The sequence below is a fragment of the uncultured Pedobacter sp. genome (genome assembly GCF_913776295.1).
Taxonomy (GTDB): Bacteria; Bacteroidota; Bacteroidia; order Sphingobacteriales; family Sphingobacteriaceae; genus Pedobacter.
The window spans coordinates 57,672-173,014 of record NZ_CAJYOJ010000060.1 but is presented as its reverse complement, the minus strand read 5'-3'; the positions used below and the strand labels follow the sequence as shown (position 1 = coordinate 173,014).

Annotated in this window: 102 protein-coding genes, 1 tRNA gene and 1 riboswitch (1 of these 104 only partly in view); of the genes, 43 read left to right on the top strand and 60 right to left on the bottom strand. The window is 39.2% G+C overall.

Annotated features, from left to right (window positions below):
• Nucleotides 1-109: 109 nt before the first annotated feature.
• The 4 genes from QZ738_RS13070 to mutS form a co-directional block, all read right to left on the bottom strand.
• Complete coding sequence (locus QZ738_RS13070; protein WP_293788197.1) at nt 110-1,534, bottom strand: glycoside hydrolase family 125 protein; 1,425 nt, start codon at nt 1,532-1,534, stop codon at nt 110-112.
• 353 nt (nt 1,535-1,887) lie between these two features.
• A complete protein-coding gene (locus tag QZ738_RS13065; protein WP_293788196.1) occupies nt 1,888-2,391 on the bottom strand; it encodes a TlpA disulfide reductase family protein in 504 nt (167 codons plus the stop codon).
• A 483-nt stretch (nt 2,392-2,874) separates the two neighbouring features.
• Complete coding sequence (locus QZ738_RS13060) at nt 2,875-3,423, bottom strand: C40 family peptidase (RefSeq protein ID WP_293788195.1); 549 nt, start codon at nt 3,421-3,423, stop codon at nt 2,875-2,877.
• Nucleotides 3,424-3,473: 50 nt separating this feature from the next.
• A complete protein-coding gene (mutS, locus tag QZ738_RS13055; protein WP_293788194.1) occupies nt 3,474-6,086 on the bottom strand; it encodes a DNA mismatch repair protein MutS in 2,613 nt (870 codons plus the stop codon).
• Between the two features lie 569 nt (nt 6,087-6,655).
• Between mutS and QZ738_RS13050 the strand changes: the two genes are divergently transcribed.
• A complete protein-coding gene (locus QZ738_RS13050) occupies nt 6,656-6,970 on the top strand; it encodes an HPF/RaiA family ribosome-associated protein (RefSeq protein ID WP_293788193.1) in 315 nt (104 codons plus the stop codon).
• Between the two features lie 119 nt (nt 6,971-7,089).
• Here the strand turns inward: QZ738_RS13050 and QZ738_RS13045 are convergent, their stop codons facing one another.
• The 4 genes from QZ738_RS13045 to QZ738_RS13030 form a co-directional block, all read right to left on the bottom strand.
• The gene (locus QZ738_RS13045; RefSeq protein WP_293788192.1) at nt 7,090-7,815 is read right to left on the bottom strand and encodes a menaquinone biosynthetic enzyme MqnA/MqnD family protein; all 726 of its coding nucleotides are present in this window, start codon (nt 7,813-7,815) and stop codon (nt 7,090-7,092) included.
• 207 nt (nt 7,816-8,022) lie between these two features.
• Nucleotides 8,023-8,646, bottom strand: a complete 624-nt coding sequence (locus QZ738_RS13040; protein WP_293788191.1) for a histidine phosphatase family protein — start codon at nt 8,644-8,646, stop codon at nt 8,023-8,025.
• Nucleotides 8,647-8,742: 96 nt separating this feature from the next.
• Entirely contained in the window at nt 8,743-9,939 is a 1,197-nt protein-coding gene (mqnE, locus tag QZ738_RS13035; protein ID WP_293788190.1) for an aminofutalosine synthase MqnE, read from the bottom strand.
• A 397-nt stretch (nt 9,940-10,336) separates the two neighbouring features.
• Nucleotides 10,337-10,831 (bottom strand): hypothetical protein, encoded by a 495-nt coding sequence (locus QZ738_RS13030; protein WP_293788189.1) that lies wholly within the window; start codon nt 10,829-10,831, stop codon nt 10,337-10,339.
• Nucleotides 10,832-10,954: 123 nt separating this feature from the next.
• Here QZ738_RS13030 and QZ738_RS13025 point away from each other — a divergent pair, with 123 nt between their 5' ends.
• The 4 genes from QZ738_RS13025 (at nt 10,955) to QZ738_RS13010 (ending at nt 16,465) form a co-directional block, all read left to right on the top strand.
• The gene (locus QZ738_RS13025; protein ID WP_293788188.1) at nt 10,955-12,070 is read left to right on the top strand and encodes an aminotransferase class V-fold PLP-dependent enzyme; all 1,116 of its coding nucleotides are present in this window, start codon (nt 10,955-10,957) and stop codon (nt 12,068-12,070) included.
• 225 nt (nt 12,071-12,295) lie between these two features.
• Nucleotides 12,296-12,405: riboswitch (SAM riboswitch) on the top strand.
• A 262-nt stretch (nt 12,406-12,667) separates the two neighbouring features.
• Nucleotides 12,668-13,999 carry an O-acetylhomoserine aminocarboxypropyltransferase/cysteine synthase family protein gene (locus tag QZ738_RS13020; protein WP_293788187.1) on the top strand — a complete coding sequence of 444 codons (1,332 nt, stop codon included), beginning with the start codon at nt 12,668-12,670 and terminating at the stop codon, nt 13,997-13,999.
• 30 nt (nt 14,000-14,029) lie between these two features.
• Nucleotides 14,030-15,088: a homoserine O-acetyltransferase gene (metX, locus tag QZ738_RS13015; protein ID WP_293788186.1), complete on the top strand. Its 1,059-nt coding sequence runs from the start codon at nt 14,030-14,032 to the stop codon at nt 15,086-15,088.
• A gap of 132 nt (nt 15,089-15,220) precedes the next feature.
• Nucleotides 15,221-16,465: a homoserine dehydrogenase gene (locus tag QZ738_RS13010; RefSeq protein ID WP_293788185.1), complete on the top strand. Its 1,245-nt coding sequence runs from the start codon at nt 15,221-15,223 to the stop codon at nt 16,463-16,465.
• A gap of 423 nt (nt 16,466-16,888) precedes the next feature.
• On the opposite strand, the gene QZ738_RS13005 is transcribed toward QZ738_RS13010, so the two are convergent.
• From QZ738_RS13005 to QZ738_RS12995, 3 genes are all read right to left on the bottom strand, one after another.
• Entirely contained in the window at nt 16,889-17,686 is a 798-nt protein-coding gene (locus tag QZ738_RS13005) for a type II toxin-antitoxin system antitoxin SocA domain-containing protein (RefSeq protein ID WP_293788184.1), read from the bottom strand.
• A 181-nt stretch (nt 17,687-17,867) separates the two neighbouring features.
• Complete coding sequence (locus QZ738_RS13000; protein ID WP_293788183.1) at nt 17,868-18,290, bottom strand: hypothetical protein; 423 nt, start codon at nt 18,288-18,290, stop codon at nt 17,868-17,870.
• Between the two features lie 28 nt (nt 18,291-18,318).
• Nucleotides 18,319-19,089: a queuosine precursor transporter gene (locus tag QZ738_RS12995; RefSeq protein ID WP_293788182.1), complete on the bottom strand. Its 771-nt coding sequence runs from the start codon at nt 19,087-19,089 to the stop codon at nt 18,319-18,321.
• A gap of 181 nt (nt 19,090-19,270) precedes the next feature.
• On the opposite strand from QZ738_RS12995, the gene QZ738_RS12990 reads away from it, so the two are divergent.
• From QZ738_RS12990 to QZ738_RS12970, 5 genes are all read left to right on the top strand, one after another.
• Nucleotides 19,271-20,497, top strand: coding sequence for a multidrug effflux MFS transporter (locus tag QZ738_RS12990; RefSeq protein ID WP_293788181.1), 1,227 nt, complete (start codon nt 19,271-19,273; stop codon nt 20,495-20,497).
• 216 nt (nt 20,498-20,713) lie between these two features.
• Nucleotides 20,714-21,859 (top strand): methionine aminotransferase, encoded by a 1,146-nt coding sequence (locus QZ738_RS12985; RefSeq protein ID WP_293788180.1) that lies wholly within the window; start codon nt 20,714-20,716, stop codon nt 21,857-21,859.
• Nucleotides 21,860-21,879: 20 nt separating this feature from the next.
• Nucleotides 21,880-22,683 carry a nitrilase family protein gene (locus QZ738_RS12980; RefSeq protein WP_293788179.1) on the top strand — a complete coding sequence of 268 codons (804 nt, stop codon included), beginning with the start codon at nt 21,880-21,882 and terminating at the stop codon, nt 22,681-22,683.
• Nucleotides 22,684-22,816: 133 nt separating this feature from the next.
• Nucleotides 22,817-23,851 (top strand): N(4)-(beta-N-acetylglucosaminyl)-L-asparaginase, encoded by a 1,035-nt coding sequence (locus QZ738_RS12975; protein WP_293788178.1) that lies wholly within the window; start codon nt 22,817-22,819, stop codon nt 23,849-23,851.
• 146 nt (nt 23,852-23,997) lie between these two features.
• Nucleotides 23,998-24,792, top strand: coding sequence for a copper homeostasis protein CutC (locus QZ738_RS12970; RefSeq protein WP_293788177.1), 795 nt, complete (start codon nt 23,998-24,000; stop codon nt 24,790-24,792).
• Nucleotides 24,793-24,994: 202 nt separating this feature from the next.
• On the opposite strand, the gene QZ738_RS12965 is transcribed toward QZ738_RS12970, so the two are convergent.
• The 3 genes from QZ738_RS12965 to QZ738_RS12955 all read right to left on the bottom strand — a co-directional run bounded on the left by QZ738_RS12965 (nt 24,995) and on the right by QZ738_RS12955 (nt 27,247).
• Nucleotides 24,995-25,387, bottom strand: a complete 393-nt coding sequence (locus tag QZ738_RS12965; protein WP_293788175.1) for a DUF983 domain-containing protein — start codon at nt 25,385-25,387, stop codon at nt 24,995-24,997.
• Nucleotides 25,388-25,533: 146 nt separating this feature from the next.
• A complete protein-coding gene (locus QZ738_RS12960; protein WP_293788174.1) occupies nt 25,534-26,115 on the bottom strand; it encodes a Crp/Fnr family transcriptional regulator in 582 nt (193 codons plus the stop codon).
• A gap of 145 nt (nt 26,116-26,260) precedes the next feature.
• Entirely contained in the window at nt 26,261-27,247 is a 987-nt protein-coding gene (locus QZ738_RS12955; RefSeq protein ID WP_293788172.1) for a D-alanine--D-alanine ligase, read from the bottom strand.
• Nucleotides 27,248-27,446: 199 nt separating this feature from the next.
• On the opposite strand from QZ738_RS12955, the gene QZ738_RS12950 reads away from it, so the two are divergent.
• From QZ738_RS12950 to QZ738_RS12930, 5 genes are all read left to right on the top strand, one after another.
• Complete coding sequence (locus QZ738_RS12950; protein ID WP_293788170.1) at nt 27,447-28,217, top strand: PASTA domain-containing protein; 771 nt, start codon at nt 27,447-27,449, stop codon at nt 28,215-28,217.
• Nucleotides 28,218-28,236: 19 nt separating this feature from the next.
• The gene (mltG, locus tag QZ738_RS12945; RefSeq protein ID WP_293788168.1) at nt 28,237-29,292 is read left to right on the top strand and encodes an endolytic transglycosylase MltG; all 1,056 of its coding nucleotides are present in this window, start codon (nt 28,237-28,239) and stop codon (nt 29,290-29,292) included.
• Nucleotides 29,292-29,699: a thioesterase family protein gene (locus QZ738_RS12940; protein ID WP_205055601.1), complete on the top strand. Its 408-nt coding sequence runs from the start codon at nt 29,292-29,294 to the stop codon at nt 29,697-29,699. Before mltG ends, QZ738_RS12940 begins: the two co-directional genes overlap by 1 nt.
• An 8-nt stretch (nt 29,700-29,707) precedes the next feature.
• Nucleotides 29,708-30,697: a YihY/virulence factor BrkB family protein gene (locus tag QZ738_RS12935; RefSeq protein WP_293788166.1), complete on the top strand. Its 990-nt coding sequence runs from the start codon at nt 29,708-29,710 to the stop codon at nt 30,695-30,697.
• A gap of 94 nt (nt 30,698-30,791) precedes the next feature.
• A tRNA-Ser gene (locus QZ738_RS12930) sits at nt 30,792-30,879 on the top strand.
• Nucleotides 30,880-31,479: 600 nt separating this feature from the next.
• Here the strand turns inward: QZ738_RS12930 and QZ738_RS12925 are convergent.
• Nucleotides 31,480-31,959 (bottom strand): hypothetical protein, encoded by a 480-nt coding sequence (locus QZ738_RS12925; RefSeq protein WP_293788164.1) that lies wholly within the window; start codon nt 31,957-31,959, stop codon nt 31,480-31,482.
• Between the two features lie 2 nt (nt 31,960-31,961).
• A complete protein-coding gene (locus QZ738_RS12920) occupies nt 31,962-33,257 on the bottom strand; it encodes a hypothetical protein (RefSeq protein ID WP_293788162.1) in 1,296 nt (431 codons plus the stop codon).
• 926 nt (nt 33,258-34,183) lie between these two features.
• On the opposite strand from QZ738_RS12920, the gene QZ738_RS12915 reads away from it, so the two are divergent.
• From QZ738_RS12915 to QZ738_RS12900, 4 genes are all read left to right on the top strand, one after another.
• The gene (locus QZ738_RS12915) at nt 34,184-34,744 is read left to right on the top strand and encodes an RNA polymerase sigma factor (RefSeq protein ID WP_293788160.1); all 561 of its coding nucleotides are present in this window, start codon (nt 34,184-34,186) and stop codon (nt 34,742-34,744) included.
• Nucleotides 34,737-35,513 (top strand): HEAT repeat domain-containing protein, encoded by a 777-nt coding sequence (locus tag QZ738_RS12910; RefSeq protein ID WP_293788158.1) that lies wholly within the window; start codon nt 34,737-34,739, stop codon nt 35,511-35,513. Before QZ738_RS12915 ends, QZ738_RS12910 begins: the two co-directional genes overlap by 8 nt.
• 21 nt (nt 35,514-35,534) lie before the next feature.
• Entirely contained in the window at nt 35,535-36,443 is a 909-nt protein-coding gene (locus QZ738_RS12905; RefSeq protein WP_293788156.1) for a DUF4097 family beta strand repeat-containing protein, read from the top strand.
• Between the two features lie 74 nt (nt 36,444-36,517).
• A complete protein-coding gene (locus QZ738_RS12900; RefSeq protein WP_293788154.1) occupies nt 36,518-37,243 on the top strand; it encodes a hypothetical protein in 726 nt (241 codons plus the stop codon).
• A gap of 37 nt (nt 37,244-37,280) precedes the next feature.
• On the opposite strand, the gene bla is transcribed toward QZ738_RS12900, so the two are convergent.
• The 5 genes from bla to QZ738_RS12875 form a co-directional block, all read right to left on the bottom strand.
• Nucleotides 37,281-38,147 (bottom strand): subclass B3 metallo-beta-lactamase, encoded by an 867-nt coding sequence (gene bla, locus QZ738_RS12895; protein WP_293788152.1) that lies wholly within the window; start codon nt 38,145-38,147, stop codon nt 37,281-37,283.
• 17 nt (nt 38,148-38,164) lie between these two features.
• Nucleotides 38,165-39,349: a serine hydrolase gene (locus QZ738_RS12890; RefSeq protein ID WP_293788150.1), complete on the bottom strand. Its 1,185-nt coding sequence runs from the start codon at nt 39,347-39,349 to the stop codon at nt 38,165-38,167.
• A 285-nt stretch (nt 39,350-39,634) separates the two neighbouring features.
• Complete coding sequence (locus tag QZ738_RS12885; RefSeq protein WP_293788148.1) at nt 39,635-40,426, bottom strand: hypothetical protein; 792 nt, start codon at nt 40,424-40,426, stop codon at nt 39,635-39,637.
• 24 nt (nt 40,427-40,450) lie between these two features.
• The gene (locus QZ738_RS12880; RefSeq protein ID WP_293788146.1) at nt 40,451-41,080 is read right to left on the bottom strand and encodes a carboxypeptidase-like regulatory domain-containing protein; all 630 of its coding nucleotides are present in this window, start codon (nt 41,078-41,080) and stop codon (nt 40,451-40,453) included.
• Between the two features lie 11 nt (nt 41,081-41,091).
• Nucleotides 41,092-41,676, bottom strand: a complete 585-nt coding sequence (locus QZ738_RS12875) for a hypothetical protein (RefSeq protein ID WP_293788144.1) — start codon at nt 41,674-41,676, stop codon at nt 41,092-41,094.
• A 223-nt stretch (nt 41,677-41,899) separates the two neighbouring features.
• Between QZ738_RS12875 and QZ738_RS12870 the strand changes: the two genes are divergently transcribed.
• Genes QZ738_RS12870 through QZ738_RS12860 form a run of 3 tightly spaced genes read left to right on the top strand, consistent with a single transcriptional unit; the run spans nt 41,900 to nt 45,095 of the window.
• On the top strand, nt 41,900-43,903 hold the full coding sequence (locus QZ738_RS12870) for an ATP-binding protein (RefSeq protein WP_293788142.1): 2,004 nt from the start codon (nt 41,900-41,902) through the stop codon (nt 43,901-43,903).
• Nucleotides 43,896-44,525: a response regulator transcription factor gene (locus tag QZ738_RS12865; protein WP_293788140.1), complete on the top strand. Its 630-nt coding sequence runs from the start codon at nt 43,896-43,898 to the stop codon at nt 44,523-44,525. The genes QZ738_RS12870 and QZ738_RS12865 overlap by 8 nt, the downstream gene beginning before the upstream one ends.
• Nucleotides 44,526-44,558: 33 nt before the next feature.
• Nucleotides 44,559-45,095 carry a hypothetical protein gene (locus QZ738_RS12860; protein ID WP_293788138.1) on the top strand — a complete coding sequence of 179 codons (537 nt, stop codon included), beginning with the start codon at nt 44,559-44,561 and terminating at the stop codon, nt 45,093-45,095.
• Nucleotides 45,096-45,246: 151 nt separating this feature from the next.
• Here the strand turns inward: QZ738_RS12860 and QZ738_RS12855 are convergent, their stop codons facing one another.
• Both QZ738_RS12855 and QZ738_RS12850 read right to left on the bottom strand, forming a co-directional pair.
• Nucleotides 45,247-45,939: a response regulator transcription factor gene (locus QZ738_RS12855; RefSeq protein WP_293788136.1), complete on the bottom strand. Its 693-nt coding sequence runs from the start codon at nt 45,937-45,939 to the stop codon at nt 45,247-45,249.
• Entirely contained in the window at nt 45,926-47,380 is a 1,455-nt protein-coding gene (locus QZ738_RS12850; RefSeq protein WP_293788134.1) for a sensor histidine kinase KdpD, read from the bottom strand. The genes QZ738_RS12855 and QZ738_RS12850 overlap by 14 nt, the downstream gene beginning before the upstream one ends.
• A gap of 109 nt (nt 47,381-47,489) precedes the next feature.
• Here QZ738_RS12850 and QZ738_RS12845 point away from each other — a divergent pair, with 109 nt between their 5' ends.
• Nucleotides 47,490-49,874 carry an outer membrane beta-barrel family protein gene (locus QZ738_RS12845; RefSeq protein ID WP_293788133.1) on the top strand — a complete coding sequence of 795 codons (2,385 nt, stop codon included), beginning with the start codon at nt 47,490-47,492 and terminating at the stop codon, nt 49,872-49,874.
• Between the two features lie 461 nt (nt 49,875-50,335).
• On the opposite strand, the gene QZ738_RS12840 is transcribed toward QZ738_RS12845, so the two are convergent.
• The 13 genes from QZ738_RS12840 to QZ738_RS12780 form a co-directional block, all read right to left on the bottom strand.
• Complete coding sequence (locus tag QZ738_RS12840; RefSeq protein ID WP_293788132.1) at nt 50,336-51,037, bottom strand: sulfite exporter TauE/SafE family protein; 702 nt, start codon at nt 51,035-51,037, stop codon at nt 50,336-50,338.
• Complete coding sequence (locus QZ738_RS12835; protein ID WP_293788130.1) at nt 51,034-51,471, bottom strand: FixH family protein; 438 nt, start codon at nt 51,469-51,471, stop codon at nt 51,034-51,036. Before QZ738_RS12835 ends, QZ738_RS12840 begins: the two co-directional genes overlap by 4 nt.
• 135 nt (nt 51,472-51,606) lie before the next feature.
• The gene (gene ccoG / locus QZ738_RS12830) at nt 51,607-52,986 is read right to left on the bottom strand and encodes a cytochrome c oxidase accessory protein CcoG (RefSeq protein ID WP_293788128.1); all 1,380 of its coding nucleotides are present in this window, start codon (nt 52,984-52,986) and stop codon (nt 51,607-51,609) included.
• Nucleotides 52,970-53,938, bottom strand: coding sequence for a cbb3-type cytochrome c oxidase N-terminal domain-containing protein (locus QZ738_RS12825; protein ID WP_293788126.1), 969 nt, complete (start codon nt 53,936-53,938; stop codon nt 52,970-52,972). The genes ccoG and QZ738_RS12825 overlap by 17 nt, the downstream gene beginning before the upstream one ends.
• Nucleotides 53,925-54,107 carry a hypothetical protein gene (locus QZ738_RS12820; protein WP_293788124.1) on the bottom strand — a complete coding sequence of 61 codons (183 nt, stop codon included), beginning with the start codon at nt 54,105-54,107 and terminating at the stop codon, nt 53,925-53,927. Before QZ738_RS12820 ends, QZ738_RS12825 begins: the two co-directional genes overlap by 14 nt.
• 4 nt (nt 54,108-54,111) lie before the next feature.
• Entirely contained in the window at nt 54,112-56,253 is a 2,142-nt protein-coding gene (ccoN, locus tag QZ738_RS12815) for a cytochrome-c oxidase, cbb3-type subunit I (RefSeq protein WP_293788122.1), read from the bottom strand.
• 72 nt (nt 56,254-56,325) lie between these two features.
• A complete protein-coding gene (ccoS, locus tag QZ738_RS12810; protein ID WP_293788120.1) occupies nt 56,326-56,505 on the bottom strand; it encodes a cbb3-type cytochrome oxidase assembly protein CcoS in 180 nt (59 codons plus the stop codon).
• A complete protein-coding gene (locus QZ738_RS12805) occupies nt 56,502-58,886 on the bottom strand; it encodes a heavy metal translocating P-type ATPase metal-binding domain-containing protein (RefSeq protein WP_293788118.1) in 2,385 nt (794 codons plus the stop codon). Before QZ738_RS12805 ends, ccoS begins: the two co-directional genes overlap by 4 nt.
• An 11-nt stretch (nt 58,887-58,897) precedes the next feature.
• Nucleotides 58,898-60,244, bottom strand: a complete 1,347-nt coding sequence (gene hemN, locus QZ738_RS12800) for an oxygen-independent coproporphyrinogen III oxidase (RefSeq protein ID WP_293788116.1) — start codon at nt 60,242-60,244, stop codon at nt 58,898-58,900.
• A 2-nt stretch (nt 60,245-60,246) separates the two neighbouring features.
• Entirely contained in the window at nt 60,247-60,672 is a 426-nt protein-coding gene (locus QZ738_RS12795; RefSeq protein WP_293788115.1) for a lactate dehydrogenase, read from the bottom strand.
• A 510-nt stretch (nt 60,673-61,182) separates the two neighbouring features.
• Nucleotides 61,183-62,214 carry a response regulator gene (locus QZ738_RS12790; protein WP_293788114.1) on the bottom strand — a complete coding sequence of 344 codons (1,032 nt, stop codon included), beginning with the start codon at nt 62,212-62,214 and terminating at the stop codon, nt 61,183-61,185.
• Nucleotides 62,215-62,229: 15 nt separating this feature from the next.
• A complete protein-coding gene (locus tag QZ738_RS12785; protein ID WP_293788112.1) occupies nt 62,230-63,426 on the bottom strand; it encodes a PAS domain-containing sensor histidine kinase in 1,197 nt (398 codons plus the stop codon).
• Between the two features lie 54 nt (nt 63,427-63,480).
• Nucleotides 63,481-65,265, bottom strand: coding sequence for a hypothetical protein (locus QZ738_RS12780; protein WP_293788110.1), 1,785 nt, complete (start codon nt 65,263-65,265; stop codon nt 63,481-63,483).
• 326 nt (nt 65,266-65,591) lie between these two features.
• On the opposite strand from QZ738_RS12780, the gene QZ738_RS12775 reads away from it, so the two are divergent.
• A complete protein-coding gene (locus tag QZ738_RS12775) occupies nt 65,592-66,605 on the top strand; it encodes a zinc-binding alcohol dehydrogenase family protein (protein WP_293788108.1) in 1,014 nt (337 codons plus the stop codon).
• Between the two features lie 64 nt (nt 66,606-66,669).
• Here the strand turns inward: QZ738_RS12775 and QZ738_RS12770 are convergent, their stop codons facing one another.
• Complete coding sequence (locus QZ738_RS12770; RefSeq protein ID WP_293788106.1) at nt 66,670-67,059, bottom strand: response regulator transcription factor; 390 nt, start codon at nt 67,057-67,059, stop codon at nt 66,670-66,672.
• A gap of 43 nt (nt 67,060-67,102) precedes the next feature.
• Complete coding sequence (locus QZ738_RS12765; RefSeq protein WP_293788104.1) at nt 67,103-67,867, bottom strand: DeoR/GlpR family DNA-binding transcription regulator; 765 nt, start codon at nt 67,865-67,867, stop codon at nt 67,103-67,105.
• Between the two features lie 156 nt (nt 67,868-68,023).
• Here QZ738_RS12765 and QZ738_RS12760 point away from each other — a divergent pair, with 156 nt between their 5' ends.
• The 5 genes from QZ738_RS12760 to QZ738_RS12740 all read left to right on the top strand — a co-directional run bounded on the left by QZ738_RS12760 (nt 68,024) and on the right by QZ738_RS12740 (nt 74,167).
• Nucleotides 68,024-69,589, top strand: coding sequence for a glycerol-3-phosphate dehydrogenase/oxidase (locus QZ738_RS12760; RefSeq protein ID WP_293788102.1), 1,566 nt, complete (start codon nt 68,024-68,026; stop codon nt 69,587-69,589).
• A 39-nt stretch (nt 69,590-69,628) separates the two neighbouring features.
• Nucleotides 69,629-71,119: a glycerol kinase GlpK gene (gene glpK / locus QZ738_RS12755; RefSeq protein ID WP_293788233.1), complete on the top strand. Its 1,491-nt coding sequence runs from the start codon at nt 69,629-69,631 to the stop codon at nt 71,117-71,119.
• 28 nt (nt 71,120-71,147) lie between these two features.
• The gene (locus tag QZ738_RS12750; RefSeq protein WP_293788100.1) at nt 71,148-71,888 is read left to right on the top strand and encodes an MIP/aquaporin family protein; all 741 of its coding nucleotides are present in this window, start codon (nt 71,148-71,150) and stop codon (nt 71,886-71,888) included.
• A 160-nt stretch (nt 71,889-72,048) separates the two neighbouring features.
• Entirely contained in the window at nt 72,049-72,726 is a 678-nt protein-coding gene (locus QZ738_RS12745) for a 3'-5' exonuclease (protein ID WP_293788098.1), read from the top strand.
• On the top strand, nt 72,716-74,167 hold the full coding sequence (locus QZ738_RS12740) for a DUF294 nucleotidyltransferase-like domain-containing protein (RefSeq protein ID WP_293788096.1): 1,452 nt from the start codon (nt 72,716-72,718) through the stop codon (nt 74,165-74,167). Before QZ738_RS12745 ends, QZ738_RS12740 begins: the two co-directional genes overlap by 11 nt.
• Nucleotides 74,168-74,369: 202 nt before the next feature.
• Here QZ738_RS12740 and rplT read toward each other — a convergent pair whose 3' ends face one another.
• From rplT to QZ738_RS12690, 10 genes are all read right to left on the bottom strand, one after another.
• Nucleotides 74,370-74,714, bottom strand: a complete 345-nt coding sequence (gene rplT, locus QZ738_RS12735; protein ID WP_025144714.1) for a 50S ribosomal protein L20 — start codon at nt 74,712-74,714, stop codon at nt 74,370-74,372.
• A gap of 73 nt (nt 74,715-74,787) precedes the next feature.
• On the bottom strand, nt 74,788-74,988 hold the full coding sequence (gene rpmI / locus QZ738_RS12730) for a 50S ribosomal protein L35 (protein ID WP_010600880.1): 201 nt from the start codon (nt 74,986-74,988) through the stop codon (nt 74,788-74,790).
• A 29-nt stretch (nt 74,989-75,017) separates the two neighbouring features.
• The gene (gene infC, locus QZ738_RS12725) at nt 75,018-75,587 is read right to left on the bottom strand and encodes a translation initiation factor IF-3 (RefSeq protein ID WP_293788094.1); all 570 of its coding nucleotides are present in this window, start codon (nt 75,585-75,587) and stop codon (nt 75,018-75,020) included.
• An 18-nt stretch (nt 75,588-75,605) separates the two neighbouring features.
• Nucleotides 75,606-77,531, bottom strand: a complete 1,926-nt coding sequence (gene thrS, locus QZ738_RS12720) for a threonine--tRNA ligase (protein WP_293788092.1) — start codon at nt 77,529-77,531, stop codon at nt 75,606-75,608.
• A gap of 113 nt (nt 77,532-77,644) precedes the next feature.
• Nucleotides 77,645-78,139, bottom strand: a complete 495-nt coding sequence (locus tag QZ738_RS12715; RefSeq protein WP_293788090.1) for a hypothetical protein — start codon at nt 78,137-78,139, stop codon at nt 77,645-77,647.
• Between the two features lie 103 nt (nt 78,140-78,242).
• Nucleotides 78,243-79,382, bottom strand: a complete 1,140-nt coding sequence (locus QZ738_RS12710) for an acyltransferase (RefSeq protein WP_293788088.1) — start codon at nt 79,380-79,382, stop codon at nt 78,243-78,245.
• A gap of 84 nt (nt 79,383-79,466) precedes the next feature.
• The gene (locus tag QZ738_RS12705; RefSeq protein ID WP_293788086.1) at nt 79,467-80,363 is read right to left on the bottom strand and encodes a hypothetical protein; all 897 of its coding nucleotides are present in this window, start codon (nt 80,361-80,363) and stop codon (nt 79,467-79,469) included.
• Nucleotides 80,364-81,102: 739 nt separating this feature from the next.
• Entirely contained in the window at nt 81,103-81,840 is a 738-nt protein-coding gene (locus QZ738_RS12700) for a (Fe-S)-binding protein (protein WP_293788232.1), read from the bottom strand.
• A 22-nt stretch (nt 81,841-81,862) separates the two neighbouring features.
• Entirely contained in the window at nt 81,863-83,170 is a 1,308-nt protein-coding gene (locus tag QZ738_RS12695; protein WP_293788084.1) for an MFS transporter, read from the bottom strand.
• A gap of 152 nt (nt 83,171-83,322) precedes the next feature.
• Complete coding sequence (locus tag QZ738_RS12690; RefSeq protein ID WP_293788082.1) at nt 83,323-85,221, bottom strand: ATP-dependent DNA helicase RecQ; 1,899 nt, start codon at nt 85,219-85,221, stop codon at nt 83,323-83,325.
• A gap of 452 nt (nt 85,222-85,673) precedes the next feature.
• Between QZ738_RS12690 and QZ738_RS12685 the strand changes: the two genes are divergently transcribed.
• The 3 genes from QZ738_RS12685 to QZ738_RS12675 are packed head-to-tail and all read left to right on the top strand — an operon-like array spanning nt 85,674 to nt 90,621.
• Nucleotides 85,674-88,901, top strand: a complete 3,228-nt coding sequence (locus QZ738_RS12685) for an amidohydrolase family protein (RefSeq protein ID WP_293788080.1) — start codon at nt 85,674-85,676, stop codon at nt 88,899-88,901.
• 9 nt (nt 88,902-88,910) lie between these two features.
• A complete protein-coding gene (locus QZ738_RS12680) occupies nt 88,911-90,350 on the top strand; it encodes a S41 family peptidase (RefSeq protein ID WP_293788078.1) in 1,440 nt (479 codons plus the stop codon).
• A 7-nt stretch (nt 90,351-90,357) separates the two neighbouring features.
• Nucleotides 90,358-90,621: a hypothetical protein gene (locus QZ738_RS12675; RefSeq protein WP_293788076.1), complete on the top strand. Its 264-nt coding sequence runs from the start codon at nt 90,358-90,360 to the stop codon at nt 90,619-90,621.
• A 222-nt stretch (nt 90,622-90,843) separates the two neighbouring features.
• Here QZ738_RS12675 and QZ738_RS12670 read toward each other — a convergent pair whose 3' ends face one another.
• Complete coding sequence (locus QZ738_RS12670) at nt 90,844-93,054, bottom strand: radical SAM protein (protein ID WP_293788075.1); 2,211 nt, start codon at nt 93,052-93,054, stop codon at nt 90,844-90,846.
• 240 nt (nt 93,055-93,294) lie between these two features.
• Between QZ738_RS12670 and QZ738_RS12665 the strand changes: the two genes are divergently transcribed.
• Nucleotides 93,295-94,011 (top strand): hypothetical protein, encoded by a 717-nt coding sequence (locus QZ738_RS12665; protein ID WP_293788074.1) that lies wholly within the window; start codon nt 93,295-93,297, stop codon nt 94,009-94,011.
• Here the strand turns inward: QZ738_RS12665 and QZ738_RS12660 are convergent.
• The 3 genes from QZ738_RS12660 to QZ738_RS12650 all read right to left on the bottom strand — a co-directional run bounded on the left by QZ738_RS12660 (nt 94,002) and on the right by QZ738_RS12650 (nt 95,937).
• Entirely contained in the window at nt 94,002-94,247 is a 246-nt protein-coding gene (locus QZ738_RS12660; RefSeq protein WP_293788072.1) for a hypothetical protein, read from the bottom strand. The genes QZ738_RS12665 and QZ738_RS12660 overlap by 10 nt on opposite strands.
• A 64-nt stretch (nt 94,248-94,311) precedes the next feature.
• Entirely contained in the window at nt 94,312-94,554 is a 243-nt protein-coding gene (locus QZ738_RS12655; protein ID WP_293788071.1) for a DUF433 domain-containing protein, read from the bottom strand.
• A 192-nt stretch (nt 94,555-94,746) separates the two neighbouring features.
• On the bottom strand, nt 94,747-95,937 hold the full coding sequence (locus QZ738_RS12650) for an NAD(P)/FAD-dependent oxidoreductase (RefSeq protein WP_293788069.1): 1,191 nt from the start codon (nt 95,935-95,937) through the stop codon (nt 94,747-94,749).
• 54 nt (nt 95,938-95,991) lie between these two features.
• Between QZ738_RS12650 and QZ738_RS12645 the strand changes: the two genes are divergently transcribed.
• Together QZ738_RS12645 and purE are read left to right on the top strand one after the other, a co-directional pair.
• The gene (locus QZ738_RS12645) at nt 95,992-97,131 is read left to right on the top strand and encodes a 5-(carboxyamino)imidazole ribonucleotide synthase (RefSeq protein WP_293788067.1); all 1,140 of its coding nucleotides are present in this window, start codon (nt 95,992-95,994) and stop codon (nt 97,129-97,131) included.
• A 65-nt stretch (nt 97,132-97,196) separates the two neighbouring features.
• Nucleotides 97,197-97,703: a 5-(carboxyamino)imidazole ribonucleotide mutase gene (gene purE / locus QZ738_RS12640; RefSeq protein ID WP_293788065.1), complete on the top strand. Its 507-nt coding sequence runs from the start codon at nt 97,197-97,199 to the stop codon at nt 97,701-97,703.
• Nucleotides 97,704-97,912: 209 nt separating this feature from the next.
• Here the strand turns inward: purE and QZ738_RS12635 are convergent, their stop codons facing one another.
• The 3 genes from QZ738_RS12635 to QZ738_RS12625 all read right to left on the bottom strand — a co-directional run bounded on the left by QZ738_RS12635 (nt 97,913) and on the right by QZ738_RS12625 (nt 99,441).
• Nucleotides 97,913-98,113, bottom strand: coding sequence for a helix-turn-helix transcriptional regulator (locus QZ738_RS12635; RefSeq protein WP_293788063.1), 201 nt, complete (start codon nt 98,111-98,113; stop codon nt 97,913-97,915).
• Between the two features lie 9 nt (nt 98,114-98,122).
• On the bottom strand, nt 98,123-98,770 hold the full coding sequence (locus QZ738_RS12630; RefSeq protein WP_293788061.1) for a DUF2975 domain-containing protein: 648 nt from the start codon (nt 98,768-98,770) through the stop codon (nt 98,123-98,125).
• A gap of 107 nt (nt 98,771-98,877) precedes the next feature.
• Nucleotides 98,878-99,441, bottom strand: coding sequence for a YqgE/AlgH family protein (locus QZ738_RS12625; protein WP_293788059.1), 564 nt, complete (start codon nt 99,439-99,441; stop codon nt 98,878-98,880).
• 46 nt (nt 99,442-99,487) lie between these two features.
• Between QZ738_RS12625 and pdxH the strand changes: the two genes are divergently transcribed.
• The 4 genes from pdxH (at nt 99,488) to QZ738_RS12605 (ending at nt 103,884) form a co-directional block, all read left to right on the top strand.
• Nucleotides 99,488-100,138, top strand: coding sequence for a pyridoxamine 5'-phosphate oxidase (gene pdxH, locus QZ738_RS12620; protein ID WP_293788057.1), 651 nt, complete (start codon nt 99,488-99,490; stop codon nt 100,136-100,138).
• Between the two features lie 90 nt (nt 100,139-100,228).
• The gene (locus QZ738_RS12615) at nt 100,229-101,122 is read left to right on the top strand and encodes a 3-hydroxyacyl-CoA dehydrogenase family protein (RefSeq protein WP_293788055.1); all 894 of its coding nucleotides are present in this window, start codon (nt 100,229-100,231) and stop codon (nt 101,120-101,122) included.
• 31 nt (nt 101,123-101,153) lie between these two features.
• Nucleotides 101,154-102,176 (top strand): Holliday junction branch migration DNA helicase RuvB, encoded by a 1,023-nt coding sequence (gene ruvB, locus QZ738_RS12610; RefSeq protein ID WP_090979571.1) that lies wholly within the window; start codon nt 101,154-101,156, stop codon nt 102,174-102,176.
• 199 nt (nt 102,177-102,375) lie between these two features.
• Entirely contained in the window at nt 102,376-103,884 is a 1,509-nt protein-coding gene (locus QZ738_RS12605) for a bifunctional GNAT family N-acetyltransferase/carbon-nitrogen hydrolase family protein (protein WP_293788052.1), read from the top strand.
• Between the two features lie 62 nt (nt 103,885-103,946).
• Here QZ738_RS12605 and QZ738_RS12600 read toward each other — a convergent pair whose 3' ends face one another.
• Nucleotides 103,947-104,153, bottom strand: a complete 207-nt coding sequence (locus QZ738_RS12600) for a hypothetical protein (protein WP_147228577.1) — start codon at nt 104,151-104,153, stop codon at nt 103,947-103,949.
• A gap of 135 nt (nt 104,154-104,288) precedes the next feature.
• Here QZ738_RS12600 and queG point away from each other — a divergent pair, with 135 nt between their 5' ends.
• Nucleotides 104,289-105,221, top strand: coding sequence for a tRNA epoxyqueuosine(34) reductase QueG (gene queG / locus QZ738_RS12595; RefSeq protein ID WP_293788049.1), 933 nt, complete (start codon nt 104,289-104,291; stop codon nt 105,219-105,221).
• Between the two features lie 2 nt (nt 105,222-105,223).
• Here queG and QZ738_RS12590 read toward each other — a convergent pair whose 3' ends face one another.
• The 4 genes from QZ738_RS12590 to QZ738_RS12575 all read right to left on the bottom strand — a co-directional run bounded on the left by QZ738_RS12590 (nt 105,224) and on the right by QZ738_RS12575 (nt 110,734).
• Complete coding sequence (locus QZ738_RS12590; protein ID WP_293788047.1) at nt 105,224-106,909, bottom strand: alpha/beta hydrolase-fold protein; 1,686 nt, start codon at nt 106,907-106,909, stop codon at nt 105,224-105,226.
• 71 nt (nt 106,910-106,980) lie between these two features.
• On the bottom strand, nt 106,981-107,805 hold the full coding sequence (locus tag QZ738_RS12585) for an AraC family transcriptional regulator (protein ID WP_293788045.1): 825 nt from the start codon (nt 107,803-107,805) through the stop codon (nt 106,981-106,983).
• Nucleotides 107,806-107,844: 39 nt separating this feature from the next.
• On the bottom strand, nt 107,845-109,704 hold the full coding sequence (locus tag QZ738_RS12580; protein WP_293788043.1) for a M1 family metallopeptidase: 1,860 nt from the start codon (nt 109,702-109,704) through the stop codon (nt 107,845-107,847).
• 76 nt (nt 109,705-109,780) lie between these two features.
• Nucleotides 109,781-110,734 (bottom strand): 3'-5' exonuclease, encoded by a 954-nt coding sequence (locus QZ738_RS12575; protein WP_293788041.1) that lies wholly within the window; start codon nt 110,732-110,734, stop codon nt 109,781-109,783.
• 180 nt (nt 110,735-110,914) lie between these two features.
• On the opposite strand from QZ738_RS12575, the gene QZ738_RS12570 reads away from it, so the two are divergent.
• The 3 genes from QZ738_RS12570 to QZ738_RS12560 form a co-directional block, all read left to right on the top strand.
• Entirely contained in the window at nt 110,915-112,888 is a 1,974-nt protein-coding gene (locus QZ738_RS12570; RefSeq protein ID WP_293788039.1) for a DUF3857 domain-containing protein, read from the top strand.
• On the top strand, nt 112,889-114,796 hold the full coding sequence (locus QZ738_RS12565; RefSeq protein WP_293788037.1) for a DUF3857 domain-containing transglutaminase family protein: 1,908 nt from the start codon (nt 112,889-112,891) through the stop codon (nt 114,794-114,796).
• A gap of 346 nt (nt 114,797-115,142) precedes the next feature.
• Nucleotides 115,143-115,343, top strand: partial view of a murein L,D-transpeptidase catalytic domain family protein gene (locus QZ738_RS12560; RefSeq protein WP_293788035.1) — the beginning only. It continues 585 nt past the right edge of the window; only the first 201 of its 786 coding nucleotides appear in the window; the start codon lies at nt 115,143-115,145; the stop codon falls past the right edge of the window.

The following is a 115,343-nucleotide window of genomic DNA, read 5'->3' as shown; positions in this document are numbered from 1 at the left end:
TTGAGTATAAATCTCCCCTATTTATGCGGTTAGTAAACAACCGTATTGATTAATATTTAAACTACACATTAAAAAATTTTAATCATACTTATCAATAGGGTTGTTTAGATCAGGCTTTCAATAAAGCTGGTTTTTCGTGGTAGGTTCTCCAAAGCAGCTCTCCAAATAAGGTGTTTGACCAGGCAAACCAGGCCCTGGTGAAATTTGCCGGATTATCTTTATTAAAAGATTCGTGCATGAAACCTTTGCCCGCATGCGTTTTACGCAAAGTGTCTATACAATATTTAATCTCCGCATCATCTTTAGAGGTTAATGCCCGCATCGTAATACTCATTGGCCAAATCATGTCTTGCCCTGCATGCGGGCCTCCAATGCCTTCAGCTGCAGTACCTTTAAAGAAATACGGATTATCTTTCGAAAGTGCAAATTTTCTGGTGTTCTGATAAATCGGATCTTCAATTTTCATCGCCCCTAAATAAGGCAAACTCAATAAACTCGGTACGTTCGAGTCGTCCATTAGATAAGAACTGCCAAAACCATCCACCTCAAAAGCATAAATTTTACCATACTTTGGATGGTTTACAATGGCGTATTTTTGAAGTGCAGCATTTACCTCATCGGCAAGATTTAATAAACTGCTTTCTAATGTTTTGTCGCTGTTGAGTGCTTTAATCATTTCTGCCGCCTGCTTTAAGCTTGATACGGCGAAAAAGTTAGATGGGACCAAAAATGGAAAAATAGTCGCGTCATCACTCGGGCGAAATGCAGAACAAATCAGTCCGACAGGATTTACAGGAAAACCATAACCCGCCATGGGTAACGAATCGGTTGGTTGAGTCGTTTCCCGCTGGAAATGGTAGGGACCTTTATCGGTTTTGCGCTGTTGCTCTTTAAAAGTTTTTAAGGTGGCTTCAATTCCTTTCTTCCAATTCGCATCAAACGGCGTTTTATCACCTGTTTTTTTCCAATAATGGTATGCCAAACGGATAGGGTAACACAACGAATCAATTTCCCACTTGCGCTCGTGTACACCCGGCTGCATAGCCGTTTTATCGGTTTTCCACTCGCCTACCTTGTTCGCATCGCCGTAAAAAGCATTGGCATAAGGATCTTTTAAAATACACTTGGTTTGGTGGATAATAACACCGGCAATCAGTTTTTTAAGAGGCTCATCCTCATTCACAAATTGGAGGTATGGCCAAACCTGGGCTGAACTGTCCCGTAACCACATGGCATCAATGTCTCCTGTAATCACATAAGTATCTGGTCTGCCCTCTTTTTCCGTGTAATAAACTGTTGTATCTAAGGTATTTGGAAAACAATTTTCAAACAGCCAGGCCAATTCAGGATTTTTAACATTCGAATGGAAGGTTTTAATGGCAGCATCTATCGCTTTGCTTTGAAAGTGCCTTTTCGTTGCAGCTACACGTACTACAGGAAATTCAGACGCGAGATCAGCCGCGAAAGAAAATTTCGATGCCACCACTCCTGCCCCTAACAGGCCCGTGTTTTGTATAAATGTTCTTCTTCTCATTATGATGTATTATGATATTTTGGTTTTTTTTGTGAACGCAATCTGTTTCGTCGTCAATCCATATCACCTGTAAGGGCAGCATGTTATTCGGTCAGTCCTTAACAAAAATAGGATAATTTTCCGAACTTAAAAATGATAATAGCTAATTAAACTATTCCTAAATCGATTTTCCTACGATAGATTGATGATCTTTTTGTTGCCCGGATAGGTTACAAAAGATATTATTCAGGCCCCGTTTTTACTGCTATCAGCGATATTGGTTTTAATTTACCGATAAGTTAATGGCATATGCTTTCTATACACGAAGCCTTCATATTTTCAAACCTATCTGGAAGTGAACCGGTAACGGTGGTTTAGTGGTGTTTGGCCTTTTTCCGTTTGATAGATGATTTATTGAAGTTAAACAGCGTATTTTTCAGCTCGGTTTCTGTAAATTCTTTCTCAAAGAATTGCCTGGTCTTCTTGTTTACGAACAGCGTAGCTGGAATAGCACCCGACCATTTTTTATTGATCCTTTCTATATATTGCTGCTGATCGGGTTCATTTAAGAGAAATACCTCAGCGTTGATTTTATTCTGCTTTACAAATGGAATGACTTCCCTTTGCAATTTTGATTTAAAATCCAGACTCACTAACAGTACCTTAACAGGTTTTGTTAAATTGGCTAACCGTAACTGCTCAAAATTGGGCAACTCGGCTACACATGGCGAACACCAGGTTGCCCAAAAGTTGATTACATAGGTAGTATCTTTACCATTGCCGATGCGTTTATTCAAATCGTCCAATGTCAGCAATTTTACTTGTGCATGGGTAGAAAAAGTGGTTATTGATAAGAAGATGATAATGATTATTCGCATATATGGACAACAGAAAATGGTGGAATTATTTTGTTTTTGGGATCCGTCACCCTGAACTTCCGCCCTGCCGGTCGGACGGGTGTTTCAGGGTCTTCTTATGATCTGTCATTCTGAATGCAATGAAGAATCTTTTATTTAAAGAAAGATTCTTCGCTTTGCTACCATTGACGTTATTTTTAATTATTTGATAGTTAAATACTTATGAAATATGCATTTCCATTCAAAAAGGCCTTCGCACTGTGTCTCCGTTCTACTTAAGTCCGGCCTAACAAATTTTTCGGACTCCACTGACCAAGCCCTACCACTGGCTTCAAAAGAAAAATTTTCAGCCGGCATTTTTTGTTACTTTTTGATGCCAAAAAGTAAGAGCCCTTCGGCGGCGGCGAGCCGAGGCAAGACTGAGCCGTATGGCAAGTAATTAGTTACGTCATTTATATTGATTTTTATAAAATAAATTATCCCTCAGAATGACAAGAATAAACATCAATTCACCGAACCCGATTTAACCAGCACACGCTGATAGGCGGGTAAAGTCAAATCATCTACGATTACTCCTCTCGTGGTGCTTGCATGCACGAAGAAACCATTATTAAGGTAGACCCCTACATGATCCACATCATTTCCGCCAAAAGAAAAAAACAGCAGGTCCCCCTCTTTCAGGTTATCCACATCTTTACGTTTTACCACGTTGGCTTGCTCACGTGATATACGTGGAAGGGTAACGCCATATATTTCTTTCTCCAATAAGAATGCAAAACCGGAACAATCAATACCATTTTTATCTAAACCGCCGAAACGGTATTTTACGCCTGTCCAATCGGTAATAAAACGATAGAGCGATTTGCTTTGCAACTGTGCCATCGCGTCAGCGGCTCTTGCTGCTTTTGTATCGCTTTTAACGGTATACCTTCTGGCACCACAGGAAGAAAGGAAGAATATGATGGTGACCAAAAAGAGTAAGCTTATTTTCACGCGGAAGGCAAAAGGTGTAAGGTTTAAGGTTCTTTCCATCTTCTTGTGTATTGGTTGCATGTGGTGAGATTTAAAACCTTTGACCTTAAACCTTACACCCAAAACCTTTATTAGTTCTTAATCAATCGTTGTATTTCATCCAGTTTTAACAAGGCTTCTACAGGAGTTAACGCATTTACATCCAGATTATTCAATGTATCGCGGATTTTTACCAAAATTGGATCATCAATGGCGAACATTTGCAGCTGGTAAGCCTGGTTTTGTACTTTTTTAATGCTATCCTTTATACTTTGTCCTTCTGTACGGTCTATTTCTAATTTTTTAAGAATCTCATTCGCACGGCCTATTAATTTTGTCGGCATACCGGCCATTTTTGCCACATGTATACCAAAGCTATGTTCACTACCACCGGGTATAAGTTTTCTTAAGAAAATTACCTTATTGCTCATTTCTTTTACCGATACATTAAAGTTTTTAATGCGGGGCATGGTATTGGCCAGTTCGTTTAGCTCATGGTAGTGCGTAGCAAATAAGGTTTTAGGTCGGGCCGTTGGATGCTGATGCAGAAATTCCGCAATTGCCCAGGCAATCGAAATACCATCATATGTACTCGTTCCGCGACCAATTTCATCAAGCAGGATCAAACTATCATCAGAGATATTATTCAGGATACTTGCCGTTTCGTTCATTTCGACCATGAATGTACTTTCGCCCGAAGAGATATTATCAGATGCCCCCACCCGGGTAAAAATCTTATCTACTATCCCAACTTCTGCATCCTTAGCCGGAACAAAAGATCCCATTTGTGCCATTAACACAATCAGTGCGGTTTGACGCAAAATAGCAGATTTACCTGCCATGTTGGGACCGGTAATCATGATGATCTGCTGACTTTCTGTATCAAGATATACATCATTGGTGATGTATTCAGTGCCAACAGGTAACTGTTTTTCAATTACCGGATGACGGCCACCTTTAATATCAAGCACTTTATTTTCGGTAACTTTTGGCTTGTTATAATGATTTTTAGCCGCCAGCTGGGCAAAACACAACAAACAGTCGAGCTGGGCGATCAGATAAGAATCAAGCTGGATGGGTTTGATGTAACTGGCCGTTTCGTACATCAGTTCGTTATACAAACGGATCTCAATAGCCTGTATTTTTTCTTCCGCACCCAAAATCTGGTCTTCGTATTCTTTCAGTTCTGGTGTAATGTATCTTTCCGCATTTACCAAAGTCTGTTTACGGATCCAACCTTCCGGCACTTTATCTTTATGGGTATGGGTAACCTCTAAATAATAACCGAAAACATTATTAAAGGCAATTTTTAATGATGGAATACCTGTAGCTTCTGCTTCCCGCTTCTGGATCTGAACCAGATAATCCTTTCCGCCAAAAGCAATTTTGCGTAAACGGTCTAAATCTTCATCTACCCCATCAGCAATTACGTTTCCTTTAATCAGCAACGCCGGAGGATCAGCCTGTAACTCTCTTTCAATCCGTTCTCTTATGGCCAGACAAGGGTTTAGCTGGTCGGCTATTTTAATCAGGAAAGGATTTTTAGATTCGCCTGCCAGTTTTTTAACGGCTTCGATATGATATAGTGCCCGTTTTAAAGCCACCAGTTCCCTTGGACCTACCCTTTGTAAACCGACCTTCGATATCAACCGTTCTAGATCGCCTATCTGCTTGATATTACTCAGAAATTCGCCCTGTAAGTCCTCATGTTTTACAAAGTAATCCACCATTCCCAGCCGTTCCTGAATAGGTTTCAATTCTTTTAACGGCATAATGATCCACTTTTGCAACAAGCGTGCACCCATTGGCGTGCAAGTATGGTCTAAAATATCGAACAGCGTTACCGCATTGTCGTTAGGAGAATTCACAAGCTCCAGATTACGGATGGTAAAGCGGTCGAGCCACATGTAGCGGTCTTCCTCTATTCTGCTAATGGAAGTAATATGTTGCAGGTTGCGGTGTTCAGTTTCACCCAGATAATGCAAAATCACGCCAGCGGCCACAATTCCACTTTGCAAACGCTCAATGCCGAAACCTTTTAACGAAGAGACCTCAAAATGCTTCATCAGGGTTTCGTTTCCAAAATCAGTGGTAAACGGCCATTCATCTAAGCCAAAAGTGTAAAAACGATCGCCAAAGTTTTCAGTAAAAGCTTGTCGCTTTGATTTTTGAAAGATCACTTCTGTAGGTTTAAATCCTTGCAAAAGTTTATCAATATAGTCGCTGTTACCCTGAGCAATTAAAAATTCGCCTGTTGAAATATCTAAAAATGAAACACCCAGATGCGTTTTATCAAAGAAAACAGCAGCCAGGAAATTGTTAGACTTCTGGCTTACAATATTGTCGCCATAAGCCACGCCAGGGGTAACCAGCTCTGTTACACCGCGCTTAACAATGGTTTTGGTTGATTTAGGGTCTTCAAGCTGATCGCAGATGGCTACGCGTTGCCCGGCACGTACCAGCTTGGATAAGTAATTATCTAAAGAGTGGTGCGGAAAACCGGCCAGTTCTAAGGCGCCACCATTGGGACCAGTACCTCTTCTGGTTAATACAATGCCTAAAATCTGCGCCGTTTTAATGGCATCTTCGCCAAAGGTTTCATAAAAATCGCCAACCCTAAATAGTAAAAGTGCACCCGGATACTTCGCCTTTATCGCGTTGTATTGCTGCATTAACGGGGTTTCTTTATTTGTGTCTTTAGCCAAAACTGAAATGAATTTACAAAAGCCATAAAGATAACACGAATAAGCATTTTACAACTGTTTTGTTGAAAAGTTAAAAAAATTGGTTGTTTAACTGTTTAAATTGATTACTTGTAGGATATCAGAGTTAACCAATTTATACGATTAAAACAGTTAACCCTTTTGTGGAAATGAAGGGTTCTGTGCATCTCGGGCTGTATAGCCCTGTTATCCGCTTTACTTCGTTACACTCCGTGCCCGCTCCTACCACGTTTAGATACACTGGGCTTTTCTAATCCTGTTGTATGATCATCCAATCCGAGCTACAGTTAACCAGTTTATACGATTAAAACAGTTAACCATTTTTTGGAATGAAAGGTTCTGTGCATTTCGGGCTGTGTAGCCCTGTTATCCGCTTTACTTCGTTACACTCCGTGTCCGCTCCTACCAGGTTTAGGCACAATGGGCTGTTCCAAACCTGTTGTATGATCATCCAATCCGTGTTACAGTTAACCAATTTATACGATTAACCGATTAAACTTTCTAAACAAATCATCTACTTGTATGTTAATCTTTGTATAAACTTTTTAATTATGACGATCCAACTCAACACCGACAAAAACTTAACGATACACCAGGAATACGAAGAAAAAATCAATAACCAATTAAACGAAGGCCTAAGTAGATTTAGTGACTTAATTACCCGCCTGGAAGTTCATCTTTCTGATGAGAATGGCAGCAAAGATGGTTTGGATGATAAAAGATGTTTGTTAGAGGCCAGAATAACCGGAAAAGATCCGATAGCGGTTACCAACCTGGGTAATACTTACGATTTAGCCATTACAGGCGCCTTAACAAAATTAAAAAGTGCATTGGAAAAAGTGGCTGGAAAAATGAAGGCCCACTAATCAAATTTCTATCGTCATTCCCGCGAAGGCGGGAATCTTAAAGCCTTTAAATGCAGTAGGATTTCCATCCGATAGACATCGGATCAAGTTGGGAATGACGAATCTACAGAAACAGTACGCTATAGCTGTTCTATATATCCCAAAAATAGCTTCAAAGCCTTTTTCCTATCCTCAGTTACTTCAAATTGAAGTTTGTGATACAGATAGTCTTCCAGATCGAAGTTTGGTGACCCTGGTAATTCTGCCAAAACTTCCTTTCTGTGATCTAAACCGAATTTTAAAGCAGCATTAAATTCGGCCTTAAAATCTGCTGAAACCTCTTTATTGGCTACCCAGGCGGCATACATAAAGGGCAAACCAGTAAAATTCTTCCATTCCTCTCCCATGTCGTAAGCGTAAGCAAAATCATCTTTTTTACCAAAAGTCCGATCGCCGATCAAAACAAAAGCATCCGTTTTAGCATCAGGATCAGTTGTAAACGCCACTTCTCTTTTCCAATGGAACTTCAGCAATACTTTAGCTAAGTTATTTGATGTACGCGAGTGTGCATCCAGCCTTAGTGTTTTAATTTCATCGGCCGGAACATCACTAAAAATAAATACAGAATTTACGCCCCCGTCACTACCTATACAATAATCTGCCACAATATTGGCATTTGGGACTAAGGGAATCGCTGCTACCGGCATTAAACCGATATCTGCCTGACCATTAATTACTTTAGCCGCGCAATCTGAAGGAATATCTAAACTTAAATCAATTTTATTGATAATTTCCGAATGTTTTAATCCGTATATAAAAGCTTTTGTATTAGTATAGGCAACAGCCGATATTTTAATCTTATTCAAGGTGTTATATTTTGCGCCCCGCGTTTGGCGAAAAGCGTGTTATTCAATTATTGACTCGCTTTGGCTCGTGTCTCCAGGAACCATCATAAAATTCTATTAATCATTAGGTCCTGAAACACCCGTCCGAGCGGCCGGAAGTTTAGAATGACAAAACATGTTGTGTGATTTGTTTCGCGACTAGAACTTAAGCCGTTTATTTACGTTGGGTTATCCCATTTCTAAACCTTCTAAATGAACGGCACTGTTGAACTCAAGAACGCTAAATTGCCCGTTCTCGAATCCCATTTTATAGAGCACGGTATTCTGATGTGGGAACTCGGTCATTTCGCTTAATGGTTTACCCAGTAACAAACACAAGAAAACACGCATGGCCCTGCCGTGCATGCAAAGCAGTACCGTTGTTTCTTCAGGGCGGGTCATTAAAACTTCCATGGGTTGTTTCAACCGTTCATAAACGTCCTGAACACTTTCGCCACCATCAAAATGAGCAGTATAATCTCCATTTTCCCAGCTTTGTAACATTTCCCGGAAAGCCTCACGTGCGTCCTCGGTATTCGGTTTTCCTTCCCATATCCCCCAGGCTAACTCATCTAATCCCGAAAGCCTTTCCCAGGGCAATCCCGCATCGATAAACTTTTGCACGGTTTGCCAGGTACGTTTTAGATCAGACGTGTAAATTTTATCAAAAGGAACATTTTTATATTTTTGATAAAAAGCTTCTGCCTGGGCCCGGCCTAAATCATTTAAGTCAGAATTTATACCCCTGCCCTGTACTATGCCCTGTCTGTTGAGTTCTGTTTCGCCGTGGCGTATGATGTATATTTCTTTCATTTACTAAGTTATCGAATGAGTGAATGTGGAGTGATTGAATGTTAAAGTTAACGCTCAGAATCCTCGCTCGTCTCTTTACTCACGCTATCATCCAAATCATGAATTCACCACCGGTAATTTATAATACTGCGGTTTCTGCTCTTCTTCGAAAACGACGTTTTCAAAATCCGTAACCACATTGTATAGCGTATCGCGTTCTATCGCTTTTCTGCCTACCTGTTTAATCAGATTAACCAACTGTTTGGTACTCATTGCCGGATTTTGTTCTTCTGCTCCAGCCATTGAGTAAATTTTCGTGGTATCATCCAACGTGCCGTCAATATCGTCAACGCCATAATTTAAGGATAACTGTGCCGTTTCGCGACTGATCATGGCCCAGTAAGCTTTAATGTGATCGAAATTATCCATATAAATACGGGCAATGGCATAATTTCTTAAATCTTCAATTACTGAAGATTCAGGTACATTACTCATCTGGTTATGCTGATTTCTGAACTTTAAGGGAATAAAAGTTTGGAATCCACCTGTACGGTCCTGCAGTTGGCGCAGTTTTTCCATATGGTCTACGCGGTGCCAATATTGTTCAATATGGCCATACAGCATGGTCGCATTACTGCGCATGCCCAGCTTGTGCCACTCTTCGTGGATATCCAACCATTGCTGACCGGTACATTTATCCTTGGCAATTTGTTCCCTGATTTCTGGATGGAAAATCTCTGCTCCACCCCCCGGTATTGATTCCAGGCCTGCCTCTTTCATCAAACGCATCCCTGTTGCGTAATCGATTTTGGCCTTTTTGAAAATATAATGATACTCTACAGGGGTTAATGCTTTAACATGTAAATCCGGACGGTGTTGTTTAATAGCAGTGAACAGTGCCGAATAAAATGCCACATCATACTGAGGAAGTACTCCGCCTACAATGTGCACTTCCGTTACCGGTTCGCCATCATATTTTTTAACAATATCCAGCATTTGCTCCATTGTTAAGGCCCAGCCTTCTTCTTTTTGCTTGATTAAACGGGAGTACGAACAGAATTTGCAATCGTAAACACAAAGATTGGTCGGCTCGAGATGAAAGTTGCGGTTAAAATAGGTTTTATCACCATGTCTCTCTTCCCGGATAAAATTGGCCAGCACACCAAGATAACCCAATTCTGCATGTTCGTATAAGTACACACCTTCGTCAGGGGTAATCCGCTCTTTATGAAGAACTTTGTGTGCGATGTTTTGTAGTTCAGTTGATAAATTGGTATCAGCTAATATTTTTTCAACTTGTTCAGTTGTATTCATTCCTGATTAATTTTGAACAAAAATACAATATTGAGCCGATTTGAAAATCATTTTCTTGTAACAAACCGTGTTTTATGGAAATGGAATAATATTAAATAAGCACAGATGCACAGGACTCCACACAGATTTGTTTTGTATCCGGTTAAAGAATTAGTAAAGCATCATCATATCAGCCACGGAAACAGGAAAGACATGGAAAGGACATCTTAGAAAACAGTGTTCACATGGCTAAAATCAAATAAATTAATACTGATGCTAAAAAAACAACTGTTTTTAAATGCCTTACATAAAAGTAGCTGTTAAACATCGGTGTAGATGTATTTCCGCGGCAAATATGTCCAAATAAAAAAGCACCTCTTTTTTAGAGGTGCTCCGGGTATGTTTTTCAATATGGATATTATCTCCCAGCAGGTGCAAATGTTAAAATAATATTTGCAGTTCTGCCTCCGAACTCGATTGGTGATTTCAACACCATTTGTGTGCTTGAAAGTTCAGTTAACACTAAACGATAACCTTCAGTAACATTTTTAGCTTTATCACCCTCGTATATTTTTTTAAACTGGAAGGTTTGATCTTTTGGTGCGGCCGACCAGAAAATCGTTTGCATTACCGAACCACAAGCGCTCGATGCCGGTAAAGTATAGGAACCGTTTCCACTATTGGTTAAATTCCATGTGCTTCCCTCAAAACATTTGTAAGACTTTTCTCCAAATAAGCCCTGAACAGCGCCATCAGGTAATCCTTCCAAAGCAACGTTCGTTACTACCCATTCGCGTACAACGGTACCTCTGCTACCGGTTACACCTGCAGTTACCCGTTTTGCCGTATTACAGCTTTGTAACATTACTAAAGTAGAACATGCTATGGCGATAGCTATAAATAATCTTTTCATTTTTGTGTAATTTAAATTTCCTCAAACTTGTTACATAAATCTTGCCAAAACCATTATGCGCGGTAAATTTGCAGCAAATTACTAAATTGCGCCGCTATATCAGTTCGATCAAAATCAATTATCATGAAACCAGAAACCCTTGCTATTCACGCCGCTAATCTTGTAAAAATCAATACTGGTGACGTTACACCACCGATCAGTTTATCTACCACTTTTTTTCGTGGCGAGGATGGTGGTTATCCTGGCGGGCATATGTATAGCAGGGTAAGCAATCCTAACCGGTCTGCTTTAGAAAACACTGTATGCAAATTAGAATATGGCGAAGATGCGGCGGCCTTTTCTTCGGGTAATACCTGCGGTCTGGCTTTGTTTCAGGCTTTGAAACCGGGTAGCCACATTATTGCGCCTGATGATATGTACTGGGGCATTAAAAAACAGCTACTAACGATTTTTAATGATAGTTTGGAATTTGATTTTATTGACCAGACTGATTTGAACCTCATCAGATCGGCCATAAAACCCCATACTAAACTGATCTGGATTGAAACGCCATCCAACCCGCTATTAAAGATTACGGATATTGAGGAAATTGCCAAAATCGCAAAGGCGGAAAATATCACACTGGTTTGCGATAGCACCTTTGCTTCACCTGTTTTACAAAATCCGATTCTATTGGGAGCTGATATGGTAATGCATAGCAGTACGAAATATCTGGGCGGCCATAGCGATGTGCTTGGCGGAATTTTGGTAACTGCGAAAAAAGACGAGCTGTGGGAGAAGATCAGAAATATTCAGCAAACCGGTGGTGCAGTGCCATCTCCTTTTGATTGCTTTTTATTAAGTAGAAGCATAAAAACCCTTGCCTACCGCATGAAAGGACATTGTGAAAATGGAAAGATTATCGCTGATTATTTAAATAACCACCCAAATGTTGAGGCCGTTTTTTATCCCGGCCTGGTAGATCATCCTCAGCACGAAATTGCCAAAAAACAGATGAAAGATTTTGGCGGCATGATGTCGTTTCTGGTTAAAGGTGGTGTTGAAGCAGCGCATGAAATGGTCAACAAAGTTAAATTATTTGCGCAGGCAACCAGTTTGGGCGGCGTAGAAAGTTTGATTGAACACCGTTATTCAGTAGAAGGTCCTGACAGTAAAACACCAAAAAACTTACTCCGGATTTCTGTAGGGTTGGAACACGCGGATGATATCATAGCAGATTTAGCGCAGGCGTTAGGATAAGAGGTTTTATTGTCTTCATCCCTGAATAAAGACCGGTTGTTGTAATTTTATTTAGTGCGAAACATCCCCAACTGTTTTAGCTGATGATTTGTTTCTGTAATTTAAATAGCTCATTTTTAATTAATTGCTTAAAATTCAAAATTTTATTTTGTGTATTAAAAATAAATTCAGACATTTGAAATATTATTTGGTGATAAGCTAAATAAAAGTCAATCTTCAGAGGTTGATTTATAAAGAAGTGGTGAGAGACTGGCTCCACGACCCACTGGCAACCCTCAGAAAGAGAAGGTGCCAATTCCTGACCGGATAATAGGTGTTATCTGGAGATATAAACTATAACTGATGAAAACATTAAATCTTCGATCGCTAAGCGAACCTGCTGCTGAACTGAAAACGGTGAAACAACTTACTGTTTCTATTGCTTGTTACCATAGTCCTGCCATGGGATGTATGTGCTGTTGCATACGGTAATTTAAAAATCTTCCTCTTTTGTTTCTTTCAAACTGGAAGGTCCCAAACCATTGGGATACGCCCTGCAGGCTTTAGGATTAACCTAAGCCATCATCTCAAATTGTTCAACAAATAAAAATAGCAACCATGTCAACATCATATAAATTTGAAACTTTACAATTACACGCTGGTCAGGAAATAGATCCAACAACAGGTTCAAGAGCTGTACCGATTTATCAAACTACCTCTTATGGGTTTAACAGCGCCGAACATGGCGCCAATTTATTTGCTTTGAAAGAGTTTGGTAATATCTATACCAGGATCATGAACCCAACCAATGACGTATTCGAAAAACGCATTGCCGCTTTAGAAGGTGGTGTTGCGGCTTTGGCAGTGGCATCTGGTCAGGCTGCTCAATTTATAGCTTTAAACAACATACTGGAAACTGGCGACAGCATTGTTTCTTCTTCTCACATTTATGGCGGAACGTATAATCAGTTTAAAGTGGCCTTTAAGCGTTTAGGTATTCATGTCGATTTTGCAAATCCGGATGTTCCAGAAGAATTTGAGGCAAAAATTACCGGTAAAACTAAAGCCATTTATCTAGAAACTATAGGAAACCCTGCATTTAGTGTGCCCGATTTTGAGAAAATTGCAGCCATAGCCAAAAAATATGATCTTCCATTAGTGGTAGACAATACTTTTGGTGCAGGCGGTTACTTATTTAAGCCATTAGAACATGGTGCCAACATCGTAGTTGAATCTGCAACGAAATGGATTGGTGGACATGGAACAAGCATCGGCGGAGTAATTGTTGACGGCGGAAACTACAATTGGGGCAATGGAAAATTCCCTCAGTTCTCTGAACCTTCTCCAGGTTACCACGGCTTGGTTTTCAGTGATGTTTTCGGTAGTGGCGGGCCTTTCGGCAATATCCAGTTCATCATCCGTGCCCGTGTAGAAGGATTAAGGGATCTTGGCCCTGCCCTTTCGCCTTTCAATTCTTTTCTGCTGTTGCAAGGATTGGAAACGTTATCGCTCCGCGTACAGCGACATGTTGATAATGCTCTTGAACTCGCTACCTGGCTGGAAAATCATCCTTTGGTTAAGGAAGTGCATTATCCGGGATTAGCAAGCAGCAAATACAACAATCTTGCTAAGAAATATTTAAGTAATGGTTTTGGGGCAGTGTTATCTTTCGAATTAAATGGCAGTAAGGAAAACGCCACGCAATTTATCGATAGCTTAAAATTGGTTTCGCATCTGGCGAACGTGGGCGATGCCAAAACCCTGATTATCCAACCATCGGCCACAACTCATCAACAGTTGAGCGAAGAAGAGCAATTGGCAGCAGGTGTAAAACCAAATGCCTTAAGGGTTTCAGTTGGTATTGAACATATTGATGATATTAAAACAGATTTTGAACAAGCATTTGCGGCCATTAACGCACAAGTTTCTACCGAGAGTTTATCAGCCTAAGCCCATTTATTTTCCGAACACAACAAAACAATGAGTACAGCATCAATATATAATCATAACAAACAGTTTAAATTAGAAAGTGGAAAGAAAATCCGAAACCTACAAATTGCTTATCAAACTTATGGAAAGCTAAATGCAGCTAAAGATAATGTGATCTGGGTTTGCCATGCACTAACAGCTAATGCTGATGTTTTTGAATGGTGGGAAGGTTTGTTTGGGCGAAAGGCGTTGTTTAATCCTGAAGAGCATTATATTGTATGCGCCAATGTGTTAGGGTCTCACTATGGCAGCACCAATCCACTAAGCAATAATCCGGTAACAGGTTTACCTTATTATCTTTCTTTTCCGCAATTTACCATTCGCGATTTAGTATCTGCACACCAATTATTGGCTTCGCATTTGGGTGTTGACGATATAAAATTGTTAATTGGTGGTTCTTTAGGCGGGCAGCAAGCTGTGGAATGGAGTATTTCGGAACCGAATAAAATAGAAAACCTGATTTTAATTGCTACTAATGCAGCACATTCTCCATGGGGCATTGCTTTTAATGAAAGTCAGCGTTTGGCCATTACCACTGACAGGACTTTTTATGCCAACCAACCTAACGGTGGCAGTAAAGGTTTAAAAACGGCACGTAGTATCGCACTGTTAAGTTATAGAACCTACAGTGCTTATGGCAGTACACAGGTAGAAAGTGTAAACGATAAAACAGACAATTTCAGGTCGTCTTCTTACCAAAATTATCAGGGAGAAAAACTGATCAATCGTTTTAATGCTTACAGCTATTATTATTTAACCAAAGCAATGGATAGCCATAACGTAGGCCGCAACCGCAAAAGTATTGGCGATGCTTTAAAATTAATTACCGCGAATACACTGGTTATCGGAATAGAAAACGATGTATTGTTTCCACTTTCGGAACAGCAGTACCTGGCCGATCATATTCCTGGAGCAGAATTTATTGCTTTGCATTCTGACTATGGGCATGATGGTTTTTTAATCGAAACGAATGCATTGACCAATGTAATCGGAAACTTTATGAAAGAAAGCCGTAATAAAAAGATCATCAAATTACAGCATACCGCTTAGAAAGATATAAGGTAGAGGGTATAAAGGTTGAAGATGAAAACTGGATACTCACATAAAAATTTAAAACAAATTACAAAAATAAGAACAGCTATATCGGTGTAATCGACCTATCTGTTTAATCACTTTAAAATAATGAGTAAGAATTTAAAAATCGGTTTATTTGGTTTTGGTGTTGTAGGACAAGGTTTGTTGGATATCATCCAAAGCCAGAGCCTTAACCTGGAGATCATTAAAATCGCGATAAAAGATCCCCGAAAAAAGCGCACCTTGAATAAGGATCTGTTTACTACTGATCGTAATGAAATACTGAACAATACAGAGATCAATACCATTGTTGAACTGATCAATGATGCTGACGCGGCCTATGAAATTGTAACTACCGCATTAAAAAACGGTAAAAATGTGGTCTCTGCGAATAAAAAAATGATCGCTACACACTTAAAAGAATTGGTGGATCTTCAACAGAAGTATGGTACATCCTTACTATATGAAGGTGCCGTTTGTGGCAGTATTCCGATTATCCGTAATTTGGAAGAATACTACGACAATGAATTGTTCCATGCGTTGAGCGGAATTTTTAATGGTTCATCCAATTACATCCTGTCGAAAATATTTAACGAGAACCAAAGTTACGATTCTGCATTAAAGGAAGCTCAGGACTTAGGTTTCGCTGAAACTGATCCAATTTTAGATGTTGGAGGTTACGATCCGAAATACAAACTGGCTATTGCTACTGCCCATGCCTATGGTTTATTTGTCAATCCTGACGCCATTTTAAACATTGGTATACAGAACCTATCCAACCATGATATTAAATATGCCCGTGAGAAAAATTTCAAAATTAAACTGGTTCCTACCGCGCGTAAAGTAAATACGAAGGATATTGTGACCTATGTACTACCTAAACTCGTAGCGAAAGATGATTTTCTGTACAATGTAGAAAACGAATACAATGCTGTGGCCGTTCAGGCGGCTTTTGCCGACAAACAGTTTTTCTACGGTAAAGGGGCTGGTGGCCACCCTACCGGTGCTGCCGTATTATCTGATATCGCCGCATTACGTTACGATTACCGGTATGAATACAAAAAATATCACTCAGAAAATGGTGTAAAACATACAGAAGAAATTCTTTTGGAAGTTTACTTGCGTTATTCAGATGAAGATCTGATTACATTATTGGAATTTGACCACATTAGCGAGCGTTATGCGGCCAGCAGTTATAAATATGTGGTGGGTACGGTTAAGTTAGAAAGTTTAATTAAAAACCGCGATTTGCTTTTAGACCCATCTGTGTTTGTGGCTTACACCGGCAGACAAATTTACAAACAGGAGCAATTAAGTGAAAATGTTTTTGCCGCAGAACTGGCCAGCCTTTAATTTATTTTTTAGGATTATTTTTTTTATTTGTTTTGTTGTTAAGTACAAAGGTCGGAGCGATTCCGGCCTTTTACATGATTTAAAATTTTCTAAAATACGCTATCGGTCTTCATTTTCCTTATCATTTTTATGATAAAGCTCAATAAAAACGATCTTCTTTTCTTCTTCGAAATAGGCCTAAATCAATCTCAAACCAGAGTTTACTCCACGGCCTTTTAAAGATTTACAGGCCATCTTTTTTACTTTAATAACGCATGTATTGATACCTAAGTTATCTATGGTATAGCTAAATGGTGGTTGCTGACTTGGCCTAACATTTATAATCGTCTTTACCATTTCCAGATCATCATTTAGTGTTCTATACTTTTTTAATAGAAATTTCAAACCCCTATTAAATTCGGTAAGTGAATCGAAATACATATATTAATTCTCATCTTCGTCGTATACTCTTACAGAATAGGGCAACTCTCTGTAGAATGCGAGTTCGTAATTAATATCCTTCCCATCTTCTGTAACTTCCCAGGGTAAATCTTTATGTGAGTAATCGCTTATGGCTGTGGCCGACCAATCGCTCATTTGTTCGATAACTTTATCTATAACATCTTTTTCGCTGGCTTTAAGTACGGTTAAATCAGCTTTTTCAAGTGGCAGATAACGCTTTTGCGGATAACCTTTAAATTCTGTTTTGATCCGTTGAAGCTGATTGGCATCTATCATTTGATTAATAATAGCATCTAATTTCTGGGGAACAGGGCCATAAGGCAATTTTTTATACTTAGCACCCGTTAAATGCTCTTCGTACAATTCATAATAATTAAAATCAGAAAAATAAAGGAGTTTATACAGTACAGTTTCACCAACATTAGGTTTACCGGCACAACGCTCTAAAATGTAAAGCAAAACATTTTTAAACTTATTGATATTTAAGGCCCGCACAGAAATACGTTCTTCTGTAATCTCGCCGTGTGAGAGATCAGATGGCTGCAGACTTTGGTTCGCCAGAAAATCTTTGGTTATAAAGTCATCCAGGGAAAAGCCCAGCGTTATAGACAGTTTTTGCATTTCACTTAAACTCACGCCGCGATTACCCAACTCCATCTGCGTTAAGGACGGCCTTGAAATGCCAATACTTTTTGCTAAATCTTCCTGAGAGAAACCTTTTTGCAAACGTAAATTAGCTATTCTTTCGCCAATTTCTTTTTTTGATAGTTCATATCCCATAACCCAAAGATACAATATGTTTTAAAATAAAACAACACAATGATTGATTTAAGAACAGTAGATATTTTAGTTTTCGTTTCTTTGGAAATTGATAATCATGAGGAAAGTTTTGAAGTATTTTATTAGAATAAGCCGAATTGAATAAATAGCTACTGTTTTATTTAAATATATTTTTTGATGATTACACACGATCTCCTCCAGCCTTTTCTACTTTCTCTATGCCTTTCTGTATCAAAGTATCATTATGGATGGCTAGCTTAAACTTAAATATTTTGCCTTCCCAATCTTTGCTTTTATAATATTCAAGTTTTTCAACATAATTATCGTCGTTTAAAATAAAAGTTCCTCCTCCCGCATCAAAACTGATGCTATCCTTCGGGTCAAGACTATGTTTCAAAAAAGCAAAATGTGTATGATTAAATAACTTGATCATTTTGAGCTTTCCGGAATAATCAGTCGTTTGACTGGTTCCATTCTCTATAGTTGTAGCTGAAATCAACTGCCAGGTCCCCTGGATGTTTAGAGCAGAATTTTTTCTGTTTTCATCGTTATTCGTACAAGAAAATAAAGAAAAAACGGCCAGTAGCATTAAGATATTTTTCATCAATCAGCTGATTCGGTATTTGCCATATTTATCCTCTGCCCGCCATTTTGATCAGTTTGTGCGCGAGATCTTTGCCTAAATAACGATCAATGATGGTATGCACCACGTATAATATAGGTGTCATTAAAATGGCCACAATAAACTTATAAGTATAATTTACAAGGCCAATTGCGGCAACCATTTTCCAGCTGTAGTGGTATTGCGGGTTTAAATAAAATGCGATAAAAATCACCACAAAACTGTCGATCAGCTGAGAAACCAATGTAGAACCGGTTGCACGCAGCCATAAAGCACGTTCTCCGGTTATTTTTTTTATGCGATGGAAAATGAGTACGTCAGCCATTTGCCCGATAATAAAAGCCGTGATGGAACCTGCGATAATCCACATGCCTTGTCCAAAAATCCCGGCGAAGGCATTATTCATATTCAGGTCTTCGCCATTGATATTCTGGTGTACCCAAAAATCAGCGGCACTTAAATGCATCGATCCCCAAACCACCAAAAAAGCAAAAGCGATTAAAATAGAAGTAAGGATAGATAAAAAACGGACCTGTTTTACCCCAAAATATTCGTTTATAATGTCTGTCATAATGAAAATAATGGGCCAGGTTAATACCCCTGCAGACATAACAAAAGACAGATTTGGAACACCAAACAAATTGATATCGAACTTTTTAAAGCCCAGAGTTTCTTCAACACTGAATAGTTTGACACCAATAAATTCTGATAGTATAGCATTTGCTACAAAGAAACTACCCAGAACGAGCAGCAAACGGCTTTCTTTTGTCTTAAAAGTCATAGGCAATAAATCTAAAAATAATCTGGCGAATTATTGCAGAGATTATGCTTTTTAACAGGAAGCTGATTATCATTCAAATTGCGCTATAATGCTAAACCACAATTTTACAATCTATCAACCTCTAAATTAGGTTAGCAAATTTAATCTACCAATCTTTGCCCCTCCGAAAAACAATCAGACTATGGCTAAAAAACGACACTTTTTATTGATTCTTATTCTGGGTTCACTGGCTGCTCTTGGCCCTTTTTCTATTGATATGTACTTACCTGGTTTTGTTGATATTGCAAAGGATTTAAAAAGTACCGAATCTACTGTGGCACTATCTTTATCCAGTTTTTTTATCGGGATTTCTGCTGGCCAGCTGTTATACGGGCCGCTTTTGGATAAATTTGGCAGGAAAAAACCCCTATATTTCGGGTTAGCGCTTTATATCTTCGCTTCTTTTTTATGTTTAGCGGTAACCGATGTAAACCAGTTAATCTTGTTACGGTTCGTACAAGCTATCGGAAGCTGTGCTACAGCTGTAGCCTCGGTTGCTATGGTTAGGGATCTGTTTTCGGTAGAAGAAAGCCCAAAAGTATTTGCCTCCCTGATGTTGGTGATTGCGGTTTCGCCCATGCTAGCTCCAACGGCTGGCGGCTATCTAATTTCGGCTTTAGGCTGGAAATATGTGTTTGTGTTTTTAGGTTTAATGGCCATCTTAATGCTACTGGCCTCCATTTTCAAACTACCCGAAAGTTATACACCAGATCCCAGCTATTCTTTAAAGCCTAAACCTATTCTGACCAATTTTTTCACGGTTTTAAAAGAACCTCAATTTTATACCTATGCGTTAATCAGTTCGATCACGTTTTCAGGTTTATTTGCTTACGTATCTTCATCTCCTACGGTGTTTATGAAAATATACGAGGTAAGCAAAACGGGGTATGGTTGGATTTTCGCTTTGTTATCAGTAGCATTCATTGGTTCCAGTCAGATAAATAGCCTCATATTAAAATGGTTTACCAGCAAGAATATAGTCACTTATGCGCTTATTGCCCAATGCATTTTCAGCTTAATATTTTTGATTTTTGCTTTAAATAACTGGCTTGATTTGTACACTACCATTGGTTTTATCGCGCTATTTTTAGCCTGTCTCGGATTGATTAATCCGAATGCGGCAGCTTTATCACTGGCCCCATTTTCTAAAAATGCCGGTAGTGCCTCGGCCTTAATGGGCGCTTTGCAAATGGGATTAGGTGCGCTGGCTTCAGTAATGGTGAGTTTATTTAGCGAACACTCAGTGGTACCCATGCCATTGGTGATGACGGTTGCCGCATTTATTGCTTTAGCTTGCTTATGGATCGGAAGCAGGTTTATTACCAAAGAAGTCGAGGCATCGGTAGATGCTACTGTTGTAGGGCACTGATCTTTTCCCTGTAATTGCCATATCTTAGAATTATCGGGTATTTTCAGAATAAATCAACCGAAGCTAAACATCTGGCAATTGCTGGATTGACGCAGCTTAATCCTGACGTTTAACCCTTTGCAAAGAATCAATCACTTATATTTAGAATCATTTAGAACGGCTTTTGGTAGTGGGCTTTTACGTCTTAAGCTTTTTTTTCCTATTTTCGCTTATAAGATGCTTCATATACAATCTAAACTTCCTGGTGTAAATACCACCATTTTTTCGGTGATGAGTAAACTTGCCGCCGAACACGATGCCATTAATCTTTCCCAGGGATTTCCGGACTATGCCTGTGATCCAAAACTTACGGAATTGGTTAATAAAGCAATGAAAGATGGTTTTAATCAATATGCACCAATGCCTGGTTCTACTTTTTTAAAAGAAACCATTGCAGAGAAAGTTGAAAAACTATATAATATCAAATATGATCCTGAAAATGAAATTACGGTTACAGCGGGTGGAACACAGGCAATTTTTACTGCATTGGCCGCTATTATTCATGCAGGTGATGAAGTAATTATTTTTGAACCGGCTTACGACAGCTATGCACCAACAATTAAACTTTTAGGCGGACTGGTTAAAACTTATGAACTCGCCCCGCCGAATTATGCGATTGACTGGGATATGGTTAAAAAGTTATTTACGGTAAAAACCAGGATGATCATCTTAAATACCCCACAAAATCCGACGGGTAGTATTTTATCGTCAGATGACATGAAATCCCTTATTAAACTCATTAGCGGTACGGATATTATTATTTTAAGCGATGAGGTTTATGAACACCTGATTTACGATGGACAAAAGCACCAGAGTGTAATGTGCTATCCTGAATTAAGGCAGAGAAGTTTCATCGTAGCCTCTTTTGGTAAACTTTTGCACGCTACGGGATGGAAACTGGGATATTGCCTTGCACCGGAAGATTTGACCAAAGAATTTAGAAAGGTACACCAATTTAATGTTTTCAGCGTTAATAGTCCCATGCAGCAGGCCATTGCCGAATACATTAAAGAACCAAAAAATTATATCGAAATTGGCAGTTTCTTTCAGCAAAAAAGGGATTACTTTAGAAATCTTCTGGCTGAAAGCCGCTTTAAACTTTTGCCTTGTAACGGTTCGTATTTTCAATGTGCAAGCTACAGCAATATCAGCGATGAAAAAGATACCGATTTTAGCATCAGATTGATCAAAGAATTTGGAGTGGCCACCATTCCGGTTTCTGCATTCTATCAAAAGGCAACTGACCATAAAATCATCAGGTTCTGCTTCGCCAAAGAAAATGATACCCTCGCGCTGGCAGCCGGGAAATTAAAAAACGTTTAACCAGACTAAACCGATACACCATGGAAGCACCTGTTTATACCCAAATAGAAAATCTGAAAGTAACCGTTTTTCAGGCCTATCTTTTCTGGGAAAACACTGAGAAAAACCTGCTGAATCTGTCGCTTAGACTGTCTATGGGTGTGAGGGAGAAAACCGATATCATCATTTTACCCGAAATGTTCAATACAGGTTTTAGCATGAACTCTGAAGCATTAGCAGAAGAAATGGGTGGTAAAACGATGCAATGGATGCAGAAAATGGCTCATCAATACAATTGCGTGGTTACGGGTAGCCTGATTATTAAGGAAAATAACCAATACTTTAACCGTCTGGTCTGGATGGAGCCAGATGGCAAACATCAGCATTACGATAAACGCCACCTGTTTGGCATGGGCAATGAAGATCAGCACTTTAGTCCGGGTAAAGAAAAGCTCATTGTTGAACTCAAAGAATGGAAAATCAGGTTAGCCATCTGTTATGATCTGCGCTTTCCGGTCTGGCTGCGTAATGTAGATGAAGAATATGATATCTTACTTTTAGTAGCCAGCTGGCCCGATAAACGATCGGCACACTGGAAGGCCCTGATTCCAGCAAGGGCGATTGAAAACCAGAGTTATGTAATCGCCGTAAACCGTGTTGGGCATGATGGAAACCAAGTTTACCACAGCGGATTATCAATGTGTCTGGATCCATACGGTAATACCGTTTATTACAAACCCGAAGACGAAGATTTGTACACTTTCAGTATCAATTATGAAGAACTGGTGAAAATCAGGAGGCAGTTTCCATTTTTAAAAGACGCCGATCGGTTTATCATTGAATAGCGGATAATCAATGATCCAGATGCTATCTTCACAACGTAGTAAAACGATTGATTATTGGGATATTCAATCATTAATTTGCAATTTCAGACAACACTAATCGATATACCATTAAACCGTTAACCAAGCTAAATAAATGTTTAACCGCCGTAAATTTATAAAGGCTTCTGCCCTATCTGCCGGGTTAATGGCTATTGATAAAGGCAGTATTGCCCAAGCTTTTGCTAACAAGCCGTCAAAAGCTCGAAATATTCCCATTGTAATTTCTACCTGGGATTTTGGCATTGCAGCAAATGCTGATGCCTGGAAAGTTTTATCATCTGGCGGTCGCGCTTTGGATGCCGTTGAACAAGGTGTATGGGTACCAGAAGCCGACGAAAAAAATCAATCTGTAGGTTATGGCGGTTTGCCAGACCGTGATGGCCGCGTGACGCTGGATGCCTGTATTATGGACGAATTGGGCAATTGTGGTGCTGTTTTGGCACTGGAGCACATTAAACACCCTATATCGGTAGCCCGTAAAGTAATGGAAAAAACGCCTCATGTTATGTTAGCCGGCGATGGTGCTTTGCAGTTTGCATTGGAGCAGGGCTTCAAAAAGGAAAACCTGCTTACCCCTGCCAGCGAGAAAGCATGGAAAGAATGGCTGAAAACCGCCAAGTATGAACCAGTAATGAATATCGAGAATAAACTTTACGAGAAAGCAGCCCCACAAAAATTGCCGGGCAACCAATATAACCACGATACCATTGGGATGCTGGCTATTGATGCGAAAGGCAATATTTCTGGTGCCTGTACCACAAGCGGTATGGCTTATAAATTACATGGCAGAATTGGCGATAGTCCGATTATTGGCGCTGGCCTATATGTAGATAACGAAATTGGAGGCGCAACCTCAACGGGAGTTGGCGAAGAGGTAGTACGAAATGTGGGTTCTTTTCTGGTGGTAGAGCTCATGCGGCAGGGTTATACACCGGAAGCAGCCTGTAAAGAAGCAGTAATGCGTATTATTAAAAAGAAACCCGAAACGGCTAAAAACATTCAGGTAGGATTTTTGGCCATTAATAAAAAGGGCGAATACGGTGCTTATGCCATCCAACAGGGTTTTAGTTATGCCGTTTGTAATGCAGAAAAACAAGATCTTTTAATTAAAGGCAAGAGTTATTACTAATTTAAGGTTAAATTATTTATCTGATACCAAGATTTAATTTTTAAAGAAAGGCGATTATCGGTATTCTTCCTTCAAATAGACCCTGAAATGAATTCAGGGTGACGAGAGGAAAATAAAACCGTTTCCAGAATATAAATCTAAACAACATGAACCCAAGAGCAATTCCCTGCTTAGAAGTATGTGCCAATTCTTATCAATCGGCAGTGGCTGCCCAAAACGGCGGTGCAAAAAGAGTGGAATTTTGCGATAACCTGGCAGAAGGTGGCACCACACCAAGTTACGCTCAAATTGCATTAGCCAAGAAAAATCTGTCCATTGAAGTTTGGCCAATTATCCGTCCACGTGGCGGTGATTTTCTCTATTCTGAAATGGAATTTGAGATCATGAAAGAGGATATAAAAATCTGTAAATCATTAAATTGCGATGGTGTAGTTATCGGAATACTTAAAGCTGATGGCACAGTCGATAAAGAACGTTGTGCTGAACTGATTCAGTTGGCGAAACCTATGGGAGTAGCATTCCACCGGGCATTTGATATGAGTAATGATATGGATCAGGCACTTGAAGACTTAATCGCACTTCAGATAAAAAGGGTACTTACCTCCGGAGGCGCATCTTCTGCTATTTTAGGAGCGGAAAAGTTAGCGCAGCTCATAAAAAAAGCAAACGGCCGGATTACCATTATGCCTGGTGCAGGAATTAATGAAAGCAATATCAAGCCCCTCATTAACCAAACCGGAGCCACACAATTCCATGCTTCAGCCAAAGAATTTGTTACCAGTAAAATGGAATTCAGAAATACAGAAAGCAAAATGGGCAGTATAGAAGATGAATACCAGTATGAACTTACCTCAGAAGCTAAAGTGAAAGCATTGGTTGATGGTATAAATGAAGCTTTTAAAGTAAAAGAGGATCTGCTTAATAGCGATCGTAAATCTTAAAAAAAGATACTCTTCCAGAAAAATCGTCTTTGCGAGAAGGCTTTTTCAGCCGACAGCCTGTCGCGATCTTTCGGTGTAGCCTGCCTGCAGCAGGCAGGCAATCTTTATTTAGGAATTAGCATAAAAGATTGCTTCGTTATTCCGCCTGGCAATGAAGATGATCCTTAAGGATCTATTACAGTTTTGAATTAGTTTCTTCACGCTAATCACCACTTCCAGGCACATAGTGTAAGCCAGGTGTAAGGTAGTGAAGCAAAATCACTCTCGAATATCGGTAATTAATCGGCGACAACAATAAAACACCGGCCAATATCAGCCCCACATAGTACCACAGGTTATCATATACCAAATCTAATCCTAAAATATACGATGCCACACCAATGGTAATGATTTCGGCAACATTCATGGCATAACTCACAAACATGGCTACATAAAAGAAACCGGGTTCGCGTTCAAATTTCAGGTTGCAATGCGGACAGTTAACATTAGTTTTTTGCAACCTGAACGAATAAGCACTTCCTGTAAAAATATCACCTTTGCGGCATCTTGGACACTTACACTGTAAAAAAGCCTGGAATTTTGATAACTCAGCCATAATCTCCTAATTTGATGGTACAAAGATAAGCCTTATACTACATACCAATTTATGATCTAGGTCATGTTTGAGGTATAAGTTTAACAGGTATTTGTTATTGAACATATCGCTGTTTATCGGCTCACTTATAAACCACATCAGGATAACTAAAGTTTAACAATTTTTCCTTTAAGTATTTTAATCAGGCCTTTCTCGGCAAGTATTTTAATCCCTCTGATCACTGTTTCTACCCTTAGCCCGGTCATGTCGGCTAATTCCTGTCGAGTTACTTTTAAATTTTCACCCACATTAATATCGCCAAGCAGATAATTGATGATAGTTAACAGGCGATGATCAGCCTTTTCGCTTGCCAGCTCCTCCAGCATCATCGATTTATAAAACAACCGCTTACTTAAAGTACGGATCAGTTCCATGCTAAAGTCGGGTTCATTTTTAATCAGCTTAAAAAAATCTTCTTTATTCACCACAATAAGCTGCGAATCTTTATTGGCAATGGTAAAGGCTAAATAAGGCCGATCGATTAGTAAGGCAGGTTCACCAAAATATTGCCCGGTTTTAAAAACGCCCTGAATAAACTCCTTTCCTTCATCGCTTACGGTAATCATACGCACCTCGCCCGATTTGATGAAATACACGAAGCGGGGCTGCATGCCAGGTTCGTAAATCACCGCATCTTTGGGGTAATTTTTTAATTTTAGACCTTTATCAATCAGATGTTGGATATTCATGGTCGTGCGGGCTTTGGCGAAATATGATGGGTATATATGATTTTAAAATACCTACTTAAGAACACCTCGTAAAAAAACATACATAAATACAAGGCCACTATTTAAAGATTCTTCATTGCATTCAGAATGACAAAGCTAAAGAAAGCTATCCCAGGGTTTCTTTCATTAAACGGGTATAAAACTCTTTCAGGGTAATGCCCATAGCTGCTACCTGTTGTGGAATAAAACTAGTTGCCGTTTGTCCCGGAATGGTATTAATTTCGATAAAATAGAATTTACCGGTTCCTTCTTCCAGAAAGTAATCAACACGTACCACTCCCCTGCAGTTGAGTTTCTGATATACTTCCTTCACCACCTGTTGCACACGGTTCAACTCTTCAGTATTCATCCTGCCTGGGGTAATTTCTTCCGTTGCGCCTGGTGTATATTTGGCATCGAAATCGAAAAATTCATTTTGTGGGATCACTTCCGTTGCAGGTAAAACAATAACCTTACCTTCTGAGCCAAAAATGCCAACGGAAAATTCCCTGCCACTTACAAATTCTTCAATTAAAATCTGTGTATCTTCTTTAAATGCTTTTTCAATGGCTTCTTCCAGATCGTCGGCATGTTTTACCTTGCTCATACCTATACTGCTTCCTCCACTATTGGGTTTAACAAAATAAGGTAAGCGTAAATCCTGCTTAATCTGATTTAAAAGGTGGTTTCCACCTTTAAATATCTGGACAGATTTTGCGGTATACAGGTTTTCAATACCATTTACAATAGCTTTGGTATAACCTTTGTTCATGGTAATCGACGAAGTCAAGGCATCGCAAGTGGTATAAGGAATACCCAGCATATCGAAATAACCCTGTAATTTACCATCTTCACCCGGGGAACCATGTATCGCAATAAATACGCCGTCAAATTTAATTTTTCTTCCTTCCAGCGTTAATGAAAAATCATTTTTATCAATTTCTATTTTAACAGAATCGGCAGGCTCGTAAAACCAGCCTTTTTCGTTCAGCATAATCTTATACACATCGTATAAATCGGGGTCGATATGTTGGGCAATAGTGGCCGCACTTTTTACGGAAACAACCCATTCGCCTGTGGTACCGCCCGTTAACAATGCTATCGTTTTCTTCATGTTAAAATCCTTTTATAAATAGAAATTGAATATAAATATATCCTCAAAAATATAAATATCTTTGTGCTTTAGTATTATTGAAGGAGAGAATTTACGAAAGGAACTCAAGAACGGTCGGATGATGAAAAAGATCTGATCATCCATTCCATGATTAAAATAGTTACATTTGAGCCTGTACGCATAACCCAAATTAAGATTCATGTCTAAATTTATAGAATATTTAAAAACCAAATCGTTTAGAAACAACATTTTAGCCGCTATAGTAACTGTTATAGTTCTTTTACTGATTGCTTTTTTCAGTTTAAGATACTACACCAAACACGGGCAGGGCCTTAATGTACCTATGGTAAAAGGTTTATCTTTTGAACAGGCCGTAAAGAAACTGGAAGATGCCGGACTGAAATACGAAGTGGATTCTGTTTTTATCATGGATCAGCCTCCCGGAATAGTAATCGATCAGGATCCTGATCCTAATACTTTTGTAAAAGATAACCGTACCATTTATTTAACCATTAATGCGGGCAAAACCCCGAATACAAAATTCCCGGATATCGCATTTAAAACGTTAAGAGAAGCACAGGCAATTATAGAGAGTTCGAGATTAAAACTTGGCGATACTACCTATAAGCCCGATGTAAGCCGAGATGTGGTCCTGGAAGCTTCTTTTGGTGGCCAACCGATCACAGCCGGACAGGTTATACCTGTTGGATCGAGGATTAACCTGGTATTAGGCGATGGACGTGGAAACGAAGAGGTAGATATCCCACAACTGATGGGTTTAACCATGGATGAAGCTAAATTTAGCCTAAGGGGATCAAACCTGAGTTTAGGTAACATCCTGTATGATGGGCCTATTACTGATAGTGATGCCGCCGTTATTGTTAAGCAAGACCCTATGCTGCTTGATTCGGTAACCAAAGTGCCGATCGGTACCAGAATTAATATTACGCTATCTAACAAACAACCATAAACAAGTATCATAATTACAGATGACCGAAGTAGAAAAAAAGAATATAAGTACAGGCAAAAAAGCAGCAATCGTGATTGCGCTTGCTATTGTTTTAATTGCGGGTTACTTTGCATTGAATATTTACAGGCTTTACTTTGCCCCGAACGTTACCGAAAATCAAAAATATTTATACGTCAAAACCGGGAGTAATTATGATGATCTGGTTTCGGAAATCAAAAAGAAAGATCTGGTAAAAAGTGTTTCTTCTTTTACAGCTGCCGCCGGAAAAATGAATTTAGCTGCCAGTGTTAAACCGGGCCGTTATCGACTGAAAAAAGGAATGACCAACCGCACCTTAATCAACATGATCAAAGCAGGGAACCAGGATCCGGTTAAATTGAAATTCCATAACATCCGTAAAAAAGAAAATTTTGCCGCCTATCTGGCCAGCAATCTGGAAGCCGATTCGTTAAGCTTTATCAAGGTGTTGGATTCTACCGCGCTGATCAGCAAGTATGGTTTTAATCAGGATAATGTATATGCCATGTTCATCCCCAATACCTACGAGATGTACTGGAATATTTCGCCTGTTGATTTCTTCGAACGTATGCACAAAGAGTATGAGAAATTCTGGACTGCAGACCGCAAGCAAAAAGCTGCAAGCTTAAACCTCAGCCCTGCGCAGGTATACACCTTGGCATCTATTGTTGATGCGGAGGCACTTTATGATAAGGAAATGCCAATTATAGCAGGTTTGTATTTAAACCGCTTAAATAAAGGGATATTGCTTCAGGCCGATCCGACGGTAATTTTTGCCAATAATGATTTTACGGTAAAAAGAGTAACCGGAAAATTATTACAAGTGCAATCGCTTTACAACACGTATAAATATGCCGGTTTGCCTCCAGGTCCTATTATGATGCCAAGTATTAATGCCATCGATGCTGTACTTAATCGCGATAACAACAACTACATTTATATGTGTGCCAAAGAAGATTTCTCGGGTTACCATAACTTTGCTGAAACCAAGGCAGAACATGAAGTTAATGCGAAGAAATACCGCGAAGCGTTAAACAAAAGAAATATATTTAAATAATGTTTAGCCACAGTACAAAAATCAGGGTTCGCTATGGCGAAACCGACCAGATGGGTTATATGTATTATGGCAATTATGCCCAGTACTATGAAGTTGGCCGGGTAGAAATGTTGCGTAGTTTAGGCATGAGCTATAGCTCAATGGAAGCAGATGGTATTATGATGCCAGTGTTGGAGTTAAAGTGCAAGTACATTAAACCTGCCCTTTACGACCAGGAAATAACGGTAAAAACCATCATCAAAACCTTACCCGGCGTTAGGATCTTTTTTGAGTATGAATTATATAACGAAAAAGAAGAACTGATTAACATTGGTTCAACCACGCTGGTATTTGTTGACATGAAGAAAAATAAACCGACAAATCCGCCCGAAAATTTTATGGAAAAATTGTCGGTGTTTTTTAATTAACCAGTATCATGGAATGGTTACACAGGCAATTATTACATCTTAAGCTCTATTCTAGATTTATAGAATGGACCAAAAGATGCATTTTGCCAGGTTTTAGCCCTCTTCCTTTGTATACGGTAGCTACATTTTTCTTTCGTGAAATCGGAAAAGATGCTTTGGTAAACAAGTCATCTTCTTTGGCATATAGTTTTATGCTGGCCATTTTCCCTGGGATTATCTTCCTGTTTACCCTGATCCCTTTTATCCCGATCAAGGGTTTCCAGGATCAGCTTTTAAATTTAATTCAGCTGGTGTTGCCGCATAATGCTTTCGATGCTTTTGAAGCGACGTTAAAAGATATCATTAAAAACCAGAATCGCGGTTTGTTATCTTTCGGTTTTGTATCGGCACTATTTTTTGCCACCAATGGGGTTAAAAATCTGATGAAGGCTTTTAATAAATCATCTCTGATCATTGAGACGAGAAGCTGGATTAAACAACGTTTGATCGCGCTTATCCTTACCTTGATTATTTGTTTTTCGATCATCATCTGCATCAGTGCAATGGCCCTGGGTGAAGTGCTGCTCAACAAAATCAACGATGAACTACATCTTAAAGACAGTTTTTTAAGTTATATCATCAAATTTACCCGTTGGGCATTATTGGCCATCCTGTATTTCATCACCATTTCCATTTTATACCGTTACGGTCCCTCACATACCAAAAAATGGCGCCTATTTAGTGCAGGCTCCTGGCTGGCCACTATCCTGGCCTTTCTTACCATCTGGGGTTTTTCTTTTTATATTAACCATTTTGCTTCCTACAACAAGGTGTATGGCTCTATCGGAACACTAATTGTTGTGATGATCTGGCTTTACCTCAACTCATTGATTTTATTGATTGGTTTTGAGCTGAATGCCAGCGTTGATGTGAGCAAACGGAGTGTGAAAATTATCAGGCCTACCTTTAATTTGTTCAAAAAATCCGAGCCGATTGAAGAAAATATACAGAAGAAATAATTTTTTCTCCCTCTGTGTTAAGTAATTATCAAGTTTATATAAAAAAAAAGCTTTCCGAGTTTGCAGAGTTACGTTGAGTTTGTACTTTTGCAGCGGAGAGCTGGCAGAGTGGTCGAATGCGGCAGTCTTGAAAACTGTTGACTGTAACAGGTCCGGGGGTTCGAATCCCTCGCTCTCCGCCAAAATGCAAAAGATATTTCTTCAGATTGCATAAATTCTTTAAACCCTATAATTTCAAAAGAATTATAGGCTTTTCTCTTTTAGTCCACACGACAAATTCTGAAAATTATCATAAGCTATATCGGAGAATTTTCGCTATGCTTTTTAAGGTCATAAAAGTCACCGTAATAATTAGTGACTTCAATGAAGAACGATATTAATTCAACTTAAATTTCAACTAGTGCTAGAACAAAGCTATAGACTAATCTTCTTTTGAAGATCAAATCAAGTAAATCTGAAAACATCAGATACATTTATGTAAGGTAACCGTAGATGGATTACCAAAAAAAACCTCCACTAAAAGAAGATGGGATCAATCTCGCTATAGCACCACAAGAACTAAAGAAGACGGTAGATTCTTAATTACTTCCTTGAGACCTTAACATAAACATCTACGAAACAGGATATTTATCGTTTTCAGATCGAAAACAAGGTCTATGAGAGCTGACGAAAATAATGTCATCATCAATTATTGATTTTGTGAAATCATAAAAAAAGAAGTGCTAAAGCCTGGAAATGACATGTCTCTATTCTATCGTTTCATAAAATGACTTATTAAAAATTTAATTAATTTCTGTTGGAAGATTGGCGTCAATAATAGGTTCCAATATGATCAGAGGTTTTCCGGAAACCGCATCGGGAACTAAATTCTTTATGCTGTTTAAAAAACCGTTTTTATAATCTACGGAATCATCCGTTGAATTGTAACAATAATAAGAAAAAAGTACTAGCCTAGATGCATATTCTTTAAAGCTAAGGTTGTAAGTTTTAATTCTCTTTAATAAAGAACTGTCCAGCGCATATATTTTTTTTGTTTCGGGATTCAATTTACTTGAGTAGTATAGGGTGTCAATTTTTCCTGTTGCATCAAAAGATAGCGCCAATGCAAAAAAGTGTGCAAAATTCTTTTTTGTATTTTCGTAAGCTTCTCCTTTGGTGCCTTTAACTACACAATTGCTTATAAGTACGGACAACTTAGGCATTTTTTGCCCAAATGTTACGCTACCCAGTAGCATAATAACAATAAATAATAAATGTTTCATAGTTAATTGCAATATGTTCCCTGTTTGTCAGTGGCCGAGCTATGGGTATATCTTCGGTTGGTCTCATTTATTGCATCCCGCTGTGCCTGTGTCAATTTCGTTGTAAATAGATTACTATTTTCTAAACCTCCCCAGCTAAGCCCCCAAGCTTCCTGATCACTGATGCCCGGAAAAGCAATTTTCAAAGCACCGGTCATTAATATTACATATTTATTTGCCATATCTTCATGCTGGGAGGTAATATTGTATCTTCCATCTGGACCGGGAGTCAATTTACTGAACATGTATGCATGCAAAATCTCGTGGTAAATTGTACTTAAAATATATTCCTTAGAAGAAATCTTTAGTGTGTTTTGATTTAATCGAATTTCAAAATCATTATTGGTGGCAGTCCATCTTTTAGCATCTCCAGAAGTGGTATTAGGTAAATTGGTAACATCTTTGAATGTTAAATTTAAACTTTCAATCTCAGTTGGGCCGCCAAAAACTTCTCTCATCATATTTCTGATCGTTGTCTGGGCAGAACCTGCCAGAGCAACCTGGGTTTTAATGCAAGGATTGGAGACACTATCTATAATCTCTCTCAAGGGACATTCCGTTATTCCAGTAGTTCCCCCAATGCACCCACAGTCTGTCGGATAAGCCCCTCCTGCCACCACTCCCTGGCAATCTGTTGGCCCTCCGTGGTCTGGTTCTGGATAGTCTCCCAAATCACCGCTGCAAGACTGATAAAGGTATCTTGATGTGCTGCCGAGTACTGTTCCATCATACGCATAATAAGTTGTTGTCAGATACCAACTGGTGCAGGTGATGGTCATTAGTTTATCTTTGTTACTCTTACGCGGTACAGCCGTTAGATTATTGTTGGTCGTCTGCTTATAGACAGCTATCATCCCATCATTACTAATACGATTAGTAAAGTATCCCTTTTCAGGGCTAAAAGCAACTTGCACTCTATAGTTGTCTTTAAATTTGTCGATTAGGAGTATATAGCTGCCTCCGAGCGCTCCTTTGCCTAAAACCATTTTTACAGGAACACTTACCACATCGCTTCCGTCATCAAGCTTGAATGTCCTTGCGCCACTCCAGTCTGCTTCTTGCTTGATCTGCTGTCTGGAGCCCTTACTCGATTGAAGTATGGTGCTGCCATTTACATTATGGTTTAAGTACCACTCTTTCGCATTCGCTATCGGATCTTCTGGTTTTTGGTTTTTTTTGCAGGAATTAAAAATAGCTAATATTCCAAGAATAAGCAATAGAGTGAATGCAGAGAGTTTTGATGTTCGTTCAGATGACATGTAAATGCGGATTTAAGCGTTAATTTAAATATACGAGAAAGGGTATTGTTTTTAAATATATGCAATTTAAATATGATATTAAATTGCATCATTTGTATTTACACATATAGACCTAAATACTTGGTAAATAGGTCAGATTTCGTTACGTATTTATTACTTTTATGGTCACATCTTTTTAATAGAGATGAGTTTTGTAAATACCTATTATACTTTCCTTATCAATAATTTAAATTTGGTAAAAGCGGCGTTGAGTGCTATGTGTGGTAATGCTTTAAAACATCACTACATCCCGCTATCCAAAATATTTCATTTAATGGTATAGGAACAAGTTATAAAGAACAGAAAAACGGTTTTTTCTATTTAACCAATAAGCAGCTTTTGAAAGCTGCGCAGCGTTGATGGATAGTGCCTAAATCCTGATCTCTCAAAATCATTTTTGTAGTTGTTATTATACTACCAAAAATCTGTTTAACAGCACGTATACGTGTTTCTGCGTGTAAAGTAGTTCTTTCTTTTTCGGCATCCAATTACGGTCGGACTTTTCGCTATATCTCCTTACAGGAGGATGCCATTGCAATCCTGATGCTGATACCTATAGAATCCCTCGCTCTCCGCCAAAATGCAAAAGATATTTCTTCAGATTACATAAATACTTTAAAGCCTGTAATTTCAAAAGAATTATAGGCTTTTCTCTTTTAGTCCACACGACAAATTCTGAAAATTATCATAAGCTGTATGGGAGAACCGTGCTATGCTTTTAAGCGTCAAATGAATACCCAAAATAATTAGTGCTTTACTTTTTTTTGGGGGCGTATCCGTTATGAGTAAAATATTTTTATTTTTTTTAAAAAAAGATGCAACACTATTGTAAATGCTGCGACTAAAGAATGTAAATGCACTAAAAACAGATAATTAAAAGCTCCACATTGCGCACTACTGAAAAGATAACCGATCAGGAATTAATTCTACTCTGCATAGAAGGAAGAAATGCAGGCTATACGGGACTTTATAACCGTTACGCCCGAAAAATCTATAATTCGATTAGCCGGATTATCAACCATACCGGTGAGGCAGAAGACATTCTTCAGGATATTTTCTGTACGGTATTTAGCGATGCAGCCAAGTTAAAAGGAATAATTAGTTTCGAAGCCTGGGTAAGGCGGCTGGCGATAAACCGATCAATCTCCCATTTGAGGAAAAGAAAAATAATATTTTCTGACCTGGGTGATGAGGATGTGCAGGATGAGGCAGACTATAATAGTGAAGATGCTGATATCTTCGACTGCAGGGTCAATGATGTTAAAAAAAGTATCGAAGAACTGTCATCGGGTTACAAAACAATTTTAAACCTGTATGTATTTGAAAAGATGACACATGAGGAAATTGCAGTAATGCTCGGACTGTCGGCCAGTACGGTAAGGACGCAGTATCACAGGGCAAAAAAACGTGTTTTATTATCACTTAAAGACAAATGTTATTATGAATGATCAGATAAAGGATTTTGTGGAACAGCACCGGGAGGAATTCGATCATCTCGAAGCACCGGCTTTTGATATAAACCGATTTAAGCGGATGCAGGTTCAACCAGAACGAACAAATGTTAAAAAGTTGGTTTTCTATAACCACAGCAGATGGCTGGTTGCGGCATCGGTAGTGCTGGTAGCGGCAGTGGCATGGCTCTTATTTTATCCCGGGACACAAAAAGAAGGGTTTTTAGTTCGGAAAAATGAGACTGCTACTTTACAGCGCAGACCGGTTGAAAAAACAGATGAAACGGTGATTGAAAAAAACATACCTGTTAAAACCTCAAAGGTTAAGGTGGAGAAACCAGTCAACCTAAAAGATAAGGTGAAATATATTGGGAGGAATGAAGAATTTGCAGCATTAGAAGACAGCAGTTCGGCGAGTGTGAGGTTGCTGGCGATATTAAAAATCGAAAAAAACAACCATATCAGTGCCAAAACGCTTGATAGGTTATCGCAAACGCTCAACCACGATGGCAATACCAATGTGCGCTTAGCTGCACTTAATGTGTTGCAAAAATACAGTGCCGATAAACATGCTTCTAAACTGCTTGTAAATTCGTTAAGTAAACAAGACGACCCTATGGTGCAGCTTGGCCTGGTGAGCTTTTTAGGAAAAATGAAAAATGCGGAAATTGGCGAAAAACTTTATGCCATCGCCAACAATCCGGAAACTTTTGCTGCCGTACGCGATGAGGCATACAATGCATTATTAAATCAGGATAAATTATAAATAGATAAAAACCAATAAATTATGAAAAAACAATTGATCGTTCTTTTTACTTTGCTTGCCATCACGGTATCGGCATCTGCGCAGAAGGAATACAAGTTAAACAAAAATTCCGGGCAGCTTAATCTGAATATTTCCGGTGCAATAGTAGAAGGTTACAGTGGCAACGAGATCGTATTTTCGATGCCCAAAAGAGAAACCGAAGAGGTTGATGAGCGTGCTAAAGGGCTACATGCCATTAATGGATCGGGTTTTACCGATAATACCGGTCTGGGTTTAGATGTTACCGAAAAAGGTGGTGAAATTAATGTAAATGCTGTAGACCGCGAAATTAAAGGTATTTTAACCGTTAAAGTACCGCAGAACATCAAAGTGGTTTTTACCAATAAAAGCAATGTGTATCAAAACGAAATTATCCTTAAAAATCTTAAAAGCGAAATAGAAGTTTCTACCAGTTACAACAAAATCAAGCTCGAAAACAACAGCGGCCCGATGAATATTAAAACGCTTTACGGCTCAGTTGATGCTATTTTTTCTGAACCTATTAAAGGACCTGTCTCTATTGTTTCGGTTTACGGTTACATAGATGTTTCACTTCCTGCCAACACCAAGGCAAATGTAGAGCTGGGCACCAGTTATGGCAAAATTTACGCGGCAGAGGGTTTGAAAATCGCTATTGATAAATCTGAAAAACCAGAACGCGGAGGTTTTACATCGGTAAGTAGCAACGAAAATGGTATTGGTCAGGTTACTACGGTACGTACAGGCCAATCTGTAGGTAACTTAACAACAACTGTGAATGGCGATGTATCGGTATTAGGATATAGTATCAGTAGCCGTAATGCTGAAAACATTAAAGGAAAAATAAACGGTGGTGGTGCTGATCTGATTTTAACTTCGCGTTATAAAAATGTATACCTCAGAGAGAAATAATCATCCTCTCCTGGTTTCTATTCTCATCTGCTTAAAGCCCCATACCTGAGGCAGCGGCAATAAAGCATTATTTTATGAAAACAATATTATTTTGGCTTCTGATGGCCATAATGCCTGGTATTGCGTTTACGCAAACCCATGTCAATAAATCTTATCCGGTAAAAAAGGGCGATGCAGTGGTATTTCGCTTCGATTATCCAAAAGTAATACAGGTTTCGAGCTGGGATAAAAATGAAGTAGGCATCGAGGCAACGGTAAAAATAAATGGTGGTGAAAACGATTCGGCATTTACCCTTCAGGAAAGCAGCACCGATGGAACACTTACTATTCAGAATAAACTTGATATGGATAAAATTCCTGATGCCTATTATATAATCGAAAATGGGATTAAAACGCGTTTAAATTCAAAAGCTGACCTTGATGCCTACCTTAAAGAAAAAGGCAGCGCAAAAATATCGACTTATCAAACCAGGGATATTGAAGTCAACATTAACATTAAACTTCCGGTAAACATTAAAGCCGAAGTAAATGCTATTTATGGCATGGTGGAAATTAAAGATTTTACGGGACCTATTAAAGTAGATGCAAAGTACGGAGGAATTGATGCAAGTATCAGCCAAAAGGCCATAGGTGAAATCAAACTGACCAATCGTTACGGAAAAATATATACCAATTTGGAGCTTAAACCGACAGCAATGAAGCAGGAAAATTTCTTTACTTATTTAGCCGCTGCTCCGGGAGTTGGTCCGAGTTATGATTTAAGTTCATCATATGGCAATATTTATCTAAGAAAACCGTAAGAGAAAGGAAATGGCGAAGACTCGGGAGAGTAATCTTTTACCTCTTCTCCATTTTCTTATCATACTCCACCTGCAATTCATCCAAATAATCATAAAAATTTTTAACGTCCATAAAAACAGCTGGATTATAAGGATTTCCGGGTTTATGTTTTTTCAGGAGGTCAAACTGTGAGCCGTGTGAAGCTACCCAAAGGTCGAACTTTAGTTTTTTCATACTCCGCAAAGTGTAGGCATAATCTTTTGCAATATGAGGATAGGTAGTAACATCTGTAAACTTCTTGTCTGTCACAATCGTCGGTAAGTTGGCGATCAGTACCCTGTAATTCTTTTTCTGGTCATTAACGGTAAGCAGAAAACTGCATGAGCCTTTGGTATGCCCTGGGTGGTGAAGCATAACTAATTCCATTCCTCCTAATCTGATGATATCTCCATCATGCAAAATACGGTCAACTTTTATAGGTTTAAAAACTGAAACCTTACCATCCAGATCGTAATCCGAACGGCCACCGTCAGTTGCTACCTGAGCGTCTGCATAATCAACCATAAACTTAGCTCCGGTTTCTTTTTTGATCGCTGCCATGGCACCAAGGTGATCAAAATGCGCCTGTGTAGTCAATAAGATTTTAGTATCTGAAAGTTTAAATCCCAGCTTTTTAATACTTTCCACAATCAGTTTTTTAGATGAGGCCAATCCCGTATTGATCAGTATATTTCCTTTAGGGGTAACAATAAGGTAACAGGCCAGGTCGGCGGTACCCACGTAATAAATATTGCCAACGATGCGAAATGGCGGAAAAGGTTTCGACCAATCAGGGTGATTTTTGGAAGATGGTTCATGCACTTCTTGTGCCTGCAAGGCGCGATAAAAAAGAGAAATGAAGATCAGTAACAGGATTTTTTTCATAATCATTGGGGTCAGTTTTATGGCTTATTTTTAAGTTCAACACCATAACGGTAAAGCTGATCGTAGATTCCAAAGAATTTACTTTCTTCGTTTTCACTCAGCGAAGTATTGCTAAAAAGAATGACAGCAACTTCTTTATTAAGGTCAGAAAGCATGAAAACCCGTACGCCCGGATCTGATCCATTATGACCAATCCTGGTGGCGCCCATTTTGGTTGCCCAGAAAATACCCGAATTTAGTGTTTTAGGATTCACATTTTCAGGTGTATGGGTTGCATCGAACTGAAAGCGGAGCATTTCTTTAACGGTTTCTTTTTCTAACACCTGTTTGTTTTGATATTTTCCATCATTCAACAGGCAGATCAAGAAATGACTTAGATCATCCACTGAACTACGAACGCCCCCGTCAGGATAGGTAGTACAACCATAGAGCGGTATTTCCTGGAACTTATTGTCTTTCTTTTCATAAAGTTTCGTGTGTTTTTTCAAATTTATTTCTGATAAAAACCATCCGGTGTCCCCCATTTTCAACGGATTGAACAGGTACTTTTTGCTGTATTCGTTCAATTTTTGACCAGTTCTGAGTTCTACGACATAACCTGCCAGTGCTGCACCAATATTAGAATATTCACGAAATGTTCCCGGTTTGTGATCCAGAAAATTTTCTTTCGAATAATACGGTCCACCGGGGATAAAATATTGCTGCAAAAAATCTCCAAGTTTTTGTGGCGAATCTTTCCCGTTAAAGTAAAGGCTATCGGTATAAAAGGGGTACCGATCGGTAAGTCCTGAAGTATGGGTAGCTAAATCCCGAAGGGTGATTTTAGCTTCCGGAAAATAAGGATTGTGAATTTTGAACGGAAGGTAATTATTTACATCCTCATCCAAAGAGAGTTTATTCTGTTCTACCGCTTTCATAAGGCAGGCACCAGTCACGGTTTTGGAAACCGACGCAATGTTCATTAAAGTTGAGGTAGTAAACGGAATTCCGTTTTTCCTGTCAGAAAATCCGTATCCTTTTTTCCAGGCTACCTTTTTATCAATAATAATCGCTGCCCCGAGTCCCACAATCCCATCTTCAGCCATTTTTCTAATGATTAAGCTATCAATATGGGTTGGTTTAGCGTTATTTTGTGCAAAGACGCTGCTGGCGAGGACCAATGTTCCTGCGAAAGCCAGAAGGATCCGTCTATAATAATTCATGAAAATGGCTCGTCAATTTTTGAACTAAAGGTTTAAAAGTGGTTATTCGATCCAACACTGCTCACTTAATCCTACTCATAACATCTGCATTTTTTGTTTATGCGAAAAAAGATTTATCAACTAGTCACTAGTTAGTTCGCATTTGATGTTTCAAATTCAATTTTGTTACATGATTAAAACGCTATTTACGGTAGCAACTATGGAATATGAAGTGGTGAAATATGTGATACCAGCTTAACATGAACGATTAATCTGGCCTATTTTACGCTGCACGAACAAAATATACTATTTCTTAAAGCCTGAGACCTCAAAGTTACTTACCAGCACCTTTGCCTCATTAGCATATTCCCAGGGAGCGGATATGTAAAAGTTTTTAGCTGCAGCAGGACTGAACAAAATGGTATCAGCAAGTTTAACGTTATGGAGATACACCGCCATTCGATCGCCATCTACAGCTAACACCACATGTAGCGGACGGTTGAGCCATGGCTCAAGGTCAAAGGTAGTACTTACGAATTTTTCAGGCTTATGGCTGCCAATATTTACCTGATCGGTATCATAATAGTGCAGTTGTACATAAGTTCCTATGTTGCTTTCGTGCTGGCGAACGCTGTTGTCGCTTGCAAAACCAAACGACATTGGCGAGATGTCTTTTACCTGATCTGCTATGGCAATGATATCAAAAGACAAAGTGAACTGTTTAGGGTAAGTGATCTGGCGGGAAAATTTATAAATGGCCTTATCCTTTATCTCCATCCACTTACCTTTCTGGCCTTTTATGGTTGCAATATTGGCTACGCCGTTTGTTTCGAAACTGGTGGCCGTTGCACCCGTTTCAAATGCGGAAAAATCTTCTGAAAAAACAGCAGAATCACCTATAACGACATTGCCGTTTCCTGCGTTAATGGTTGTTTTAGCTTTTGTGGATACGGTATTCTTGTCAATCTTTTTTTCAAGGGCTTTTTCTGCTTTCTCTTTGGCCTTTTCAAACAGCCCGCCAAGCTGGGCATGTACTTCCATACCGGAGATCAACATTAACACAATTGTTATGACTATATTTATTTTAGCCGTTTTCATGGGGTAGACATTATTGTTTGTGAATTAGTGCAATTTGACCTTAACAACTTCTCCGTTTTCCTTTACCTCCACAAAAGTCTCAATACGGTCCTGAATGTTTTTATAATACTCTTTTTGCTGATAATAATCGGTTCGTCCGCCGTAGTCGTTATAACCCGAACCCGTATAGGCATTGTATGTACCTCTCAGGGTATAATCTAACATACCCTGTAAAAAGTATTTGCCAGGTTTCATATCCGGGAAGGTAAATTCACCGTCGCTATTGGTAATGGCCTCCAGTCGATAACGGAAAGCCTGGTCAGAGAGGTAAACGAAGCGTTTTCTTTTGATATTTTCTTTATCTTTTCTCAGCCTGTACCATTCTTCAAAATAAGGTGTTACGGGTAGCAAAACCACCGTAATTTTATTAGCGAGAATCCGGGGTGATAAAGGCACCCCATACCCAAGTGGATGTTTTTGCCTGGTGAAAGCTACCCCTTTGATAACAGCAGTTCCCTTGGCCAACATTTTTTTGGCCAGCAGCGAGTCGAAAGGCATTTCCGGACGGAAGATCTCCGCTTTATCTTTTTTCTCTGGTTCTTTGTACTGTGCGGAAACTATAGCCGTTGCTGATACCACACAAAATAAGGTAAGGACATATTTTTTAAGCTTCATGATTATTGATGTTAAGGATTAATAATGGTTTCGTAGGGAAGATTAAATGTACCATCGGCAATGCTGATGGCCTCTCCTGCCAGGTTTCTTACTGTTCCTGAAAAAGTTCCTTTGATGCCTGTTTTGCTTATGGCTTCAATTTTCACCGTGAAAACATCATCTCCATTAGCCGTGTTATACAACAGCGTGCCATCGCTTTTTTGGATGGCATAACGGGCTATCATATTTTCACCGGGTGTAGCGTAAGTTCCAGGGGTAATATTGCCGCCAATTTTCCAGATTTCGAAATCAAGAGATGGTGAAACCGGCCCTGATGCAGGATAAGAAGTCTCGTGGCCACCAATTACGATATGTTCAAACCGGTTATCACTGCGACCGCCCTGAAAATTTACTTTGTAGAAATTGATCGCTTTTCCACCAACTTTTGCCCGGAGATAATAATCACCGGCGGGCGCATCACCGCCATCATCGTTTTTTGAACACGCTGAAAGGCATACGGTGATCAGGATAAAACAAAGGACTGCCAAAATACTATCAAATGGCTTTCGGATTAAATTGGCTTTTGTAAGAAAAGCTTTCGAGAATAATATTTTCATAGTTTTATGCTCATTATGGTATAATGGCAAAGCTATTGCAAGTATGAGCTAAAAGAAATACCGATTTTTGCCGTTTTTTTTCTAATGGTTTTTAGGTATTTTTTTATCACTGCCAGATGAAATGATGCTGTGCTGTAGATTATATCTGATATTTAGCGATAAATTTGCCTTGCCTGAACGATAAGCTGATGTTAAGCCCGGTGAACAAATGTAATTTTTAAGCATGACCAGATTTTTCTTATTCCTGATAGCGGTTTTGATCTCATTTAAATCGGTTGGCCAACAGCCGGTTCCCCTTAATGAGCAACATTATCTCGACAGCCTGCAGCACATTTTAGAGGAAAAAATTCCAGACAGTTCAAGAGCGAATACCAATTTCCTATTGGTAGAATATTGGAAATTTAAAGATACCTTAAAAAGTAAAGCCTACCTAAACGCAGGGATTGCTGCCGCAAAAAGCGATAAGTATTTAAATGCACTGGCACTTTTTTATAAAGGGCAATATTATTTCAACTGGAATAAACCAAAGGCATCTGACGCTTTCAAAAAAGCCGCTGAAGCACTTTTGCCGTTTAATACAAAAATGGCCTATGCCAAGCAGGCTGCATCCTGGTATAATTACGCCATCATGAACGTAGACAAGATGGGTTATGATTTCATCACAAAAATCACCCTGGAAAAGTGTATCCCAATTGCAGAGAAAACCAGTGACCCAAAGCGTATTGCGTACTATTATACCCAGTTGGCTACTATTTTAATGAATAACTACCAGTTTTCGAAAGCGGCCGCTTATAATGAAAAAGCCATTATGTTACTGGAGAAAAAAGGGGCTGTTGATACTGATCTGTTGTTTTCCTATCTTAATGGCGTAAGCATCTATTGTTACGATAATAAGGCTGGCAAGGCCCGTGTACTTTTGGAGAAGGCAGAGCAATTACTAAAACCCTATCCTTACTCATTAAATTATCCGCTGTACTATTATAATGAATCTCTGTATTACTTCACAAAATCATTATTTGAGAAATCACTTGAAAGTGTAGATAAAGGCATTACCCTTGCTAAAAAGTATAATCAGAAGCAGCTCTATCAACAATTTTTCTTCCGCCGATATGAAATTTATCAGCAGCAAAAAAACTATGGCAAAGCGAGGCAGATTTTACTGGATATCATTAAAGAAGGTACTTTAACGGCTAAAATTAATGACCGGGCCATGCTTTATTCTGAATTGGCCAAGGTAAATGAAAAACTGGGTGATTATAAAGAGGCCTACCGCTGGCTCAGTAAATTCAGGCAGGTTAATGACAGTATAAACACCGACCAGACGAAGGTCAAAATCAACGAACTGGAAACAAAATACAGAACGGCGAAGAATCAGCAAAAAATACAATCCCTTCAATCGGAGAATAAACAAGTACAGCTAAATGCCCGTAATGAGCGGTTGTATAAGTTCATGCTGGGTTTGGGGTGCCTTTTTCTAATCCTTTTATTGGTTTTCGTTCTACTCACCGCCAGGAATAAACGCAAACTGGCTGCGCAAAAGGAGATTAATTATAAGCAACAGCTGAATGAAATGGAAAGAAAACAGCAGCTGAAGATTACCAAAGCCATGCTTGAAGGCGAAGAGCTGGAACGGGAACGCGTGGCGAGAGATCTTCATGATGGCCTCGGCGGTATGCTATCGGGTGTTAAAATAGGTCTTTCAGGCTGGACCGATACCCAACCGGCCATTGCTGATGATAAGGACCTGCATCGCATTATCAGACAACTCGATACTTCGGTTACCGAACTGCGCCGTATTGCACGCAATATGGTTCCTGACACACTGCTGAAGTTTGGTCTCGAAACTGCTTTGAAAGATCTTTGTGAGTTCTATATGCGCGACGGATTACGCATCACGTCAGAAATGTTCGGTATTCAAAAAAATATTGCCATGAATGTGCAGCTGAACATCTACCGGATTGTACAGGAACTTATTTCCAATGCCATCAAACATGCACATGCTGATGACATTATACTGCAGTGCAGCCAAAACGAAAATACCATTTTCATCACCTTTGAAGATAACGGCCGTGGCTTCGATATGGCTACCCTTTCTGAGAAAAAAGGAATGGGACTGGATAATCTGAAAAACCGTATCGCATTTTTGCAAGGGAAATTCGAGGTGCATTCCGCTCCCGGTGAAGGAACAAGTATAGATATTGAACTCAAAACAAATATTGATGAATAAGCTCCGTACAGTTATTGTAGATGATCATCCTATTGTTATTGAAGGGCTTAAAACCCTCCTCAAAAATGAAGATAACCTGGAAATTGTGGCCGGTTTCTCAAATGGCATGGGATTACTTTCTTATTTGGATAGCAACCCTGTAGATCTGGTGCTGCTGGACGTTACCCTGCCTGATATTAATGGAATGGATCTTTGTCAGATGATCAAAGAGAAATTTTCGAAGATAACCATACTCATTCTCAGTAACCATACCGAACGGAGCATCATTATGCAAACCATACAAAACGGGGCAAGTGGTTATTTGCTCAAGAACAGCTCACTCGACGAACTTCGGCAATGTATTGCATCAGCTGTAACCGGAAATATCTGTTACAGCAGGGAGGTAGTCGAAATAATCAGCCGTCCGACCAAAAACCAGTTTCGCAATACACCACAGCTTACCAGAAGGGAAAAGCAGATCTTATCTCTTCTGGCAGAGGGGAAAACCAGTCAGAATATTGCCCACGAACTTTTTTTAAGTCCGCTGACCGTGGATACGCACCGGAGAAACCTGATACAGAAATTTGAAGCAAAGAATGTGGCCGAATTGATCGCAGCTGCCCACCAGCAGCAATTATTGTAAATAAAAGTCAATATTAACTTATTCGTCAACCGTATGAAAACAATCGCACCCAAATTAATATTGCTCTTTCAATTTTTAGCATTATTTTCTTTTGCGCAGAAAAATGCCGGACTTAAAATCCTTTTAAATAAAAATCAGGAGTTTATTTTTCCTCAAACCCCAGAAAAGGTTTCTGCAGTATTAGGTGTAAAAACTATTTTTTATGAAGATGCCAACGATCAGCCCTATGCAAAATGGTTAACTAAATCAGGGTTGGAACTATATTGTAGCCTTCAGGAAGACAGAAGGATAACAGAAATGTTTTTTGACATCCCGGAGGATCAAGCAATTGTAGTGAACGGTTTGCCCTATAATCTGTCGATGAATAAAACAAGCTCACGGGAATGCATGTTGAAGTTCAGCGAGTATAAAATCACAAAAGAAAAGCTTGGTGATGATAGTTTATATCCCGGAGGATTGAAGCTTCGTTTTAAGAAGGGAGATCGTTTTATCACCCTTCTGTTTGACAGGAAAAACCTACTTAAATTTTTATCGATAACAAATGAGATCATCGGTTCTTCTGTCAATTAATTTAATCAGCTGATTTTTTGTGATCGATAACTACTATGTGTTGAAGTTTAAATGATGTTGGATATACCTGTTAAATGGCGGCTAAATCATATTGTATATATACCAGATTTGATAGCATCCGTAAAAGTCTATTCAACGACGTTTAGCGCTATCAACAGATCAACTTGTACCCCACTCCTCTTAAACTCATGATCTGAATTTCTGGTTCAGTTTTTAACAGCTTGCGCAAGTGTGCCATAAATACATCCATGCTACGACCGTTATAAAAACTATCTTCGCCCCAGATTTTGATCAGCGCGTGCTCACGTTCCAAAGTTCTATTTCGATTTTTCAATAATAACTCAAGCAATATGGTCTCTTTATAGGAAAGTGAATATTCGCTAACCGAAGTTTTTAACCTTTGCGTAAGGACATCCAATTCACAATTCCTAAATTGATATTTTCTAACTTCATCTTTTTCATCTTCCTGCGTATGGCCAAATCTTTTTAAGAGCGATTCCATTCGCACCAGGAGCTCATCAATACTAAATGGCTTTTTAAGGTAATCGTTTCCTCCGCTTTTAAAACCCATCACCACATCTTCCGTAAGGGCTTTCGCACTTAAAAATATAATGGGAATATGGGGGGCTGATTTTCTGATTTCAGCAGCCAGCGTATAACCATCCTTTTGCGGCATCATGATATCAAGGATGCAGATATCCGGTTTGCTTTCCTGAAATTGCGACAAGGCCAATTGTCCATCCAAAGCGAGACTTACATGATAACCGCTGCTGGTTAAACCATCAGACACGATACGCGCTAAAAAAGGCTCATCTTCTGCATACAAAACCTTAATTTTCTTCATATAGAGGCAAAATAACTACAAAATTACATCCTTTTCCAACTTTGCTGTGTAATTCAACACGGCCACCATGCAACGCGATAACCTGTTTTACATAATGAAGGCCTAAACCAGATCCTTTTACATTATGGATGTTATCCTGGTTGAAAATCCTAAAAAACCGCTCAAAAACCTGTTGCTGATAAATTTCATTTATGCCCGGACCGTTATCTTTAAAGCTGACTGTTAACTGATGATCACCAATACTGCACAATACTTCAATTTTGGCATCAGCCGGAGAATACTTTAACGCATTATCTATCAGATTATAAAAAACGTTGGAAATATGCATGGCATCACCCTTAACAAACAACGGTTCAGATTTTTGCGAAAATATGATCGAAGCATTTTTCTCTTGCACCTGCACTTCCATAGCATGAATGACCTGTTGCAGTATCGGCTGTAAATCAATCAGGCTGAACTGCAATTTCGTTTCTCCCAAATCCATTTGCTCCTGTTTAAGCACTTTCTCAATCATGGCTTGCAAACGCTGCAGCTCGTGAACACTGATATTAATATAGTTTTCCAGCTTTTCGGGTTGATCGGCTAATTGATACTTTTTAATAGATTCGAGGGCAACAACGATCGTCGAGATCGGCGTTTGCAGTTCATGGGTCATGTTGCTGGTAAAAGCCATTTTAGCTTGTGCGTAAAGCTGCTGATTTTTCATCAGCTTGATGAGCAGATAAAAAGCCGCTGCGGTAAGTACCAGCATCACTAAAGATGAAATCAGGTAATAGCGCATCTGGAAAACAACAATCCAAAAAATATTGTCCAGAACAAGCTGGTATCGGTGTAAGAACTTTAAGTTGTAAGTATAACGCTCACTAACAAAAGACAATTTATTTTTGGCAAAAGGCACAGCTTTAATCAGATTTCCACTCGAATAATCGTACAAAGCATAATTTTTAAGGATTTTAACGCCAAATTTTTGAAGTTGGCTGTTCACCATGCTATCCAGACTTTTCAAATCTCTCTGATCATCTGAAGAAACCTGATGGGGAGACATGTTATCGGTTTTTGCCGATGATGATATATTAAAGCGTTTTTTTGGATCATTGAGGAAAGACATCCTCAATTCAACAACAGTACTATCGTTATCAATCCCGTAATGAAACTGGCTGTGAAGGTTGTCCACTTTCAGTTCATCAAAAGCCTGCCTCAGTGCGAACCATTCTGAAGAAAGAAAAAACTGCTTAAAACGGCTGCTCCGCTCGCGTCCCCTTGACACGCTTCGGTAAACCATCTGTTTAGAGGTATTGCTTACAATGGATTCGAGCTTACTTTTAACCTGCTGTGTCTGCGCAAGGTACAACTGTTTGATCCATACGCACTGCAGGCAAAAACTAATCATCAGCGTAATCACCGCCAATGGAAAAACATATCTGGATGTAAGCCATTTCATCCCACTAAAATGAGCAAATCATTTTAGTGACGGAAGTACAAAATAAAGATTTAACCTTATTTAACCGAGCTTAACTTTGCTTTACATCCATGGCAGCTAGTTTTGAAATATGAAAAAATTAACCGTCATCTTATTCTTTTGCCTGCCAATAATGGTTTCCGCTCAATTGCATAAAGGTTTGATCACCGATAGAAATGGCGTACCCATTGATGGAGTTACCATTAAACTCCGTCACGGTGATTCTACCCTAACCGCTCAACTTTCAAAAATGGGCCTGTTTACTTTTCCGCAGCCGCTGAAAGGCGATTATACGTTAGAGTTACATGCGGTGGGCTATCAGAACACGAACAGGAGACTGAGCTTACCAACAGACTCTGTTATCATCATCATGGAAAGCGATGAGAAAATATTGGATCAAGTAACAGTATCAGGCGCCAAACCGGTTATTGTCAGGAAAATTGACAGGGTAATATTCAACGTTGAAAATAGCATTGTAGCCAGTGGCACAACCGTATGGGACGCATTAGCTAAAGCACCCGGCGTACAAACACGGTTTGATGGAGGAATTACAGCCAACAACAAAGGTGTAATGATTTACATGGATGATAAACCCATCAGATTATCAGGTGAGGATTTAGCTACCTATCTCCGCGGTTTACCGTCTGACAATATTGCCAAAATAGAAATCATTGCTAATCCTACAGCCCGTTATGACGCCCAGGGAGGTGCCGTAATCAACATCATTTCTAAAAAACCAAAGGGCGATGGCTATAATGTAGTGCTGTCCAGCGGTTATACCCGATCTACCTATGATAGTTATACCCCCGGGGTGGTGTTTAATTACCGGAAAAACAAATTGAATTTGTATGGCAGTTATAGCTATAGCCACCGCAAAAAAGACCATCGTGAAAGCGAATACGTTATTTTTGATTCCCCGGGAAGTTATGCCGATTGGAGAAATGAGAAGTCAGGCGTCCGGCTGGGCAATGCAAATAGCTACAAAATAGGAGTCGATTATAATATTACCAAACAACAAATAGTTGGCATTTTGGTAAATGGCTATAATGGCGTAAGCAACAGATTAAATAGTACAGTAACAACTATCGTTAACAACTACGCGGCATCACCGGATTCGGTGCTGCAAACTCAAAATGTTGCTAATGGGAAAGCCAGTCAATACAGTTTTAATTTTAATTATAAGGTGAAATTAGATACCAACGGCAAGAATATTAATGTAGATTTTGATTATGTGCCCTACCAAAACGACAATAGTCAGCAGGTAGATACTTATGGAATTTTCGGCAATGGTACTCCACTACCAAACCAGTATCATATTTTTACGCCGTCCAACCAAAATATCGATATCTATTCCGGAAAAGTAGATTACACGGACAAGTTTTGGAATAAATGGACATTTGAGTCTGGCTTAAAATATAGCAGCATCCGCACGCGTAACCGCTTCGACTTTTACAATAATCCGGTTTCTGGTCTTCAGCTGGTGAATAACCGCAGCGATCGTTTTGAGTATGCTGAAAATATCTCGGCCATTTATGCCAGCATCACCGGCGATGTAGGCAAATGGAGTTTTGAAGGTGGTTTACGGGGAGAATACACCCGCACAAATGGTAAATCTATTGTGTTAAATGCTAACAATCAGAACAATTATTTTAAACTTTTTCCTACACTTTTTGTGGTCTATAATGTAAATAAGTACAATGAGGTGAAACTCACCTATAATTCGAGGATTAGCAGGCCGGAATATTGGCGACTCAATCCTTTTAAATCTTATACCAGTCCGTATACCTATCTGGAAGGAAATCCTTCTTTGCAACCAGCTTTTATCTACAGCGGCGAACTGGGTTATACCTACAAGCAGCAATACAACGTATCATTTTACCTGAGACGGGTAACTGATTATTTTAGTAATATTACGGTACAGGATAACACATCAAAACTATTTTATGACACTCAGAGAAACCTGGATTTGAGTCAGGAAATTGGTTTTTCAGCTTCTTTTCCAATCAAAATGGCCAGCTGGTGGGAAATAAATAATTATGCGCAGGGCTCCTACCGGCAGGAAAAGTCAGGATACTTACAGGCACGCTATGACTACCATGTTTGGGGTGTTTATTTAAGTTCTAATCATAGCTTTATCTTAAATAAAGCGAAGGGTTTGAAAGCAGAAATCAGCGCATGGTATTCTTCTCCTACTATACAGGGTATTTACAAACTTGCGAAGCTTTACGATGTGAGCGCGGGTATAAGTAAAAGTGTTTTAAAAGGTAAAGGAACTTTAAGGCTTGCCGCAAATGATATTTTTTATAGCAACGTTTACCGTATTGACGTTAACTATCAAAACCAACGTAATGGCTTTGTGGAGAGAAATGATACCCGAAGTGCTACTTTAAGTTTCTCTTACCGCTTAGGAGGCAACCCAACTGCAGCCAGAAAACGTACTTCTGCCAGCGAGGAGGAAAAGAAACGCGCACAGTAGAACTAGTTCATTGGCCATTAGTTGGTGTGGTGTCAGATGTTTCCATCTGACACGACGAAAACGTTGAAGCATCGGTTAATCTACTCCAAACTGCAATCGCCCAACTCTAAACTTATTCACCGACACTCTATCGAATATGGTGTGGTGTCGGATGTTTCCATCTGACACGACGAAAACGCTAACATAAATCATTTATATTTTTAGAAAAGCAATGCCTGTAGTGCTTCGGTTTTACCAGTCCTGCCCTTTGCTTAATCCCGATTAGATCATCGGTAAATAAAATGACTACTCCAATCGGGATAACGCTGCCGGTCAGGTTTATTTAACGCAGGTACAACGTGCCTAACATTATTAAAAGATACTCAAAAGCGCAAGTCAGCCAGCCCGATATCACGGCAATAATACTTGCGCTAGCATCGGTTAATCTAATCCAAAACGCAAACGCCCAACTCTAAACTTATTCACCTACACCCTATCGAATGGCCGTAGCCACCCGTATTTTTTGGTGAAAGAAATGGAATGCCCAAATCGGCTGAGCGTAAAATAAGTAAAGCACCCATAAAAAACATTAACCAGGGGATTAATTTGTTGGTATTAAAGTGGATGTATTTTTTCAAAAAAATCCCGCCGAGCGAAATCATCAGCATGAGTGGCGTGGTACCCAGGCCAAACAGAAACATAAATGCAGCACCCGATTGGATATTACCAGTGTTCAATGCTGTTGCCAGTGCCAGATAAACCATTCCACAGGGAATAATGCCGTTAAGCATACCTGCAAATAATGCCCATAATTTTAAATTAAAAACCTTGCCCATTAGTTTGCTGAGTGGACCCACCGCCTTCAACTGGAGGGCAGAAAACCGCTCCCTGTAACGTTTATTGAATTGCAAAGCTGTGAATAGAATCAATATCAGGCCTATAAAAATACTCAAGGTTTTTTGATCGCCGAACAGGTTTATACTGCTTCCTACCAGGCCAACCAGCAGACCTAAAATGGTATAAACTGCAATCCTACCTAACTGATATAGAATCAATTGAAATGCACTAATAAAAAAAACCTGTTTTCTGAAAGGCATGCCCAGCATAATGGGTCCGCACATTACGGCACAGTGCAGGCTTCCAAACAATCCCATCAGAAATGCCAGTGGCAGATAGCCTGTCATAAAGTAATATTATTTTTAAACAGATATTTTTTACCCTTAACATTCCACCCGATGTTGACAAACCACAGCCCCTTTGCCATTGTAGCCCGATTTACCAGGATAAGATTTGATGCTCCGGTTGTATTACCTTTTAGTTTTACATCATCACCGCTGTCTGCTGGGCGCATAAGTAAGAGCTCATATTGCGCACTATCTTTTAATTGTATCACGATCTGCGTACTGGTTACGGTAATTTTAGGTTTGGCATCATCTTGCGATACATTTTGTTTGGCATTAAACTCCGCATTGTAATTAATTCCCTTTTCATAATAATTTTCTTCTATCAACGCGTCTCTGCCATGGATATGGAACATATAAATTACCATCGTTACAATAAACAGCATAAATGCAAACATCCCCATTACTATTTTCGTTCCCCAGTTCATATTCTTCATTTTTAAGTTTGAATGTGTGAGTTTTTAATGATTGAATAAGTGACTTTTAAGTGAAAGAATATTTAAGGCAAATCGCAGAATTCAATATTCAATCATTCTCAATTCAATCAATCTATCATTAACACCTGCTCTCCATTATTCACTACCTTCCGGCTGCGCGAAAAAACTCGTTGTTGCGGTACTCACCACCTCGCCATTGGCAATCACTTCGAAAACTGCATCAGTTTTATATTTTTTAAGCGAATTATTTTTTCTGATCAGAAAGAAAGTGAGGTGAGCAGTACCCTCTTTTGGCAGTACCGTTGCCTTTTGGATAAAGTCGATCTCATCAGCGCTATCCTGCGGTCTGAAAGTAAATTTAACCGCCTTATTGGTTTTGTTTACCAGTTCTGCATTGTACAGGTTACTGGTTTTATCTGTTCCCCTGTTTTGATACAAAGTACCACTAGCCCTTAAAACAGTAGTCTGAATATTTTCCCTTTTATAAATCAGTGAGGAGAATACCATCATAACCACTAATAAAACCGCTGCATATCCATAAGATTTTAAAGCGATTTTATAAGGTTTACGCTCTGCAATAAAATCTTGGTTAAAGAAACCGATCAGGTTTTTGGGTTTGCCTATTTTTAGCATCACCTCATTGCATGAATCGATACAGGCCGTGCAATTCACACATTCCAGCTGCGTTCCCTTGCGGATATCAATAGCCGTTGGGCAAACCTGCACACAAAGTCCGCAATCAACACAATCGCCTTTTTGTTCCTCATTTGTATTTCGCTGCATACGTCCGCGGGGTTCGCCCCTGGTAAAGTCATAAGCTACAACCAGGCTTTGGTTGTCAAGCAGAACACCCTGGAGCCGACCATAAGGACAGATTACCGTACATACCACTTCACGTACATAAGTAAATACACCGTAAAAAATGAAGGTAAACAGCCAGATGGACATAAAACCTGAAATATGTTTTGCAATAGGTTCGGTAATAATTTTAATCAGCAAATCAGAACTGATCATATAAGCGAGAAAAGTATTGGCGATGGCAAAAGAAATGATCAGAAAAATGAAATGTTTGCCTCCTTTTTTAGCGATCTTCTCAGCGGTCCAGGGGCCATCATCCAGTTTCTTTTGTTTGTTTGCATCGCCTTCTATCCAGTACTCTATCCTGCGGAAAACCATTTCCATAAAAATAGTCTGAGGACAGGCCCATCCGCACCATAACCTGCCGAGTACAACTGTAAAACAGACAATGAAGATGATGAAGATGAGCATAGCGAGGGCAAACAGGTAAAAATCCTGTGGGGTAAAGATCAATCCAAAGAAAACAAATTTCCTTTCGATGAAATTTAGCAGCACCAATTGCTCTCCATTAATTTTTAGAAACGGACAGGAAAAAAGAAACAAAAACAGCACATAGCTTACCCATTTACGCCAGGTATACAATTTACCCGAAGGTTTTTTAGGGTAAACCGGCCTTTTATCCCTGCCCTTGTTTCCAGATTTATTTTTGGTTAACATCTGTTTGATTTACACTGTCTTTTGCTGACTTCATCTCATTGTCTTCCACATCCTTCGCTTCATACTTTTCGCCTTGCGGGGCTTTCGCACCAGCAGGATTACTTCCATGTAATGAAAGAATAAAATTGGCCACTGCACTGATCTGTTTAGGGTTAAGGTTTTTCTCCCAACTGATCATTCCCTTTTCAGGAATACCATATTTAATCGTTTTAAATACATTGTTAATACCGCCGCCATGCAACCAGTAATTGTCTGTTAAATTTGGACCGATCAGGCCTTGCCCCTTATCGCCATGGCAAACCACACAGTTGGCGCTGAAGATGGTTTTTCCTTCTTCCAGTACTGCTGGTGTATTATCAACCTTTACGGAGTTTTCGTCAATGGTATTGGCTGATTTTTCAAGGAAAGCTGCCTTTTCTACTTTTGCTTTGGCCATTTCATTTTCATATTCCTTATCCTGCAGATCGCCATAACCACCGATGTGATAATAAAAGAGATAGCCTGCAGCAAAAATCATAGTTCCATAAAACAGGAAGTTAAACCATGCCGGTACCGGATTATTCAACTCTTTGATCCCATCGTATGCGTGGTCAATAACCAGGTTTTTTTCTTCCTCAATAGGTTTTAAGCTTAATAATTTTGTCCAGATCGACGGTTTTACCGCTTTCTGTTTCAACCAGCTATCATAATCAAGCGGCTCTTCTTTTACGTTTCCAATGTATTTAGTTGGATTTAACTGCTCCTGGTACATGACTTTAAACGCATTGAGCAACGTTATTGAAACAAAAAGCAACACAAGTGCGAATAACAATAGCAGTACAATGAGTAATTCTGATTGGTTAAGTCCTAATCCAGGCTGAGAAGGTGCTATTGCTTCTGCTGTTTTTTGGTCTGCGGCGTAAGTTGCCACAGATGAAAACAGTGAAAATAATAATAGTTTAATCTTCTTCATATAATTTGGTTTTGTGGTCTTGAAAAGGAATTTCACTCATGGTTTTAATATGGTTTTTACTTAATTTGAAGAGGTAAACCCCAACAATTACAAAAAACAACATGAACATGAGCAGAGAGGTAACGAGGTATATTTCGCCGCCGGCTAAATCTTTGATCTGATTGAACATATTTTTATTGATTTGATGGAATAGTTTCTTTATTGGCCTTAATATCGGTACCCAATCTTTGCAGGTAAGCAATAATGGCCACAATTTCGCGGTCACTTTTAACCTTGATGTTATTCTGCTTCAGTTCTGCGACAATTTTTGCTGCCTGTATTTTCAAATCCTCATTGGCTTGTTTATCATATCCTTCAGGATACGGAACGCCCAGTTTTTGCATCGCTTTAATTTTGCTTGCAGTGGTACTGATATCTAATTGTTGCTCAATGAGCCAAGGGTATGGAGGCATAATGCTTCCCGGCGACATTGAGGTCGGATCAACCAGGTGATTGTAGTGCCATGCATCAGAATATTTTCCACCTACGCGATGAAGATCAGGTCCGGTACGTTTACTGCCCCATAAAAACGGGTGATCATAAACAAATTCTCCTGCCTTGCTGTATTCGCCATAACGTTCGGTTTCTGAACGGAAAGGCCTTACCGTTTGCGAATGGCAGTTTATGCAACCCTCTCTGATGTACAGATCTCTGCCTTGCAGCTCCAATGCGGTATAGGGTTTAACACTCGCAATGGTAGGTACGTTAGATTGGATGGTAAAGGTTGGCATCATCTCTACCATTCCTCCGATAAGGATGATAATCAACGATAAAACCATAAATTTCATGGGTTTACGTTCCAGTACCCTGTGCCAGGCTTTATCTGCCGGACTGCTGTCTACCACTATTTTAGTTAAAGGCATGGCTTCTGCAGCTTCATTGGCAACCAGTTTTGCACCCAGCATGGTTTTGGCCAGGTTATAGGTCATTACAATTACTCCGGTTAAATAGAGTGCACCACCAATGGAACGTAAAACGTGCATCGGGATAATCTGTAAGGTTGTGGCAAGAAAATTCGGGTATTTCAACAAACCTTCAGCAGTAAACTCTTTCCACATCAATCCTTGCGTAAAACCTGCCCAATACATCGGGATGGCATAAAAAAGTATCCCCAACGTACCTACCCAAAAATGGAAACCAGCGAGTTTTTTAGAATAAAGTTCGGTTTTATAAATGCGTGGGATTAACCAGTATAAAATACCAAATGTTAAAAAGCCATTCCATCCTAACGCTCCAACATGAACGTGGGCAACAATCCAATCGGTAAAATGTGCTACCCCGTTTATCTGTTTTAACGATAACATTGGGCCTTCGAAAGTAGCCATACCATAGGCGGTAAGGGCGACTACCATAAATTTAAGGGTAACATCTTCCCTTACTTTATCCCAGGCGCCACGTAGGGTTAGCAGACCATTAATCATACCACCCCAGCTTGGTGCAATAAGCATAATCGAAAAGGCAACGCCTAGTGATTGAGCCCAACCTGGTAATGATGTGTATAACAGGTGATGGGGTCCTGCCCAGATATAGATAAAAATAAGCGACCAGAAGTGAAGAATACTGAGTTTATAAGAATAAACAGGGCGCCCAGCCATTTTTGGCAGGAAATAATACATCATCCCCAGATACGGGGTAGTGAGGAAAAAAGCAACGGCATTATGCCCATACCACCATTGTACCAATGCATCCTGAACACCCGCATACAGATAGTAACTTTTCATAAAAGAAACAGGCAATTCAAAAGAGTTTACGATGTGTAACACCGCAATGGTTACAAAAGTGGCAATGTAAAACCAGATGGCCACGTAGAGATGGCGCTCCCGCCTTTTAATGATGGTACCGAACATGTTGATACCAAAAACCACCCAGATGAGTGTTATGGCGATATCAATCGGCCATTCGAGTTCGGCATACTCGTGTGAGGTGGTAAAACCCAATGGAAGGGTAATTACGGCCGACAAGATAATGAGCTGCCAGCCCCAAAAATGGATCTTGCTAAGTGCATCGCTAAACATCCTGGCTTTAAGTAACCGTTGAAGGGAATAGTAAACGCCCATAAAAATGGCATTCCCTACAAAGGCAAAAATCACGGCATTGGTATGCAATGGCCTGATCCTGCCGAATGTGGTATACTGGCTGCCCATGTTCAGGGCCGGCTTAAAGAGCTGCATGGCAACAAGCAGTCCAACAGTCATTCCTATAATTCCCCAAACAAGGGTGGCAATGCCAAAGTTTCTGACAATCCTGTTATCGTAAGTAAATTTTTCTAGCTGCATAATCGAAGCGGAATTTTGTATGTTTTGTACACCAAAGGTATCCTGCAGCACAGAGATAAAGGATGATAGCGCTTAGCTGGAAAAGTGATCTTCTTCACTTTTTTCAGCGGTCACCTCGTCATCGAACAAAATGCGGATACCAGGAGTATGTACATCATCGTTCTGACCTGTTTTATAAGCCCAAAAGAAAGCACCCAAAAAAATGAGTGCCATTAAAACGCTGCAACCAACTAAGAAGTAAAGGATGTTCATATCAGTTTGTTTTTACGGGCAAACCAGCGGGTAGCCAGGGTGGTGAATAAAATAATGGTGACCGTACTAACCGGCATCAGTATGGCTGCGACCAATGGATATAGCGTTCCCTGTACGGCATAATAAATACCAATGCAGTTATAGGCTGTAGCAATAGCAAAACTAATTTTAATCACTTTAATACCATCTTTACTGAGTTGTATAAAATTTGGAAGGAAATTCAACGCATTTCCCTGTAAAATGGCATCGCAGCCCGGTGTAAAATTATTGATGTTATCGGTTAAGGCTATCCCAAAATTACTTTGCTTTAAAGCACCGGCATCATTTAGCCCATCACCCAGCATCAGCACATTATTTCCATTTTCCCGAAGATTTAGCACAGCATCCAATTTCTGATGTGGACGCTGATGGAACCTAATGGACGTGTTTTCCGGAAAAATGCTTTTTAACATAGATTGGTCCCTATTGGTATCACCTGATAAAACCTGCAGTTGAAATTTAGAGAGTTTCGAAACCAACTGTCCCAATCCGGGCCGCCATTGTTGTTTAATATCAAAACAGCCTTTATATACATGGTCAATCAAAATATGTACGCCGGTTTCACTAACCGATTTTATGGTTACAGGAAGCATAGATAAATGTCCTGCATAAAGAACATGATCATTGATCTTAGCTGATAACCCCTTACCTACCACTTCTTTATAATCCTGAATTGAATAAAATCTTTCCACGTTTAATGCTTTTAAGATATGACGACTCAAGGGGTGGGTAGAATTACGCAGCAGTGAAGCCACGACCAGTTTTTCATCATGGTTCAACGATCCGCTAAAAGAAATTTCGGCATTTTCATTGCTGGTCAACGTTCCTGTTTTATCAAAAATCAGTGTATCGCATTTGGCCAGTTCTTCAACCGCATCCGTATTTTTCACATAAAACCCTTTTTTATCAAAAACAGATAATATGGCCGATAAAGTGAAAGGTGTGCTTAAAGCAAGCACACACGGACACGCTACAATAATGACCGCTGTAAAAGCCGACCAGGCTTTGTGGCTATCTTGCTGACACAACCAATAACCAGTTGCTGCAAAGGCAATCACAAAAACGCCGATACTGAAGTATTTCGCGACAGAATCGTTAAAATTTTGCTTTTCGACATTGCTTTTATAATTTTCATTGTTCCAAAGTCCCGTAAGGTAACTCTGAGATACCGGTTTAATTACTTCAAGCTCTATTGCCTCAGTAGTTTGTCGTCCTCCCGCGTAAATAATTTCACCCAGCACTTTATGTATCGGTTCCGATTCGCCTGTAACAAAACTCATATCTACCCAGGCATCACCTTTCATTAAGATAGCGTCTGCTGGTACCAGTTCTCCGTTTCTGATCCACAACCGGTCCCCTATTTTAATATCGTTGATGGATACAGGCTTTTCTTTGCCATTCTGGATGGTGGTAACGGCAATGGGAAAGTAAGACCGGTAGTCACGGTCGAAGGATATATGGTGGTAAGTACGCTGTTTAAGCCATTTGCCCATCAAAAGCAAGAAAACCAGTCCCGTTAAAGTATCAGCAAAACCAGGTCCGGTGTTAAAAATAACTTCAAATGCCGTACGCAAAAACAATACGGCAATGATCAGTGCTAATGGTGTATCTAAATTGATATGTTTATGTTTGATACTGGTAATGGCGGAGATGAAATAATCGCGCCCACAGTAAAAAGCAGCCGGAATAGAAAATGCCAGATTTAACCAGCCAAATAAATACTGAAACTGTTTTTCAAAACCCGATAAACCAAAGTATTCAGGAAAGCTGAAAAGCATCACATTGCCCATTAAAAACCCAGCCACCGCAATTTTTAGCACCAAAGCCTTGTCAACCGAACTGCTGTGTGCTTTTACTACATCCTGAAGACTGATTAAAGGCTCGTAACCGATCTGGTTTAAAGTTTCAACCAAATGTTTTAGTGAAATTTCTTCATGATTGAATTGGATGGTTACCTGTTTTTTAAGAAAATCTATCCTTGAGCTAAAAATAGCCGAATTAATTTTATAGAGGTGTTCTAACAACCAAATGCAGGAGCTACAATGGATTGCGGGAATGTAAAACGTCACGATACTCGAATTTCCATGTTTGTAATCAATCAATTGATCAATGATTTTAGGATCGTCGAGGTATTCTAAATGGCTTTCATTTTTTAGCTGCCTGCCCGGATTATTGTTGTATACATAATAATTGCAAAGGTTATTTTCGGAAAGGATCCTAAAAACAGCCATACAGCCTGCACAGCAAAAATCTTTACCGTCTGTCTGATATTTTACCTTGGGCAGATCTTCTCCACAGTGGTAGCAAATGGCCTTTGTTGCGGTTTTATGTTGATCTTCCATTGTAATCGTTGTTATATTGATGAACTGAACAATTGTGTTTTAGGCTGCTTAAGCCATAATTTTTCGTCGAATGCCATACAGACATTTCTGAGGAAAGATCTTCCTGTGTTGGTAATGGTGATCTCCGTTTCTGTAACCGATATCAGCTGATCATGCAATAAAGGTAAAAGCCGCTCATGCACCCTTTCAGGTATTTTGTCGCTGTATACGGTATTATTTTTACACATGATATTTAGAATATGCTTTCTGACGTTAATGTCGTCATCCGTCAGAAAATGCCCTTTTTCTACGGGCAATATCTGTTGCGCAATTTTCTCCATATAGGCTTCCACAGTTTTGGGGTTCTGTGCAAAAGCTGTCCAGCTATCGCTGATCGAAGAAACACCAAGACCGATGAGCAAATGAGTGTGTTGACTGGTATAACCCATGAAATTGCGATGGAGTTTATCCGCTACCATAGACTGGAACAAGGGATCGCTTTTCAAGGCGAAATGATCCATGCCAACATCTTCGTAACCGGCGTCGATCAGAAGTTTTCTGCCAAATCGATAAAGGGCAAATTTTTCATCGCCCGCCGGAATATCCTTTTCAGTATAATGCCGTTGTCCTGGTTTTAGCCATGGCACGTGCGCATAACTGTAAAAGGCAATGCGATCTGGCTGCATACTGATCACATCATTTATGGTACTGGCTAATCCATCGGTACACTGCCCCGGCAAACCATAAATCAGATCAAAATTGACAGATGTGTAACCGATTTCCCTGGCTTGCCTGGTTACTTGAGCAACCTGCTCGGGGGTTTGAAAGCGGTTGATCAGGAACTGTACTTTAGGGTCGAAATCCTGGATTCCTAAGCTTAATCTTCTAAAACCTAACTGGTAAAGCGTTGTTAAATGTGCTTTGGTGGTATTGGCCGGATGGGCCTCAAAAGATAGTTCGGCGTCTGGAGCCAGACTTGCATTTTTCATAATACAGCTGATCAGCAGATCAAGATTTTCTGGACTAAAGAAAGTGGGCGTACCGCCGCCGAGATGCAATTCTTTTAATTTTGGTTTTTCCTGTAGGGCATTTACATACATGCGCCACTCAGCAAGTACAGCGGAGATGTAAGGCAGCTCTACGGAATGATTTTTGGTGATTCGGGTATTACATCCGCAGTAAGTACACAAGCTTTCGCAAAAAGGGAGGTGGATATATAAACTAATCCCGTCTTTTTTATGGCTTGCATAGGTTTTTGATACCCTGTTCAGCCAATCATCAGCATTAAAGCTTTCAGTATCCCAGTATGGAACCGTAGGATAACTGGTGTAACGTGGGGCAGCAACGTTATATTTGTTAAGCAACTCTGCACTTTCCATCTTTACAACTTTTTGGTGCTTGCACATTCACTCTGGCAACAGCAGGCTTTGCCAACGCATTTACCAGCCGCCCACTGATCGAGGTTTTTGATTACCTGTTCCATCCTCGCCCTGGTATCGGCCTGATCGGCATCCCGCGGGACGTTGGCAACTTTCATACCCGCAAGACCTGCAGCATTAAGATCAAGATGATCTGTTTGTGAAGATGAAGTTGCAATATATTTGATACCCAATGATCTAAGGCCTAATATCATTTTACTACTTAGCTCATCATTGTTAAAAACCAGAAGCGCTTCTTTACCGGTTGCAAATGAAAGCGTATCAGCTGTTAAGCTATTGGCAATTATAGTGATATCGTGTTTTTTGTAATTGGCCAGTACCAACCATTCCTTTTCATCGGGCTTAATGTTATAAGCTATAGCTTTCATATATGATATTTATATACACAAAACTATGAAGAGGGCTTAAGGCCACAGGTGAGCATGCTTAGAGAAAAAAATGATACTGGTTACTTTTCGAGTAGAGATGGGCGGCTGGAGTTCGGCGTTTGGAGTGGATGAACCCTCCTCTTTCAGCACAAGTCTTAGCGCTTTGAGTACCATCGGTTGGCCTGACTTGTGCTTTAAATTTTCTAGTGTCAGATGGAAACATCCGACACCACAAATGTAATCAGTTTTCAGTTGCCAATTTGCAGTTAACAACTAAGCTGAAGACCACAAAACCTCTCTAGCGCAAGTCTCAGTGCTTTGAGTACCGTCGGTTGGCCTGACTTGTGCAATGAAATTTACCAGTGTCAGATGGAAACATCTGACACTACATACCATTGTCAAATGGAAACATCCGGCACGATAGATAAATTTTCGAGTGTCAGATGGAAACATCTGACACCACAAATAACTAATTTAAACAGTTAACCAAACGAACAATGAGCCTGAACCTTACTGCTTAATATTCCTGAGTTTTTCGATGGAAAGAATATTAATCGCATTGCCGGTCTTATCAATCAGCTTTTCCTCTTTAAAATCAGCCAGCATTCTGCTTACGGTTTCACTGGCAGTACCCACAAGGGCAGCAAGATCATCGCGCGAGATCCGGATGGTGCAGGTATTTGACTTACCATCGCCAAATTTTGCAGCCACTTGCAATAGTGCTTCGGCTACCCGTTTTCTTACCGATGAGTAGGCCAATTGAAGCATTTGTTTTCCTTTATCGCGCACATTTCCGGACAACAGGCCAATAAATGTTTTTGATACGGCCTGATGGTTGAGCAGGTATTCCATAAAATCAGCTTTTGGAATATGAATAATTTCCGATTCGGTTAGCGTGGCAGCATTTTCGGCGTAAAGCTCGCCATTGCATAAACTTTCGTAACCAAAGAAGTCACCATCGTGGTACAGCCCTGAAGAAAGTTCCCTTCCATCCTTAAAACGTTTATAGGTTTTCACCTGTCCTTTATTGATGTAATACAGGTGCGTGGGTTCATCACCTTCAATATAGATCACCTGTTTACTATTAACCGTTCTTGGTTTACCCTTTTTACGCAGTTCGTCCATTACTGTTTCATCTTGGCCATCTAATGAACTAAAGCTGGCTGCCTGTTGCTTTTTCTTAAACCTGCTTTCTATCGCCCTAAAAAGCTCTGTATCGTCAAATGGTTTGGTCAGGTAGTCATCTGCACCCATTTCCATTCCTTTTCTCATGTCTGCCCGCTCCGTTTTTGCCGTAATGAAAATAAAAGGAATATTAGCCGTTTTTGGATTTTTGTTCAATAGATACAAAACACCATACCCATCAAGTTCCGGCATCATAATATCACACAAGATTACATCAGGCAAATGATTAATAGCCATCTCCACACCAACTTTTCCGTGTTTAGCCATAAAAGTTGTGTAACCTGCCAAGTCGAGCACTTCAGCAGTACTTTCCCGGATGTCGTCATTATCCTCAATAATTAAAACTTTTTTGTTCATCGGATGGATCTCAAATTATAAAATGGTTTTTACAGGGAAAATAAGCGTAAAAACTGTACCCGAATGCTGTTCGCTATTGCAGGTTACCTTCCCATTCATCAGGCCAACATATCTTTTCACAATGTTAAGTCCTAGACCCGTTCCGGGAATATCACCGGTATTGTGCGCCCTGAAAAATGGTTCGAAGAGATTACCCTGATCGGCTGCAGGAATGCCAATGCCGTTATCTTTTACTTCTAAAATCAGCTCATCATCTTTTAAAATGGAATTAAACTGAATGAGAGTGTCCTCACCTGAATATTTGATCGAATTGGAGATCAGGTTGATGATACAATTCTTTAACAGATTCGGATCCAGGTAAACCTCGGCAGTTGTTCCGGTATGTTCGTAAATAATATGCTGGTTCTGCTTGGTCATCATCTGCATCTCTTCTGCTATTTCTTCTGCAAAGCTGATGATGTTGAAAGCTTGTGCTGAGGCCTCCACTTTCCCTGCTTCGAGTTTTTCGAGTGAAAGAAAATCGTTTAATATTGTAGTAAGGTTGTTAATGGAGTTTTTAATTTTAAAGGTATGTTTTTCTACACTGGCCACATCATGTTTTATGGCATATTTATCAATTAGCGATGCGGATAACTGAATGGCGCTGAGGGGCGTCCTAAACTCATGTGAGGCCATAGAAACAAATCTGGTTTTGAGCTGATTGAGTTCTTTCTCTTTCTGAAAAAGCGCACGCATATTTTCTTTCGCCATTTCCAGTTCTGAAACGAGCTTAACCAGGTCACGTGTGCGTTCCTTTATCTTAACTTCCAGTTTCTCGGTATAACTTTTTATCTGCTCTTCGTTGGCCTTTTCCTTACTGAGATCGTGAATAAAGCCGGTATAAATTTTACGGTCGGTAAATTTGATCTCACTCACCCCAAGCGTAAACGGAAATACAGAGCCATCTTTACGTTTGCCCGAAACTTCCCTCCCGATACCGATAATATGTTTTTGTCCGGTATGTTCATACCTGGAAAGATATCCATCGTGGCGCGATTGATCGGGTTCAGGCATCAGAACCGAAATGTTGCTACCCACTAACTCCTCCCTGCCGTAACCGAAAAGCTCCAATGCTGCAGGGTTTAAATGTTCAATAATCCCCTTTTCATCAATGGTAATAATTCCATCAATAGCATTTTCAATAATCGCATCCAAAAATTTCGACCTGTCCATTATCTTGATTCAAGTATATGCCTGTAAATATAGAAAAAGTATTACCGATCTTTGTTATAAGCCAACCATCAGGGTGTCGAGTTTATTTTTCGAATTTGCCAATTGTTCATACAACTTATTAAACTCATCAGAAGCCTGACCTGCCATTTCGCTGAAAAGCTTTTCATAGTAATCGATCCCTTCCGCCAGTTGCAGCTTAGAGCCATTCAATTGCTTCATTTTTTTATCGCTAAACTGCTGCAAATGTTGTTTAACCTCTTCCTGCAGGTAATCTATATAGAGGTTAAGTTCTTTAATAAAAACGTGTGGACGGTCTATCTGCTCCAACAGGTTAATTTTTCCATAAATATGGCCGACCATTTCATCAAACGAGTATACATCATTAAAATAAGCCAGGTTAGGCCCCGGACAAATGGCTACGGCCTTATTTTCTTTAGGTTTAAGCATATCATATTTAAGATAGTTTGAAGCGCAAAGTCCTTCGCACAGACATATTTTTCCGGTAACCTCTTCAAATTGTCTCTCGTATTCTTCAGCAGTTAATCCGGCAGTTTGAAGGCTTTTGATTTTTAAATGCTGAAACTCCCGCGATGCGGTGCAGATAGCCTGTTCGGTAAATTCAGTATTGTTGCACAGGTATTTCTTGGTGCAGGGGCTTCCTGGTCTGCCCTTTTCAATACGCTCGGTACGCAGTTTCTCGATGGTGCTGTTTTTGAAATTGTTAAAACGGATTCCCAATGGTGAAGCATTACTTAAATAAAAATCCTGTTCGGTTGCACCGGTAAGTTGTATTAAAGTATGTGTATCTACATTGGTCACCTCCGGTACCAATAAAAAAGGACTTCCCCAGCCAGTGGCATCAAGCTGATAATGCTTTAACAAAAACTGATGTTCTGCCGCCGTACCGATTCCACCCTGCACCGTGATCTTTTGTTTGGGTTTCTCTTCAACCAGAGTTCCCTTTTTCACCAAAGCAAGCTGATACATTTCAAAAAGCTCCAGATACATTTCACTTCTTTTGGTTTTAAATTCCTCCAGGATCGGACCAAGCAGATACCCATCGGTAGCAAATGCATGTCCGCCACAGTTCAAGCCCGATTCGATCCTGAACTCTGATACCCATAAACCCTTTTTAGCCAGAAATTTAGCCTGGATCAAAGCCGACCTGAAATCGCTTACCTTTAAGATAATTCGTTTTTTTAAAAATTCATTCTTATCTGGAAAGAAATCTGCGAAATCGGCGATATAACTGTACAATTTGGGGTTCATTCCTGCAGAAAGTATAACAGATGCATTGAGTTTACTTTCAGCAAAACCCCGTAAAGCGGCGAGCGCATCGGTATTAATCTCACCAGTGTATTCACCATCAGCATAATTCATTTTATCTACCTTGGCCATAATGTTCACATCAATATTGCCCATACGCATGGCATTTTTTAGTATGGATTTAAAGATCTGTTTGGCTTCTCCCTCGGGATATTCCATCATCAGTTCATAGCCATGCTTTATTTTTGAAGTGTCAGGTAGTAATGCGAAGTAACGGCAGATATCACTCCCATCAGTAAAATTCTGCTGTTTTAAAGTTTTAAAATCCTGTTTGATGCAGTCGGATAAAAAGTTGAGGTATTCCGTAATCCGTCTGCTACGGCTGTTATTTTCATTTTTACCAATCGCTTCATAAGGTACCGATCTTTTTTGCGAATGATAAGCACGCATACGTTCCACCAATTCATCATCAACAATGGAAAGTACAGAAGAGATGCCATACCTGGCAACTTTTAGTGGGGTATCAATGGAGTAACCCAGTCCCAAAACTGGAATATGAAAGGAGTGTAACATGGTGATTTTTGATGTAAAACGGCAGTCCATATCCTGAAACGCCGAATGTTTCTACGGCAAAACTACCCCTATTTGATGATCGTGGTAATGACCTGGCTCAACTCAGAAAATGAGCGCCATCACTTTTTTCAGTTGACACCTACATGTCCCCTCAATGTTTTAAATAAGTTCCTCTTTTAAATGTTATCATCCATGAAACTGAATTTAAAGACTTTTACATTAATCCGAGTGTCATTTATATTATAAATCTTTTTTCCATGTTTAACAGTTTATATTTTCGTTATAGGAAAGAAAATATTATAAGACGACTAAATAATTGATCAGTCATGAAAGCAATAGGATTTAAAACCTCACTCCCGATAAACGAAAGAGAAAGTTTCATCATGTTCGAAACGCCTGTTCCGGAACCAAAAGGAAGGGATTTACTTGTCAAGATGAAAGCCATCAGCGTAAATCCGGTTGATTTCAAAATCCGCCAGAACACCGCGAAAGACACCGTACTGGAAACACCCAAGGTAATTGGCTGGGATGCTGTTGGCACAGTGGAAGCTATTGGTGAAGGTGTTACCTTTTTTAAAACTGGGGATGAAGTATATTACGCCGGAGATTTAACCCGAAGCGGCTCAAATGCCGAATATCAATTAGTTGATGAACGCATAGTTGGATTAAAACCCTCAACATTAAGCTATGCTGAAGCAGCCGCCATGCCATTAACGGCACTTACCGCCTGGGAATCACTTTATGATCGCCTCCGCATCAATGATCAAGAGGATAAGGGAAAGAGTATCCTGATTATTGGTGGTGCAGGTGGCGTTGGCTCTATCGCCATACAACTAGCAAAGAAAATAAGTGGATTAAAAGTGATTGCTACGGCCTCCAGAGCAGAAACTAAAGAATGGTGTAAGGCCATGGGTGCCGATGTGGTAGTTAATCATCAAAACCTGGTAGCAGAAGTACAGGCTGCAGGTTTTAAGGAAATAGATTTTATACTCGATTTTGTTGACCTGAACATCTATTGGGATATCCTGGCAGAGCTGATTAAACCCCAGGGACATATCGTATCGATAACTGGTTCCGCCACGCCAATTGCCCTCAATAAATTAAAAAACAAAAGCGTCACCTTCTCGTGGGAACTGATGTACACCCGTTCAATGTATCAAACCGATGATATGGAAAAGCAGCACCAAATTTTAAGTGAATTGGCAAATTTATTAGATGATGGCGTCATTAAGCCTACATTAACACAAACCTTTAATGGCTTTACGGTTGAAAATCTAAAGGAGGCACACCGCTTATTGGAAAGTGGGAAAACTATTGGTAAAGTGGTAATCGAATATTAAAAAAATCAAATAAAAAAAAGAGAGAAACTTATCTGGCTTCTCTCTTTTTAATATCGGATTTCAATTAAACCTTTGTCCTGCTTGCTGAACTTTTCTTTAACTGGGTATTAATGCGCTCCAAAACATTATAAATATCGAAAGGTTTGCTGATATAATCATCTGCGAATGCGTCAATCGCTTTTTGCTCGCTATTGTTCTGTGCAGACATAACAATAATCGGGATGTGTTTAGTGAAAATATCCGTTTTTAAATCTTCACAGATTTCTGCTCCGTTTCCATCTGGTAACATTACATCTAACAAAAAAAGATCAGGCATTGCATCCTGGATATTTTTTTTCAGCTCTGCAAAAGATGAGGAAAGCTGCAATTCAAAACCCTCTTCTTTCAACAGGATTTCAATTACGTTTCTAATCTCCTGATCGTCTTCTAAAATGTGTATTCGTTTTTTTTCCATGTTCAAATTATATGTTTGGGATGTACCGTCCGCGTGGAATGCGCTATACGATAGTAACAGTAACACCCAAACCTTCTAAATGTTTTACAATTTGTTCAGAAATTCCTTTATCGGTAATAATATGATCAATTTCTTCCAATCCGCATATCTTACCGAAGCCTCTTTTTCCAAATTTTGTAGAATCGGCCAGTACAATCGTTCTTTGCGATGCACCGATCATTTTACGGTTTAAATGTGCTTCCATGGCATTTGTAGTGGTAATGCCAAAATCCAGGTCAATGCCATCTACCCCTAAAAATAGTTTATTGAAATAAAAATCCTGCAAAACCTGCTCCGCATAAGCACCCATAACAGACGAAGAACTTTTTCTAAGTAAGCCACCCAATTGTATCACTTCTATACTGGGTTCGCGCATTAATTCGAGTGCTACGTTTAATGCAGAAGTAACCACCGTTAAATTTGTTGCGGGGGCAATGTTCTTTGCAAAATATAACACTGTGGTACCTGAAGCAATTACAATAGAATCGTTATCGTTCAGTAATGTAGCTGCAGCAATCCCGATTTTGTTCTTTTCCGCTGATTGAATTTTCTCCTTCTCGTTAACCGGACGGTCGACCGTATAGGGATTGTTTACAGTTGCGCCACCGTGTGTTCTAAACAGCAGACTCTTGTCTTCCAGTAGTTTTAAGTCCTTTCTTATTGTTACAGAAGATACTTTCAATTCCTTACACAAATCTACAACATTTATATATTGATCACGTTGCAGACGACTTAAAATAAACTGATGCCTCTCAGCCAAATTCTTCATAATAACTTAAATTAGCATGCCGCAAATTAGCAATAAAAACATTCTTTAAAATATTTTAAACAAATATTTAATAAATTTTTAACCCATGCCATATATTATTTCGATTATGATTTCTTATAATTGCGAATAGTTTCGTTTTATTATTTTTTAAACCCAATGAAGAGATTACATGCACATCATCTATCTGATCATATAAATTGGGATATTATCATCATCGGCGGAGGTGCTACAGGTTTAGGCATCGCATTAGATGCCGCAAGCCGCGGTTTTAAAACGCTATTGGTAGAACAATCTGATTTTGCAAAAGGAACATCCAGCAGGAGTACCAAACTGGTGCATGGTGGTGTCAGGTATCTTGCACAGGGCGATATCGGTTTGGTAAAACATGCTTTAAAGGAACGTGGCCTGATGCAACAAAACGCCAGGCACCTGGTCCATAAGGAAGAATTCCTGATTCCTTGCTATAATTGGTTTTCTGTTGTAAAATATTTAACCGGACTTACCCTTTATGATTGGCTAGCGGGAAAATATAGCTTCGGCAAATCTAAATTTTTCTCTAAAAAAACAACCTTAAGCGTGATGCCTGGTATTAAAGCTCAAGGATTAAAAGGGTGCATCAGGTATTATGACGGAAAGTTTGACGATGCCCGCCTGGCCGTTAACATTGCACAAACTGCTATCGAAAAGGGCGCATCGTTATTAACCTATACCAAAGTGACAGGCCTGTTGAAGAGTGCAGATAAGGTTACCGGTATCGAAACGGTGGATATGCTAACTGGCTCAACAGCAAAATACAATGGCAAAATTGTCATTAATGCAACAGGCGTATTTGTTGATGATATTCTGCAGATGAACAATCCCGCTACAAAAAAGATGGTACGGCCAAGTCAGGGTGTACACGTGGTGTTGAGCAAAAGCTTTTTAAACAGTGAATCTGCACTAATGATTCCAAAAACCGCTGATGGCCGGGTGTTATTTGCCGTTCCCTGGCATGAACATTTATTGGTAGGCACCACAGATACTCCTTTAAACCAGCATAGTTTAGAGCCCAGGGCATTAAAAGAAGAAGTAGATTTTATTCTGGCTACGGCAGCTGGCTATTTCGACCGTAAACCCAAAGCAAAAGATATCTTAAGCGTATTCTCAGGTTTACGCCCCCTGGCAGCCCCTGCCAAGGGCGATACGAATAGTACGAAGGAAATCAGCAGAGACCATAAACTTATTGTTTCTGCAAAGGGATTGATAACCATAACCGGGGGTAAATGGACTACCTATCGCCTAATGGCAGAAGAAACAGTCGATTTAGCCATTGCGCAAGCCGGTTTAAACCCAAAAGCATGTTTAACACAAAATTTAAGCATACATGGCAGCACCAGCATTAAAGAAAACAGTCATTTAGCTATATACGGAACTGACTGCAATAAAATTAAAGCCTTAATTAATGAACACCCTGGCCTTGGAAAACCATTACATCCTTCTTTTCCTTTTGTTGAAGCAGAAGTGGTTTGGTCTGCAAGGAATGAAATGGCAGAAACTGTAGAAGATATTTTAAGCAGGAGGCTGAGGGTATTAGTTATTGATGCACAGGCTGCAAAGGATATGGCGCCCAAGGTAGCCTCTCTCCTTTCCAAAGAATTATCTGCAGATGAGAAGTGGGAGGCCGATCAAATTGAATCTTTTAATCAATTAGCCGATGGTTACCTTTATCATCAATCTAACTAATAATATAAAAGGCATAATCCGCTAACCAAATTTTTAATGATGAGTAAATACGTTTTATCTATCGATCAGGGGACCACAAGCTCGAGAGCCATTATTTTTAACTACAATGGCGAAATTGTTGCAATTGCACAAAGGGAATTTACACAGCTATACCCTAAAGCTGGCTGGGTAGAACATGATCCAATGGAAATTTGGTCGACACAATTGGCTGTTGTAACAGAGGTAATTGTTAAAGCAGGCTTAACCGTAAGCGATATTGATGCTATCGGGATTACCAATCAACGGGAAACTACTGTGGTTTGGGATAAAGAAACGGGAAAACCAATTTATAATGCCATTGTATGGCAAGACAGGCGTACCTCTGCCTATTGCGATGAAATTAAGACCCGGGGACTGGCCGCGAACATACAGGAAAAAACAGGTCTGATCATTGATTCTTATTTTTCTGCAACCAAAGCCAGGTGGATCCTGCAAAATGTGGAAGGCGCACGTGAAAAGGCTGAGGCAGGAAAACTGGCTTTCGGCACCATTGATACCTGGCTAATCTGGAAATTAACAGCAGGCGAAAAGCATGTAACCGACATCACTAACGCCTCGCGAACGATGCTTTATAACATTCATACTTTAAGCTGGGATGAAGAGTTGCTTGATCTTTTTGCTATTCCAAAGGCAATGCTGCCGGAGGTAAAATCATCAAGCGAAGTTTACGGCCTAACCGCCGGGCGGATCTTAGCAGCAAAAATTCCAATTGCTGGTATAGCCGGCGATCAGCAATCGGCCTTGTTCGGACAAATGTGTACCGAACAAGGAATGGTCAAGAATACTTACGGAACAGGTTGTTTTATGTTGATGAATATCGGCCGAAAGCCTAAAATTTCTGACCACAATCTGTTAACCACGATCGCCTGGCAGATCAATGGCGAAGTGAACTATGCCTTAGAAGGCAGTATTTTTATAGGCGGTGCAGTTGTTCAGTGGCTGCGCGACGAAATGGGACTGATTTCTAAATCGGCCGATGTAGAAACTTTGGCAAAGAAAGTAAAGGATACCGACGGCGTTTATGTTGTTCCTGCTTTTGCTGGCTTAGGCGCCCCGCATTGGGATCAACATGCACGAGGCACCATCACCGGATTAACCCGCGGTACAAACAAATCGCATATTGCCAGAGCAGCATTAGAAAGTATTGCCTACCAGACAATGGATGTGTTGAAAGCGATGGAAGCAGATGCAGGCGTAAGTATTGCCGAGTTGAGAGTGGATGGTGGCGCTACCGCCAATGATTTATTAATGCAGTTTCAGGCCGATTTGCTACACTGTAAAGTAATCAGACCAGAGGTAACAGAAGTTACCGCTATTGGTGCTGCCTATCTTGCTGGTTTAGCTACCGGTTTCTGGAAAAGTATCGATCAGATCCGCTCGCAATGGAATATTAACAAAACTTTTATTGCTAAGGGAGGAATTGACAATACAGAAAGAATAAAGGGCTGGAACAAGGCTGTAAAAGCAGCAAGGGTAAGTGCAGAAAACTAATCAGGGGATTAATAAGATTTTAAATGTGATGAATGTATATCTTGCAGAATTTATGGGCACAGCACTAATGATTCTTCTGGGAAATGGTGTGGTAGCTAACGTAGTACTCAAAGGCACTAAAGGAAATGATGGTGGGTGGATGGTCATTACAACGGCCTGGGCGCTTGCTGTGTTTGTAGGTGTTGTTGTTGCCGGTCCGTACAGCGGAGCACATTTAAATCCCGCCGTAACCCTCGGACTTGCCATCGGAAAAGGTTTTAGCTGGGCCATGGTTCCATTTTACATCATGGCCCAGTTAGCCGGAGCCATGACAGGTTCTTTTCTGGTTTGGCTTTTGTATAAAGATCATTTCGATGCTACTGACGATCAGGCTTTAAAGGCTGCACCTTTCGCAACCGCTCCAGCCATCCGAAATACGCCGTCAAATCTGTTCTCGGAAATTATGGGCACTTTCGTTTTAATATTTGTGATTTTTTACTTTACGGATGCCAGCATGGGTACGAAAGAAACAGTTACGACACCTATTGGCCTAGGTTCAATTGGCGCAATCCCGGTAGCATTTCTAGTTTGGGTGATTGGCTTGGGACTAGGGGGAACAACCGGATATGCCATCAATCCGGCAAGAGATTTGGGCCCGCGGATGATTCACTTTTTGATCCCAATGAAGGGAAAAGGAAATAGTAACTGGGCATATGCCTGGATACCCATAACTGGACCAATTATCGGATCCGTTTTGGCAGCTGTAATATTTTTGCTGATTAGTCAATAGTGATTTGTTCGGAAATACTCTTTTAATGCCAGTACTGTTAGACGGCTTAGTTTCTACTCCTCTCCAAAACAACCGGATTACGCATATTTTCTTTTACGCAGCTGCCAAATAATAGTTATCTTTGAAATCACATCGCTACTATTTATCTAACCAATCAGAATTGCAAGCATACTTCCTCGTTGTCGATACCGAAACCTCAGGTCTGCCAAAAAACTGGACGGCCCCTTATTCTAAAGAAAAGAACTGGCCTTATATTGTCCAGATTGCCTGGGTTATTTACGACCAATCTTACCGCGAAATCAAGCGCGAAAATCACTACATTAAAAATACCGGCTTCACCATTGATAAGGCGGCATTAAAAATTCACCAAATTACCCCTGAATATCTACATGATCATGGCGAAAATAAAGAGCAGGTAATGATTCAGTTTTCTGAAGATATAGAAAAATATAAACCTTTGGTTATCGGGCATTTTATTGAACTTGATTATCACATGGTAAATGTTGAACTATACCGCATCGGCAAAGGAAACATTTTTAAAAACCTCTCCTTTTTCTGTACCATGAAGGCAAGCGCACCTTATATCACGAATACCGTCATCAGCCATTTAAAGCTGGATAAATTTTATACCATTTTATTCAATGAAGTACCTGAAAATATTCATAACGCTTTATCTGATACGTTAAATACCGCAAAAATTTTCTTTCACCTTTTAAAAACAGGTAAAATTAGCTTAACTTCAGTGTACCAACAGGAACATACTTTTAACATGGAGAAAGAAAAGAGAAAAGAATTTTCTTTTAAAAGAATTTTACAGGGATTTTTTAATGGAAGATAAACTATCCGATCAAATTTATACAGCCCGTATTGGAGACATTACTTTTAGAAAAATTGTGAGTTGCAGCCCTGGCACACCAATTTTTGAAGCTGCCATTAAAATGTCGGAGCAAAAAACCAGCTGTCTTTTTATTAAAAATGATCAGGATGATTACCTGGGCTTCGTAACTGATATTACGCTTAGGGATAATGTAATTGCGAAGCAACTGGACGCCAATTTGCCTATTGACGAAGTGATGGACAGCAATATTGTGACCATAACGCCTGACGCCTATGTATATGAGGCAATATTAATGATGTTCAGTAAAAAATCACGCTATCTATTGGTAAACGACAATGGAAATTTTGTTGGTTTTTTAAGCAGAAACCGCCTGTTAAGTGAGCAGGCAGAATCTCCGTTGGTTTTTATCCAATCGGTAAAATCGGCTGTAAATGCCAGTGATTTAAAATCAAAATGGCAGAAAGTACCAGGCATTGTATCTCAACTGCTCACCAGGGGTGTACATTCGAAAATTGTAAATGAGGTGGTTACCACCATTGCAGATACGATCTCTTTTAAGATTATTGAAGATGTTATTGCAAAATTGGGTCCGCCACCAGCAAAATTTGTATTTATGGTTTTGGGTAGTGAGGGCAGAAAAGAACTGAGCTTGAAAACCGATCAGGACAATGCCATCATTTATGAAGATACCGAAGAAGAAAACAGGGCGGCCGTGCGTTCTTATTTCCTCGATCTGGCCACCCAGGTTTCTGACAAGCTGAATTTTGTAGGCTTTGTATATTGTGACGGCGATTATATGGCCACCAATCCAAACTGGACCCATTCATTATCACACTGGAAATACAATTATAAAAATTGGATTGAAGAAGCTTTGCCTGAAACTGCCGTGAAATTTGCCGCTTTTTTTGATTGCAGGGCTATTTATGGCGATTTGGCCATCATGGAAAGTTTAAGGGCCTTTGTGGATGAGGAATTGCAAAAACCAATTGAAAAATTTTATGTATACCTGGCCAAAAATGCTTTATTGTATGAGCCACCCCTTACCTATTTTAAAAATATCAGAACACAGAAAATCCACAAAAAAGAGGTATTTGATATTAAAACAGCCATGACGCCAATTGTAGACCTGGCGAGGGTTTATGCCTTACAGAACAGGATTTTCCAGAAAGAAAACACCGGGGAACGTTTAAAAGCTTTAAGAGATCTGCGCGTTTTTAGCGAACAGCAATTTAATGAACTTTCCCAATCATACTATTACCTGATGGGTTTAAGGTTAAAACATCAGGCCAATCTGATCATCAATGATCAGGCTGCACCCAATAACTTTATTGAAATTGATAGTTTAACCAAAATTGAGAAGGTAACCCTAATTGAAATTTTTAAAATAATCCTCAACTTTCAGAGCGGAATCAGAATGAAGTTTACCAATAGCTTGGGTTAAGTAACTAAAGGATTGTATTTAGCAAACATCTTTTTTAACACACGTGCGTCATGCTGAATTTATTTCAGCATCTATTATGCTATTAATTTGTCACTGGAAATACCCTGAAATAAATTCAGGGTGGCGACCTCTTTTAAACAAAAAAGGTTCCGATTTGCATCGGAACCTTTTTTAAATATGATTATCGCCTGAGCGAAAATTTCTATTTTACTGCATCAATTACAGCTTTGAAAGCTTCCGGGTGATTCATTGCTAAATCAGCCAATACTTTACGGTTTAAACCGATTTCTTTTGAAGCTAGTTTACCGATTAATTGAGAGTAAGAAATACCGTGTTGACGTGCACCAGCGTTAATACGTTGGATCCACAATCCGCGGAATTCTCTTTTCTTAACTTTACGGTCACGGTATGCATATTGCAAACCTTTTTCTACTGTGTTTTTGGCAACAGTATAAACCTTACTTCTTGCTCCCCAATAACCTTTGGCTAAATTAAGGATTTTCTTTCTTCTTCTTCTCGAAGCTACTGCGTTTACCGAACGTGGCATGTTGTTGTTGTTTTTTGGTAAGCGGCGTCCATGTATGGAACTTTAATGCCTGATACCTGGTGAAATTAATGAATTACTTTCCGATGCAAAGCATACGTTTTACGTTACCTGAATCTGCGTCTGTTACAATTCCTGCATTTCCAAGGGCGCGTTTACGTTTAGTACTCATCTTGGTTAAGATGTGACTTTTGTATGCTTTGTTTCTTTTGATTTTACCTGTTCCAGTAAGCGAAAAACGCTTTTTAGCACTGGAATTGGTTTTCATTTTTGGCATAACCTGTTATTTAATTTATAAAATTGTTTTTATTTTTTTGCTACTTTAGGCGCAACTGTCAGGAACATCCTTTTACCTTCCAATTTAGGCAACAACTCTACTTTCCCTACATCTTCCAAAGCCTGGGCAAATTTCAACAATAAAATTTCTCCCTGCTCTTTATAAACAATTGCCCTACCTTTAAAATGTACGTAAGCCCTAACTTTCTCTCCATTCTCCAGAAAGCTTACTGCATGTTTCAGTTTAAACTGGAAATCGTGTTCGTTGGTATTAGGACCAAAACGAATCTCCTTAATTACAGTTTGTTTGGCATTAGCTTTAATTTCTTTTTGCTTTTTCTTTTGCTCGTAAACAAATTTACTGTAATCGATAATTCTACAAACTGGCGGTACGGCGTTTGGAGAAATCTCAACCAAATCCAATTCCAGTTCATCAGCAAGCGCCAAAGCTTTCGCCAAAGGATAAATCCCCGGTTCAACATTATCGCCAGCCAAACGCACTTCAGGCGATTTTATATACTGATTAATGTTATGCTCTGCTTCTTTTTTCTTAAAAGGCGGACGTGGTCCCCTGTTAAATCCTGGTCTTCCTAATGCCAAATTTTGTATTATTTTAATTTAAACTGTTATTTCTTTTCTTAATAAATTGTTGAACTCTTCCAACGTCATTTCGCCTAAATCGCCCTCACCATGTTTACGGACAGAAACTTTTCCTTCTGCCATCTCTTTATCGCCGATAATGAGCATGTATGGGATCTTTTTAACCTCCGCATCGCGTATTTTACGACCGATTTTCTCATCACGAAAGTCAATCAGCCCGCGAATATCGGAATTATTTAGTTCATCTAAAACTTTTTTTGCATATTCTTCATATTTTTCTGAAATAGGAAGAATGATAAACTGTTCAGGACTTAACCATAAAGGAAAATTCCCTGCACAATGTTCGATCAAAACCGCAATAAATCTTTCCAGTGAACCAAATGGTGCACGGTGGATCATGACCGGTCTGTGCTTCTGGTTATCGCTACCGGTGTACTCCAGTTCGAAACGCTCCGGTAAATTGTAATCCACCTGGATAGTACCCAACTGCCACTTTCTGCCCAAAGCATCTTTCACCATAAAGTCAAGCTTAGGGCCATAAAAAGCCGCTTCGCCGTATTCTACTACGGTATTCAGGCCTTTTTCTGCGGCGGCTTCGATAATCGCAGTTTCTGATAATTTCCAGTTTTCATCAGAACCGATGTACTTGGCTTTGTTCTCCGAATCTCTTAACGAAACCTGTGCAGTATAGTTTTCAAAACCCAACGATTTAAATACATAAAGTACTAGATCGATCACTTTTTTAAACTCATCTTTAACTTGCTCCGGCATACAAAACAAATGCGCATCGTCTTGGGTAAAGCCACGTACGCGGGTTAAGCCGTGTAATTCGCCACTTTGCTCGTAACGGTATACCGTACCAAATTCTGCAAAACGAACCGGAAGATCTTTGTAAGAACGCGGTTTGGTTTTATAAATCTCACAGTGGTGCGGGCAGTTCATTGGTTTTAAGAAGAACTCCTCTCCTTCCTGCGGCGTTTTAATCGGCTGGAAAGAATCTTTACCGTATTTTTCCCAGTGACCAGAAGTTACATATAAGTTTTTATGCCCGATATGTGGTGTTACTACCTGCTCGTAGCCCGCTTTAGCTTGTGCTTTAGTTAAAAAGTTCACCAGGCGCTCACGCAAAGCAGTTCCTTTAGGCAGCCACAAAGGCAGGCCCATTCCTACTTTTTCTGAGAAAGCAAACAATTCCAACTCTTTACCTAACTTACGGTGATCACGTTTTTTTGCTTCCTCAATCATTAAAAGATACTCGGTAAGCTCGCTCGCTTTAGGAAAAGTTACCCCATAAATACGGGTTAACTGTTTTTTAGTTTCATCACCACGCCAGTAAGCCCCAGCCACATTCATCAGTTTAACGGCCTTTACAAAACCCGTATTTGGAATATGTGGACCGCGGCATAAATCAGTAAACGAACCCTGGGTATAAAAAGTAATTTTACCATCCTCCAGGCCATCAATTAAATCTAATTTATACTCATCGCCTTTTTCGGTGAAATATTTTACTGCATCAGCTTTGCTTACACTCTCGCGAACAAAAGTCTCCTTTTGTTTAGCCAGTTCGATCATTTTGGTTTCAATGGCTTTGAAATCATCTGACGAGAATTCACGGTCTCCAAAATCTACATCGTAATAAAAACCGGTTTCTATCGCCGGACCAATACCAAATTTGGTACCTGGATAAAGCGCTTCTAAGGCTTCGGCCATCAAGTGGGCAGATGAATGCCAAAAAGTGGATTTGCCGGCTGCATCGTTCCAGGTTAATAGTTTTACTGTAGAATCAGACTCGATCGGCCTGGTCGAATCCCAAACTTCGCCATTAACCTCAGCGGCTAATACGTTTCGGGCCAGGCCCTCAGAAATTGATAATGCAATTTGATGGGCAGAAGTGCCCTTTTCGTACTCACGGACAGAACCGTCAGGTAAAGTAATGTTAATCATCTACAACTATGATTTAATTTTTAAATAAAAAAGTTTTAAAGATCACTTACAATGTGATTTTATTTCATGCAAAGATACGATTTTTATACCTTAATTGATAGAAAACTTAAATTCTACTTCGGTTGCAGGCCAACTTCATTCAGATATGTTTTTTGAATCTCCAATACCCGGTCAGGGTAAGTATTCAGTTTTTCATACTTCAACATCAGTTGCCCGTGTAGTTTTTTCCTTTCGTCAACGGTTTTTGAGTTTAACATTTGTTTTGCTGTTTCTCCGTAATCGGTTATGGCTTCAAGGTAGGCTACAACCTCATCGTTAAATTTTTTAGCTTCTTTACCCGGTTTCAAATCTGCTATATCTGCAAGTTCCATTTTTGAATTGTTCACCAGGTTATCCGCTTTGTTTGCCAAGAAAATTGAATCAGTAAAACCTTTTGAGTAAATCTTCGAAGTATCTTTAAAAGCACTATCTGCTTCATCAACCTGTCTCATCTGGCTTAGAAAAACAGAAGTTACTTTTTCGTTGTAGGCATAGTCACTGGTTGACGATGTGCAACTGAACAGCAATAGTAAGGATAGCAAAAACAAAGCGGTTTTCAGAGATTTCATAAACGGTTAATTTAATTTTTTTAATGAGTCCTATTTTTCATCCTACACCATGGTTTTATGGATCTTAGTCCCTGGTTTGTGTCTCTACAAACCGTCTACAATACTATGTCAAAAATTTAGCCTTCAAATATTTACGCAGTGGAATATCTATAAACTTCATGATAAGATAAGCCAAAATAACTAAAAGTATTACAGAAATGGGAATAACGCCCCACAAAGTACCCATACTTGGCTTAACCACGGCCACGTAAGTTAAAAACACCCATACAAATGGGTAATGTGTCATATATAATGGATAGGAAATTTCACCTGAAAGTTTACAGATATTTTTTGAAGTCGGGCTTACCGCTGTACCTGCGCCCAAAGCCACCAAAAACGGGAAATATAATACCACGATGATGGGTTCCGTAATCCAGTTGTAAGCATCTGCATAAGGAAACAGGAAAGCGGCCAGTAAAAGTACAACCATAGCGGTGAAGCCAAATTTATTTTTAATGATCCAATTGAACCGATAGACCAGCATTCCGGCGGTGAATGAGTAAAGTACCCTCGCCCCGCCATCCCAAAAATTTTGTCCGCCCCAGCCGCCGCCTAAATTGCCATTGGGCACCTTCACACCTATATAAACAAGGCATGCTGCTCCAGCTAATGCCAGAACAATCAACACTTTTTTATTCAGTTTGTAAAGTATCAGGATGTAAAAAATATTGGCAGTGTATTCCCAAAACAGCGACCAAGCCGGGGCATTTAAGCAGAACAGGTTGGTATAGCGCTCGGGCATTAATGGATAAGGAACCAGAAATACCGAAGCTAAAAACAAGAACAAGGTTTTCCCGAAACCGTAAACTGGATAAAAATCGCTGAAAGGATCAAATAAAAAGGTGAGCAGTCCCAAAACTGAACCGATCACAACCATGGGATGCAAGCGGATCAGCCTCACTTTAACAAACTGTAACCAACCAATATACGGTGCACGGTTATCATAAGCATAAGCAATTACAAAACCCGATAAACAGAAAAAGAAATCGACAGCCAGAAAACCATGCGACAGAAAATTCTTGTTATAATCGGTAATGGCAATTTCCATAAAATGATAAATTACCACCACAATGGCTGCTACACCTCTTAATCCATCTAAAACTTCAAAATGTTGTTTAGTTTTAAGTAAGTTGTTTCTATTTTCTGCTGTGATCACTTTGGTTAGGCTTATATCTGAACCCAATGATATGAAATATGTCTGCATTACAATTAATCGCTTCGAAAATGATACAAAAAAAGCCCGGAAGCTATAAATTCCGGGCCTTGCTTAAGTTACAATGATTTTATTTTAATTCATTCCGAATGCTCTTACCTGACCACCACCTGGCCTGTTTTGCCTAAAACGCTTCATCATATTCTCCATCTTGGCTTTATACTCCTCAGCAGTAATCAATTTTGCTTTCTTAGGAGCAGTAACGTCTTTGGTACTAACGTTCCTATATTCAATGCTTTTGGCTATGGAGCTGTTTCCTCTACCCTCAATAGCCAGTACTGCACCTTCTGTCCACATGTTCGGATTAGGAGAAAAATCAAAACCTAAATCGTTGGTGTACCAGATTTTGGTCTCTTCCACCACATTTTTATCCATATCTAAAATTTTGATCACCCTGGTCGATCTTACAATGGCCTGGTGACAGGTAAAACCTAGTATCTGTTTGGTTGAATCAGTTTTAACCACTTCAATTTTTGGAGCCTGAGCCATTTTTGCTCTCGTAGTATCATTTGGGTTGCCACCACCCGTTCTGAAAGAAGAAATTGGACCCGAAGTAGATAGGGTTAACTTGCCCGGCATATAGTAAGTGGTATCGTTCAGGTCGAATACTTCTGTTAGGCTCTTATCAGCAAAATTGTAATAATATTCCCGGTTGCCGCCGCCACCACCAAAGCGCATCATCATCCGGCCCATTCCGCCGCCACCGCCACCTGCACCGTTACTATCTTCCGTTTCTTCAACAGGCATATAACTGGCATTGGTTGCCGTGAATAATAGTTCAAAATTGGTTTTGCTTGATGAAGGCATCCTCGCTTTCATCTGATCGGTTAACTGAATGCCATTGGCTGAAGCCATAGCTAAAGGATCTATGGTGTTTTCAAACTGTATAGCTCCAGAAGTTTTTTTCTTTTGTGCATTCGCCACAGATACAATTGATAAAAACCCAAGTAAAGCAACGGTTATTTTTTTCATGATGATTTTGTTTTGTAGCTTAGATAGCAAAGCATAGAAAAGGTTTAACAAAGATATTTTAGATTATAATAGAAAACGTATTAACTTGTTAGAATTGATACCTGGATGACCTGATTCAGCTGTCAAATGGCAGATGTAATTTAATTTTTACAATTGTTTTTTGAAAAGCAAATGCAGTAGTTCTTCGGTTGGGTTAGTCCTGCCCTCTGCTTAATCCCGATAAAACAAAACCTTTAATTTAAAATTGATCTTCCAATCGGGATAACGCTGGCGGTCAGGTTTATTTTGCAAAAACTGTAATTCTTTTTTACCGGAAAACGCTGCAGGCGCAATTTCGCTTTAACGTGAATTTATTTCAACGCCGATGTTTTCCCGGTCTGTGCCCTAATTGACCGAAATCTTCGATCAAGGCCCTGAGATAAAGTGGTCATTAATCATCTGAAATAAGCTAAACGAGTACTTTAATGAATTAAGCGCATCTTATAATTTGTTTTACACAAACTTTTATGAATGCTTCGGCTTAACGGCGAAAAATAAAATCCTGACCTCAAATCCAAATTTTTCTGTTGAATAAGATCCATCGGCTGCTGAGCCGCCGGTCAGTGATTGCGATTTGAAACGCCTTCCTCGGTCTGTGTCTCTGCAGACCGAAATTTTGGTTTTAACGATGATGGTCTGTGAGGACACAGACCATGGAGACGATCAAACCTCGCAGTTTTTAAAACCTTCGAGGTTTAAGTTAATATTCTGTACTCTCTAACCAGCCATTACAAAGCACATCGGCAATATGCATGGTTTTGATTGGCAGGTTATTTTTATCAATATAACCTTGTAGGTGTAAAAGACAGGAAAGGTCGGTAGAAATGATATAATCGGCCTGTTGCGTTAATGCATGATTTACTTTTTGCTCGGCCATGGCCGATGAGATGGCGTCAAATTTAACTGCGAATGTTCCGCCAAAGCCACAGCACATATCGGTGTCTTCCATTTCGATCATTTCCAAACCATGTACTTTTGAAAGCAAATGACGGGGTTCATCTTTAATTTTACACTCGCGCAAAGCACTGCAAGAATCATGATATACCGCTTTTCCTTCCAGCTCAGCCCCGAAATAATCTTTTTTGGCCACCTTAACCAGAAAATCGGATAATTCCCAGATGTTGGATTGCAGGCTTCTGCATTTATTGTGCACAATGGTATTTGTAAATAGGTCGTTGTAACCGTTTTTAACCATTCCCACACAGGATGCAGAGGGAGCTACGATATAAGTAGTTTCAGAAAAATCGTTCAAGAATTTAGTACCCACCTGTTTGGCTTCATCCCAATAACCTGCGTTGTAGGCTGGTTGACCGCAACAGGTCTGCTTTGAATTATAGGTGACCTCACAGCCCGATTTTTCCAGTAATCTTAAGGTATTAAAGGCAGTCTCCGGATATAGCTGATCTACAAAACAGGGTACAAATAATTCTACTTTCATCATATTCTTTATAGCTGCAAACTTACAATTTAAACGAAGCTTTGTGTTCGTTTTTTCTTAAAAGTATTAGAAGAACCAATCCAACGATAAAAAATGATGCCAAAGCAATAATAGAATAACGAATATTTCCGGTTAAATCTTCAATATAGGCAAAGCTGAAAAGACCAATTACAATCGCCAGTTTTTCGGTTACATCGTAAAAGCTAAAAAATGAGGTCGTATCTTTTGTATCAACAGGAAGATATTTAGAATAAGTAGAGCGCGATAAGGACTGGATTCCGCCCATAATTAGTCCAACAATTGCTGCCAATGAATAAAACTGATATTCGTTTGTAATATAGTAACCGTAAATACAGCAACCTATCCATACCAAAACAACCATAATCAGTACGTTTATATTACCTATCTTTCTTGCAAAAAACGACATCAGCATTGCTCCCGGAATAGCGACCAATTGAATAATCAATATTACCGCAATCAGTTTCGCAGTACCCAATTTTAATGTTTTCTCGGCAAAACCCGCCGCTGCAAGCATAATGGTCTGTACGCCCATAGAATAGAAAAAGTAGGAAACTAAAAACCCTTTTAAAATCCTCATTTGCTTTAACTGCGACCAAACTTTAGATAATTCGCTGAAGCCATCTCTAAAAATATTGGTTTTTACTTTATCATGCTGAGGAATTCCGTTTGGCAGTACGTTAAAAGGGATTTGTGAAAATCCGATCCACCATAACCCAACCAGTAAAAAAGATAACCTCGGGGGGAATGAGGCATCAGTAATGCCAAACCATTCGGGCTTTAACACAAATAGAAAACAGATGAGTTGAAGTAGCACCGAACCGATATACCCATACGAGAAACCCTGTGCACTTACACGGTCCTGATGTTCTTCTGTTGCGATCTCGGGCAAATAGGAATTACTAAACAATACACCGCCAATATAACCCATTGCTGCCAGTGCAAATAAGATGATACTCATTTCGAGTGTGTCTAATTTGAAGAAATATAAACCGATGCATGCCACCCCGCCCATATAGGTGAAGAATTTCATGAACGATTTTTTATTGCCTCTTCTATCCGCTATCGACGAAAGTATGGGCAGAACAAAAGCCATCACCAGATACGCAAACGATAGGGCATAATTGGAAAGCGAGGTATTTACAAAAGTTCTGCCAAAAAAATCTACTTTATCACCATGTTCTTTAGTGGTGGTGATAATGGTGTAATAAGCAGGAAAAATGGTAGAAGTGATGACCAGATTATAGGCAGAGTTTGCCCAATCGAAAAATGCCCACGAACGGATGGTTTTCTTATTGTTTTTTGTTATCATTTGTTTTTTTCGCTTCGCGGAAGATTATAATGATGTTTTTTGTAAGGATTAAATAGTTTATTACAAAACTAATATTTTATTGCTAACTTGATAGGCATTTTTCTCCCAACTCCCAACTCCCAACTCCCAACTCACATCTCACATCTCACATCTCACATCTCCAAATAATACTTCTTCCCATCAGTTTTAATCTTCCCTGCATCCAGTAACTCTCTTATAGCATCAATTCGATCTGTTTCTGTGCCGTTTTTAATATGAATAACCAAATCATCAAGGCTGAGCGTTTGTTGCTGGAGCAAAGAAATAATTTCATAATCGATTTCTTCCCGTACAGAATGGTGGTTTTCGGCTTTCTTTTCGGCCAGACAAACGTCGCAAACGCCACATTTTGCAGCATGGTGTTCATCAAAATAATGAAGTAGCTGAATACTTCGGCATAAATTAGACGAAGCATAGGCTACCACAGCATTGATCTGTTTGTGTAGAATATCCTTTCTCAGTTCCAGATATTTCACATCCAGATCAAAATGATCCATATCTACCCTCGGCCTGATATACTGCAATTGCGGCTGGTCTGTTTGCTGAATATAAGTGAGCAACTCGATTGCTTGTAATTTATTTAGCAGAACAACAACGTCCTTATACGATAACCCTGTTCTTTTAGCCAAATCTGCTTCATTGATTTTAACAAAGCCATCAAAAGCCCCACCATATGAGCGTAAAATTGTCTTTATAATCCCGTCATAGGCCTTGTTTTCGATCTGAAAACGATAAATATCCTCGTGACCGGCGATAAACATGATCCTGGAGGGTAGGAAAACACTTTCTGAAAAGGTAATATAGCCATCATGTTCCAGAAATTTCAGTGCATAAATTGTTTTTAAAACGTTAACGTTAAATCGTTTGCAAAAATCAGCGATATCGAAAGCAAAGGTTAAACCTTCGCCCGCGCCAAATGCCAGTTGAAAATAATTGCCCAGGTAATGATATGTTTTTCTGATTTCTTCTGATGAGGGAAAATTATCTAAATACCTTGATTCTAAGCCAATAATATCGGCTTGATTAGCCAATAAAACGGCATAGCTTCGTTTTTCATCGCGCCCTGCCCTGCCGGCTTCCTGGTAATAGGCTTCTAAACTTTCTGGCAGATCCAAATGCACCACAAAACGAACGTCTGCTTTATCTATTCCCATTCCAAAAGCATTGGTAGCCACCATAATCCGGATTTTGTTGTTCTTCCATTCTTCCTGCTTCAAAAAGCGTACATCACGTTCCAGTCCGGCATGATAAAAATCGGCTTTAATTCCGTTTCGGTTGATAAAATTGGCTACTTCTGCAGTTTCCCGGCGATTGCGAACATACACCAAACCGGTACCCTTCACATTTTTGCAGATATTGATCAGCTTTTTATATTTATCTTCATTACCAACAACCACATAACTTAAATTATCCCTGGCAAAACTTTTCACAAAAACCTGTGGGTCTTTCATTTCCAGTTTGGCTAAGATATCTTGTCGTACAAATTCGGTCGCGGTTGCAGTAAGTGCCAGAACCGGGATATCAGGTAAAATTTCGCGCAGTTTGGATAGCTGTAAGTACGGCGGACGAAAATCGTAACCCCATTGCGAAATACAGTGTGCTTCATCAACCGCAATCAGATTTACATTCATGTAAGAAATCCTGACCTGAACCAACTCCGACAGCAATCTTTCAGGAGACAGATACAGGAATTTCACTTTACCATAGATGCAGTTATCAAGCAAAATATCGATTTCACGCTTACCCATACCGGCATAAATGGCTATGGCCTCGATCCCTTTCGATTTCAGGTGTTCTACCTGATCTTTCATCAGGGCAATCAGCGGAGAAACCACGATACAAATTCCTTCTTTTACCAGTGCTGGTACCTGAAAGCAGATTGATTTACCTCCGCCTGTTGGCAAAAGTGCTAAAGTGTCTTTTCCCTCCAAAACCGAAGCAATAATGTCTTCCTGTAATGGTCTAAAAGCCTGATGTCCCCAATATTTTTGTAAAATCTCTATTGCTGTCATAAATCGGCGATATCAAAACTATACATTTAATCCAAAATCGCCACTTATTATTGTTGGAAATTGAAAAAATCATCTTTACAAAAGATTCTTAACTTTGCTCAATAAGAAGGATTAAATTTATAGAATGCTCGTCTCGATCCGATGGATATCGGATGAATCGAAGCGAAATGCCCGCCTGTGCGGACAGGCCTGCCAGTAGAGGCGGAGAGAAATCTACAATAGATTTAGCTTCGCTGAGCCTTCGGGTTCTCGACTGCGTTACACTTCGCTAGAAATGACGGACTTGATTGAAATAAATTATTCAAAACTCTCAGTAGTACTGGAGAGCAATGTAAAGTACAAACTTATTAAGCATCATAAAACGTTCAACAGTTTGGAGACAATTGAAATTTTAAAAAAATTACTTCAAAGAAAAATACAAGAATTGTTTAAATAACCATCCAGTACATATAATGAAACACTTTTATTTTCTAGCCGCTCTCTCGCTATTATTTTCTACTGCTAATGCCCAGGAAAAAAAATGGGACATTGAAAAATACCAGGGCACCACGAAGAATTTCACGTTAAATACGGATGAAGGTACGTGGATGAACCTGGATGTAAGTCCTGACGGGCAGGAAATTGTTTTTGATTTACTGGGCGACATTTATGTTATGCCAATCACGGGAGGCGTGGCAAAACTGATTAGCGGAGGTGTTGCTTGGGATGTTCAGCCGCGCTTTAGCCCTAACGGAAAATATATTTCCTATACGAGTGATAAAAGCGGTGGAGATAACATCTGGATCATGAACCGGGATGGTTCTGGTAAAAAACAGATTACTAAAGAAAACTTTAGGTTACTGAATAACGCCACCTGGATGCCAAACAGCGAATATATTATTGCACGCAAGCATTTTACGGCTAGCCGTTCTTTAGGCGCAGGCGAAATGTGGATGTATAACATCAATGGCGGAGACGGTGTGCAGTTAACCAAAAGAAAAAACGACCAGCAGGATGCAGGTGAGCCGAACGTGTCACCCGATGGCAGATATGTTTACTTCAGCGAAGATGTAAGTCCAGGCCCCAATTTCGAATACAGTAAAGACCCCAATGGAACCATTTATGCCATCCGCCAGCTGGATTTAACTACAGGAAAATTAATCACCCTCATTGATGAACAGGGTGGTGCCTGTCGTCCGCAGGTTTCTCCTGACGGAAATTTAATTGCCTTTGTAAAACGCGTAAGGTTAAAATCTACCTTGTACGTACAAAATCTTAAAACCGGAGAAGAGTGGCCTGTAAATGAAGATTTATCCCATGATCAACAGGAAACATGGGCTATTTTTGGAGTCTACCCAAATTTTGCCTGGACACCGGATAGTAAAAGCATCGTTTTTTATGCAAAAGGGAAAATCAGAAAAACTGAAATTGGTACATTGATCAATACCACTATCCCCTTTCAGGCCAATACCATCCAAACCGTACAAAAAGCACTACATTTTGAGCAGCAGGTTTTTAGTAACGAATTTTCCGCAAAAATGTTAAGGCAATTAACTACCTCGCCTGATGGAAAGACAGTTGTTTTTAACGCAGCAGGATACTTGTATAAACAGGAATTACCAGCAGGAATACCAGAAAGGTTAACCAACGGACTGGATTTTGAATTTGAACCAGCCTTTAGCCCTGACGGAAAATACGTTGTTTATACGACATGGAGCGACGAGTTGCGCGGAGCAATAAAACGGACGGATGTGAAATCTGGAAAAACCATTATGTTGAGTGATGAAAAAGGATTTTATTATTCGCCCCAATATTCTGCCAAAGGAGATAAAATTGTTTTCAGAAAAGGAAGTGGAAACGATATTTTAGGATATAACTTTGGGCGTGGCACGGGTATTTTTATCATGCCGGCCAATGGTGGCGCTAAAACGTTGATTTCGGATAATGGCATCCGCCCGCAATTCAATAATACCGACACCCGTATTTATTTTCAGAGTTATGCCGATGGCAAAAAAGCGCTGAAAAGTATCGACTTAAATGGAGCAAATGAAAGAACACATTTTACTTCTCAATATGCAAATCAGTTTGTGATCAGTCCGGACAATAAATGGTTAGCCTTTAACGAATTATTTAATGTTTACATCACACCGATGATTAATATCGGTACGCCGCAGGATGCATCTGCAGGCAATAAGGCTATCCCGGTCACCAAAGTCACTACTGATGGCGGAACATACATACAATGGAGTGCAGATAGCAAAAGCCTGCATTGGACATTAGGTCCCAGGTATTTCACTATTGATGTAAACAGTGCATTCAATTTTGATGGAACTACGCCTAAAACGGAAGCTGCTGCAATAGACATTAATTTGGTATTAAAGTCTGATATCCCTACCGGAACAGTTGCACTGAAAGGAGCAAGAATTATTTCGATGAAAGGCGATGAAGTTATCGAAAACGGAACCATCATTACCAACGGAAATAAAATTACGGCGATAGGAAAAGCAGATGCGGTAAATATTCCGGCCAACGCCAAAGTAATCGATGTTAATGGTAAAACCATCATGCCGGGCATTGTTGACGTTCATGCCCACTTGCGGACGAGTCCGGATGGAATAACGCCGCAGAGCGACTGGAGTTATATGGCTAACCTGGCTTTTGGTGTAACCACTTCACACGATCCGTCAAGCAATACTGAAATGGTTTTTAGCCAGAGTGAAATGCTTAAGGCCGGCAGAATGATTGGTCCGCGGGTTTATTCTACAGGATCAATTTTATATGGTGCTGATGGTGATTTCAAAGTTGTAATTAATAGTCTGGATGATGCATTATCCAACCTGCGCCGTTTAAAGGCCGTTGGCGCATTCTCGGTTAAATCTTATAACCAGCCTCGCAGAGAGCAACGTCAACAGATTTTGGAAGCAGCCCGTCAGCTTAAAATGGAAGTTGTACCTGAAGGCGGATCTACATTTTTCACCAATATGAATATGATTGCAGATGGACATACCGGCATTGAGCACAGTATTCCTGTTTTGCCGGTTTACAAAGATGTGACCACCCTTTGGAACAATACGGAAGTAGCCTATACCCCTACTTTAATTGTAGCTTATGGTGGCCAGTGGGGCGAAAACTACTGGTATGACAGAACCAATGTTTGGGAAAACGAAAAACTGATGACTTATACACCCCGTTCCATTATTGATGCAAGAGCCCGCCGCCGTACTACATCAGAGTACAGCGACTACAACCATATTGAAGTTGCCAAAGCCACCAAACAAATTGCTGATGGTGGCACCAAAGTTAACCTTGGTGCACATGGGCAGATTCAAGGTTTAGGAGCGCATTGGGAACTGTGGATGCTGGTGCAAGGTGGCTTTAGTCCGCTGCAGGCCATCAGGGCAGCTACATTGAATGGGGCGAGTTATTTGGGCATGAATAAAGAAATTGGTTCATTAGAAGTGGGTAAACTTGCAGACATGGTGATTATGGATGCAAACCCTTTGGATGACATCCGTAATTCGGAAAAAATAAAATATGTCATGATCAATGGCCGGCTTTATGATAGTGCGACATTAAATGAGGTTGGTACGCGTGAAAAACTTCGTGGCAAACTGTGGTTTGAAAATGCAAAAGGAAACGGCTATATTATTCCAAACGGAGCGTCAGAAACCTGGACTTTTACTGTTCCACATTGTGATTAATCAATAAATTTGAAAATAGTTTCTGATCAGATGAGATTTTATATCACATTAATATTGCTATTTGTCCTGGTAGATATTTCAAGCGCACAATACCTTTACCATCAATTGGAAGAGAGACACAGTGCTGATGAAATCAGGAAAGACATTGATCAGTTATATACGGATTTAAAAAAGCATCATCTTCAACTTTACCAATATATTAAAAAAACGAGATTTGAATGGCAGATAGATAGTCTAAAATCATCGATTGAAAACCCATTAACATCAGCAGATTTATATCTTAAATTATTACCCCTATTAAGTGAAATTGGAGATGGACATTTAAAGATTGATTTTTTTGAACCAGCAAAAGTAACTGATAGTGATTACCTTAAATATGGCAGGCCTTATCTATCTCCCTTTGAGCAATTAAATTTAAAGATTATAAATGGAAAGATTTTTATAATTGAAAATCAAGATCGTAACTCGAAGTTGACAGCTGGATCAGAAATTGTTAGTATAAATGATCTTCCATCTTTTGAAATCATTAAGAATGCTTTACAAAAATGCTTTTCAGACGGATACAATAGCACATTTAAATATTTTTTATTGAACAATGGAAATCTAACCAATATCTGGCAGATCTTTAAGAATAAAGACAGTTTAAATGTGGTATTCCGACAGGGTAATATTCTGGATAGCACCTATCTTATCGGAAAACCTTATGATATTAAAGTTGCTCTGCAAAACAGCAAACACAAGGGACCCTTTCAGCTCAAATTTTTGGATTATAAAGAACTGGGCACTCATACTGCATATTTAAAAGTAAATACCTTTACAGCCAAATTGGAGCAGGCTGACGTTGATCTTTTTAATAACCAGCTATCAAATATGGAAAATCTGGTACTAGATTTAAGAGGCAATACAGGTGGTGACATCTTTTTGATGTGTCATTTTTTAAAGTTTTTTATTAAAAAGCCTATATGCCCCATTGAATTTCCACAGGAACTGATTAAAGGAGTGTTATTACCGACTTTAGACAGTAATCGACGAAAGCAGATTAATTATGTTAAAGAATTTAACCGAAACGGCTATGGAAAGCTGATTCCTTTTAGCAATGCTTACAAAAACAAATTATACATTCTGGTAAATGGAGGAACATTTTCTGCGACCAGTATATTTGCAAATACGCTCTCCTTGGCAAAAAGAGGAATTTTGATTGGTGAGGAGACAGGCGGAGGAAGAAATAACATAAACGCAGGCACGTATTTTAACAGTAGATTAAAAAACACGGCAATTGTATATAGCATCGGAATGATCCCTTTTAAACTACCAGAGCCGTCGCTCACGATTGGTCATGGTATAATCCCCGATATAAAAATCAACTATACTTTGGAAGATTATTTGGATAACAAAGATCTAGAGCTAAATTGGGCAATTCAAGATATCAAAAAAAAAGGTAATTTGTAATTGTTATATGAAACCGAATAACTTCTACTCCATAGCATCAATCATATTCCTAATCTTAGGCATAGCGGTATTCTCTTACAGCGGATATTACATTTTGGGTATTCAGATGGTAAACCTGTTTTTAGCACTAATTGCAATGGCCTATATCACTGCATTTATATCGGTGATGAAAGATAGAAAATCGGTTGTTTCATGGCTGCTCTTAATCTTAAATTCGATCGTACTGATTTGCATCATTTACTTTCTAACGCACTTTAAAATGAAGATGTAATTTCGATCAGGTTTGCGCTCGTTTCTAACGAGTGTAGCTATAGAAAGACGATTGAATCGTCAGGCTGTTTCACGCTCGTTGGAAACGAGCGTGAGCACTTATTTACAATACTAAAAAAAACATATTCAGGTTTGCGCTCGTTTCTAAACGAATGCTGCTATAGAAAGACGATTGAATCGTCAGGATATTTCACGCTCGCTGGAAACGAGCGTGAGCACTTATTCACAATACTAAAAGACCATATTCCCGCAAGGTATTGATGGGTTTACCATACCAGAAAAGCTCAAAATTTTCCATTTCCTGTTCAAAATTCGCCTTAATCTCCTGAAAAGTATATACCTGGTCACTCGAGATTGAAATTTTACTTAAAATGGCCATTAACCATTCGCCTTCTTTTTTATTCGTTTGAACGGTAAAGGTTTCTTTTTTATCATGGAAAGTAAGCGAGGCCATTTCCCAGGTATTTCCTTTTTTCGATTTTGTAAAATAGGCAAGGGATGGCTTTCCCCCTATCCATACTACTTTAGCGGTTGGTTTAGTACTAAATTGAGCGCCGTCATTTAATGCTTTTTCAATAAAGTCAGCAGGAATTTTTGTTCTTGGAATTTTAAATTCAAACCAATCCTGCAATTCATAATCAAAACAGATGCCATGCATAAAATTAAACAACGACTTTTTTAATCCATAGCTAAATTTATTGTGGTCTATCCCTGTTTTATCGACATAATTGATATCATTATTGGCAAAGGTCCCGATAGTTTCTGTTTCTTTAACTACGCCAAATTTTTCTGGATACATCCCGACAGGGCTATGGGCGGTCATGGCAAACTGGTGCCAAAAGCCAGATTGTAAAATACCAGCTTCAAACAACTGTCGTACCATTTCTAAACTATCAACTGTTTCCTGTACGGTTTGCGTAGGATATCCGTACATCAGATAAGCATGTACCATGATGCCGGCTTCTGTAAAGTTGCGGGTAACCTTTGCTACCTGTTCTACCGTTACCCCTTTATCAATCAGTTTTAACAAACGATCTGATGCGACTTCCAATCCCCCTGAAACCGCAATGCATCCTGATGCCTTTAATAGCAAACATAAGTCACGAGTAAAGCTTTTTTCGAAACGGATATTGGTCCACCAGGTAACCGCCAGTTTCCTTCGAATAATTTCAAGTGCAACCTCACGCATTAGCGCAGGTGGTGCCGCCTCATCGACAAAATGAAAGCCATTTTGCCCGGTTTTGGCATATAAATCCTCTACTCGATCAACAATTAACCTGGCAGCAACAGGTTCATAAACTTTAATGTAATCCAGTGATATATCGCAAAAAGTACATTTGCCCCAATAACAGCCATGGGCCATGGTGAGTTTGTTCCAGCGACCATCACTCCACATCCGATGCATGGGGTTTACAATTTCAATTACAGAAATATATTTATCCAACAGCAGACCAGCATAATCTGGTGTACCTACGTCGGCCTGTTTATAATCGTTTCTAAAAGCATCATTGCGGTAAACTACCTTGCCATTTTCGAGCAGAAAAGTTCTTTTGTAAAAGTGAGCCTCTGCTGGGATCGGGTGTGTAATATTATGATATAATAATTCAATCGGAAGTTCGCCATCATCCAACGTGATGTAATCAAAAAATTCAAAAACACGCGTATCTGATAAAGATCTTAATTCGGTATTGGGGAAACCGCCACCCATCGAAATTTTAATTTCAGGGTAATTGGCTTTTATCCATTGCGCACAGCGAAAAGCACTGTATAAATTACCAGGAAATGGAACAGAAATCAAAAATAATCTGGGTTGAATGGTCTCAATTTTATCTTTTAAAACTGAGATTAAGATCCGATCTATGTAGGTGGGTTGCTTTGATAAGGCATTATATAACTCATCAAAAGAATTTGCGCTTCTGCCCAAACGTTCAGCATAACGGCTAAAACCAAAATTTTCGTCAATACATTCAACAATATAATCAGATATGTCTTCTAGATAAAGCGTAGCCAAATGTTTGGCTCTATCCTGTGTACCCATGGCACCAAAAGCCCAGTCTAATTCTTCCAATTGCGAAAAACGTGAAGCCTGAGGCAAAAAATCATCACTGCAGATTTGTAAAGCCAATGTTGGGTTTTTGCCTTGTAAAAAAGCGATTACCGCGTCGATGGTTTTTAGATATTCAACCTGTAGGGCAAAAATACGTTTGGCATTTTCGCTTATGGGCTTTGGATGTCCAACAACCTGTTCGGTATAATGGAATAGATCTTGTAATCCTTTTTTAGAAAACAATTCTAAAATCACCTCAATCCCCAAATCCGCCTGAGTAGCGTTTATACCTTTGGTATTCAGAAAACCTTTTATATAAGCCGTTGCCGGATAGGGAGTATTCAGTTGGGTAAAAGGCGGCGTGATGGCAAAAATTTCGGTTTTCAAAAGGTATTGTTTTTTTGCAAAAATACAGGATTTTTTAATAGGGTCGTCACCCTGAATTCATTTCAGGGGCTATTTTACATGCAGATGGGATATGCAAGCTAAATGGACACCATTTTCTTTTTGTAAAATAAGTCAGACGGTTATCTGGTCAGCAAAAGGTGCTGCATTGGAAAGGCAACTATGCAAACTAAAAGCTTAATAAATGCGTTCTAAACTTACATCAATACCTTTTTTGCCTGAATGAAAGTTTTTTGTTTTTATATCCTGATGCTCTGCGTGCAACTCAGCTTTGCACAAAAAACATTTGTATTCCCCAAAATTAAAACACAGGGAACTTCTGTCGAAGAGTTTACCCCCGCCAACTGGACGGCTATAGATCAGGCTCATGGCGATTTAAATAACGACGGCTCTGATGATTTAGCAATAGTTTTTGAATACCATAAGAGAATCGATGAGACCAGGGTTTATGGCGATAACATTAGTGCAATCATCAAGGAAACACAAAAACCGAGAATCTTGGCCATATTTTTCAAGGACCAATCAACCGCTGCATTTAATTTATCTACACAGAATAATGATTTTATACTACGTTCGGAAGAGGGCGGTAAATTAGGAGACCCCTTACAGCAGATTGCCATTAAAGATCAACAGCTTTATCTCCGTTTTCAGGGTGGTTCCGAATGGCGCTGGGAATTAGGCTACACCTTTAAATTTGAAAATAAAGATTGGTTTTTAACGAGTGCAATTAACCTTTATTATAATCAAAACAATGGCGACATGACCGAACGCGTATATGATTTTAAAACACGCGAATTATTTACAACCGTAGGCAACCTGCACAGAAGAGATATCGCAAATCGTAAAACGAGTGAAGTTTTATATTTTTCGCAACTCAGAACATTTAAAACCTTTAAAAAACCCTGGGCCTGGGAAATTATGCCCAACGTTTATTTGTAGCTAATGAGGTTAGCGCCGGGTTTTAGGTTTGATTTTAGCAACAATAAGACCTGCGGAACAAATTCTCTTAGCGTCATATATGTATTATCGGATGCATTTAAGACAATGATTGGTAGTGTATATTTAGCGAAATTCTGCTGAAACTGTAAATTTTTATCAAAGGTAATCAATACTTTAAAACCATCAGCAATCATTAATTTAAGCAAATCACCATTCTTAACGCCATTCCAGCCCATATCCCTAACAGTATAAATCTCATGTTCAGAAAAATGTTCTTATAGTCTTTTGGGGAGATTTTCATCAAGAAGCAATTTCATATATTTTATCTATACGATCTGAAGTTATTAATTTGTTCACGACTTCTAATACATTAATTACCTGAACCTTAGATACACTTGGAAAGTCTTCTAAAAATTCATCGATAGTAATTCCTTTTTCAATATGAAAAAATAATGTTTCAACGGGTACTCTGGTACCTGCAAAAACAGGCAAACCGCCTAAAACATCAGCGTTTGTTGAGATAATATCTTTTAATGCTTCCATAGTGTATCAAATTTACTGATTATTGTGGCACACTTTAACTCATCCACATGTAAATACTTTAAATATTTAGTGTAATTTAGCAAGAACCATGGTTTTTGATCAAATAAACCTGATAGAATAGAAAGCCCGAAGCGTAGTGAAAACTTATACAAACGTCTCAGGTTTGTGAAAACCTGAGACGTTTAATAACGATCAAATATTCTGTGCAATCACAAAACCACTGGCCCAGGCCCATTGGAAATTATAGCCACCAAGCCATCCGGTAACATCCAAACATTCTCCGCCAAAAAAAAGGTTGGGGATTTTCTTACATTCCAAAGTTTTGGAAGAAATTTCATTGGTATCAATTCCGCCACGCATCACCTCCGCTTTATCATAACCTTTATCGCCCGCAGGCTTCACCTTAAAATAGTGGATCGTCTGTTCAATTAAATTAATCTCTGCATTTGTTAACGCGGCAACCGGTTTATTTAAAGGTAAAAATTTGCCTAAGGCATCTGTAAATTTTTTGGTATAGATTCGGTTCAGCAGTGTTGACAATAAAGTTTTACCATTTGTTTTTCTTTCTTCGTCCAACAATGAAACGATATTTTGATGCGGCAACAAATTTAAATTGACTGTTTCTCCCCTTCTCCAAAAAGAGGAAATCTGCAAAATAGCCGGACCGCTCAATCCCCAATGCGTAAACAGGATATTTTCTTCAAAGGAAATTTCGTCGTTACTTACTTCACAAAAAACAGTATTGCCCGAAAGTTGCGCAAACCACTCTTCATCTTTACCTGTAATGGTTAAAGGAACTAAGGCGGGAGCAGTTTCAATAATCTTCAGGTCATGTTTTCTGGCAAAACGTAAAGCAAAATCAGTAGCGCCCATTTTTGGAATAGGTAAACCTCCCGTTGCAAGTACCAGTTTCGCGGCTGTCAAAACAATTCTCTTACCATTTTTATCATAACTCACTTTAAAACCTTCAGGCAATATTTCAATATCCTTTACGTCGGCATTACACCTAATTTCCTGTCCGAAATCCTCGCAGATGGAAGTGAAAACCTGCACCACATCTCTGGCATTTTTATGGTCAGGGAATAATTGGCCTAAAGTTTTTTCCTTGCCATTAATGCCATAGGTTTCAAAAAAGCTGATGGTGTCTTCAACTGTCCATTGGGTGAAAGCCGATTTTATAAAATGTGGGTTGGCTGATATAAACTGCTCTGCAGATGCATATTGGTTGGTGTAGTTACAGCGCCCACCGCCTGAAATTAAAATTTTGGCGCCAGGCTTTTCGTTCCTTTCCAGCACAATTACCTTCTTACCCAGATAGCCTGCCTGTACCGCACACATCAATCCGCAGGCACCTGCCCCAATAATTATTGCATCAGCATTCATCAATAAAATTTATTATGGTTACTTTTGCACAAAAGTAGCATTATTTTCAAGCGCATGGCAAAACAGATTAGCGAATTAAAATTAGGTATTTTAGGTGGCGGACAACTGGGCAGGATGCTCATTCAGCAAGCTATTAATTACAATGTAACTACGTTAGTTTTGGACCCGGATCCTGATGCTCCCTGTAAACACATTTCCAATTACTTCGAAAACGGCTCCATTACCGATTTCGACACCGTTTACAATTTCGGTAAGAAAGCTGATATCATTACCATCGAAATTGAAAAGGTAAATATCGATGCCCTTGAGCAGCTTGAGAAAGAAGGAAAAAAAGTATTCCCTCAATCAAGGGTAATCCGTTTGATCCAGGATAAAGGGGTACAGAAACAGTTTTTTAAAGAGAATGATATCCCGACCTCTCCTTTTCAGATTGTCAACACAAAGGAAGATATGGAAAACTGCAATATTCCTTTTCCATATATCTTAAAGCTGCGTAAAGATGGTTATGATGGCAAAGGTGTAATGAGAATCAATAGTGCTGCCGATCTGGACAAAGCATTCGATGCACCTTGCATTGTTGAAAAGCTGGTCGATTTTGAAAAAGAAGTGGCTGTAATTGTAGCACGCAACGCCAATGGTGATGTAAAAACTTTCCCAATGGTGGAAATGGAATTTAATCCCGAAGCCAACCTGGTAGAATTTTTAATTTCCCCTTCAACTTTTGCTGAAAGTTTACAACATAAGGCAGAAAACATTGCGAAGAACATCGCTTCAGCTATGAATATTACCGGAATTTTAGCGGTAGAAATGTTTGTCTGCAGAGACGGGGAACTACTGGTAAACGAGGTTGCTCCGCGCCCGCACAATAGCGGTCACCAGACCATTGAGGGCAATTATGTTTCTCAGTTCGAACAACATTTACGTGCTATTTATAACTTGCCATTGGGCGATACGAGCAGCATTACCAATGCCATTATGATCAATCTTCTGGGAGAAAAAGGCTTTGAAGGTGTTGCACAATATGAAAATCTGGAAAAAGTACTCGCCATTGATGGCATCTATGTTCACCTCTACGGCAAAAAATACACTAAACCTTTCCGTAAAATGGGCCATGTAACCATTGTTGATATCGACAGGGAAAAAGCGATTGAAAAAGCACGGTTTGTACAAAAAACGTTAAAAGTAATTGCGTAAGCCCCTCGAAGGGAAGTCAATTACAAGGGGAATTATAATATTTAGAAAAAAGAATTAAAAGAGATATGAGTCAAGGAAATTCAAATTCGGCATCGGTGGGAATTATCATGGGTAGCAAATCAGATTTACCTGTAATGCAAGATGCTGCTGATGTATTAAAAGAATTTGGAATCAACTACGAAATTACGGTTGTTTCTGCACACAGAACACCAGAACGTATGTTTAATTACGCTAAAGAAGCCCAGAGCCGTGGCTTAAAGGTTATTATTGCAGGTGCAGGCGGTGCAGCCCACTTGCCGGGTATGGTTGCTTCTATCACTACCCTACCCGTAATCGGTGTTCCGGTTAAATCATCGAATTCTATCGATGGTTGGGATAGTATTTTATCCATTTTACAAATGCCAAATGGTATTCCGGTAGCCACTGTAGCCTTAAACGCCGCAAAAAATGCTGGTTTACTGGCCACTCAGATTTTAGCTACTGCTGATGAATCATTAACGGTTAAAATGCAGGCTTATAAAGATGAGTTGAGGAAAAAAGTGGAGGAAAGTGCTGATAGTCTAGAGTCCTAAGTCTGGAGTCGGGAGTCTATTCTTAGTGTTATCGCTATGCTGAACTTGTTTCAGCATCTTGTAGGAAGCTAGTCAATGGAATAAATCAGTCTGACGATAAAAGTCTCTAAATACCATTAAGGCATTTTCAATTGATATTAATCGCCACAAAACTTACTGAATAATATAAAAACGTGCGATGTAAAATTAATTTTAACAGCACTTTTTTTTTATTCTATATCTATAATATCAGCTGGTTTGCAATCCAATACTTTGCAGATTGCTTCCAACGTATCGAACCGTACGCCCTTCGCTTTTCCTGTTTTTAATATAGAGAGGTTTACAATGGTTAAACCAACCTTTTCGGATAATTCAGTTAACGACATTTTCCGTTTGGCCAACATCACATCTAAATTTATAACTATAGGCATATCTTAGTTTTATACGAATGATTCGTTTTCTTGTTTGATATCAACTCCCACTCTAAAAGCAAGTCCAAATGTCAATATAATCAAGCCTATGATGGTTTCAGAAGCTATAATATGTTCACCATTACTTAAAGCATATTTGGAATCGTTTAAACGCAACTGATCAATGCAAGAAACAAATAGTTCTTGAGAAAGCCAACTTACCACTGGCAAACACATTAACAATAAACTTCCCCATATTATAATCGACGCATTTCTTGTGGTAAATACGTTATCCTTTGTAAGCGATTTGAAAAACATTTTTATCAGCGCAATAATTACTCCAATAACTAACCAATAAACAACAATTGAAAACTGAAACAATAGAGCTGGTAAGGAGAATAATTGATCATAAGTCCTAAATCTTAAATGAACCAAAGCCCTATCAGTTTTTTGTATCACAACCGTGTCGTGAAACCAAGATTTTAATGGGTCTTCAGCAATTTTATTTGTGAAATAATTGAGTTTTACATTGTATACTTCGTAGCTCTTAACTGCCTTACTAATTGCCGGTGAAGAAGATGTAAAAAGTTGTTGCAGCAAAAATATCACATAAAAAGCCAATACTATGGTAGCCAATCTATTTATGTTTCTAATTAACTTACTTTCTGAGAGTTTCATAAATAATAATTTAAATACGAAACAAACATAAATAAATTTAAAATAAAACAATAAATATTTATCGTTTTATTTTAAATAAATAATTTCTGAATTGGCTATTGGATTAATCAGTTCAAACTCGGATCTACCGGAAAATTACTGATATGCGCATACTTCGGGCCGAGGTTCACAATTACATCCCGCCAAAGTTTTTCATCATCGTTACCAAAAATCAGGTCAGGGTTAAAACTATCACTCACCATCCAGGCATTCTGTTCTATTTCGCGAACAAGTTGTCCGTGATCCCAGCCTGAATAACCCATAAAAAATTTCACCTCATCCTCTCGTATCGCATTGGTATTGATCAGGATTTTAAGGGTTTCGAAATTTCCGCCCCAATATAAACCATTCCCGATAGGTTCGCCACTTTGTAACTTGTCGTAACACCGATGAATAAAGTGCAAGGTATCGGCAGCAACAGGTCCGCCGAAATAAATATAATTTCTGGCATCCCATAAATCGGGTATCACATCGTTCAATACCAGGTTCCCTACCTGGTTGAGAATATAACCTACCGATCCATCCTCACCATGCTCTGCTAACAATACCACTGACCTTTTAAAATTGGGATCGGCCATAAATGGTTCTGAAATGAGCAAACGGCCGGTTTTTGGTTTTATATTGTTCAGCATGATGATAATCATTTGTTACACCGTAAAAGATGTCTATTTTTGTTAAATGCAAGTTACAAATGAATTTCTACAAAACCTGCGCCAAGATTACAAAAGTGCTTCGCTAGATGAATCTGACGTTGATCCGGATCCGATTATCCAGTTTCAAAAATGGTTTCAACATGCTGTTGATGCTCAAATATACGAACCTAATATAATGACTTTGGCTACAGCAGATAAAGCTGGCCGGCCCGATGCCCGTATTGTTTTACTTAAAGGTGTTGATGCAGATGGGTTCAGGTTTTTCACCAATTACCTGAGTGCTAAGGGAAAAGAATTAAAACGCAACCCTTATGCAGCCTTAGTTTTTTTCTGGCCTGAACTGGAAAGACAGGTTAGAATTGAAGGAACAGTAGAAAAACTGGATAAAGAAACATCAGAAGCCTATTTCAATACCAGACCAATTGCCAGTCAGATCGGAGCTGTCGTTTCCCCGCAGAGCCAGATTATTCCGAACAGGACATTTTTGGAAGAAAAAGTGGAAGAACTTAAAGCTAAAAGTGCTGGCAAAAGTGTGGCCAAACCGGCGCATTGGGGCGGTTATATTGTTAAACCAAACCGAATAGAGTTTTGGCAAGGCAGAAGAAGCCGGTTGCACGATAGGATAAACTTTGAACTGGTAAAAGGAAGCTGGACAAAAACCAGATTGGCACCTTAGCCTTGTTCAGAAAAACCGATATAGATTAACATGACAGGAAATCTTTTTTTACACAATCGTTCATTAGAAATTCCTCTTTAATTTTAAAGAATGAAACACATCGCAGTTATTGGATCAGGAACTATGGGAAATGGTATTGCCCATACCTTTGCACAATTTAATTATAAGGTCAACCTGATTGACCTCAATCAATCGGCATTGGATAAAGCCCTACAAACCATTACCAAAAATCTGGACAGACAAGTTGCCAAAGGAACCTTAACAGAAGAGCAGAAAACGAATACCCTGAATGGTATCAGTACTTATACCTCGATAAAAGAGGGGGTTCAAAGCTGTGATTTAATTGTAGAGGCTGCTACAGAAAATGTAGACTTAAAATTAAAGATTTTTAAGGATTTAGATGAATATGCACCTGCACATGCTATCCTTGCATCCAATACTTCTTCTATTTCGATTACGCAGATCGCTGCTGTAACCGGTAGAGGTGACCAGGTAATCGGTATGCATTTTATGAATCCTGTGCCGGTGATGAAGCTAGTAGAAGTAATAAGAGGTTACGCCACAAGTGACGCAACGACCAATACTATTATGCAACTCGCTCGGCTACTGGAAAAAGTTCCTGTGGAGGTAAACGATTATCCTGGCTTCGTAGCCAACCGCATTTTAATGCCCATGATTAATGAGGCAATTTATACTTTATATGAAGGAGTTGCCGGCGTTCACGAAATCGACACCGTAATGAAACTTGGAATGGCGCACCCCATGGGTCCCCTTCAGTTAGCCGATTTTATTGGCCTGGATGTTTGCCTGGCCATACTAAAAGTATTAAATGATGGTTTTGGCAACCCGAAATACGCGCCATGCCCATTACTGGTAAACATGGTGGCAGCAGGTAAAAAAGGTGCTAAATCGGGTGAAGGGTTTTATCAATATACTTCAGGATCGAAAGATCTAATTGTTTCAGATAAATTTAAAAAATCCTAATTTTTTTAGCATTTAATTTTATATTTGTAGTATGAATGAGCATTTGGATCCTGAAGCAAGTCACTTAACCCCTACCGATCGTGATATTGAAAGGGTTTTAAGGCCGCAGGCTTTCGAAGATTTTACCGGGCAGGAGAAAGTGATGGAAAACCTGAAGATTTTCGTTCAGGCAGCAAAACTTCGTGGCGAAGCGCTGGACCACGTGCTATTACATGGCCCCCCCGGATTAGGTAAAACCACGCTTTCTCATATCATTGCCAATGAAATGGCTACCGGTATTAAAGTCACATCAGGCCCGGTGTTGGATAAACCCGGTGATTTGGCGGGTTTATTGACAGGTCTGGATGAAGGTGATATTCTTTTTATTGATGAAATCCACCGTTTATCTCCTCTGGTAGAAGAATATCTGTATTCGGCCATGGAAGATTTCAAAATCGATATTATGCTCGAAACCGGACCGAATGCCCGTTCGGTACAGATCTCGCTTAATCCATTTACATTAGTTGGAGCTACTACACGATCTGGCCTGTTAACGGCACCTTTAAGAGCCCGTTTCGGAATTAACGCCCGTTTGGCTTATTACGATGCTAAATTACTTACCACCATTGTGTTACGCTCTTCAGAAATACTAAAAACGCCGATTAGCGACGAAGGTGCCTATGAAATTGCCCGCCGTAGCCGTGGTACACCCCGTATTGCCAATGCACTTTTACGCAGAACAAGAGATTTTGCACAGATTAAAGGAAATGGAACGATCGACACCGAAATAGCCCGTTATGCACTGGACGCACTGAACGTAGATGAACACGGCTTGGATGAAATGGACAATAAGATCCTCGTTACCATTATCGATAAATTCAAAGGTGGTCCGGTAGGTTTAAAAACCATTGCCACGGCTGTTGGAGAAGATGAAGGCACTATTGAGGAGGTGTATGAACCATTTTTAATCCAGGAAGGTTATATCATGCGTACATCACGCGGACGTGAAGTAACAGAAGCTGCATATAAACATTTGAAGAAAAATTTCCCTGGACAAACGGGAAAGTTGTTTTAGTATATTATACTCCTTAAGACCCTGAAATAAATTCAGGGTGACGTTACTTCCGTTAATCAGGGTGACGTTATTTGTGTTATTGTTGTATCAAATCAAACGTTCCGTTCTCCTGAACTTGCTTCAGGATTTTCAAAGAAATATATATTTCATCTGAACATTTAGCCCCTTTTTGTGTTCCATTAAATACAAATCAAACTCTATGAATATTGTATTACGTAAACTAACGCTCGAAGATTACGCTGACCTCAGAGAATCAATGCTACAGGCTTATGATAGCATGGGAGGTTCCATCTGGCCAAAATCAAGCATTGCAAAACTTTTAAACATTTTTCCGGAAGGGCAGCTCTGTATCGCTGTTGATGATAAAGTGGTAGCCTGCTCATTGGCTATTATTGTAAACTATGATGAATATGGAGATCGGCATACCTATAAACTGATTACTGGTGATTATTCTTTCACCACACACGATCCAAATGGCGATACCCTGTATGGCATAGAAATTTTCGTACATCCGGAGTACAGGGGCCTGCGCTTGGGAAGAAGATTATATGAAGCCAGAAAAGAACTCTGCGAAAGCCTTAACCTGAAAAGCATTATTGCGGGTGGAAGAATTCCGGGTTACCATCAATATGCTGAACAATTAAGCCCCAGGCAATACATAGATAAGGTAAAGGCTAAAGAAATTTACGATCCTACGCTCACTTTTCAGATTTCTAATGATTTTCACGTAAGGAAGGTATTAAAAAATTATTTACCAGGTGATAAAGAATCGAAAGAATATGCCACTTTAATTGAGTGGAATAATATTTATTACCAGGGTATTGATGCCTCTGCCCGTTCGGCCATGACCATTCGTTTAGGTCTCGTGCAATGGGAAATGCGTTTGTTCCCCAATATGGAGGCTTTTTATGAACAGGTAGAATTTTTTGTGGATGCTTTAAGTGGCTACAAATCAGATTTTGTAATGTTCCCTGAGCTATTCAATACGCCCCTGCTCCAACCATACAACCACCTACCGGAAATTGAGGCTATGCGTAAACTTGCTGAAAAGACCGAAGAGATTGTGCAGAAGATGCATGAATATTCGTTGAGCTACAATACCAATATTATTACCGGCAGCATGCCACTTATTGAGGATGGCAAACTATATAATGCCACTTACCTTTGTCACCGTACAGGTAAAATAGATGAGTACAGGAAAATTCACATTACCCCTAACGAGCAAAAATATTACGGCATGATTGGTGGAGATAAAGTGCAGGTTTTTGATACGGATTGTGGTAAGGTGGGTATTTTGATCTGTTATGATGTAGAATTTCCGGAATTGAGCCGTATTTATGCAGAACAAGGCATGCAGATTTTATTTGTACCATTTCTAACCGATACCCAAAATGGTTATACGCGCGTTCGCCATTGCGCCCAGGCCAGGGCCATAGAAAACGAATGTTACGTAGCCATTGCGGGCTGTGTAGGCAATTTACCTAAGGTGAATAATATGGATATCCAGTTTGCTCAGTCAGCCGTTTTTACGCCATCTGATTTTGCTTTTCCAACGAATGCCATCAAAGCGGAAGCGACACCCAATACCGAGATGGTTCTGGTGGTAGATGTCGACTTGCACTTGCTGGATGAACTTCATCATTACGGTACCGTGAAAATTTTAAAAGACCGTAGAAAGGACCTTTATCAGGTTAAACTTTTAAAATAGTCCTCATAAAAAATGCCGGTCAATTTAATTTACCGGCATTTTTGTTTTTAATCTAAAGCTTATTATTTTCTCATTATAAACCAGATAATCAGGCCTATGATTACGGCTATGGGCAGTACCCATTTTAAAGCTTGCCCACCCCCGTTTTCGTCTTTTTCCGTCACCGCTGGTTTTGCCGGTCCCGGATCTTCTTTATGATTTTCGTAATCTTTTTCAATCGGTTTCGGAGCTGCTCCTGATTCCGTATGTTGTGGATCTATATTTTCCATAGTTCATTTACTAAAAGTTCTCCTTTTCTGATTTTTAACCATAAGACGAACCATAATTAATTAATGTAGTTTCTGCATGTAGAACAAGCGATTATTGAAAATGTTTTAAATCCTAAGCCTTATCTTTGCAAACCAGTGTATAATAATAAAGCAAAATATAGCCAGTTAATTAAAGAAGAAGCCTGCCGTTTGGGCTTCCTATCTTGTGGTATTGCGAAAGCCGAGTTTCTGGAAGAGGAGGCGCCGAGGCTGGAAAAATGGCTTAACCAGAACCGCCATGGTGAAATGAAATACATGGAAAACTATTTTGATAAACGCCTCGATCCGAGATTACTGGTTGATGGTGCAAAATCCGTAATTTCCTTATCATTAAACTATTATACTGAAGAAAAACAAGCGGACCCTAACGCGCCGAAAATTTCCAGGTATGCATACGGACAGGATTACCACACGGTTATCAAAGAAAAATTAAAGGAACTCACCCATTTTATTGAAGAAAATATCGGAGAAGTTTCAGGAAGGGCATTTGTAGATTCTGCACCGGTTTTAGACCGTGCCTGGGCAAAAAAATCGGGTATTGGATGGATTGGAAAAAATTCAAACCTCATTAGTAAAACAGATGGTTCATTTTTTTTTCTTGCCGAATTAATCGTTGATCTTGACCTGGATTACGACCATCCTTACCAGGCTGATTATTGTGGAAGCTGTACGCGCTGTTTAGATGCCTGCCCTACTGATGCCATTATTGCACCCCAGGTTGTGGATGGAACGAAATGTATTTCTTATCTTACCATTGAGCTCAAAAACGAAATTCCAAATGAGTTCAAAGATAAAATGAGCAACTGGATGTTCGGCTGCGATATTTGTCAGGATGTTTGTCCATGGAACCGTTTCTCTAAAGCACATCAGGAAGATGCCTTTAAGCCGGAGAATGGCTTGCTGGATTTGAGTGCAAAAGACCTGATGGAAATTACAGACGATGTTTTCAAAAAGGTTTTTAAAGGCTCGGCGGTTAAGCGTACTAAGTTTGCAGGATTGAAAAGAAATATAGACTTTTTGAAACCATAAAATTAATTTGATATTAAAAGTTCTATCTGATCAATCCAAACTGCCTTGCGATCGTAAGTTTTATTAAAATTATCCAGTATAATTTTTTTATCATAAACAGGATTTTTTTCAATACGTTTAATTCCATTTATAAAAACAGATACCGGTTTACTTACATCAATCATTTCTGGTGATAGAAAGATGGTCAACGATCTAACCTGTGAAGTTTCTATATGAAATTCATTATTGTTAAAGGTAGCCCTAACTGCACCCGATTTTCTGGGAAATTTAAATGCTTTAAATAATGTATCGGTTGTAATCACTGTATCCTTAGATTGATCATAGTTGACAACTTTATGTATGTTAAAATTAATTCTTTCATGCCAGTCTGCTAGTTTACCGGCCGTATCCAATGCGGTAATCTCAATCCAGTCTGCTTTACCATATTTCACATCATCGCATTCCCAATAGATAGATTTTTGATATGGATTTCTGGCTCTGCTTTTTAGGTCCTTAAATAACAATTGGTAAGCTGGCTCAGATTCATCAAATTGTGGAAACCAGTGCGGCCACCCATTATATCGATGATCCTGATAATCTGCTCCCATTTTTTTCATGATGATATTTAAAGAATCATTTGCGTCTGGTGGAAAGTAGTAGTCTTCATCGGTGGAAACGTTAAAAAACGATCTGTTTAAAATATTTCGCAAAAACGTGCCTCCGGTTCTGACCATTGGTTTCGTATTAAATCCATAAAAGCCCGCAAATGAACCTTGTTGTTTCATCAAATAAGAAAAAGACCCTGTTGCTCCATTTGAATGTCCGGTGATGAAAACTTTATCATCATCGATATTAATTGATTTTTTAATTTCCCTTAACATTGCGGGTATCATAAAGAAACCATCATCAGGATTCATCCAGTTAAATTTCTTTGAACCTTTCGGATAAACCATTATTACTTCATTGATTGCAGCATATTTAGTATAATATCTGTTCCAACCGTCCATAACCCATGATGCTTTTTGAAAACTCGAAAAACCATTGCTACTTACCGCACCATGAAGAAAAAATAATACAGGATAGCTTTTCTTAGGATTATAGTGTAATGGTAAACTAATATAATATGAGGTGACTAAACTATCTGTCACTTTGAATTCAATGGAATAACCAACTTCTTTTTTTGCCAGATATGAATTAAACTTTTTAATCTTCTGATATGCCTCTCTGCCATCTTTGGCGCTAAGGTATGTATCTTGCTTTAATGGCCCTGCCTGAAACTCGTTCTGGTGGTTGCGCAGCCTTGTATAAAAACCGGCCTTCATTTTTTTCGCTTTCGCCAATATAGCTGGCCATCTGCAATCATTAAAAAGATTTTCGTATTCATTTTGGGGAGATCTAAAAGTTAAATAATCCCAGGTAGTATTTTCATCATTATCTAGCGCCAGTAAGTGATTTAGATATCCAAATGCTCCATTATTATCCTTAAGTTTTGAAGCTAAAACAGATGCTCTATACAGAGACTGACAATCTACCGCTTTTGGATATTGTAGAAATGCTTTTTCATATGAGTTCAAAGATTTCCTGTAATCGAAAGTATCCTTTGCGTTCCGCATCAGTTTCAATGCACTGTCGGTTAATTTTGTATAGGTTTGAGCATTTAATTTTAAGAAAGTACTTAAAAATAAAAACACGATTGCAATTTTCTTCATAGCCATTATAAGTCAGATCCCCAAATTTAAGAGAGAACTGGCAGCCATAATTGTAAAATTGGGACATTTGGCTAACTGTGAAATTTCCAGAAGGTATCTTCGTTACCGATGATCTTTCCATCATTAAAAAACCTGGCTGGAGTAACATCTGTGAGCAATTTACAGGCTTTAATAAAATGAGATTGATCGGTATAGTTTGCCTGATGAGAAAGGTCCGATAGGTTTTGATCGCTGTTACTACTTAGCTTATTCGACATTAATTCTCTAAAACGAACAATCGACCGGTATTTCTGTGGACTGATATTAAGATATTTACGAAATAAGCGGTTTAAATGTTTTCTGCTGATGCCTAGTTTATTTTCAGCAATCAAATCAATTGAAATGTCATTGACGTTATCGCCAAGCAAGTCTAATGCTTTTTCGATGTATAAATTCTCAACTTTGGCATATTTCTTAATCAGCAGGTGATCAATTAATGTAACAAGTTTTTCAATATTGACTGTTTCGAATAATTGCTCAATTTCTTCTTCCCCGAAAAACGAAAAAGCTGAATCAAATGCCAATAATGATGAACCATTTAAAAATTGATTGATGCCAAAGGGGATAAAAACAATAGCTATTTTATAAACAGCTCCAGTTTGCGTAACCTTCAATGGCCGTTCTCTGATCGGAGTATAAATTTGAATCGGTTTCGATTTAATATCAAATTCCAAAATAGAGTGATCTTGTTGATACTTAAAACGATGACTGCGGTAGAACGAGATGGTATTGTTATAGTGAGGATAACAGGTATACTCGTTTTTTTCATTGTGATCATCAGTGATGTGCAGGTAATAATAACTTACATATTTCTTTACAAGTTCACTATTTGGCTTAAAGGTTTCGAATATGCGCATTAAAAAAACTCATTAAATATCAATCCACTGTATTCCGCTTTAATTTACCGAAAAACTATTATCACTTTTAACCTTATCCGGCGTGTGCGGATTTCCCATCACTACTTTTGATAATTTTTTTTCAGTCTTTATTTCAATCTTTACCAGTCGGTCGCCTTTTTCCCATACCCCAATAGTGCTATGTTTTTTTTCTGTAGTACCATCTTCAAAGGTCAGCGTCAAATCAATAGGCAAAGGCTTAACGCTTTTATTTTCAACAGTTACCGTATATCCACCTAAAGTTTTATCTACTGCTTTGATGGCCATATCGGTTACGCCATCTTCAAAAAACCACGCTTTCCAAAACCAGTTTAAATTTTTTCCACTGCCTGCATTTATGCTGTTAAAGAAATCGTATGGCATCGGGTGTTTGCCATTCCAGTTCTGAATATAAGTGTGTAAAGCTTTGGTAAACAATTCATCACCCAAATAATCCTTAACGTACAAATAAGCCAAACCCGGTTTTGGATAAGAGTTTGTAAAAGATCCCGATCCTTTTAAGTCAGGCGTTAAAGTCATAATCGGCGTGTCATCTTTTCCACCAGAAGATGAAGCTGTAGGCTGAACACCATATTCATCCACAATGGTTGAATCGATCATTGGTGATATAAGCCACTCACCAATAGTTGCCCAGCCCTCATCCATCCAGCCATACTTGGTTTCATTTATGCCCATATAAAACGGAAACATAGTATGGAAGATTTCGTGATCGGTTAAAGTAATGGCGTCCGTCCTGTTATCTACCGGATTATCATTTACCATCATCGGATATTCCATCTGGTCTAAACCATCAAAGATCGTCTCGTGGTTGTACGGAAAAGGCCATTTTGGAAAAGAATAACTCATGGCCTCTACCGTTTTACGGGCAAAATCTATCACCTCATAATAATCCTGATGTTTTGGATTAAAAACAGCATCTACCCGGGTTCTTCTTTTCGTTTTGGGATCAACTACCAAACTACTCGACTTCCATAAATAATGATCGCTTAAGGCAAATACAAAATCGGTAACATTTTTGGCTTCAAACCTGAAAGTATTAAAGGCATTTGGTTTAGTTACTTTTCTATCTGCTAAATCTTTACCGGTGATCACGTCAATTACAGCATCATTTTTTTCTGCCGTTAAAATTCTCGAAACAATCTCTTTCTGATAAACTTCGGAAGGATTTTTCAGATCGCCGGTTGCCCATATACCGTAAGTTCCCGGTACTGTAATAGAAGCATTAAACTGGTCAAAATCATTGTAAAATTCTTCCGCACCCGTATATGGGAATTTATTCCAGCCGTCAATATCATCATAAACCGCAATACGGGGAAAAAAGTAGGCTACAAAATACGAACCATCATCTACCTGGCCTGTACGTACATGTGATCCTTTATTTAAAGTATAACTATAATCAATAGAAAAGCTGATGGTTTTTCCGGGCATTACTGCCGGGACATCAACTGTCATATTTGTTCCATCAATCTTAAAATCATTAACTGGTTTTCCGTTCGCTACCATTTTCTCTATAGCCACACCATCACCGAGATCAGAAGTTGACAGTTTTGATTTTCTCGGCGTTCCTTTTTTATATAAATTGGGATACAGTTTAAACCAGATTTCTTTCAAAGTATCCGGACTGTTATTGGTGTACGTTACCTGAACTTTGCCCTTTAACAACCGGCTGGCAGGATTAAAATTAACATCCAGATCATATTTAGAAGTATTTTGCCAATAATGTTTACCGGGCTTGCCATCTACATTTCTGGTTTCTTTCTGATAGGCCTTCTGAAACACGGGTGCTATCGGCAAGGTGGTTTGTGCACTAACATAAATTGTTGCACAAAATAACAGGCTGAATATTTTTATAGATTTCATTTTTAAGCTTAGGGCTAAGCGCATGGCGCATAGCGTTTTATACCAATTAAACAGTTAACCGGTTAACCATTATTACTTACTTGCCAAATTTCATTTTCAATTGCTCTAACATATCCGAATTGATTGGCTGAGCCGGTTTTTCGGGCTTTGGTTGAGGTTTCTGTTGATACTGAGGTTTATTTTGGGGTGTATTGTGCTGAGGTCTGGCTGGTCTGTTTTCATTTTTCTTTGCATTGAATTTTGCCCACTCCTCATCTAACTTCTTTTTTGTATATAGAGGGAAATCGCCATTTTTCATCCAGGCATAGTAGCTTGGCTCTACCGAAAATACCTGTGCCGTGGTTTTACCTTTGTGTTTGCCAAAATTAAAACACACCTCATCGTTGTCATTGTAAACTAAACGACCAGCAAAATCTACAGGTTTATTGATGTTAGTAAAAATATGCAGCGCATCTACATCGTTTACTACCGGAATGCATTTTACACCTTGCTTATTCTCAAACTCGGTTTCTTTATACATCTCCAGCTGGCCGAGTAAAACTTTGTAGGTGGCAATTACATCAGCTTCAGCAGCGTGTGCATTAACCAAATCTTCCTGACAATAGAATTTATAGGCTGCTTTTAAGGTACGCTGTTCCATCTGGTGAAAAATATTCTGTACATCAACAAATTTACGGTTGCTCATGTCGAAATCTATTTCCGCCCTTAAAAATTCTTCTAAGAGCATAGGGATATCAAATTTATTTGAATTATATCCGGCCAGGTCACTATCTCCGATAAATTCAGCAATTTCTGCTGCCAGTGTTTTAAAGGTTGGTTTGTCAGCAATATCTTCATCATAAATACCATGTATCAATGAAGTTTGCAGGGGAATCGGCATTTCGGGATTTACCCGCCAGGTTTTAACAAGTTCAGAACCATCAGGCATGGCTTTTAAAATCGCTATTTCAACGATTCTGTCAGCTCCAACATTAACTCCGGTAGCTTCTAAATCAAAAAATGCTAAAGGGCGTTTTAAATTTAATTTCATTTCTTAAGATGTGAGATTGGCGACATTAGATTTGAATCGGAATGTCAAATTCTTTTTTCAAAAGTGCTAAAAAGGTTTCATTAGTTCGGTAAACAGCTTCATTAATTTATAAATTTAATTGTCAAATTATTTCAGAATCTTAGTTTCTAAGATTAACTTGCAGCCCTTACTTACGCTCAAATGAATAAAATACTACCTCTATTATTTCTATTTTTCCTGTCGCTAAACATTCATGCCCAAAACTTTAACTTCGGTTCAATTACCTACGATGATTACGAATTCGACAAAAAGAAGCTGGATAGTAATGCCAATGCTATTGTTTTAAGAGAATTTGGCACCGCATCTATTCAACGTGATGATGCTACGGGTAGTTTAGAACTAATTTTTGAACGCCATGTAAAAATTAAAATTTATAATAAAGAGGGCTTTAAAGAAGCTAATATCATTATCCCAACCTATAAAGACGAATCACGCGAGGAAACCATAAGTGAATTAAAAGCATCTACCTTTAACTACATAGATCATAATTTTGCAGAAACCGTGATGGATAAAAAGGCCATTTTCACCGAAAACAGGTCTAAATATACCAGACTCACCAAATTTACCCTTCCTAACCTTAAAGAAGGGTCTGTGATTGAATACAGTTACCGGCTAAAATCTCCGAACTTATTTAATTTCAGAACATGGGAATTTCAAAGCAACATTCCAAAAGTAATAAGCGAATATCTGGTATATATTCCGGGCATTTACAACTACAATGTATCGTTACGTGGTTTTCAGAAACTCACTGATCAAAAAGTTGAACTGAGCAAAGAATGTTTAAGGCTATCAGGCGTGCCTATTGATTGTTCTAAAATCAATTACACGATGAAAAATATCCCGGCATTTATTGAAGAGGATAATATGACTGCGCCCAGTAACTTCAAATCGGCTATCTATTTCGAACTTTCTGATGTCCAGAATTTAAACGGTAGTAAAACATCTTATACCAAAACCTGGAGAGACATTGATTATGAGCTATCTACTTATAAAACACTGGGTAGCCAGATGAAAAGAAAAGACATTTTTAAAGACCTCATTCCAGAAATTACAAAAGGGAGTTCTACAGATTTAGATAAAGCCAAATCTATTTATAATTACATCAAAAAACAGATCAAGTGGAATAATTATTATGGTAAGTACGCTGAAGATAATATTAAACAGGCACTGGAAAATAGATCAGGCAATGTGGCTGACGTTAACCTGAGTTTAATTGCGGCACTTTCTGCCGCCGGTTTGGATGCGGAAGCTGTAATTCTTTCTACCCGCGATAATGGGACGGTAAACAAACTTTATCCGGTAATGAGTGATTTTAATTACCTTATTGCCAAAGTAAATATTGCTGATAAAAGTTATTTACTGGATGCTACAGAACCATTATTGCCTTTCGGTTTGCTGCCTCTACGGTGTATAAATGACCAGGGAAGGGTAATCAATTTAAAAAAGCCATCTTACTGGATCGATCTGGTGGCCAGCCAGAAAACAAGCACCAGTTATATCATGACTGGAAAAATGACAACTGAGGGAAAAGTTATCGGTACGTTAACCACCTATAGCATGGGATATGCCGCTTTCGGAAAACGTAAAGAAATACTTCGATACAATTCTCCGGATGAGTATGTAGAGAAACTTGATGAGCGTTTAACCAGAATAAAAATATTGGATCATCAAATTTCGAACCTGGATAGTGTTGAAAGTTCTTTAATAGAGAAATATGAGGTAGAATTTACCATAAATGATGGTTCAAATAAAGATCAGTTTTATTTCAGTCCGTTTTTCATCAATGCCATCTCCAAAAACCCATTCAACTTAAACGAACGCACCTACCCTGTTGATTTAGGTGCAGCATCCGACGAGCGCATCACCATCAATATACTATTACCAGAAAAATACCAACTGTTGGAAAAGCCGAAAGATATGGCCATTGCTCTGCCAGATGCAGGAGGAAAGTACTTATTGAAAACTGCTCTGGATGAAAACACCATTTCAATGAGCCAGATTTTACAGTTTAACAAAGCTATTTATCAACCAGATGAATACCTTTACCTAAAAGAGTTCTACAGTAAAATCATCCAGAATCAAAAAACAGAGTTTTTACTGAAAAAGGCTAATTAAATGAGGTTTCTATATATTATTCTTTGCCTATTTTTAGGGTCAGTTGCAAGCTTTGCGCAGGATAACTATGATGTTGACTTAATTCCATCAAACCTCCGTTACCGTGCCAATGCCTGTATTCGTAATGAGGAAACAATTGTCGACATGCGATCCCCTGATAACGTGATGCTGAATGTAAAAAAGGCCATCACCGTTTTTAACCAAAATGGCGAAGATGAAGCCCGGTTAGTGCTCTTCTACGATAAAAACATTTCAATTAAAAGCATCAAAGGAGAAGTCTACAATAGTGTAGGCAAACTAACCCATAAATTTTCTCAAAACGATTTTTCAGACATGAGTGCCGCAGATGGATTCTCTCTTTTTGTGGATAGTCGTGTTAAACACTATCTGCCATCAATAAACGAATATCCTTATACGCTGGTTTACCATTATGAAATCAGAAACAAGCAAAACCTGATTATCCCCGATTGGACGCCTAAGCCGGCAGATGATGTTTCGGTAGAAAAAAGTACTTATACTTTTATCTGCAAACCCACTGACGAAATAAGAATTAAAAGCCAAAATTATAACGGAAATCCGGAAATTTTAACAGACGAGAAGCAGAAAAAATCTATCTGGAAAGTAAATAACGTTTTGGCAATACAACCTGAGCCCTACAGTCCTGCACGCGAAACCTATGTGACCAAAATACAAATTGCTCCGCAAACGTTTTATTATTATAACCGTAAAGGAAGTTATAGCAATTGGAAAGAACTGGGCAAGTGGATTTATGAAAACCTGCTGGTAGAGCGCAAAACCCTGTCTCCGGCTACGGTTGAGATGATCAAAGACCTGGTTAAAAACGAAAAAACGGATAAAGATAAAGCCCGTAAAATTTATCAATTTTTACAAGATAAAACAAGATACATCAGCGTTCAGATAGGTATTGGTGGTTTTCAGCCTGTTGCAGCAAACGAAGTAGACCGGTTGGGTTATGGAGATTGCAAAGCTTTGGTCAATTACATGCAAAGTTTGCTCAACGCTGCAAACATAGCTTCATATTACTGTGTGGTATCTGCAGGTTCTGAAAAGAAAAGCATGGATACGGCATATGCCAGTATGGATCAAGGCAATCACATTATCTTGTGCATGCCATTAAAGGGTGATACCACCTGGCTGGAATGCACCAGCCAAAAAATCCCATTTGGTTTTTTAAGCGATTTTACAGACGATAGGCTGGTACTTGCCTGTACCGAAGATGGCGGAAAATTATTGCATACACCGAAACTAACTACTGCTGAAAACCTGCAGACACGTAAGGCTGAGCTAAAGATTCAGCCAGATGGAAGTGTATCCGGCAAAATGAACACTGTTTATGCAGGCTCACAATATGAAAACCTTGAAGCTTTGATTGATAAACCGATAACAGAACAGCATAAGTTATTAAAGGAAACCTATAATATTGACAATATCGATTTTGAAAATGTTTTCTTCACCCGGAAAAAAGATATTAAGCCTGAACTCCTGGAAGATCTAACGGTCACGATCAGAAACTATGCGCCGGTGAACGGGAATAAAATGTTTTTACAGCTTAATGCTTTTAACTTAAAACATTCCATCCCTGAAATAAGCAAAAGGACATTACCTGTTTACATCAACCGCGGTTATACTGACGAGGACACCATTATTTACACACTGCCTGATCATGTAAATTCAGCGTTAATTGTTGGTCAGGATAAAATCTTTAAGAGTGTGTTTGGAGAATATACCTGCAAAGCAAGTATAGCAGGAAACAAATTAACCTATTACCGGAAATTTGTTTTAAACGACGGAACATTTCCAGCCGAAAAGTACGCGGAATTTTCGAAATTCATAAACGACGTAACTGCTGCAGACTATTTAAAACTAGCCCTTAGCTTAAAAAAATAATTCCAAGACCAATACCAATAATCATAATCAGGTACATCAAAATTTCTGTGGTGGCAAATTTTCTGTATTTGGTCCAGAAAGAATAATCATTGTCGCTGTTTGGCATTTCTATTTCCTTTGTGCCACAAAAATACGTAAATAGATTGAGGAAAAATATAATTTTTCGGTTTTGCACAGGAAGATAACTGAATGTTAAAACATTTTTATTCCTAAAAGCTATAGGTCAATCGGCTAAAAATCGGATATTTAATAAAACATCATGTATTTTTAGGATTACATTAAAGGTATGCAATATTTAAACCTCAACGTCGTTTAAATAAATCGATATCAAAATAAACCAAACTGAATGAAGAAATACATCCCGGGCATTGCTACGATTTTTTTAGTGGTTATAAGCATTGTCGGAACAAGTTGGAAAGCAATAGATTATCCTCAAACACAACATGATGCCCTTAAAGAAATAGCGGCAGATACGCTTTACCGTCAGTTCATCTCCAATATATATCATGATATTCATTTAGATTCTACAGGATTAACCGAACAGGTT

Excerpts from the sequence above, each read along its gene's own strand:
- QZ738_RS13070 (WP_293788197.1), bottom strand. The coding sequence starts at position 1,534 with ATGAGAAGAAGAACATTTATACAAAACACGGGCCTGTTAGGGGCAGGA.
- QZ738_RS13065 (WP_293788196.1), bottom strand. The coding sequence starts at position 2,391 with ATGCGAATAATCATTATCATCTTCTTATCAATAACCACTTTTTCTACC.
- QZ738_RS13060 (WP_293788195.1), bottom strand. The coding sequence starts at position 3,423 with ATGCAACCAATACACAAGAAGATGGAAAGAACCTTAAACCTTACACCT.
- QZ738_RS13050 (WP_293788193.1), top strand. The coding sequence starts at position 6,656 with ATGACGATCCAACTCAACACCGACAAAAACTTAACGATACACCAGGAA.
- QZ738_RS13040 (WP_293788191.1), bottom strand. The coding sequence starts at position 8,646 with ATGAAAGAAATATACATCATACGCCACGGCGAAACAGAACTCAACAGA.
- mqnE (WP_293788190.1), bottom strand. The coding sequence starts at position 9,939 with ATGAATACAACTGAACAAGTTGAAAAAATATTAGCTGATACCAATTTA.
- QZ738_RS13030 (WP_293788189.1), bottom strand. The coding sequence starts at position 10,831 with ATGAAAAGATTATTTATAGCTATCGCCATAGCATGTTCTACTTTAGTA.
- QZ738_RS13025 (WP_293788188.1), top strand. The coding sequence starts at position 10,955 with ATGAAACCAGAAACCCTTGCTATTCACGCCGCTAATCTTGTAAAAATC.
- QZ738_RS13020 (WP_293788187.1), top strand. The coding sequence starts at position 12,668 with ATGTCAACATCATATAAATTTGAAACTTTACAATTACACGCTGGTCAG.
- metX (WP_293788186.1), top strand. The coding sequence starts at position 14,030 with ATGAGTACAGCATCAATATATAATCATAACAAACAGTTTAAATTAGAA.
- QZ738_RS13010 (WP_293788185.1), top strand. The coding sequence starts at position 15,221 with ATGAGTAAGAATTTAAAAATCGGTTTATTTGGTTTTGGTGTTGTAGGA.
- QZ738_RS13005 (WP_293788184.1), bottom strand. The coding sequence starts at position 17,686 with ATGGGATATGAACTATCAAAAAAAGAAATTGGCGAAAGAATAGCTAAT.
- QZ738_RS13000 (WP_293788183.1), bottom strand. The coding sequence starts at position 18,290 with ATGAAAAATATCTTAATGCTACTGGCCGTTTTTTCTTTATTTTCTTGT.
- QZ738_RS12995 (WP_293788182.1), bottom strand. The coding sequence starts at position 19,089 with ATGACTTTTAAGACAAAAGAAAGCCGTTTGCTGCTCGTTCTGGGTAGT.
- QZ738_RS12990 (WP_293788181.1), top strand. The coding sequence starts at position 19,271 with ATGGCTAAAAAACGACACTTTTTATTGATTCTTATTCTGGGTTCACTG.
- QZ738_RS12985 (WP_293788180.1), top strand. The coding sequence starts at position 20,714 with ATGCTTCATATACAATCTAAACTTCCTGGTGTAAATACCACCATTTTT.
- QZ738_RS12980 (WP_293788179.1), top strand. The coding sequence starts at position 21,880 with ATGGAAGCACCTGTTTATACCCAAATAGAAAATCTGAAAGTAACCGTT.
- QZ738_RS12975 (WP_293788178.1), top strand. The coding sequence starts at position 22,817 with ATGTTTAACCGCCGTAAATTTATAAAGGCTTCTGCCCTATCTGCCGGG.
- QZ738_RS12970 (WP_293788177.1), top strand. The coding sequence starts at position 23,998 with ATGAACCCAAGAGCAATTCCCTGCTTAGAAGTATGTGCCAATTCTTAT.
- QZ738_RS12965 (WP_293788175.1), bottom strand. The coding sequence starts at position 25,387 with ATGGCTGAGTTATCAAAATTCCAGGCTTTTTTACAGTGTAAGTGTCCA.
- QZ738_RS12960 (WP_293788174.1), bottom strand. The coding sequence starts at position 26,115 with ATGAATATCCAACATCTGATTGATAAAGGTCTAAAATTAAAAAATTAC.
- QZ738_RS12955 (WP_293788172.1), bottom strand. The coding sequence starts at position 27,247 with ATGAAGAAAACGATAGCATTGTTAACGGGCGGTACCACAGGCGAATGG.
- QZ738_RS12950 (WP_293788170.1), top strand. The coding sequence starts at position 27,447 with ATGTCTAAATTTATAGAATATTTAAAAACCAAATCGTTTAGAAACAAC.
- mltG (WP_293788168.1), top strand. The coding sequence starts at position 28,237 with ATGACCGAAGTAGAAAAAAAGAATATAAGTACAGGCAAAAAAGCAGCA.
- QZ738_RS12940 (WP_205055601.1), top strand. The coding sequence starts at position 29,292 with ATGTTTAGCCACAGTACAAAAATCAGGGTTCGCTATGGCGAAACCGAC.
- QZ738_RS12935 (WP_293788166.1), top strand. The coding sequence starts at position 29,708 with ATGGAATGGTTACACAGGCAATTATTACATCTTAAGCTCTATTCTAGA.
- QZ738_RS12925 (WP_293788164.1), bottom strand. The coding sequence starts at position 31,959 with ATGAAACATTTATTATTTATTGTTATTATGCTACTGGGTAGCGTAACA.
- QZ738_RS12920 (WP_293788162.1), bottom strand. The coding sequence starts at position 33,257 with ATGTCATCTGAACGAACATCAAAACTCTCTGCATTCACTCTATTGCTT.
- QZ738_RS12910 (WP_293788158.1), top strand. The coding sequence starts at position 34,737 with ATGAATGATCAGATAAAGGATTTTGTGGAACAGCACCGGGAGGAATTC.
- QZ738_RS12905 (WP_293788156.1), top strand. The coding sequence starts at position 35,535 with ATGAAAAAACAATTGATCGTTCTTTTTACTTTGCTTGCCATCACGGTA.
- QZ738_RS12900 (WP_293788154.1), top strand. The coding sequence starts at position 36,518 with ATGAAAACAATATTATTTTGGCTTCTGATGGCCATAATGCCTGGTATT.
- bla (WP_293788152.1), bottom strand. The coding sequence starts at position 38,147 with ATGAAAAAAATCCTGTTACTGATCTTCATTTCTCTTTTTTATCGCGCC.
- QZ738_RS12890 (WP_293788150.1), bottom strand. The coding sequence starts at position 39,349 with ATGAATTATTATAGACGGATCCTTCTGGCTTTCGCAGGAACATTGGTC.
- QZ738_RS12885 (WP_293788148.1), bottom strand. The coding sequence starts at position 40,426 with ATGAAAACGGCTAAAATAAATATAGTCATAACAATTGTGTTAATGTTG.
- QZ738_RS12880 (WP_293788146.1), bottom strand. The coding sequence starts at position 41,080 with ATGAAGCTTAAAAAATATGTCCTTACCTTATTTTGTGTGGTATCAGCA.
- QZ738_RS12875 (WP_293788144.1), bottom strand. The coding sequence starts at position 41,676 with ATGAAAATATTATTCTCGAAAGCTTTTCTTACAAAAGCCAATTTAATC.
- QZ738_RS12870 (WP_293788142.1), top strand. The coding sequence starts at position 41,900 with ATGACCAGATTTTTCTTATTCCTGATAGCGGTTTTGATCTCATTTAAA.
- QZ738_RS12865 (WP_293788140.1), top strand. The coding sequence starts at position 43,896 with ATGAATAAGCTCCGTACAGTTATTGTAGATGATCATCCTATTGTTATT.
- QZ738_RS12860 (WP_293788138.1), top strand. The coding sequence starts at position 44,559 with ATGAAAACAATCGCACCCAAATTAATATTGCTCTTTCAATTTTTAGCA.
- QZ738_RS12855 (WP_293788136.1), bottom strand. The coding sequence starts at position 45,939 with ATGAAGAAAATTAAGGTTTTGTATGCAGAAGATGAGCCTTTTTTAGCG.
- QZ738_RS12850 (WP_293788134.1), bottom strand. The coding sequence starts at position 47,380 with ATGAAATGGCTTACATCCAGATATGTTTTTCCATTGGCGGTGATTACG.
- QZ738_RS12845 (WP_293788133.1), top strand. The coding sequence starts at position 47,490 with ATGAAAAAATTAACCGTCATCTTATTCTTTTGCCTGCCAATAATGGTT.
- QZ738_RS12840 (WP_293788132.1), bottom strand. The coding sequence starts at position 51,037 with ATGACAGGCTATCTGCCACTGGCATTTCTGATGGGATTGTTTGGAAGC.
- QZ738_RS12835 (WP_293788130.1), bottom strand. The coding sequence starts at position 51,471 with ATGAAGAATATGAACTGGGGAACGAAAATAGTAATGGGGATGTTTGCA.
- ccoG (WP_293788128.1), bottom strand. The coding sequence starts at position 52,986 with ATGTTAACCAAAAATAAATCTGGAAACAAGGGCAGGGATAAAAGGCCG.
- QZ738_RS12825 (WP_293788126.1), bottom strand. The coding sequence starts at position 53,938 with ATGAAGAAGATTAAACTATTATTATTTTCACTGTTTTCATCTGTGGCA.
- QZ738_RS12820 (WP_293788124.1), bottom strand. The coding sequence starts at position 54,107 with ATGTTCAATCAGATCAAAGATTTAGCCGGCGGCGAAATATACCTCGTT.
- ccoN (WP_293788122.1), bottom strand. The coding sequence starts at position 56,253 with ATGCAGCTAGAAAAATTTACTTACGATAACAGGATTGTCAGAAACTTT.
- ccoS (WP_293788120.1), bottom strand. The coding sequence starts at position 56,505 with ATGAACATCCTTTACTTCTTAGTTGGTTGCAGCGTTTTAATGGCACTC.
- QZ738_RS12805 (WP_293788118.1), bottom strand. The coding sequence starts at position 58,886 with ATGGAAGATCAACATAAAACCGCAACAAAGGCCATTTGCTACCACTGT.
- hemN (WP_293788116.1), bottom strand. The coding sequence starts at position 60,244 with ATGGAAAGTGCAGAGTTGCTTAACAAATATAACGTTGCTGCCCCACGT.
- QZ738_RS12795 (WP_293788115.1), bottom strand. The coding sequence starts at position 60,672 with ATGAAAGCTATAGCTTATAACATTAAGCCCGATGAAAAGGAATGGTTG.
- QZ738_RS12790 (WP_293788114.1), bottom strand. The coding sequence starts at position 62,214 with ATGAACAAAAAAGTTTTAATTATTGAGGATAATGACGACATCCGGGAA.
- QZ738_RS12785 (WP_293788112.1), bottom strand. The coding sequence starts at position 63,426 with ATGGACAGGTCGAAATTTTTGGATGCGATTATTGAAAATGCTATTGAT.
- QZ738_RS12780 (WP_293788110.1), bottom strand. The coding sequence starts at position 65,265 with ATGTTACACTCCTTTCATATTCCAGTTTTGGGACTGGGTTACTCCATT.
- QZ738_RS12775 (WP_293788108.1), top strand. The coding sequence starts at position 65,592 with ATGAAAGCAATAGGATTTAAAACCTCACTCCCGATAAACGAAAGAGAA.
- QZ738_RS12770 (WP_293788106.1), bottom strand. The coding sequence starts at position 67,059 with ATGGAAAAAAAACGAATACACATTTTAGAAGACGATCAGGAGATTAGA.
- QZ738_RS12765 (WP_293788104.1), bottom strand. The coding sequence starts at position 67,867 with ATGAAGAATTTGGCTGAGAGGCATCAGTTTATTTTAAGTCGTCTGCAA.
- QZ738_RS12760 (WP_293788102.1), top strand. The coding sequence starts at position 68,024 with ATGAAGAGATTACATGCACATCATCTATCTGATCATATAAATTGGGAT.
- glpK (WP_293788233.1), top strand. The coding sequence starts at position 69,629 with ATGAGTAAATACGTTTTATCTATCGATCAGGGGACCACAAGCTCGAGA.
- QZ738_RS12750 (WP_293788100.1), top strand. The coding sequence starts at position 71,148 with ATGAATGTATATCTTGCAGAATTTATGGGCACAGCACTAATGATTCTT.
- QZ738_RS12740 (WP_293788096.1), top strand. The coding sequence starts at position 72,716 with ATGGAAGATAAACTATCCGATCAAATTTATACAGCCCGTATTGGAGAC.
- rplT (WP_025144714.1), bottom strand. The coding sequence starts at position 74,714 with ATGCCACGTTCGGTAAACGCAGTAGCTTCGAGAAGAAGAAGAAAGAAA.
- rpmI (WP_010600880.1), bottom strand. The coding sequence starts at position 74,988 with ATGCCAAAAATGAAAACCAATTCCAGTGCTAAAAAGCGTTTTTCGCTT.
- thrS (WP_293788092.1), bottom strand. The coding sequence starts at position 77,531 with ATGATTAACATTACTTTACCTGACGGTTCTGTCCGTGAGTACGAAAAG.
- QZ738_RS12715 (WP_293788090.1), bottom strand. The coding sequence starts at position 78,139 with ATGAAATCTCTGAAAACCGCTTTGTTTTTGCTATCCTTACTATTGCTG.
- QZ738_RS12710 (WP_293788088.1), bottom strand. The coding sequence starts at position 79,382 with ATGCAGACATATTTCATATCATTGGGTTCAGATATAAGCCTAACCAAA.
- QZ738_RS12705 (WP_293788086.1), bottom strand. The coding sequence starts at position 80,363 with ATGAAAAAAATAACCGTTGCTTTACTTGGGTTTTTATCAATTGTATCT.
- QZ738_RS12700 (WP_293788232.1), bottom strand. The coding sequence starts at position 81,840 with ATGAAAGTAGAATTATTTGTACCCTGTTTTGTAGATCAGCTATATCCG.
- QZ738_RS12695 (WP_293788084.1), bottom strand. The coding sequence starts at position 83,170 with ATGATAACAAAAAACAATAAGAAAACCATCCGTTCGTGGGCATTTTTC.
- QZ738_RS12690 (WP_293788082.1), bottom strand. The coding sequence starts at position 85,221 with ATGACAGCAATAGAGATTTTACAAAAATATTGGGGACATCAGGCTTTT.
- QZ738_RS12685 (WP_293788080.1), top strand. The coding sequence starts at position 85,674 with ATGAAACACTTTTATTTTCTAGCCGCTCTCTCGCTATTATTTTCTACT.
- QZ738_RS12675 (WP_293788076.1), top strand. The coding sequence starts at position 90,358 with ATGAAACCGAATAACTTCTACTCCATAGCATCAATCATATTCCTAATC.
- QZ738_RS12665 (WP_293788074.1), top strand. The coding sequence starts at position 93,295 with ATGAAAGTTTTTTGTTTTTATATCCTGATGCTCTGCGTGCAACTCAGC.
- QZ738_RS12660 (WP_293788072.1), bottom strand. The coding sequence starts at position 94,247 with ATGGGCTGGAATGGCGTTAAGAATGGTGATTTGCTTAAATTAATGATT.
- QZ738_RS12655 (WP_293788071.1), bottom strand. The coding sequence starts at position 94,554 with ATGGAAGCATTAAAAGATATTATCTCAACAAACGCTGATGTTTTAGGC.
- QZ738_RS12650 (WP_293788069.1), bottom strand. The coding sequence starts at position 95,937 with ATGAATGCTGATGCAATAATTATTGGGGCAGGTGCCTGCGGATTGATG.
- QZ738_RS12645 (WP_293788067.1), top strand. The coding sequence starts at position 95,992 with ATGGCAAAACAGATTAGCGAATTAAAATTAGGTATTTTAGGTGGCGGA.
- purE (WP_293788065.1), top strand. The coding sequence starts at position 97,197 with ATGAGTCAAGGAAATTCAAATTCGGCATCGGTGGGAATTATCATGGGT.
- QZ738_RS12635 (WP_293788063.1), bottom strand. The coding sequence starts at position 98,113 with ATGCCTATAGTTATAAATTTAGATGTGATGTTGGCCAAACGGAAAATG.
- QZ738_RS12630 (WP_293788061.1), bottom strand. The coding sequence starts at position 98,770 with ATGAAACTCTCAGAAAGTAAGTTAATTAGAAACATAAATAGATTGGCT.
- QZ738_RS12625 (WP_293788059.1), bottom strand. The coding sequence starts at position 99,441 with ATGCTGAACAATATAAAACCAAAAACCGGCCGTTTGCTCATTTCAGAA.
- pdxH (WP_293788057.1), top strand. The coding sequence starts at position 99,488 with ATGCAAGTTACAAATGAATTTCTACAAAACCTGCGCCAAGATTACAAA.
- QZ738_RS12615 (WP_293788055.1), top strand. The coding sequence starts at position 100,229 with ATGAAACACATCGCAGTTATTGGATCAGGAACTATGGGAAATGGTATT.
- ruvB (WP_090979571.1), top strand. The coding sequence starts at position 101,154 with ATGAATGAGCATTTGGATCCTGAAGCAAGTCACTTAACCCCTACCGAT.
- QZ738_RS12605 (WP_293788052.1), top strand. The coding sequence starts at position 102,376 with ATGAATATTGTATTACGTAAACTAACGCTCGAAGATTACGCTGACCTC.
- QZ738_RS12600 (WP_147228577.1), bottom strand. The coding sequence starts at position 104,153 with ATGGAAAATATAGATCCACAACATACGGAATCAGGAGCAGCTCCGAAA.
- QZ738_RS12590 (WP_293788047.1), bottom strand. The coding sequence starts at position 106,909 with ATGAAGAAAATTGCAATCGTGTTTTTATTTTTAAGTACTTTCTTAAAA.
- QZ738_RS12585 (WP_293788045.1), bottom strand. The coding sequence starts at position 107,805 with ATGCGCATATTCGAAACCTTTAAGCCAAATAGTGAACTTGTAAAGAAA.
- QZ738_RS12580 (WP_293788043.1), bottom strand. The coding sequence starts at position 109,704 with ATGAAATCTATAAAAATATTCAGCCTGTTATTTTGTGCAACAATTTAT.
- QZ738_RS12575 (WP_293788041.1), bottom strand. The coding sequence starts at position 110,734 with ATGAAATTAAATTTAAAACGCCCTTTAGCATTTTTTGATTTAGAAGCT.
- QZ738_RS12570 (WP_293788039.1), top strand. The coding sequence starts at position 110,915 with ATGAATAAAATACTACCTCTATTATTTCTATTTTTCCTGTCGCTAAAC.
- QZ738_RS12565 (WP_293788037.1), top strand. The coding sequence starts at position 112,889 with ATGAGGTTTCTATATATTATTCTTTGCCTATTTTTAGGGTCAGTTGCA.